This window comes from Pseudomonas sp. KH_046_1 (genome assembly GCF_057839025.1).
The window spans coordinates 1,688,015-1,799,461 of the sequence record NZ_CM174481.1; the positions used below are offsets into that span (position 1 = coordinate 1,688,015).

The window sequence follows — 111,447 nt, forward strand, 5'->3', positions numbered from 1 at the left end:
CGACCTGACCGAAACCCGTCATCTGCAGGATCAACTGGCCCGTCATGAGCGGCTGTCGTCGCTGGGGCGCATGGTCGCTTCGTTGGCTCATCAGATACGCACACCGTTGTCCGCCGCGTTGCTGTATGCCAGTCATTTGACCGAGCAAGAGCTGCCGGTCGCTACCCGGCAGCGCTTTGCCGGGCGCCTCAAGGAGCGCCTGCACGAGCTGGAACACCAGGTACGCGACATGCTGGTCTTCGCCCGGGGCGAGTTGCCGCTGACCGACCGCGTGACGCCCGGTCAGCTGATGCAGTCGTTGCAAGCGGCGGCGCTGACCCATGTGCAGGATCTGCCGATCCGCTGGCAGTGCGACAGTCACTCGGGGGAGTTGCTGTGCAATCGCGACACCCTGGTCGGCGCGATCCTCAATCTGATCGAGAACGCCATCCAGGCCAGTGCCGGTCAGTTGCGCCTCAAGATTCACCTCTACACCCGCGGCAACAATCTGCGCCTGTGCGTCAGCGACAGTGGCTGCGGTATCGATGCCGCCGTTCTGGCGCGATTGGGCGAACCCTTTTTTACCACCAAGACCACCGGCACGGGTCTTGGCCTGACCGTGGTCAAGGCCGTGGCGCGTGCTCATCGGGGCGAATTGCAGTTGCGTTCGCGGCTCGGTCGCGGCACCTGCGCACAGGTGATCCTGCCGTTGTTCAGCAGCGCTCAAGGAGCGGAGTGACGCAGATGGGTATCAAGGTTTTATTGGTCGAGGACGACCGCGCGTTGCGCGAGGCGCTGGCCGATACGCTCTTGCTCGCGGGGCACGATTACAAGGCAGTGGGTTCGGCAGAGGAGGCGTTGCTTGCCGTCGGCGGCGAAGCCTTCAGCCTGGTGATCAGCGACGTCAACATGCCGGGCATGGACGGCCACCAGTTGCTGGGCCTGCTGCGAGCGCGGCAGCCGCAGTTGCCTGTGTTGCTGATGACCGCTCACGGTGCGGTCGAACGTGCGGTCGATGCGATGCGCCAAGGGGCGGCGGACTATCTGGTCAAGCCATTCGAGCCCAAGGCGTTGCTCGATCTGGTGGGGCGTCATGCCCTGGGCAGTCTCGGCCTGACCGAGCGCGAGGGGCCGGTAGCGTTCGAGCCGGCGAGCGCGCAGTTGCTCGAGTTGGCAGCGCGGGTCGCGCGCAGCGATTCCACGGTGTTGATCTCGGGCGAGTCGGGCACGGGCAAGGAAGTGCTGGCGCGTTACATCCACCAGCATTCCCATCGCGCCCGTCAGCCGTTCATTGCGATCAACTGCGCAGCGATCCCGGACAACATGCTCGAAGCGACTTTGTTCGGGCACGAGAAGGGCTCCTTCACCGGCGCCATTGCCGGGCAAGCCGGCAAGTTCGAGCAGGCCGACGGCGGCACCATTCTGCTCGATGAAATTTCCGAAATGCCCCTGGGGCTCCAGGCCAAACTGCTGCGTGTGCTGCAAGAGCGCGAGGTCGAAAGGGTTGGCGCGCGCAAGCCGATCACGCTGGATATTCGTGTGGTTGCGACCACCAATCGCGACCTGGCGGGTGAAGTGGCGGCGGGGCGCTTCCGCGAGGACCTTTATTATCGCCTGTCGGTGTTTCCCCTGGCCTGGCGCCCGTTGCGCGAGCGTACCGCCGACATCCTGCCGCTGGCCGAGCGTCTGTTGGCCAAACACGTCAATAAAATGAAGCATTCGGCTGCCAGATTGTCGCCCGAGGCCCAGGCGTGCCTGATCGGTTATCCGTGGCCAGGTAACGTGCGTGAACTGGACAACGCGATTCAACGTGCGCTGATTCTGCAGCAGGGTGGCTTGATCCAGCCGCAGGATTTCTGCCTGGCCGGGTCGGTGGCTTGCGCACCACTGCCTGCATTGGCGCAGGCGCTGGCGCGTCCCGTGGGAGTCGAGTCCGAGTCGGCCGGTGCGCTGGGCGATGACCTGCGTCGCCGTGAATTCCAGATGATCATCGATACCTTGCGCGCCGAGCGCGGTCGTCGCAAAGAGGCGGCCGAGCGCCTGGGCATCAGCCCGCGAACCCTGCGTTACAAGCTGGCGCAGATGCGCGATGCCGGCATGGATGTGGAAGCCTTTTTGTTTGCTACCTGACCCTGTACCTGTAGGAGCGAGCCTGCTCGCGATGGACGTCAACGATAACGCTGGGAACCTGACGCCCCGCGGTGTTCTCGGGTTCATCGCGAGCAGGCTCGCTCCTACAGGGGGCTAGCGGCGATGAGAAGGGCTTTTGTGAAACAAGGCCATGGAGCTGGCACCCTTGTTGCTAACACCTCATTACCCGCCGAGTGAGTGTCAAAAAATTGCGGGTCGCCAAAGAGAGAAACCATGAGCCAAGGTATTGAATTCAATCGGTTGATGCTGGATATGCGGGCCATGCAAATGGACGCCATGTCTGCGCCGAAATCGACTGCCGTCCCTGAACTGTCGGGCAGCAGCTTTTCCGACATGTTCGGTCAGGCCATCAATAAGGTGAACGACACCCAGCAGGCTTCCACGCAGTTGGCCAGCGCCTTCGAAATCGGCAAAAGCGGCGTCGACCTGACCGATGTGATGGTTTCTTCGCAGAAGGCCAGTGTGTCGTTCCAGGCGTTGACCCAGGTGCGCAACAAAGTGGTTCAGGCCTACCAAGACATCATGCAGATGCCGGTTTAAAGGACGAGATTGAGTCATGGCAGAAGCAGTCGCCGATAACGTTCCGGCCAAGGCCACTCCAATAGACGGCAAGCCGCCGCTGTTCGGGTTGTCCTTCCTGGAAAACCTCTCCGAGATGACCATGTTGCGTCAGGTGGGCCTGTTGGTCGGCCTGGCGGCGAGCGTGGCGATTGGTTTTGCCGTGGTGTTGTGGTCCCAGCAACCAGACTACCGGCCTCTGTACGGCAGCCTTGCCGGCATGGACGCCAAGCAGGTCATGGATACCCTGGCCGCCGCCGACATCCCCTACACCGTCGAACCCAATTCCGGTGCCTTGCTGGTCAAGGCCGACGACCTGTCCCGCGCGCGGCTCAAGCTCGCGGGCGCTGGTGTCACTCCCAGCGACGGCAACATCGGTTTTGAAATCCTCGACAAGGAACAGGGGCTGGGCACCAGCCAGTTCATGGAAGCGACCCGCTATCGTCGCGGCCTGGAAGGCGAACTGGCCCGCACCATTTCCAGCCTGAACAACGTCAAGGGTGCCCGCGTGCATCTGGCGATCCCGAAAAGTTCGGTGTTCGTGCGCGACGAGCGCAAGCCGAGCGCTTCGGTTCTGGTTGAACTCTATTCCGGTCGTTCCTTGGAGCCGGGTCAGGTGGTGGCCATCATCAACCTGGTGGCGACCAGCGTTCCCGAGCTCAGCAAGTCGCAGATCACCGTGGTCGACCAGAAGGGCAATCTGCTCTCGGATCAGGCGGAAAACTCCGAACTGACCATGGCCGGCAAGCAGTTCGACTACAGCCGTCGCATGGAAAGCATGCTCACCCAGCGCGTGCACAACATTCTGCAGCCGGTGCTGGGCAACGACCGTTACAAGGCCGAAGTTTCGGCTGACGTGGATTTCAGCGCGGTCGAGTCGACTTCCGAGCAGTTCAATCCGGACCAGCCGGCATTGCGCAGCGAACAGTCGGTCAACGAACAGCGTACCGCCAGCAATGGTCCGCAAGGTGTGCCGGGTGCCTTGAGCAACCAGCCTCCAGCGCCGGCGTCCGCGCCGCAAACCACCGGTGGCGCCGCTGCGTCGGCCGGCATGGTGCAGCCAGGCCAGCCGCTGATCGATGCCAATGGCCAGCAAATCATGGACCCGGCCACCGGTCAGCCGATGCTCGCGCCGTACCCGGCGGACAAGCGTCAACAATCGACCAAGAACTTCGAACTCGACCGTTCCATCAGCCACACCAAGCAGCAGCAGGGTCGTTTGAATCGCCTGTCGGTGTCGGTGGTGGTCGATGATCAGGTCAAGATCAACCCGGCCAACGGCGAAACCAGCCGTGCGCCATGGAGCGCCGATGAATTGGCGCGCTTCACTCGCCTGGTGCAGGACGCGGTCGGCTTCGATGCCAGCCGTGGCGACAGCGTCAGCGTGATCAACATGCCGTTCTCCGCCGAGCGCGGTGAAGTGATTGCCGATATTCCGTTCTACTCCCAGCCGTGGTTCTGGGACATCGTCAAGCAAGTGCTGGGCGTGCTGTTCATTCTGGTGCTGGTGTTCGGTGTGCTGCGTCCGGTGCTCAACAACATCACCGGGGGCGGCAAGGGCAAGCAGTTGGCTGGTATCGGCAGTGACGCCGAGTTGGGTGGCATGGGCGGTCTGGATGGCGAGTTGGCCAACGACCGTGTCAGCCTCGGTGGCCCGACCAGCATTCTGCTGCCGAGCCCGAGCGAAGGTTATGACGCTCAGTTGAACGCAATCAAGAGTCTGGTGGCAGAAGACCCGGGTCGTGTGGCCCAGGTCGTGAAAGAGTGGATTAACGCAGATGAGTGATAACCGAGCCGTTGCCGCCAAACTGTCCAAGGTCGACAAGGCCGCAATCCTGTTGCTGTCCCTGGGCTCCACCGATGCTGCCCAGGTGCTGCGCCACATGGGCCCCAAAGAGGTTCAGCGCGTGGGCGTGGCCATGGCCCAGATGGGTAATGTGCACCGCGAGCAGGTCGAGCAGGTGATGAGTGAGTTCGTCGATATCGTCGGCGACCAGACCAGTCTGGGCGTCGGCTCCGACGACTATGTGCGCAAGATGCTCACCCAGGCCCTGGGCGAAGACAAGGCCAACGGCCTGATCGACCGCATCCTGCTCGGTGGCAACACCAGCGGCCTCGACAGCCTGAAGTGGATGGAGCCGCGCGCCGTCGCCGACGTGATCCGTTATGAGCACCCGCAGATCCAGGCGATCGTGGTGGCATATCTCGATCCGGACCAGGCCGGTGAAGTGCTCGGCAACTTCGACCACAAGGTGCGGCTGGACATCATCCTGCGCGTGTCCTCGCTGAACACCGTACAGCCAGCGGCCCTGAAAGAACTCAACCAGATTCTCGAGAAGCAGTTCTCCGGCAACTCGAATGCCTCGCGCACGACCCTGGGTGGCATCAAGCGCGCGGCGGACATCATGAACTTCCTCGACAGCTCGATCGAAGGCCAGCTCATGGACTCGATCCGCGAAGTCGACGAAGACCTGTCCGGTCAGATCGAAGACCTCATGTTCGTGTTCAACAACCTGGCCGATGTCGACGACCGCGGGATCCAGGCGCTGTTGCGCGAAGTGTCCTCCGATGTGCTGGTACTGGCCCTCAAAGGGTCGGACGAAGGCGTCAAGGAGAAGATCTTCAAGAACATGTCCAAGCGTGCCGCCGAACTGTTGCGCGACGACCTGGAAGCCAAGGGCCCGGTGCGCGTCAGCGACGTGGAAACCGCGCAGAAGGAAATCCTCACCATCGCCCGTCGTATGGCCGAAGCCGGAGAGATCGTGCTCGGCGGCAAGGGCGGCGAGGAAATGATCTAACACCATGGCCAAGAATGATGTTGCACCCACTGACCTGATCCGGGCCAGGGATGTCAGTGGCTTCGATACCTGGGCGCTGCCCAGCTTCGACCCGCCGGAACCCGAGCCGGAACCAACGCCTGAACCCGAGCCGCCGGAAATGGAGGAAGTGCCGCTGGAGGAAGTCCAGCCACTGACCCTCGAAGAGCTCGAAAGCATTCGCCAGGAGGCCTACAACGAAGGCTTCGCGGTGGGTGAGAAGGAGGGCTTCCACAGCACCACGCTCAAGGTCCGCCAGGAAGCCGAACAGGCATTGGCGCCGAAGCTTGCCGGGCTGGAGCAGTTGATGGCGCACTTGTTCGAGCCCATCGCCGAGCAGGACACCCAGATCGAAAAGTCCCTGGTCGACCTCGTGCAACACATCACCAGACAGGTGATCCAGCGCGAACTGGCCATCGACTCGACGCAGATCGAACACGTCATGCGCGAGGCGCTCAAGCTGTTGCCATTGGGCGTGGGCAATGTGCGGTTGTACATCAATCCGCAGGATTTCGCACAGGTCAAAGCCCTGCGCGAACGCCATGAAGAAACCTGGCGCATCGTCGAGGACGAATCGTTGTTGCCTGGCGGTTGCCGGGTCGAGACGGAACACAGTCGCATCGACGCCACGGTGGAAACCCGCATCACGCAGGTGATGGACAAGTTGTTCGACCAGTTGCACGAGCAAACCTTGCACCCGGCCGCACCGGACGTGAGCCTGGAGCTGCCGATCGACAGCAAGCCTGCGACCGCGGCAGAAGCGGATGCACCTGATGCGCCTTGAACGCACCAGCTTCGCCAAGCGCCTGGGCAGTTACGCCGAGGCCACGGAGCTGGCCGGCGCGCCGATCCTCGAGGGCCGCTTGCTGCGCATGGTCGGCCTGACCCTCGAAGCCGAAGGCCTGCGCGCCGCCATGGGCAGCCGTTGCATGGTGATCAACGACGACAGCTATCACCCGGTGCAGGTCGAAGCCGAAGTCATGGGCTTCTCCGGCAGCAAAGTCTTTCTGATGCCAGTCGGCAGCGTCGCCGGTATCGCCCCCGGCGCCCGCGTTGTTCCCTTGTCCGATACCGGGCGTTTGCCGATGGGTATGAGCATGCTCGGGCGGGTGCTGGATGGCGCCGGCCGTGCACTGGACGGCAAGGGCGGGATGAAGGCCGAAGACTGGGTGCCGATGGATGGCCCGACCATCAACCCGCTCAAGCGCGAACCGATCAGTGAACCGCTGGACGTGGGTATTCGCTGCATCAACGGCATGTTGACGGTCGGTCGCGGTCAACGGCTCGGGCTGTTCGCCGGTACCGGCGTCGGTAAATCCGTGCTGCTGGGCATGATGACGCGCTTCACCGAGGCCGACATCATCGTCGTCGGGCTGATCGGTGAGCGGGGTCGTGAAGTCAAGGAATTCATCGAGCACATCCTCGGTGAAGAAGGGCTCAAGCGTTCAGTGGTGGTGGCGTCCCCGGCGGACGATGCGCCGCTGATGCGACTGCGCGCGGCCATGTATTGCACGCGCATCGCCGAATATTTCCGCGACAAGGGCAAGAACGTCCTGTTGCTCATGGATTCGCTGACCCGTTTCGCCCAGGCCCAGCGGGAAATCGCCCTGGCCATCGGCGAGCCGCCGGCGACCAAGGGCTATCCGCCGTCGGTGTTCGCCAAGCTGCCGAAACTGGTGGAACGGGCCGGCAACGCGGAGAAGGGCGGTGGTTCGATCACCGCGTTCTACACCGTGTTGTCCGAAGGCGATGACCAGCAGGACCCGATTGCCGACTCGGCGCGGGGCGTGCTCGACGGACACATCGTGCTGTCCCGGCGTCTGGCCGAGGAAGGGCATTACCCGGCCATCGACATCGAGGCGTCCATCAGCCGGGTGATGCCGGCGGTGGTGTCGCCGGAACACATGGCCCGTGCGCAATATTTCAAGCAATTGTGGTCGCGCTATCAGCAGAGTCGCGACCTGATCAGCGTCGGCGCCTATGTCGCCGGCGGCGATCGCGAGACCGATCTGGCGATTTCCCTGCAACCGCAACTGGTCAAATACCTGCGGCAGGGCCTCAACGACAGCATCAGCCTGGGTGAAAGCGAGGCATATCTCGCTTCGATCTTCGCGCCCGCGGCAGGCGGTTAAGCGGTCATGGCCCTGAGTCGGGCAGGAAGGCTGGCGCCGGTGGTGGAAATGGCCGAAAAGGCCGAGAAAACCGCGGTCCAGCGCCTGGGGCACTTTCAAGGGCAGGTTCGCCTGGCACAAAGCAAACTCGCTGACCTCGAAGCCTTCCGTCTCGACTATCAGGAGCAATGGATCGTGCGCGGCAGCGGCGGCGTCTCGGGTCAATGGTTGCTGGGCTATCAGGGCTTTCTCGCGCAACTGGGCACGGCCATCGACCAGCAGCGGCAAAGCCTGGCCTGGCATCAGAACAACCTGAACAAGGCCCGGGACACCTGGCAGCAGGCGTTTGCCCGGGTCGAAGGTTTGCGCAAGCTGGTTCAGCGCTATGCCGATGAAGCGCGGGCGCTTGAGGACCGGCGCGAACAGAAACTGCTGGATGAATTGTCCCAGCGTTTGCCGCGCGAGAACCCCTATTGAGCGAGCTTTCAAAAACAGGCTGGCTTGCCCCCATCCACAGCTGGTGCTAAACCTTCTAAACGTTCTCCAAAGACAAGGAAGCCATTGAATGTCAGTCGTTACCGAAGTGTCCCCTGATGGGCAAAAGTTGACGATATCGGTCAAAGGACGATTCGATTTCGCCAAGCATCAGGAATTTCGTCAGTCCTACGAAGATAAACAGCTATCGGCAGTTGTGGTCGACCTGAAAGACGCCACATACCTCGACAGCTCGGCCCTGGGCATGCTGCTGTTGCTGCGCGATCACGCCGGTGGCGACAACTCCGATGTGCGCGTCGTCAACAGCAGTATCGACGTGCGCAAAATCCTCGCCATCTCCAACTTCGACAAATTGTTCGACATCAGTTGAATGCCATGCAGCCACTGGAGCCGCTGACGATCCTGATTGCCGAGGACAGCGCCGCCGATCGCCTGCTGCTGTCGAGCATCCTGCGCCGCCTGGGGCACGACGTGCTGACGGCGGCCAACGGCGCCGAAGCGGTCGACACGTTTCGCCAGCAACAACCGCACCTGGTGTTGATGGATGCGATGATGCCGGTCATGGACGGCTTCGAGGCGGCCCGGCAAATCAAGGCCCTGGCCGGGGAAACCCTGGTGCCGATCATCTTCCTCACGTCGTTGTCCGAAAACGAAGCCCTGGCCCGCTGCCTGGAAGTCGGCGGTGACGACTTTCTGGCAAAGCCGTACAACCAGGTGATTCTCGCTGCCAAGATCAAGGCGATGGATCGCTTGCGACGCTTGCAGGACACCGTGCTGCAACAGCGTGACCAGATCGCCCGGCACCACGACTACCTGCTCAACGAACAGCGCGTGGCCAAGGCCGTTTTCGACAAGGTGGCGCACTCCGGCTGCCTGAATGCCGCTGCGAATATCCGTTATCTGCAATCGCCCTATGCGCTGTTCAACGGCGACCTGTTGCTGGCCGCGTCCACCCCGGCCGGAGACATGCACGTGCTGCTGGGCGACTTCACCGGCCACGGTCTGCCGGCGGCGGTGGGCGCCATGCCTCTTGCCGAAGTCTTCTACGGGATGACCGCCAAAGGCTACGGCCTGGCGGAAACCCTGCGCGAGATGAATGCCAAGCTCAAGCGCATCCTGCCGGTGGACATGTTCTGCTGTGCCACGTTGCTGTGCCTGAGTTTTCAGCGTCGTTCGGTGGAAGTCTGGAACGGCGGAATGCCGGACGGTTACCTGCATCGCGTTGCCAGTGGCGAGCGAACGCCTCTGCCGGCGCGGCACCTGCCTTTGGGGGTGCTGAGCCCGGAATCCTTCGATGAGCGTACCGAGGTGTTTCCCATGGCGCTCGGGGATCGGGTGTTTCTCCTGTCCGATGGGGTGATCGACACCTGCGACGCCAACGATCAGTTGTTTGGCGTGCAGCGATTGCAGCAGGTGTTTGTCGCCAATCGCCAACCAGATGCGCTGTTCGAAGAGATCGAGCAGGCGCTGCGACAGTTTGGCGCAGAAGCGCGTGACGATGTCAGCATGGTCGAAATCAGCCTGCTGGAGTCGGCGCAGATCACTGCGCCGGTGTTGGTCTACTCCGACAGCGGCCAGTCCTGCCCGCTGGACTGGTCGGTGAGTTTCGAGTTTCGCGCCGCCACGCTCAAGCGCTTCAATCCCTTACCCTATCTGTTGCAGTTGCTGCTTGAGGTGCATGGCCTCCGGGCTCAGAGCAGTGCGCTCTACAGTGTGCTGGCGGAGCTCTATTCCAATGCGCTGGAGCATGGCGTGCTGGGGCTTGATTCGAGCCTCAAGCGCGATGCCTCGGGGTTTGCGCGGTATTATCAAGAGCGCAATACCCGGCTGGACGAGCTTCAGGAAGGCTATGTACGGTTACATTTCAAGGTGGCGCCAACAAGTGACGGCGGTTGCCTGACCATTCACATCGAAGACAGCGGCAAGGGTTTCGATGTCGAGCGGGTGATGGCAAGACCTGTGGATGACATCCGCCTGTCGGGACGTGGCGTCAGTCTGATCCGTCAGTTGGGGCGTAATGCCCGCTGGATCGACGATGGTCGAAGTGCACGCGTGGAGTTTGTCTGGGAGGCTCTGGCATAATCCGCGCATTCTTGATCAAGGAGTGAGCAAGTGGACGACACACATGTGGATCGCGACGTGCTGAGTGCATTGCAGGAAGTGATGGAAGAGGGCTATCCGGATCTGCTGGATATCTTTCTTGCGGACTCCGAAGAGCGCCTGCAAGTATTGAGAACAGCTGACAGTGCCGCACTGCTCGTTGAAACCGCCCATAGCTTCAAAGGCAGCAGCAGCAATATGGGCGCGCGCAGGCTGACCGAGCTATGCCATCAACTTGAGCAGCAGGCCAGAAGTTTGCCATGCACCGCCATTGCGGAACTGGTCGGCGAAATCGATCGCGAGTTCGCCGCGATCCGGCCTCTGTACGAAGCTGAACGACAGCATTGCCCGACGAAAATCTGAGCATTCGACGCATTTGATCTCCTTCGAGTGAAGCTGGCTCGACCTTTGCATTTAACTCGTCCAACTGTACTTACGAGCCCCGTGCAGCGGAGACCGTTTCATGCCCGTTACCCCCAATATTCTGCTTCAGGCCTCCAGACAGGCCAAGATTCAAGCGGCCTGCGCCAATCCTCCGGCGCTGACCGCTGAGCCCGGGGACAAGGCCGCAAGCTTCGCTCATGTCTATGCCAATCAGGCCCAGAGCAAACCCGATGCGTTGGCGGATGCCTCGGTCAAGCCGGGGCGCGAAAAAAGCTCCGATGTCGCCGGAAAAGAAGACACTGGCGACGACAAACCTGCCGCCGGGGAACCGGTGGTTGCCGATGGCGGCAAATCCTTGCCTGCCGACACGCCGATGCAGGCTGACGACAAGACTGTCGGTGATGAAGCGTCAGTTGCTGACCCGGCTCCGGTCGTAGATGTCGCACCGCTCGATCCGGCGCTTGATCCTTCATTGCAGCCAGTCCTTCAGCCAGTCGTTCCGGCACCGGTAGCACCCGCCGTGGCCGACACCGTGCAACCTGCCGTTGAAGCGCCAGTTGCCGCCGCGGCTACGGTTACGGCTGCAATCGCTCCAGCGCTGGCCACTACCGACGGCGATTTCGATCCCTCGACCGATCCGCTCGATGCATTGCCGGCGGTGCGCCTGGCGATGGAGCAGAGCGGTCACGTATCGGCTTCCAGCCAGGCGCAGCCCAAGGCTGCACCGACACAGGTGCAAGCCCAGGCCGACGGTGAGCTGACACCGGCGCAAAACTTTGCCGCCGGCACGGCGACCCTGCTGGATGTTCAGGGCGACAAGAGCAGCACCGGTCAGGGCGACGACAAGGCTTTCAGTGGCTTGATCGATGACGGCCTGAAGGATCTCAAGTCCGCCAGCAGCGACACCCGTGTCGATGATTTCGCCAACCGTCTGGCAGCGCTGACCCAGGCGGCCACACCGAAGGCAGCCAATGCCTTGCCGGTGAACCAGCCGATTGCCATGCACCAGAGCGGCTGGACCGAAGAGGTGGTGAACCGGGTCATGTACCTGTCCAGCGCCAATCTCAAGGCCGCGGACATCCAGTTGCAGCCCGCTGAACTGGGGCGCCTGGACATTCGGGTGAGCATGGTTCCCGATCAACAGACCCAGGTCACGTTCATGAGTGCGCATCCGGGTGTCCGTGAGGCGCTGGATGGCCAGGTCCATCGCTTGCGCGACATGTTCGCGCAGCAGGGCATGGGGCAGGTCGATGTCAACGTTTCGGACCAGTCCCGTGGTTCGCAGCAAGGGCAGGAACAAGCCCGGCAAAACCAGAGCGGGCGGACCAGTGCCAGCGGCGGTCGCCTCGATTCAATGGATGACGACGTGGCCCCGGGTGTCGCTGAAGTGGCTGCCAATACCACCCGCGTGATCGGCTCCAGCGCGGTCGATTACTACGCCTGACGAACACAACACCTGACCCTGTGGGAGCGAGCTTGCTCGCGATGGCGGTGTAACATTCAACATCTTTGTTGACTGCCACACCGCCATCGCGAGCAGGCTCGCTCCTACATGGCATAACACTTGCTCTTGCCTTGCCGTGCGACTGTGAAAACCCGAATAGTGACGGATTATTGGCATGGCGAAGAGCGACGCAGCAGTAAAAGACCCCGCAACCAAAGGCAAACTCAAGCTGATTATCGTGATCGTGGTGGCCCTGCTGCTGGCGATCGGTGTGTCCGTGGGGGCGACCTGGTACTTCATGCACAGCGCTCAGAGCAAGCCTGCCGCCGTGGCAGAAAACGCTCCCGTCGGCAAACAGCCAGCGATTTTCGAGGCGATGGCGCCGGCTTTCGTGGCCAACTTCAACCAGAACGGTCGCCAGCGCTACATGCAAGTGAGCATCACCATGCTTGGGCGCAATCAGGCGGATCTGGATGCCCTCAAGGTCCACATGCCGGTGATCCGCAATAACCTGGTGATGCTGTTTTCCGGGCAGGACTTCGCGACCCTCGCGTCGCCGGTCGGTCAGGAAATGCTGCGGCAGAAAGCCACCGCCAGCGTCCAGGAAGTGGCGCAGAAAGAGCTCGGCAAAGTGGTGATCGAACAGTTGCTTTTCACTAATTTCGTACTGCAGTAGGAACACGACATGGCCGTGCAGGACCTGCTGTCCCAGGATGAGATCGATGCGCTGTTGCATGGCGTCGACGATGGTCTGGTACAGACCGAAAACGCTGCCGAACCCGGCACCGTCAAAAGCTATGACCTGACCAGCCAGGATCGCATCGTCCGCGGACGCATGCCGACCCTGGAAATGATCAACGAGCGTTTCGCCCGCTACACGCGCATCAGCATGTTCAACATGCTGCGTCGCTCGGCGGACGTGGCGGTCGGCGGCGTGCAGGTGATGAAGTTCGGCGAATACGTGCACTCGCTGTACGTGCCGACCAGTCTCAACCTGGTCAAGATCAAACCCCTGCGCGGCACCGCGCTGTTCATCCTCGACGCCAAGCTGGTGTTCAAGCTGGTGGACAACTTCTTCGGCGGTGACGGCCGTCACGCCAAGATTGAAGGCCGTGAATTCACCCCGACCGAACTGCGTGTGGTGCGCATGGTGCTGGAGCAGGCCTTCGTCGATCTGAAGGAAGCCTGGCAGGCGATCATGGAAGTCAACTTCGAGTACATCAACTCGGAAGTGAACCCGGCCATGGCCAACATCGTCGGCCCGAGCGAAGCCATTGTGGTGTCGACCTTCCACATCGAACTCGATGGCGGTGGCGGCGACCTGCACGTGACCATGCCGTACTCGATGATCGAGCCGGTGCGCGAAATGCTCGACGCCGGCTTCCAGTCGGACCTCGATGACCAGGACGAGCGCTGGGTCAACGCCCTGCGCCAGGACGTGCTGGACGTCGACGTGCCGATCGGGGCCACGGTGGCCCGTCGTCAGTTGCGCCTGCGCGACATCCTGCACATGCAGCCGGGGGATGTGATCCCGGTCGAGATGCCGGAAGAAATGATCATGCGCGCCAACGGCGTGCCGGCCTTCAAGGTCAAGATGGGCTCGCACAAGGGCAACCTGGCGTTGCAAGTGATCGAGCCGATCGAGCGCCGTTGACCGGTGCTCGTACCGATTCGCGATTAACCGAATTCTGAATTTTTGCTCGCCGAGGACACTGACAATATGAACATACAGGACGACCAGGCTCTGGCCGATGAGTGGGCTGCAGCCCTGGAAGAAACCGGTGATGCCGGGCAGGCTGACATCGACGCTTTGCTGGCCGCCGATTCCGGCAGTTCCGCGTCCAACCGTTTGCCAATGGAAGAGTTCGGCAGCGTGCCGAAAAACAACGACCCGGTCAGCCTCGAAGGCCCGAACCTGGACGTGATCCTTGATATCCCGGTGTCGATTTCCATGGAAGTGGGCAGCACCGACATCAACATCCGCAACCTGCTGCAACTGAACCAGGGTTCGGTGATCGAGCTTGATCGCCTGGCCGGCGAGCCGCTGGACGTGCTGGTCAATGGCACGCTCATCGCCCACGGCGAAGTGGTGGTGGTCAATGAGAAGTTCGGCATCCGCCTGACGGACGTGATCAGCCCGAGCGAACGCATCAAGAAGCTGCGCTGAGTGAAAAGGGTTCTCGGGTTTGTGTTGGCAATGCCGTTCAGCGTGCTGGCGGCTGAGCCTGTCGCCACGGCGGCCACGGCTGCTGCGCCGGCGGTGAGCAGCGGTGTGGCCGGTCAGCTGACGCAACTGGTGTTCGGCTTGCTGTTGGTGCTGGGGCTGATCTTCCTCCTCGCTTGGTTGCTACGTCGGGTCCAGCAGGCCGGTCCGGCGGGCAAGGGGCAGGTGATCGACATCGTCGGCTCCCGTGCGCTGGGGCCGCGCGACCGCCTGATGCTGGTGCAGGTCGGCAACGAGCAGATTCTGTTAGGCCTGAGCCCCGGCAGCATCACTGCGCTGCACGTCCTCAAGGAGCCGGTGCAAGTGCCGAGTACCGAAAAGCCGACGCCGGAGTTTGCCCAGCGCCTGCTGGAGATGCTGGGTAAAGATCAGAAGGATAAGAAGTAATGGGTGCGCTACGCATCGTCTTGATGCTGGCCCTGATGCTGGCCGCGCCGCTGGCATTCGGCGCCGATCCGCTGTCGATCCCGGCCATCACCCTGGGCACCAATGCGCAGGGTGCGCAGGAATACTCGGTCAGCCTGCAAATCCTGCTGATCATGACCGCGCTGAGTTTTATCCCGGCGTTTGTCATGCTGATGACCAGCTTCACCCGGATCATCATCGTGTTCTCGATCCTGCGCCAGGCCCTGGGCCTGCAGCAGACACCGTCGAACCAGATCCTCACCGGCATGGCGCTGTTCCTGACCCTGTTCATCATGGCGCCGGTGTTCGACCGGGTGAACCAGGACGCCTTGCAGCCGTATCTGGCGGAAAAACTGACCGCCCAGGATGCGGTCGCCAAGGCCCAGGTGCCGATCAAGGACTTCATGCTCGCCCAGACCCGCACCAGCGATCTGGAGCTGTTCATGCGCCTGTCCAAGCGCACTGACATCGCGACGCCGGATCAGGCGCCGTTGACCATCCTGGTGCCGGCCTTCGTGACCTCCGAGCTTAAAACGGCGTTCCAGATCGGCTTCATGATCTTCATTCCGTTCCTGATCATCGACCTGGTCGTGGCCAGTGTGTTGATGGCCATGGGTATGATGATGCTCTCGCCGCTGATCATTTCCTTGCCATTCAAAATCATGTTGTTCGTGCTGGTGGATGGCTGGGCGCTGATCATTGGCACGTTGGCCAGCAGCTTCGGCGGTGTCTCGCCATGACGCCAGAAGTTGCGGTCGACATCTTCCGCGAAGCGCTGTGGCTGACCACCATGATGGTGGCGGTGCTGGTGATTCCAAGTTTGCTTGTGGGCCTGCTGGTGGCGATGTTCCAGGCCGCCACCCAGATCAACGAACAGACCCTGAGCTTCCTGCCGCGCCTGCTGGTGATGCTGGTGACGCTGATCGTCGGCGGCCCGTGGCTGGTGCAGACTTTCATGGATTACATCCTGCAGCTGTACGGCAGCATTCCTCAGGTCATCGGCTAAACCATGTCACTGCTAGCGCTGACCGATACGCAGATCAGCACCTGGGTGGCGACGTTCATGTTGCCGCTGTTTCGCGTCGGCTCCTTGCTGATGGTCATGCCGGTGTTTGGCACGACCCTGCTGCCCCGGCGCATCCGCCTGTATTTCGCCTTGGCCATTACCGTGGTCATCGCGCCGGGCCTGCCGCCGATGCCCCCGGTGAATCCCCTGGATTTGAGCGGGCTGTTGCTGATTGCCGAGCAGATTCTCATCGGTGCGGTGATGGGTTTTTCCTTGCAGCTGTTCTTCCAGGCCTTTGTGGTGGCCGGGCAAATCGTCGCCATCCAGATGGGCATGGGCTTCGCCTCCATGATCGACCCGGCCAACGGTGTGTCGACGGCGGTGATCGGGCAGTTTTTCACCATGCTGGTAACGCTGCTGTTCCTGTCCATGAACGGTCATCTGGTGGTGTTCGAGATCCTCACCGAGAGTTTCACCACGTTGCCGGTGGGTGGCGGCCTGATGGTCAATCACTACTGGGAGCTGGCCGGCAAGCTCGGCTGGGTGCTCGGTTCGGCGTTGTTGTTGGTGCTGCCGGCGATCACCGCGTTGCTGGTGGTCAACATCGCGTTTGGCGTCATGACCCGGGCGGCGCCGCAACTCAACATTTTCTCTGTCGGCTTCCCGCTGATCCTGGTGCTTGGGCTGTTCATCGTCTGGGTCGGGCTGGCGGACATTCTCAACCAGTATCAACCGCTGGCCACTGAGGCCTTGCAGTTGTTACGCGAAATGGCACGGGCGAGCTGAGTCATGGCTGAGAGCGAAAGCGGTCAGGACAAAACAGAAGACCCCACGGAGAAGCGCAAGCAGGACTCCCGTGAAAAGGGTGAGATAGCCCGGTCCAAGGAACTCAACACCCTGGCGATCATGCTGGTCGGTGCCTCGGCGCTGCTGATTTTTGGCGGCGCCATGGCGCAGGACATGATGGAGCTGATGCGCATCAACTTCTCGCTGCCGCGGGAAGTGATTCTGGATCAGCGCTCCATGGCCACCTACCTGATGCGCTCGGGGCAAATTGCCCTGTGGTCGATCCAGCCGGTGATGATCACGTTGGTACTGGCCGCCATCATCGGTCCGATTTCCCTGGGTGGCTGGCTGTTCGCGGCGAGCTCCATGGCGCCCAAGTTCAGCCGCTTGAATCCCGGTCCAGGCCTCAAGCGCATGTTCTCGACCAAGTCGCTGGTCGAACTGCTCAAGGCCCTGGCCAAGTTCATCATCATCCTGTTCGTGGCGCTGGCGGTACTGTCGTCGGACATCGATGACCTGCTGCGCATCGCCCATGAGCCCCTGGACATGGCGATCATTCACAGCCTGCAAGTGGTGGGCTGGAGCACCCTGTGGATGGCGTGCGGGCTGATCCTGATCGCTGTGGTGGATGTGCCGGTGCAGCTCTGGGAAAGCCACAAGAAACTGCTGATGACCAAGCAGGAAGTGCGTGACGAGCATAAGGACCAGGAGGGGCGGCCGGAGGTCAAGCAGCGGATTCGACAGCTGCAACGCGAGATGTCCCAGCGGCGGATGATGGCCGCCATTCCCGAGGCCGACGTGGTCATCACCAACCCGACGCACTACGCCGTGGCCCTCAAGTACGACCCGGAAAAGGGTAATGCGCCGGTATTGCTGGCCAAGGGCAGCGACTTCCTGGCCCTGAAGATCCGCGAGATCGCGGCGGCCAACGAGATCCTGCTGCTGGAGTCCCCGGCGCTGGCGCGGTCGATCTACTACTCCACCGAACTTGAGCAGGAAATTCCCGGCGGGCTCTACCTGGCGGTCGCGCAGGTGCTGGCTTACGTTTATCAGATTCGACAGTACCGGGCGGGCAAGGGCAAGCGACCGGATCCGCTCAAGGATGACCTGCCGATTCCGCCGGATTTGCGCCGCGATTCCTGATTTCGATATCGATCAGTGTGGGAGCGAGCCTGCTCGCGATAGCGGCTGCACAGGCACAATTTGTGTCGACTGACACGCCGCCATCGCGAGCAGGCTCGCTCCCACAGAATCCTTCAAAACCCCTCTGTTACCTGGCTCTGCAAAAGTTGGAAAGCTTCTTGCAGTAGCCGCTCTGCGCCTGCTTCGGGCGTCAAAAGTTTGCTTTAAAGGAACGGGGAAAACCGGTGGATCGCTCTCAGTTAATCAGCAGTGCCCGCAGCAACATTGCCGACCTCAGTCGAGGCAATCTGGGCGTGCCGCTGTTGCTGCTGGTCATGCTGGCGATGATGATGTTGCCGGTTCCGCCGTTCCTGCTGGACGTGTTCTTCACCTTCAACATTGCCCTGTCCATCGTCGTGCTGCTGGTGTGCGTCTACGCCTTGCGGCCGCTGGATTTCGCGGTGTTCCCGACCATTCTGCTGGTGGCGACGCTGTTGCGCCTGGCGTTGAACGTGGCCTCCACGCGGGTGGTGATGCTCCACGGTCAGGACGGCCATGCCGCCGCCGGCAAGGTGATCCAGGCCTTCGGTGAGGTGGTGATCGGCGGTAACTACGTGGTCGGTATCGTGGTCTTCGCGATCTTGATGATCATCAACTTCGTCGTGGTCACCAAGGGCGCGGGGCGGATTTCCGAGGTGAGTGCGCGTTTCACCCTCGATGCGATGCCCGGCAAGCAAATGGCGATCGACGCCGACCTCAACGCCGGCCTGATCGATCAGGCCCAGGCCAAGGCCCGCCGTTCGGAAGTGGCCCAGGAAGCCGAGTTCTACGGCTCCATGGACGGTGCCAGCAAATTCGTCCGCGGTGACGCCATTGCCGGCCTGTTGATCCTGTTCATCAACCTGATCGGCGGCATGGCGGTCGGTATCTTCCAGCACGGCATGACCTTCGGCGACGCCGGCAAGGTGTATGCGCTGTTGACCATCGGTGACGGTTTGGTGGCGCAATTGCCATCACTGTTGTTATCGACAGCCGCCGCGATCATGGTGACCCGTGCTTCCGGTTCGGAAGACATGGGCAAGCAAATCAATCGCCAGATGTTCGCCTCGCCCAAGGCGCTGGCAGTGGCGGCAGGCTTGATGGCGGTCATGGGCCTGGTGCCCGGCATGCCGCACTTCTCGTTCCTGAGCATGGCGGCCCTGGCGGCCGGTGGCGCTTACCTGTTCTGGAAAAAGCAGAACGTCGCCAAGGTGCAGGCCCTGCAAGAGGTCAAGCGCCAGCAGGAGTTGCTGCCGTCGCCGGCCCGCGCCCAGGAGACCAAGGAGCTTGGCTGGGATGACGTGACGCCAATCGACATGATCGGCCTGGAGGTGGGTTATCGCCTGATTCCGTTGGTGGACCGCAACCAGGGCGGCCAGTTGCTGGCGCGGATCAAGGGGGTGCGCAAGAAGCTGTCCCAGGATCTGGGCTTCCTGATGCCCACGGTGCATATCCGCGACAACCTCGACCTGGCGCCGAGCGCCTATCGCCTGACCCTCATGGGGGTGATCCTGGCCGAAGCGGAGATTTACCCGGATCGCGAACTGGCGATCAACCCGGGACAGGTCTACGGCACGCTCAGCGGCATTACCGCCAAAGATCCGGCTTTCGGCCTGGAGGCGGTCTGGATCGAAATCAGCCAGCGCGCCCAGGCGCAATCCCTCGGTTATACGGTGGTCGATGCCAGTACCGTAGTGGCTACCCACTTGAACCAGATTCTCTACAAGCATTCCAGTGAACTGATCGGTCACGAAGAAGTGCAGCAACTCATGCAATTGCTGGGCAAAAGCTCGCCGAAACTGGCCGAGGAGCTGGTGCCGGGCGTGGTTTCGCTGTCGCAGCTGCTCAAGGTGCTGCAGGCGCTGTTGGCCGAACAAGTGCCGGTGCGCGACATCCGCAGCATTGCCGAGGCCATCGCCAACAATGCCGCCAAGAGTCAAGATACCGCCGCGCTGGTGGCTGCCGTGCGGGTTGGCGTATCCCGTGCAATCGTCCAAAGCATTGTAGGCACTGAGTCGGAGCTGCCAGTCATCACGCTGGAGCCAAGGTTGGAACAGATATTGCTCAATAGTCTGCAAAAGGCTGGGCAAGGCTCGGAAGAGGGCGTTCTGCTGGAGCCAAGCATGGCTGAGAAGCTGCAACGCTCGCTGATCGACGCAGCGCAGCGCCAGGAGATGCAAGGTCAGCCGGTGATTCTGCTGGTGGCCGGTCCGGTTCGCGCGATGCTCTCGCGATTTGGTCGGCTCGCAGTCCCGGGTTTGCACGTGTTGGCTTACCAGGAAATCCCTGACAACAAGCAAGTGACCATCGTTGCGACAGTAGGGCCCAACGGCTGAGGTAGTGGTTTATGCAAGTTAAGCGTTTTTTCGCCGCCGATATGCGTCAGGCCATGAAGCTGGTTCGCGATGAGCTGGGCGCTGATGCCGCCATCATTGGCAACCGCCGGATCGCTGGAGGTGTCGAACTGACGGCTGCACTGGATTACAAGTTGTCGGCGCTGGCGCCGCGGGTTCCGAACATGGAACTCGAAGACGAGCTGCGCAAGACTCAGTCGCGGATCGTCACTGCCCAGGCCGAACTGAGTCTGCGTGGCGACGGCGAGAGCGACAATGCGACCAATCGCCAGTTGTTCGCCGGCTTGCCGCTCACCGCAGCCGAGCCGTTGATCGAGCCCACCTACGCCGAACCCCGTCGCCCCGCACCGGCCGCTGCACCAGCCTCCACTGGCGTGGACCCGCGCGCGTTCGACTCGATGCGTTTCGAGCTCAACAGCCTGCGCGAACTCATGGAAGTCCAGCTCGGCTCGCTGGCCTGGAATCAGCTGCAGGGCAGCCGTCCGGACCAGGCCAACCTCTGGCGTCGCCTGCAACGCATCGGCCTGTCCGGCCCGCTGTCGCGCGACCTTTTGGCGATGATCACCGATATCGAAGAGCCTCGTCAGGCCTGGCGCATGTTGCTGGCGCACCTGGCGCGCATGATCGTTACCCCGGAAGTCGAGCCGCTGGAAGAGGGCGGTGTGATCGCCATGGTCGGCCCGGCCGGCATGGGCAAGACCACCACCCTGGCCAAGCTGGCTGCCCGTTACGTGCTCAAGTACGGCGCGCAGAACATAGCGCTGGTGAGCATGGACAGCTTCCGCATCGGTGCCCAGGAGCAGCTCAAGACCCTGGGGCGCATCCTCAATGTGCCGGTGACCCACGTCGATCCGGGCCAGTCCCTGGTGCAGGCGCTGGAACCCTTGCTGCGCAAGCGCGTGGTGCTGATCGATACCGCCGGCCTGCAGGCCAGCGACCCGGCCTTGCGCATGCAACTCGAAAGCCTGGCCGGTCGTGGCATCCGCTCGAAAAATTATCTGGTCCTGGCAACCACCAGCCAGAAACAGGTTCTAACCGCCGCCTATCATAGTTACAAGCGTTGCGGGCTCGCTGGCTGCATCCTGACTAAACTGGATGAAACGGCTAGTCTGGGTGAGGTGTTGAGCCTTGCCATCAGTCATGAGTTGCCGGTGGCCTACCTGACCGATGGCCCGCGGATCCCGGATGATTTGCATCTGCCGCGTCGTCACCAGTTGGTCAGTCGCGCCGTGAGCGTGCAAATGCAGGAAGAACCCAGCGAAGAAGCCATGGCTGACATGTTCGCTGACATCTACCACAGCCCGACCAAGCAGGTTGGCTGAGGTAAAAATGAACAGTTTTTGTACCTACATCGATGGTCTGCCATGCATTGTTCCGTTTGTGAACGCGCAGCCAGTAATGTGGCCTCCGTCTATGCAAGACAAGGTAAAGAAATAACATGGGCAGCATGCATCCCGTACAGGTGATCGCGGTGACCGGCGGCAAAGGTGGCGTCGGGAAAACTAATGTGTCAGTGAACTTGTCCCTGGCTCTGGCTGAGCTTGGCCGGCGCGTCATGCTGTTGGACGCCGACCTGGGACTGGCGAACGTCGACGTTCTGCTGGGCCTGACACCCAAACGTACCCTGGCCGACGTGATCGAAGGCCGCTGCGAACTGCGCGATGTACTGTTGCAGGGACCCGGTGGCATCCGTATCGTTCCGGCCGCATCCGGCACTCAGAGCATGGTGCATCTGAGTCCCGCGCAACACGCCGGCCTGATCCAGGCCTTCAGCGATATCGGCGACAACCTCGACGTATTGGTGATCGATACCGCGGCGGGCATTGGTGACTCGGTAGTCAGTTTCGTTCGCGCAGCCCAGGAAGTGCTGCTGGTGGTGTGCGACGAGCCGACCTCGATCACTGACGCCTACGCATTGATCAAACTGCTTAACCGTGACTACGGCATGAACCGCTTCCGGGTCCTGGCCAACATGGCCCAGAGCCCGCAGGAAGGGCGCAACCTGTTCGCCAAGTTGACCAAGGTCACGGATCGCTTCCTCGACGTCGCCCTGCAATACGTCGGCGCGGTGCCCTACGACGAAAGTGTGCGCAAGGCCGTGCAGAAGCAGCGCGCCGTCTACGAGGCGTTCCCGCGTTCCAAGTGCTCGCTGGCATTCAAGGCCATCGCACAGAAGGTCGATACCTGGCCGCTGCCTGCCAACCCGCGCGGGCACCTGGAGTTTTTCGTCGAGCGGCTCGTGCAGCAGACAGCAGGACCGGTTCTATGACAGCAAGCGGTTACAACCTCTACAAAAAATCGGCGCGTGATGCGCAGTACGAGCTGATCGAGCGTTACGCGCCGCTGGTTAAACGCATTGCCTACCACTTGTTGGCGCGCCTGCCGGCCAGTGTCCAGGTCGAAGACCTGATCCAGGCCGGGATGATCGGCCTGCTTGAAGTGTCGACCAAATATGACGCCAGCAAAGGCGCCAGTTTCGAGACGTACGCGGGCATTCGAATCCGCGGCGCCATGCTCGATGAAGTGCGCAAGGGGGACTGGGCGCCACGTTCGGTTCACCGCAATACACGCATGGTCAGCGACGCCATTCGCTCGATTGAAGCGAAAACCGGCCGTGACGCTAAAGATCACGAAGTTGCGGCCGAACTCCAATTGAGTCTCGACGATTACTACGGGATTTTGAACGACACCCTGGGCAGCCGGCTGTTCAGTTTCGACGATCTGTTGCAGGACGGCGAACACGAAGGGCTGCACGAGGATGGCGCGAGTGCTCATATCGAACCGTCACGCGACCTGGAAGATGAACGCTTCCAGGCTGCGCTGGCGGATGCGATTGCCAATTTGCCGGAGCGTGAGCGACTGGTGTTGGCGCTGTACTACGACGAAGAGTTGAACCTCAAGGAAATCGGTGAGGTCCTGGGGGTCAGCGAATCTCGGGTCAGCCAGTTACACAGCCAGTGCGCGGCCCGTTTGCGGGGGCGTTTGGGGGAGTGGCGAGCGCGCTGAAGGCAGTGTGGGGGACACTGCGAACGAGGCCGGTGTGGTGTTGAACTGCGCCGGTCGCGATCTGTTGTGCTCCAGACAGTCATCGAGTGCTTTGCCGGATTGATTGAAATGGCGCGTCCAGGTGCTGGGCGCGTTTAAGACTGCTTGGAGGTCGAATTGGACAAGAACATGAAAATCCTCATCGTTGATGACTTCTCAACGATGCGGCGGATCATCAAGAACCTGCTGCGTGACCTTGGGTTCACCAACACCGTCGAGGCCGACGATGGCACAACCGCCATTCCGGTGCTCAACAGCGGAAGCATCGACTTTCTGGTAACGGACTGGAACATGCCTGGCATGACCGGTATCGATCTGCTGCGCCACGTGCGTGCCGATGAAAAGCTCAAGCACTTGCCGGTGCTGATGGTGACCGCTGAAGCCAAGCGCGAGCAGATCATCGAAGCGGCCCAGGCCGGTGTTAACGGCTATGTGGTCAAACCCTTCACGGCCCAGGCGTTGAAAGAAAAAATCGAGAAGATTTTCGAACGCATCGGTTGATGAGTGCGCCACGGGGGAGCTATGGGCAATAACGAAACTTCATTGGGCGACTTTGAGTCGACCCTGAAAAAACACGCCGTCGAATTGGTCGCCAGCCTTGAAAAAGGCAAGTTCGGCGACGCGGTGCAATTGATCCATGAGCTCAACCAGACCCGTGACCGCGGCCTGTATCAGGAAGTGGGCAAGCTCACTCGCGAACTGCATAGCGCGATCGTCAATTTCCAGATTGACCCGCACATGCCGCAAGCCGAAGAAGTGTCGCAGATCACCGACGCCACCGAGCGTCTGGGCTATGTCGTGAAGCTGACCGAGGCAGCGGCCAACCGCACCATGGATCTGGTGGAAAGTGCCACGCCGCTGGTCAATGGCCTGGCGGATGAAGCCAAGGTCTTGAGCGCGGACTGGGGACGGTTCATGCGTCGTGAGGTCGGCGCTGAAGAGTTCCGCGAACTGGCCCGGCGGGTCGACGGATTCCTGGTGCGCAGCGGCACGGACAATCGCGCGGTGTCGGGCAACCTCAACGACATCCTGCTCGCCCAGGATTACCAGGACCTCACAGGCCAGGTGATCAAGCGTGTGACCCAGTTGGTCACCGAAGTTGAAAGCAACCTGCTCAAGCTCGTGCTGATGGCCAGTCAGGTGGACCGCTTTGCGGGCATCGAGCATGACCGCGAAGCGATGCTTGCAGAAAAAGATCCACAAAAACATCTCTCTCAGGGTGAAGGTCCGCAGATTCATGCCGATAAAAGAGAAGACGTTGTGTCCGGTCAGGACGATGTGGACGATTTGTTATCCAGCCTGGGATTTTAGAGTTTTAGAATTTTAGGTTTTTTGGGTTTTTAGACCTGTAGGAGCACCCCCCTTAATGAGCTTCGGCGCCGATGAAGAGATCCTTCAGGATTTCCTGGTTGAGGCCGGCGAGATTCTAGAGCAACTGTCCGAGCAACTGGTCGAGCTGGAAAGTCGTCCGGATGATGCGGATCTGCTCAATGCAATTTTTCGCGGTTTTCACACTGTAAAAGGGGGCGCCGGCTTCCTCCAGCTCAACGAGCTGGTGGAGTGCTGCCACATCGCCGAGAACGTGTTCGACATCCTGCGCAAGGGTGAACGTCGCGTCGACTCGGAACTGATGGACGTGGTTCTCGAAGCTCTGGACGCGGTGAACAGCATGTTCAGCGAAGTCCGCGAGCGCAGCCCGATCACCGCTGCGACACCAGAACTGCTTGCGGCGCTGGCCCGTCTGGCCGAGCCGCAATCGGCTGACGAAGTGACGCCTGCGCCCGTCGCCGAAGTGATTGAAGAACCGGTGGCCGAAACCGGTTCCGACGACATCACCGACACCGAATTCGAACAACTGCTGGACTCGCTGAACGCCGTCAAGGCGCAGGCCGAGGCGCCGGCGGCTGCTCCAGCGCCTGTCAGCAATGCCGCTGCCAGCGATGAAATCACTGATGCCGAGTTCGAGTCGTTGCTCGATCAACTGCATGGTAAAGGCCAGTTCGCCGTTGACGCAGTGGTCCCGGCATCAGCTGCGCCAGAAGCGCCGAAAGCGGCAGGCGACAGTTCCGATATTACTGACGACGAATTCGAAGCACTGCTCGACCAACTGCACGGCAAGGGTAACTTTGCTGTCGAGGCACTGGAGTCGGCCATTGCTTGCGTGCCAGCACCTGCCGCGCCAGCCGCCGCAGCGGTCGGCAGCGATCTGATCACCGATCACGAATTTGAATCGCTGCTCGATGAGTTGCACGGCAAAGGCAAGTTCAGCGAAGTCGGCACCGCGACGGTTGCCAGCGGATCGAACACGTCCGTTGCCGTGCCGGCCGCGAAGGCTGCGGCGCCGAAACCGGTGGCCAAGGCACCCGAACCAAAAGCCGAAACGCCGGCTGCAGCCGCTGCACCTGCTGCTGCGCGTGCCCCGGCCGCGCCACCGGCGGAAAAACCGGCGAGCGAAGCCGAGACCACCGTACGCGTCGATACTGCGCGTCTCGACGAGATCATGAACATGGTCGGTGAGTTGGTGCTGGTGCGTAACCGCCTGGTCCGCCTGGGCCTCAACAGCGGCGACGAAGCCATGTCCAAGGCCGTGTCGAACCTCGACGTGGTCACCGCCGACCTGCAAACCGCGGTCATGAAGACCCGGATGCAACCGATCAAGAAAGTCTTCGGGCGCTTCCCGCGCCTGGTTCGCGACCTGGCTCGCCAGCTCAAGAAAGAGATCAACCTGGAACTGGTCGGCGAAGAAACCGACCTCGACAAGAACCTCGTCGAGGCCCTGGCCGACCCGCTGGTCCACTTGGTGCGCAACGCGGTCGACCACGGTATCGAGTCGCCGGAAGAACGCGAAGCGTCGGGCAAGGCCCGGGGCGGCAAGGTGATCCTGGCGGCCGAGCAGGAGGGCGACCACATCCTGCTGTCGATCTCCGATGACGGCAAAGGCATGGACCCGAATGTCCTGCGCTCCATCGCGGTCAAGCGCGGTGTGATGGACAAGGATGCCGCCGATCGCCTGAGCGACACCGAATGCTACAACCTGATCTTCGCCCCGGGTTTCTCGACCAAGACCGAGATCTCCGACGTATCGGGTCGCGGCGTGGGCATGGACGTGGTGAAAACCAAGATTTCCCAGCTCAACGGTTCGATCAACATCTACTCGGCCAAAGGCCAGGGTTCGAAGATCGTCATCAAGGTGCCGTTGACCCTGGCGATCATGCCGACACTGATGGTCATGCTCGGCAACCAGGCGTTTGCGTTCCCGCTGGTGAACGTCAACGAGATCTTCCACCTCGACCTGTCGACCACCAACGTCGTGGACGGCCAGGAAGTGGTGATCGTGCGGGACAAGGCACTGCCATTGTTCTATCTCAAACGCTGGCTGGTCCGCTCCGCCGCTCACGAAGAGCAGCGCGAGGGCCATGTGGTGATCCTTTCGGTGGGCACGCAGCGGATCGGCTTTGTCGTCGATCAACTGGTGGGCCAGGAAGAGGTGGTCATCAAGCCATTGGGCAAAATGCTCCAGGGAACGCCGGGCATGTCAGGCGCCACCATCACCGGTGACGGCCGCATCGCGCTGATTCTCGATGTTCCGAGCATGCTCAAGCGTTACGCCACACGGCGTATTTGATTCTGGTGGAGCGGGGCGCCTGGCCTCGCTCCATCTAATGGAGTGTTTATGGCAGTCAAAGTCCTGGTGGTGGACGATTCGGGGTTTTTCCGCCGCCGCGTCTCGGAAATTCTTTCAGCGGATTCCAATATCCAGGTCGTCGGCACGGCGACCAACGGCAAAGAGGCGATCGATCAGGCACTGGCCCTCAAGCCCGACGTGATCACCATGGACTACGAGATGCCGATGATGGACGGCATCACCGCCGTGCGGCACATCATGCAACGCTGCCCGACCCCGGTCCTGATGTTCTCCTCGCTGACCCACGAAGGCGCCCGGGTCACCCTCGATGCGCTGGATGCCGGTGCGGTGGACTTCCTGCCGAAGAATTTCGAAGACATCTCGCGCAACCCCGAGAAGGTCAAGCAACTGCTGTGCGAAAAGATCCTGAGCATTGCGCGCAGCAATCGTCGAGTCAGTACCTACAGCGCTCCGGCACCTGTCGCTGCGCCAGCCCCGATACATGCGCCTTCGCCTTCGAGCGTTGGCAGCTTTAGTGGCAGTGCGTCCGTGCGTCCGGCACCGATCCCGGCGCGTGCGCATGCGGCCGCCCCTTCGTCGCCCGCGCCGAAACGCAAAGCCTACAAACTGGTGGCCATCGGTACGTCCACCGGCGGCCCGGTTGCGCTGCAACGGGTGTTGACCCAATTGCCGGCCAACTTCCCGGCCCCGATCGTGCTGGTTCAACACATGCCGGCCGCCTTCACCAAGGCCTTCGCCGAGCGCCTGGACAAGCTCTGCCGCATCAGCGTCAAGGAAGCCGAGGATGGCGACATCCTGCGTCCGGGCCTGGCGCTGCTGGCGCCGGGTGGCAAGCAGATGATGATCGACGGCCGCGGCGCAGTGAAAATCCTCCCGGGTGACGAGCGCCTGAATTACAAGCCGTGCGTGGACATCACCTTCGGTTCGGCAGCCAAGTCCTACGGTGACAAGGTTCTGGCGGTGGTCCTGACCGGCATGGGCGCCGACGGCCGTGAAGGCGCGCGCCTGCTCAAGCAGGGCGGCAGTTCGATCTGGGCACAGGACGAAGCCAGTTGCGTGATCTACGGCATGCCGATGGCCATCGTCAAAGCCGAGCTCGCCGACGCGGTGTACAGCCTGGACGACATTGGCAAGCACCTGGTCGAGGCCTGTATCTGATGGATGTTCTAAGCCTGATCGGCATCATCATGGCCTTCGTCGCCATCATCGGCGGCAACTACCTTGAAGGCGGTCATCTCGGCGCCCTGGCCAACGGCCCGGCAGCGCTGATCGTGCTCGGCGGCACCATTGGCGCCGCGCTACTGCAATCGCCGATGAGCGCCTTCAAGCGCGCCATGCAGATCCTCGCCTGGATCCTGTTTCCGCCCCGTGTCGATCTGGCCGGTGGCATCGACCGCGTAGTGAACTGGAGCCTGACCGCCCGCAAGGAAGGCCTGCTCGGCCTTGAAGGCATCGCCGACGCCGAGCCCGACAACTACGCGCGCAAAGGCCTGCAACTGCTGGTTGACGGCGCCGAGCCGGAAGCGATTCGCAGCATTCTCGAGGTGGATTTCTACACCCAGGAAAGCCGCGATGTCGAAGCTTCGAAGGTCTTCGAAAGCATGGGCGGTTACGCGCCGACTATCGGCATCATCGGTGCGGTGATGGGCCTGATTCACGTCATGGGCAACCTGGGCGATCCGTCGCAACTGGGTAACGGCATCGCCGTGGCCTTCGTCGCCACCATCTACGGCGTGGCCAGTGCCAACCTGGTGCTGCTGCCGATTGCCGCCAAACTCAAATCCATCGCGTTGCGCCAGTCGCGTTATCGCGAAATGCTGCTGGAAGGGCTGCTGTCGATCGCCGAAGGTGAAAACCCTCGCTCCATTGAGTTGAAGCTTCAGGGCTTCATGGATTGATGGGGGTAAAGGACTATGGCTCGTCGTCGCCAGCATGAAGAACACGTCAACCACGAACGCTGGCTGGTGTCCTACGCCGACTTCATCACCTTGCTGTTCGCCTTTTTCGTGGTGATGTACTCGATCTCTTCGATCAACGAAGGCAAGTACAAGGTCATTTCCGAAGCGCTGATCGGCGTCTTCACCGATTCCGATCGTTCGCTCAAGCCGATCCCCATCGGTGACGAGCGGCCGAAGACCGTGACCCCGGCCAAGCCGCTGGTCAAGGACAGTGACCAGGTCGATGCCGGTGTCGCCGGCGCCAGCGATCCACTGAAAAGCATCGCCGACGACATCAGTGCGGCGTTCGGTGACCTGATCAGCTCCAACCAGATGACCGTGCGCGGCAACGAGTTGTGGGTCGAGATCGAGCTCAATTCCAGCCTGTTGTTCGGCAGCGGCGACGCCATGCCCAGCGACATCGCGTTCAACATCATCGACAAGGTCGCAGTGATCCTGAAGCCATTCGACAACCCGATTCATGTCGAAGGTTTCACCGACGATCAACCGATTCGCACCGCGCAGTACCCGACCAACTGGGAGCTGTCTTCGGCCCGCTCGGCCAGCATCGTGCGCATGCTGGCAATGCAAGGGGTGAACCCCGGTCGCCTGGCTTCGGTGGGCTATGGCGAGTTTCAGCCGGTAGCCAACAACGCCACCGCTGAAGGCCGCGCGCGCAACCGTCGCGTGGTGCTGGTGGTGTCGCGCAACCTCGATGTTCGCCGCAGCCTGACTGGCACCGGAACCGCCCATGCGCAACCGGATGCCGCATTGAAGCGTGCTGGCACACAAACTGCACCGACACCGGTCAAGTCGCCGGTACGAGAGAGCGCCGTCAATTCTCCGTCACCCGCATTAACACGTTGAGCTATTTCTCGGTCGATCCATTCGGTCGGGAGGAACAATCCGAATGAGAGTCTGGGCAGTCGCCAATCAAAAGGGTGGTGTCGGTAAAACCACTTCCTCCATCGCTTTAGCCGGTTTACTGGCGGAGGCGGGCAAGCGCGTGGTCGTGGTCGATCTCGACCCCCACGGCTCGATGACCAGCTACTTCGGCTACGATCCCGACGCCCTGGAGCACAGCAGCTACGACTTGTTCCTGCACAAGGGCAGCGTGCCGCAAGGCCTGCCGGGTCAACTGCTGCTGTCGACCAGTGACGAACGCATCTCCCTGTTGCCCTCCAGCACCGCGTTGGCCACCCTTGAGCGCCAGTCGCCGGGGCAGAGCGGTTTGGGCCTGGTGATTGCCAAGAGCCTGGCGCAACTGTGGCAGGACTTCGATTACGCGGTGATCGACAGCCCGCCATTGCTCGGCGTGCTGATGGTCAATGCCTTGGCGGCGAGCCAGCAACTGGTGATCCCGGTGCAGACCGAACACCTGGCGGTCAAGGGCCTGGAGCGCATGGTCAACACCCTGGCGATGATCAACCGCTCGCGCAAACAGGCGTTGCCCTTCACCATCGTGCCGACCCTGTTCGACCGACGCACCCAGGCGTCCCTCGGGACGTTGCGCGTGCTGCGCGACAAATTCCCCGAGGAAATCTGGCAAGGCTACATCCCGGTAGACACGCGCCTGCGCGATGCCAGCCGGGCCGGTCTGACGCCTTCGCAGTTCGACGGCAAGAGCCGTGGCGTTCTCGCGTACCGCGCATTGCTCAAGCACCTGTTGGCGGCACAACTCGTTCCGCAGGTGGCCTGACATGACCCCGATCCCTGTAGGAGCGACGGTGCGACGATTCGACATGCTCGCGATGGTCGTCAACGATGACGCGGGAAACCTGACATGACCCCGAACCCTGTAGGAGCGAGCGTGCTCGCGATGGTCATCAACGCTGACGCGGGAAACCTGACATGATCCCGATCCCTGTAGGAGCGAGCCTGCTCGCGATGGTCGTCAACGATGACGCGGGAAACCTGACACCCCGTGGCGCGCTCAGGTTCATCGCGAGCAGGCTCGCTCCTACAGGTGTGCGCGCATGAACCGCCCATTGAAGACCACCTCGCGCCCACAACTGGCCTTGCAGTCGTATCTGGACAGCCTGCTGCAGGACGTGACAGAGGAGCTGACACCGCCAGTAGAGGCGGTGGCCGAGGAGATCGCGGCCGAAGCCGTGCTGGACGAATTTCAGGCAGCGGTGCTCGAAGAGCAGGCCCGGGATGCACAGAAAACCGCAGTGGCTGCCGCTCCGGTGGTCGCGCCTTTGGCCGAGGCTCCCGTAGCCGTGGCCGAAGCCCCGGAAGTTATCGAGGCGCCTCAGACGCTGGTATCGCCCGTCGTCGAAGTGCACCTGCCACCGAACAACACGCCGCCACCGGTGGAAACCGACGGTCGTCCGTCCTGGGCTGCCGAACCCTTCGAATGTCTGCTGTTCGATGTCGCCGGTTTGACCCTGGCGGTGCCGCTGGTGTGCCTGGGGTCGATTTACTCGCTGGCCGGTCACGAGCTAACACCGTTGTTCGGCCAGCCGGAATGGTTCCTGGGCATCCTACCGAGCCAGGCCGGCAACCTCAAGGTGCTCGATACCGCGCGTTGGGTCATGCCCGACCGTTACCGCGACGATTTCAAGCAGGGCCTGCAATACGTGATTTCGGTGCAGGGCTACGAGTGGGGGCTGGCGGTGCATCAGGTCAGTCGTTCGTTGCGTCTGGACCCGAATGAAATCAAATGGAGAAGTCATCGAGGTCAGCGGCCATGGCTCGCCGGCACGGTGATTGAACACATGTGCGCCTTGCTCGATGTCGCCTCGTTGGCCGAGTTGATCGCCAGCGGCGGAGCCCGGCACATGTCCGGTGGCAAGCCGGGCCACAAACCGACATCAGTCAAATAAACAAAACAGGCGACGTCACCCTGATGGCGTTGCAGGGAACACACACCGCCAGGGCGGTTTCTTGAGGGGCTGGGTATGAATGACAAGGCAACGGCGGCAAAGGGTTCCGAAGATCCGATCCTGCAATGGGTCACCTTCAAGCTGGACAACGAGACCTACGGCATCAACGTGATGCGCGTCCAGGAAGTCTTGCGTTACACCGAAATCGCCCCGGTCCCGGGTGCCCCGAGCTACGTGCTGGGCATCATCAACCTGCGCGGCAACGTCGTCACCGTGATCGACACCCGCCAGCGCTTCGGCCTGATGAATGCCGAGATCAGCGACAACACCCGTATCGTCATCATCGAAGCCGACAAGCAGGTGGTCGGGATCATGGTCGACAGCGTGGCCGAAGTGGTTTACCTGCGTCAGTCGGAAATCGAAACCGCGCCGAACGTGGGTAACGAAGAGTCCGCCAAGTTCATTCAAGGCGTGTGCAACAAGAACAACGAACTGCTCATCCTGGTCGAGCTCGACAAGATGATGAGCGAAGAAGAATGGTCGGAACTGGAGAGTATCTGATTGATTCTCGAGGTTGCGGTCATTGTCCTGTTCCTGTTTTTGGCAGGCACGCTGGCGATGTTCCTGGCGTACATTCGCGGTCAAAAACAGATCGCCGCGCAACAGGCCAAGGGCGATGCGCTGCGTGATCAGCGCATCAAGGACCTGGCCAAGCGCGTCGACGACTACCAGAACGGCAATGTGCGCATGGGCGAAGACCTGCACGAGCTGCGGGCGATCGTCGCGCCGTTGCCGGACAAACTCGCTCAGCTGGAACAGCGTGATCCTTCAAGCCTGTCGTTCGCCCAGGCGGCGCGACTGGTCGGGATGGGCGCCAGCGTCAACGAACTGACCCAGTCCTGCGGCTTGACCCAGGCTGAGGCGGAGTTGATGAGCAAGCTGCACAAGAACTGAGTGTTGTTATCCGGTTGAAATCGCTTTCGTCGGAACGCCGCCCGGAGCAAGCCCGCTCCCACACTGGATCAATGTCGTACACAAAATTTGTGTTCACAGAAGACCAAATGTGGGAACGGGCTTGCTCCGGGCGGCGTTCCGACGAAGGCGTCCTCGAATGCGCAGCAATCTTCCTCGCGATCCGCCTCATTCCTCTCTATCCTCAGACAGGGATTACGCTGTCGTAGTCTCCTGCCTATAACATTCTCAGATCCCACCGTCTTGTGATCGCAACCAGCGATCAGTAGTTTGATCTGCTCAAACATACACAGTGCCAGGAAGGCTTATGATCGACATTTTGCGCGGTACACCGCTGTGGGTTTATGCGGTGTTTTTTATTCTGAGTTACTACGGTGTCATCGCCTGTTTCAGGAGCCACGTATCGAAAAGGTCATTGCAGATATCACCCGTGATATTCGTGGCTTTGTCCCTCGCATCGCTCAATCCCTCCCAGGAAATTGCAATCCAGCTTTCAGTCTATGCATTGGGATTGCTGGCGGGGTGGTTGCTGGCACTGCGTTTTTTCTCGTACAACAATGTGCAGTGCGAGGGGCAACATCTGGTTCTACCCGGTACGATCAAGGTACTGATTGTGTATTGGGGCTTTTTTGCCTGGCGTTATTACGAAGGTTACCAGGCGGCCATGTACCCGGAACTGGCCAATGAAATGTCGGCGGTTGCAGGGGCGGCGCTGGGGGCAGGGCTCATCAATGGTTTGATTGTTGGTCGCAGTTTCAAGCTATTGCGTTTCGTAGGAGCTGGCTTGCCAGCGAAGGCGGCTAAATGATCGGTGCAATATTCAAGTTCGCATTCGCCGGCAAACTGGCTCCTGCATAACGGGTTCGTAAGCTCAATAATCATCCCCGCGCTCGGTGATGTCCTTCTCGACCATCAGCGCATCCGGATCCTGCCCCGCCGGAAACTTCCCCTTCAAACTCCACGCAAACGCAATGATCTCGGCAATCGTCCAATACAGCTCCTGCGAAATGCTGTCCCCCAGCTCCATCCGCGCCAACAACCTCACCAGTTCGGCATTCTCGTAGATCGGCACTTCGCAGTCGCGGGCAATGCGCATGACTTCTTCCGCCAGCTCTTTGTCGCCTTTGGCGGTGAGGGTCGGGGCGTGGGTGCCGTCGTATTTGAGGGCGATGGCCTGGCGTGGGGTGTTGGGGTTTTTCATGCGGTTTCGTCGACCCAGCGTTGTTCGAGGCGGGTTTGCGGGCCTTGGGGCGGTGTGCCGAGGTGGCAATCGAGGTCGCCGACGTTCAGGCCGGCGGACAGCAAGCGGTTACGCAGCCCGCTCAGGTTGCTTTCGATCAGGCTGGCGGTGTAAGGCCGCTCTGCCCAGAGCTGGCTGCTGAGGCTGCCCTTGATCAGTTGCGCCTGAATTTGCAGCGGCCCCAAAGGCTCCATGGCGAAGGCCAGTTCCACACGCCACAACTGCTGCTTGGGTTCGCGTTCTTCGCGACGTTCCTTGGGCTGTTCTTTTTCGGGTGAGTCTTCACGCTGGAACTTGACCTGCAAGGGCACGATGTCTTGCAAATTGCGCATCGGGATTTCCAGCTGCCAGGTGCTCATCAGCCGTCCGTCGGCGGTTACGCCGGTCTGTTCCAGGCTCGACAGTTGATGGCTTTGCAGGCGTGAAACCGCGGCGGCGGCCAGGCGCAGCAGGTGTTCGAGGTCGTTTTCACCGTCGGCGCCTTGCAACTGGCGTTCGGGCAGCGGGAAGCCGGTCGGCGATGGTTTGGCACTGACCTGGCCGAGCATGCCCAGGGCATTGCGGACAAAATTCGGCATGGCCTGGGCCAGGGTATTGGCGGCGATGATCGCACCGAGGCTGGTGTTGGCCGGCAAGCCCTGACTCAATTGCGCAACCAGTTTGAGCAGGTCGCCTTTCATGTCCGGTGCGAGCGTCGGGTTTTGCCCGGTCAGCAGTTTGCTTTCGAGAAACATACCGCTGCTGGCCAGGGCCTGGGCCAGGCCCTTGGGGGTGCTCAACTGTTGAACATCTGGCAGGCCGGCGAGCAACCGGGCAGCGGCGCTGCGCAATTCAACGGATGTCTGGTCCGAGGGCGGCAGGTTTTGCAGGAGCTTGAGCAAGCCGTCCAGCGATCCCTGGCGGCTTTGCTGGTCGACCAGTTGCCGGGTCACCGCCAGTTGCTCCTGTCGGCTGCTCAGGGGCACGAATTTCACGGTCTGGGCGTCTTGCACCTGCGCGCTCAACAAGGTGCCGATGCGCAAGGGCTGCGGGCTGTCGATGTTCAGGGTGCTGCCGCTCAGTGCGGTGTTGAGCAGGCCCACCATCGAGCGAAATACCATGGGCTGGCCGGGCACCTGGGGCAGCACTTGCGAGGTCAGCACTTTGCCCTGCAGCAGGGTGCCAACGGGCAGTTGCGCGGTGTCGAGACGGGTGAGGGTGGCGATGTTGGAGGCAATGGCCTGTTGCACCGTCACGGCCAGGTTGCCGGCCGAGGGCTGGCTGACGACCAGCGTGGTGCCCTGTGCCAGCGGTTGATTGCTGGTGGTCTGGACCGTGGTCTGGCGGCCGCTGTCGAGGGTGACCTTGAGCAGCATCTGGAAAGTCTGGTCCGCCTGCTTGAGCGACAGTACTTCGGCCTGGGCGGTTTGACCGACGCTGATCAGCCCCTCCACTGGCGTCAGCAACTTGAGCAACTCACCACTGACCACCGGCGGGCGCGAAGTCGCCGGGAGGGTTTGCGGTAGCGGGAGGATGTTCATTTCGCCTGTCATACGCGGTCACAACCTGAGGAAAATGCACTCTTTAGAGTAAGGTCTGGCATGTATAATGCCGCGCCGTTGTATCCAAAAATGGCGAAAACTTTGCAATTGTTTGACGCAGCTCTCTAGAACAAGACGTCATTGCATCTATGCTGCATCTCTTTAACGGCCGCGCCAGAGCCGACTTGAACCGTATAAGGCCCGTGAACCCTTGACCAGTCCTGTCCTGCAAACCGTTGCCCTTGCCTGTGAGCGAGACCTTCGGCTGCTCTTCGAAAATCTCGATTTGCGACTGGCCAGTGGCGAAATGGTACAAATCAGCGGCCCCAACGGCAGCGGCAAGACCAGCCTGTTGCGCCTGCTCTCGGGGCTGATGCAGCCGACCGCCGGTCAGGTGCTGCTCAACGGCCAGCCACTGAACGAACAACGCGGTGAGCTGGCGCGCAACCTGCTGTGGATCGGCCACGCGGCCGGGATCAAGGATTTGCTGACGCCGGAAGAGAACCTGAGCTGGCTGTGCGCCTTGCATCATCCGGCGACCCACGAGGCGATCTGGCAGGCGCTGGCCGCGGTCGGGCTGCGCGGATTCGAGGATGTGCCTTGCCATACCCTGTCTGCCGGTCAACAGCGTCGCGTCGCCTTGGCTCGCCTGTATCTGGACAGCCCGCCGCTGTGGATCCTCGATGAACCCTTTACCGCCCTCGACAAGCAGGGCGTGGCACAGCTTGAATCTCATCTGGCCGGCCACTGCGAACGCGGCGGCATGGTGGTGTTGACCACTCATCACACGCTGAGCCGGATGCCGGCCGGTTATCGCGACATCGATCTGGGGAGCTGGGCCGTATGAGTGTTTTCGGCTTGCTGGTCGCCCGCGAGGCTCGTCTGCTGTTCCGCCGTCCGGCGGAACTGGCCAATCCGCTGGTGTTCTTTGCCATCGTCGTTTCTCTGTTCCCGCTGGCGGTCGGACCCGAGTCTCAATTGTTGCAAACCTTGTCTCCGGGGCTGGTCTGGGTGGCAGCGCTTTTATCGGTTTTGCTCTCGCTGGACGGGCTTTTCCGCAGTGATTTCGAGGATGGATCCCTCGAGCAGTGGGTCCTTTCGCCGCACCCCCTGGCTCTTCTGGTTTTGGCCAAGGTGCTGGCACACTGGGCTTTTTCCGGCCTGGCACTGGTTTTGCTCGCGCCCTTGCTGGCGCTGATGCTCGGTTTGCCTGCCGCCTGTCTGCCAGTGTTGCTGCTTTCGTTGCTGCTCGGTACACCGGTACTGAGCCTGCTCGGTGCGGTGGGCGCGGCGCTGACGGTGGGCTTGAAACGCGGTGGCCTGTTGCTGGCACTGCTGATTCTGCCGTTGTACATCCCGGTGTTGATCCTTGGCAGTGGCGCCTTGCAGGCCGCCTTGCAGGGGATGCCGGCGACCGGTTATCTGTTGTGGCTTGGCAGCCTGACCGCCCTGGCGATAACCCTGACACCTTTTGCAATAGCTGCTGGCCTGAAGATCAGCGTCGGCGAATAATGAGGTCTGGTTAAAAAACAACCAGCAAAGACCCTGGCTCTTCACAGTAAAGAGCAACCGTGATGGAAACAGTATGAACTGGACGTGGTTTCACAAGCTTGGCTCGCCCAAATGGTTTTACGGCATCAGCGGCAAAATGCTGCCCTGGCTGAGCGTCGCGGCGTTGCTGCTGATCAGCGTTGGCGTGGTCTGGGGCCTGGCCTTCGCGCCGCCGGACTACCAGCAGGGCAACAGCTTTCGCATCATTTATATCCACGTCCCGGCCGCCATGCTGGCGCAGTCCATCTACGTGATGCTGGCCGTGTGCGGCATCGTCAGCCTCGTTTGGAAGATGAAACTGGCCGACGTCGCCCTGCAATGCGCGGCGCCCATCGGTGCCTGGATGACCGCCGTGGCGCTGGTCACCGGGGCGATCTGGGGCAAGCCGACCTGGGGCTCGTGGTGGGTCTGGGACGCACGCCTTACGTCCATGCTTATCCTGCTTTTCCTGTACTTCGGTCTCATTGCGCTGGGCAACGCGATCAGCAATCGTGACAGCGCGGCCAAGGCCTGTGCGGTGCTGGCGATCGTCGGCGTGATCAACATCCCGATCATCAAATACTCGGTTGAATGGTGGAACACCCTGCACCAGGGCGCGACCTTCACCCTCACCGAAAAACCGGCGATGCCGGTCGAAATGTGGCTGCCACTGCTGCTCACGGCGCTGGGGTTCTACTGTTTCTTCGGCGCGGTCCTGCTGCTGCGCATGCGTCTTGAAGTGCTCAAGCGTGAAGCCCGGGCCAGTTGGGTCAAAGTCGAAGTGGAAAACAGCCTGGAGGTCGCTCGATGAGTTTTGCTTCATTCGGCGACTTCATCGCCATGGGCCATCATGGCTTGTATGTCTGGTCAGCCTATGGCATCTGCCTGGCGGTACTGACCCTCAACGTGGCGGCGCCGATCCTGGCCCGCAAGCGGTATCTGCAACAAGAGGCGCGTCGTCTGCGCCGGGAGAACGGCAAGTGAATCCGCTGCGCAAAAAGCGTCTTATCATCATTCTCGCGATCCTGGTCGGGGTCGGCGCTGCCGTCGGCCTGGCCCTGAGCGCCCTGCAGCAGAACATCAACCTGTTTTACACACCGACCCAGATCGCCAACGGCGAAGCCCCGCAGGACACGCGTATCCGTGCCGGCGGCATGGTCGAGGCCGGTTCCTTGCAGCGTTCCGGCGACTCGCTGGACGTGAAGTTCGTGGTCACCGACTTCAACAAGTCCGTGACCATCACTTATCGCGGCATCCTCCCGGACCTGTTCCGTGAAGGGCAGGGCATCGTCGCCCTGGGCAAGCTCAACGCCGATGGCGTGGTGGTGGCCGATGAAGTGCTGGCCAAGCACGACGAGAAGTACATGCCGCCGGAAGTGACCAAGGCCCTGAAAGACAGCGGCCAGTCGGCACCCACTCCCGCGAAAGAGGGCTAACTGATGACAGCTGGAATCTTCATTCCCGAGTTGGGCCACCTGGCCATGATCCTGGCGCTGTGTTTCGCGCTGGTTCAGGCGGTGGTGCCATTGGTCGGTGCCTGGCGCGGTGACCGCTTCTGGATGAGCCTGGCCCAGCCGGCCGCGTGGGGGCAGTTCGCGTTCTTGCTGTTCGCCTTCGGTTGCCTGACCTACGCCTTCATGGTCGATGACTTCTCCGTGGCCTATGTGGCCAACAACTCCAACAGCGCCTTGCCGTGGTACTACAAGTTCAGCGCCGTGTGGGGAGCCCACGAAGGTTCCCTGCTGTTGTGGGCCTTGATTCTCGGCGGCTGGACCTTCGCGGTGTCGGTGTTCTCCCGGCAGTTGCCGCAAATCATGCTGGCCCGCGTGTTGGCGGTGATGGGCATGATCAGCACCGGATTCCTGCTGTTCCTGATCCTCACTTCGAACCCGTTCAAACGCATTCTGCCGCAAATGCCCACCGATGGTGCCGACCTCAACCCCTTGCTGCAAGACATCGGCCTGATCGTTCACCCGCCGATGCTGTACATGGGCTACGTCGGTTTCTCGGTGGCCTTCGCCTTCGCCATCGCCGCGCTGATGGGCGGTCGCCTGGATGCCGCGTGGGCGCGTTGGTCGCGTCCGTGGACCATCGTGGCCTGGGCCTTCCTTGGCATCGGCATCACCCTCGGCTCGTGGTGGGCCTACTACGAACTCGGCTGGGGCGGCTGGTGGTTCTGGGACCCGGTGGAAAACGCCTCGTTCATGCCATGGCTGGTGGGCACCGCACTGATTCACTCGTTGGCGGTCACGGAAAAACGTGGCGTGTTCAAGAGCTGGACCGTGTTGCTGGCCATCGCCGCATTCTCCTTGAGTCTGCTGGGCACCTTCCTCGTGCGTTCCGGCGTGCTGACCTCGGTGCACGCCTTTGCCTCCGACCCGGAGCGCGGGGTGTTCATCCTGATTTTCCTGCTGTTCGTGGTCGGTGGTTCGCTGACCTTGTTCGCCCTACGCGCGCCGGTGGTCAAGAGCCAGGTCGGTTTCAACCTCTGGTCCCGGGAAACCCTGTTGCTGGGCAACAATCTGGTGCTGGTGGTGGCCGCGTCGATGATCCTGCTCGGCACCTTGTACCCGCTGATTCTGGACGCCATGACCGGCGCCAAGCTGTCCGTCGGCCCGCCGTACTTCAACGCGCTGTTCATTCCGTTGATGGCGTTGCTGATGGTGGTGATGGCGGTCGGCGTGATCGTGCGCTGGAAAGACACTCCGGTGAAATGGCTGGTGAGCATGCTGACCCCGGTCCTGCTCGGCAGCGCCGCGCTAGCAGTAGTGGCCGGCGTCGCCTACGGCGATTTCAACTGGGCCGTGCTCGCAACCTTTATGCTCGCCGCTTGGGTGTTGCTGGCCGGTGTGCGTGACATCTTCGACAAGACCCGCCACAAGGGCCTGATCAAAGGCCTGCCAACCTTGACCCGTAGCTACTGGGGCATGCAGATCGCGCACCTGGGTATTGCCGTGTGTGCGCTGGGTGTCGTGCTGTCGAGCCAGAACAGTGCCGAGCGCGACCTGCGTCTGGCGCCGGGCGAATCCATGGACCTGGGCGGCTATCAGTTCGTCTTCGAAGGCGCCAAGCACTTCGAAGGCCCGAACTTCACCTCCGACAAGGGCACCGTGCGGGTGATCCGCAACGGCAAGGAAATCAGCGTGCTGCACCCGGAAAAACGCCTGTACACCGTGCAGAACTCGGTGATGACCGAAGCGGGCATCGACGCCGGTTTCACCCGCGACCTCTATGTCGCCCTCGGTGAACCACTGGGTAACGGCGCCTGGGCTGTGCGCGTGCATGTCAAACCGTTCGTGCGCTGGATCTGGTTCGGCGGCTTGTTGACAGGCGCAGGCGGGTTGCTGGCGGCGCTGGATCGGCGTTATCGGGTCAAGGTCAAAAGCCGCGTGCGCGAAGCACTGGGCATGTCGGGAGCCACTGCATGAAGCGTTGGTTGATGTTGTTGCCACTGGCGATTTTTCTGGTGGTCGCTGTATTCCTTTACCGTGGGTTGTACCTGGATCCGGCCGAGCTGCCTTCGGCCATGATCAACAAGCCGTTCCCGGAGTTTTCCCTGCCATCGGTGCAAGGCGACAAGACCCTGACCCGCGCTGACATTCTGGGCAAACCGGCGCTGGTCAACGTCTGGGGCACCTGGTGCATTTCCTGCCGGGTCGAGCACCCGGTGCTGAACAAACTGGCCCAGCAGGGCGTGGTGATCTACGGCATCAACTACAAGGACGTCAACGCCGACGCCTTGAAGTGGCTGAAGGACTTCCACAACCCGTATGCGCTGGACATTCGTGACGACGAAGGGTCGCTGGGCCTGAACCTGGGCGTGTACGGCGCGCCGGAAACCTTCTTCATCGACGCCAAGGGCATCATCCGCGACAAGTTCGTCGGCGTGATCGACGAACAGGTCTGGCGTGAAAAACTGGCGGGCAAGTACCAGGCGCTGGTCGACGAGGCCAAGCCATGAAGCGCTGGATTGCTGCCGTTGTCCTGGGCTTGAGCCTGGCGGGCGTGGCCCACGCGGCCATCGACACCTACGAGTTCGCCAAGGAAGGTGACCGCGAGCGTTTCCGCGAGCTGACCAAGGAGCTGCGATGCCCCAAGTGTCAGAACCAGGACATCGCCGATTCCAACGCACCGATTGCCGCCGACCTGCGCAAAGAGATTTTCCGCATGCTCGGCGAGGGCAAGAGCAACCAGCAGATCATCGACTTCATGGTCGATCGCTACGGTGACTTCGTCCGCTACAAGCCTGCACTGAACGCCAAGACCGCCTTGCTCTGGTTCGGCCCCGCCGGCCTGCTGCTGGGTGGTGTCGTGATCATCGCGGTGATCGTTCGCCGTCGTCGCGTGCAACGCGCCGGTACCCAGGCTGAGCTTTCTCCCGAGGAGCGCTCGCGCCTCGACCACCTGTTGGATAAAACCAAGAATGATTGATTTCTGGCTCGCTGCAGGTCTGCTGCTTCTGGTTGCCCTGAGTTTTCTGTTGATCCCGGTGCTGCGCAGCCGTCGCGCCCAGCGTGAAGAGGATCGTACCGCCCTGAACGTTGCGCTGTATCAGGAGCGCGTGGCTGAGTTGCAGACTCAGCAGGAAGAGGGCGTGCTCGATGCGGCGCAAATGGACGCCGGTCGCGCCGAAGCCGCCCGTGAATTGCTGGCGGACACCGAAGGCGCTGAAGCGCCGCGGGTGTCGCGTCTGGGCAAACCCTTGCCGTTGCTGGCGGCCATTCTGGTGCCGGTGCTGGGCCTGGGCCTGTATCTGCATTTTGGTGCCAGCGACAAGGTCGAACTGACACGCGAATTTTCCCAGGCTCCCCAGTCGATGGAAGAGATGACCCAGCGCCTGGAGCGTGCGGTCGCCGCTCAGCCGGATTCCGCTGAAGGCATGTACTTCCTCGGTCGCACCTACATGGCTCAGGACCGCCCGGCGGACGCGGCGAAGATGTTCGAACGTACCGTGAGCCTGGCCGGTCGCCAGCCCGAGCTGCTCGGTCAATGGGCCCAGGCCCAGTACTTCGCCGATGGCAAGAAGTGGTCGGACAAGGTCCAGGCCCTGACCGACGAAGCGCTCAAGGCCGATCCGAAAGAAGTCACCAGCCTTGGCCTGCTGGGCATTGCCGCGTTTGAAAGCGAGCGTTATCAGGACGCCATCGATTACTGGAATCGCCTGTTGGCGCAGCTGCCGCCGGAAGACAAGTCCCGCGAGGCGCTGCAAGGCGGGATTACCCGGGCCACGGAGAAGCTGGTGGCCAGTGGTGGCAAGGTTGCGCAAGCACCGGCGGCGAAGACCGCGGCGTTGCTCAAGGTCAGCGTCGATCTGGCAGCGGACCTCAAATCCAAGGTCCAGCCTGGCGACAGCGTGTTCATCTTCGCCCGTGCGATCTCCGGTCCTCCGGCCCCGCTGGCGGTCAAGCGCATGACCGTGGCCGACCTGCCGGTGACCGTCGAACTGGGTGATGCCGACGCAATGATGCCGCAATTGAAACTGTCGAACTTCCCTGAAGTCCAACTGGTTGCGCGCATTTCCCGTGCCGGCAAACCGACCGTCGGCGAATGGATCGGTCGCAGCCAACCACTGGCCAGCAGCACCACCGCGCCGCAAACACTGACCATCGACAGCCCGGACAAATAACAGGAAAACGCAATCATGACCGCATTCGCTCGTATCACCCTGCTCAGCGTCGTTATGGGGTTAAGCGCTTGTGCGGTCCAGCAGCCAACGGAACATCAGGCACCACCACCGCCGTTCCCGCCGTCGCAGCCGAGTCCCACGCCATCGACGTCGCCTGTACCGAGCAAGCCGACCATCCCGGCCAAACCCTCCAAGCCGTTGCCACGCACTTCTGCGAGCTTCGCGCCACCACCTGGGGGGAATAGCCATTGGGATCCGAAGCTTGGGGTGTATGTGCTGGATGACCAGCCCAATACCTTTTATCGCCAGCGCACCTATTACCGCTGGGATAACGGCTGGAGCCGGTCGATCAGTCCTGACGGGCCGTGGGAAGACACTGATATCCAGGGTGTACCGGGTGGCCTGGGGCGGAAATTCGGGCAGTAACGCAAAGAGGCGACCTTCGGGTCGCCTTTTTTGTGCCTGTTGAAATGTGATTGCCGGGGGATTGCTGAACCCTGTGGGAGCGGGCTTGCTCGCGAAGGCGGCCTGACAGCTGATCAATTTCTTCCGAATGTACCCAGCCCAACTGTAGGAGCGAGCCTGCTCGCGAAGGCGGGCTGATAGCCGACCTGTCTTTTGTTGACTGTGTACATATCCGGTTTTTTGGTAACGGCGGCTGGCGGTTTCGCCCTTACGGCGAGTCACTTTTTTTACAAGCGCCTAAAAAAAGTAACCCAAAAAACGCTCGCCCCGAACGTACGGCCCCTCGCTAAGGCTCGGGGTTCCTTCGCTCCGGCATTCATCCGGGGGCATCGCCTCCGGTCGGCTTCGCTCGACCTCCTCTCGATGTGTTCGGCTGCGCCGAACGGCGCTGCGCGCCTACCCCCGGATGAACGCCTCCACTCAGCCTGCCGAGGGGGCGGGTGGATCAAGATCAAGAGCTGCAGGCGAGCTAACGCTCGGCCTGTTGAGTGGTGAAGAGCGAAGGTGTACGCCGATCCGCCTTTGCTCTTCTGTGGGAGCGAGCTTGCTCGCGATGACGGCCTGTCAGCCAACTCAATTCTCACAGGCGAACGAACCCCGCGATCAGGCCGGCCGGTAGGCCGCCTCGCTTTGGCTTTTGATCTTGATCTTCTTGCCACCTCGTGAGGCCGAGCGGAGGTTCTGCGCAGTGGGCAACCCGGCATGGATGCCGGGTTAGCCGCCGCCGGCCATGGATGGCCGATGGCGGCGGGCCCACGGAGCAGGACCGGAGCGAGGGCATGTCGAGCCTTGGCGAGGCAACGAACGTCAGGGGCAAGAGCCCTTGGTTACTTGGGGCCGGGCGGCGTTCCGCTCTTCCAAGTAACCCGCCATAAGGGCGGAACCCTAAGTGGCCGTTACCGCAGCAACGGATATGTACACCCACAAAATAATCATCGCCTGACACAAAGCCTTCGCGAGCAAGCCCGCTCCCACAGTGTTCTTCAGTAACCACAACAATGGATACAACCGCGACCAAATACGCAAACCTCCAGCTCAACCTTTCACAAAACCTTCATCAAATAGCCCATCCAGTGACATGTGCAAGTCATAGGGCTGACATGCCCGGTGCCTAAAGTCTGTTGAACTCAAATACAGCCACGGACGGCTGTTCAACCAGACAGAGAAGCCCATGAACGCAGCTATCCATGTCGATCATCTGAACAAGACCTTTGCGCGCAAAACCGCACTGGTCGACCTCGAACTGACCATCGCGGCCGGTGAGATGGTCGCGCTGATCGGCGCGTCCGGCTCCGGCAAGTCCACCTTGCTGCGCCATCTCGCGGGCCTGGCCTGTTGCGATCGCCACAACGGGGGCAGCGTCAAGGTGCTGGGTCGCGAAGTGCAGGCATCCGGCCGTTTGAATGGCAAGGTGCGCCGCCTGCGCGCCGACATCGGCTACATCTTCCAGCAGTTCAACCTGGTCAACCGATTGAGCGTGCTCGACAACGTGCTGCTCGGTTGCCTGGGGCGCATGCCGCGCTGGCGTGGCAACTTGAGCCTGTTCAATGCCGAGGAAAAGCAGTTCGCCATGGAGTCCCTGGACCGTGTCGGCCTGGCTGACCTGGCGGCACAACGGGCCTCGACCCTGTCCGGCGGTCAGCAACAGCGCGTGGCGATTGCCCGTGCATTGACCCAGCGGGCCGAGGTGATTCTGGCGGATGAGCCGATTGCCTCCCTCGATCCGGAATCGGCGCGCAAGGTCATGGAGATCCTCGCCGACATCAACCGCCGTGACGGCAAGACCGTTGTGGTGACCCTGCATCAAGTCGACTACGCCACCCGTTATTGCCCGCGTGCCGTGGCGCTCAAGGCCGGCCGGATTCATTTCGATGGCCCCGGCTCTCAATTGAGCGGCCAGTTCCTCAACGATTTGTACGGTGCCGACACCGACACCAGCCTCATGTGTTCCGAGTCATCCCGTCACAGCGAAGCGGCGCCGCGACTGGTGTTGGCGCGCGTGTGATCAACCCCGGATTCCCCCACCGTTCACCCTCAGGAAACCTTTCCATGTTGAACCGTATCGGTCGCGTTTTTGCTGGTGCAGCGCTGCTCGCCAGCTGTGTATTGGGCAACGCCCAGGCGGAAGAAAAAGCCATCAACTTCGGCATCATGTCCACCGAGTCTTCGCAAAACCTCAAGAGCATCTGGCAGCCGTTCCTGGATGACATGCAGAAGCAGACCGGCCTGAAGATCAACGCCACGTTTGCCTCCGACTATGCCGGCCTGATCCAGGGCATGCGCTTCAACAAGGTCGATGTGGCCTGGCTGGGCAACAAGGCCGCGATCGAAGCGGTGGACCGCTCCAACGGCGAGATCTTCGCCCAGACCGCTGCCGCCAGTGGCGCCGCCGGTTACTGGAGTGTGCTGATCGTACGCAAGGACAGCCCGATCAACTCCGTCGATGACATGCTGAAAAATGCCAAGAGCCTGACCTTCGGCAACGGTGATCCGAACTCCACCTCGGGCTACCTGGTGCCGGGCTACTACGTGTTTGCCAAGAACCACGTCGACGCCGCCACCGCGTTCAAGCGCACCCTCAATTCCAGCCATGAAGTCAACGCGCTGAGCGTGGCCAAGGGGCAAGTGGATGTGGCGACCTTCAACACCGAAAGCTGGGATCGCCTGGAAGTCACCCAGCCGGACAAGGCGGCACAGCTCAAGGTGATCTGGAAGTCGCCGCTGATTCCGGCCGACCCGCTGGTGTGGAGCAAAGCGCTGAGTGACAGCGAGAAAACCAGGATCCGCGATTTCATCTTCAGCTACGGCGACACCGACGAAGAGAAGGCCGTGCTCAAGGGCATGCAACTGGGCAAGTTCCTGAAATCCAGCGACGACCAGTTACTGCCGATTCGCCAGCTGGAGCTGTTCAAGCAGCGCACCACGATCAGCGCTGACGACAAGTTGGAAGCGGCCGACAAGGCCAAAAAACTGGCCGACATCGATGCCGAGCTGGCGAAGCTGCAAGAGCGCCTGACCTTGCTGGAAAAGACCAACACCGAGAAGAGCGCGGCCAACGCCGGTTGAGCCAGTGTGGGAGCGAGCCTGCTCGCGAATGCGGCCTGACATTCACCCTCGATGGCGACTGACATACCGCTTTCGCGAGCAGGCTCGCTCCCACAGGTTTTATGTCTGCACTCGCATTTCGCGCTTCATTTGATTTTTTAGAGAACCCTCATGACCACTCTGCACGCTGAAGCTGTCGGCAAGCGCACCTGGCCGCAGTACCTCGGTTGGGGCCTGTTTCTGGTCCTGCTGGCTTGGGCCTGGCACGGCGCCGAAATGAATCCGATGGCGCTGTACCGCGACTCGGGAAACATGGCGACCTTCGCCGGGGACTTCTTCCCGCCGGACTTCCATGAATGGCGCATGTACCTCAAGGAAATGCTCGTCACCGTACAAATCGCCCTGTGGGGCACGGTGCTGGCGATTGTCTGCTCGGTGCCACTGGGCATTCTCTGCTCGGAAAACATCACGCCGTGGTGGATTCACCAACCCCTGCGCCGGGTGATGGACGCCTTCCGCTCGATCAACGAAATGGTGTTTGCCATGTTGTTCGTGGTGGCCGTCGGGCTGGGGCCATTTGCCGGGGTCCTGGCGCTGTGGATCAGCACTACTGGAGTACTCGCCAAGCTGTTCGCCGAAGCCGTCGAGGCGATTGATCCCGGTCCGGTCGAAGGCGTTCGCGCCACCGGTGCCAGTGCCTTGCAAGAGGTGATCTACGGGGTGATCCCGCAAGTCATGCCGCTGTGGGTGTCCTACGCGCTGTACCGCTTCGAGGCCAACGTGCGCTCGGCGACGGTGGTGGGGATGGTCGGGGCCGGCGGGATCGGGGTGATCCTGTGGGAGAACATCCGCGCCTTCCAGTTCACGCAGACCTGCGCGGTGCTGCTGGTGATCATCGTCATCGTCAGCCTGATCGACATCCTCTCGCAACGCCTGCGCAAGCAGTTCATCTGATATTTCGGAGGGGTGCCCGCGGGCGCTTTTTTTTAAGCATGCAGTTGTCTAGACAAGATGAGCCGGTGTACCGCGAGTTGGCCGACATCCTGCGTCGGGAGTTGGCGGATTACCGCGCCGGAGATTTCCTGCCGGGCGAGGTGATGTTGGCCGAGCGCTTCGGGGTCAACCGCCATACCTTGCGCCGCGCCATCGATGAACTGGTGTTCGAGGGCAGCCTGTTGCGCCGCCAGGGCAAAGGCACCCAGGTGCTGGAGCGGCCGCTGATTTACTCGATGACCGCCGACAGTGCCTACAGCCAGTCGCTGTCAGCCCAGGGGCATGGCGTCGAGGCAGTGCTGCTCAAGCGTCGTTACTGCTTCGCCAGTCGTGAAGAAGCCCAGTATCTGGGCATCGCCGAGATGGCTCCGATGATCGAGCTGCAGACCTTGCGCAAGCTCGACAACCAACCGGTCAGCCTGATCCGTCATCGCTACTGCGCCAGTTACGCGCCGCTGTTGGCCGATTACACCGGGGGCTCCCTGCGCAAATACCTGAGCGAACGGGACTTGCCGCTGACCCGTACCCAGAGCCTGATCGGCGCTCGCTTGCCCAACCGCGAAGAGGCCGCGCTGCTGCTGATGCCCCGGCATCTGCCGGCCCTGAGCGTGTTCACCCTTTCCCGCGATCGCGACGGCCGTGCGGTGGAGCTGGCCCAGTCCACCAGCCGTTCGGATCGCTTCCAGTACCAGGTCGTCACCTGATGGAGAACGCCATGCACAACCCTGTTCCTCATACCGAACGGCAGCACTGGATCGGTGTGCTGGCCCGCGCCAGCCGCAGTGAATTGCAGCCCTTCGAAGCCGCTTTGCGCGATGTCGAGTACCAACTGATCCGCGCCCCGGAAATCGGCATGACCCTGGTCCGTGGCCGCATGGGCGGTAACGGCGCGCCGTTCAATGTCGGCGAAATGAGCGTGACCCGCTGCGTGGTGCGCCTGGCCGATGGCCGTACCGGCTACAGCTATCTGGCGGGTCGCGACAAGGTCCATGCCGAACTGGCCGCGTTGGCTGACGCGCATTTGCAAGGCGCGCAACAGCGCCATTGGCTGGCGGAAATGATCACGCCGCTGGCGACTGTTCAGACCCAACGCCGGGCACAAAAAGAGGCGGAAACCGCCGCCACCAAAGTCGAATTCTTCACCCTCGTGCGAGGAGAAAACTGATGAGCGCACAGCTGTTGCAACCGGCGTTCGCCGACCCGGTGCTGGATGCCCAGCGCGGATTTCGCACTGCACTCAAGGCCTTGGCCGGCCCCGGTCTGATCCAGACGCTGCATGCCACACCGAGCCTCGAAGGCTTGGCGCCCGCGACCTACGCGCTGTGCCTGTCGTTGCTGGATGTCGACACACCGCTGTGGCTGGCGCCGTCCTTCGATACGCCGTTGATCCGAGCCAACCTGGCGTTCCATTGTGGTTGCCCATTGACCGCCAAGCGCGAAGACGCGCGGTTCGCCTTGCTTGCCGCCGAGGATCTGCTCGACCTGAGCGGTTTCGATACAGGCAACGACCGTTACCCGGACCAGTCCTGCACCTTGCTGGTTCAGCTGCCAAGTCTCGACGGCGGGGCAGGGCTGCTGTGGCGCGGGCCGGGCATCGAAAGCGAACACGGCGTCGCGCTGCCGCTGGCCGATGACTTCTGGCGCGAACGTGAACTGCACAACGAATTCCCCCGGGGCCTGGACCTGTTTTTCACCGCCGGCCATGACCTGATCGGCCTGCCCCGCAGTACCCGTATCGCAGAGGAGCGCGCCTGATGTACGTAGCCGTCAAGGGTGGCGAACAGGCCATCGACAATGCCCACCGCCTGCTGGCGAAAAAGCGCCGGGGCGATACCTCGGTCACGGAGCTGAGTGTCGAGCAGATCCGTCAGCAATTGCCGCTGGCGGTGGCGCGGGTGATGAGCGAAGGCTCGCTGTACGACGAAGAACTCGCGGCGCTGGCGATCAAGCAAGCGGCGGGGGATCTGGTGGAAGCGATCTTCCTGCTGCGGGCCTACCGCACTACGTTGCCGCGCTTCAGCCCGAGCCTGCCGATCGACACGCAACACATGCAGCTCAGCCGTCGTTTGTCCGCGACCTTCAAGGACGTGCCAGGTGGGCAACTGCTGGGCCCGACCTTCGATTACACCCATCGTTTGCTGGACTTCGCATTGCTGGCCGAAGGCGAATACCCGGGCCCGCAAGTCACCCCGAATGCCAGCCTTGAGCCCTGTCCGCGAGTCCTCGGTTTGCTCGCCCAAGAGGGCCTGATCAAGACCGAATCGGACAACGGCGAAAGCGTGGCCGACATCACTCGCGACCCACTGGAGCTACCCGCCAGTCGTGCGCAACGCCTGCAAGCGTTAGCCCGTGGCGACGAAGGTTTCCTGCTGGCGCTGGGTTATTCCACCCAGCGCGGTTATGGCCGCAATCACCCGTTCGCCGGGGAAATTCGCATCGGTGAAGTCGAGGTGTGGGTCGATCCCGAAGAGCTGGGCTTCCCGATCAACCTGGGCTGCATCGAAGTCACCGAGTGCGAGATGGTCAACCAGTTCGTCGGCTCGGCCACGGAGCTGGCGCAGTTCACCCGCGGCTACGGTTTGGCCTTCGGGCACGCCGAACGCAAGGCCATGGGCATGGCACTGGTCGACCGTGCGCTGCGCGCTGACGAATACAACGAAGAAATCGTTTCGCCAGCGCAGCAGGAAGAATTCGTACTGATGCACTGCGACAACGTTGAGGCCGCAGGCTTCGTCTCGCACCTGAAGTTACCTCACTACGTCGACTTCCAGGCCGAACTGGAACTGATCCGCAAACTGCGCAAGCCTGCCGAGGGCAAAAACCATGAATGACCTGACTCAGGCACCCGTGCGCGATGCGGCGTACAACTTTGCCTACCTCGATGAACAGACCAAACGCATGATCCGCCGCGCCTTGCTCAAGGCCGTGGCGATCCCTGGTTACCAGGTGCCGTTCGGTGGTCGCGAGATGCCGCTGCCTTATGGCTGGGGCACTGGCGGCATGCAGTTGACCGCCGCGATTCTGGGGGACGACGACGTGCTCAAGGTCATCGACCAGGGCGCGGACGACACCACCAACGCCGTGTCGATCCGCCGCTTCTTCGCCCGCACCGCTGGCGTCGCAACCACCGAAAGTACGCCGGACGCGACGGTGATCCAGACTCGTCACCGCATCCCGGAAACGCCACTGCATGCCGATCAGATCATGGTCTATCAGGTGCCGATTCCCGAGCCGCTGCGCTTTATCGAGCCGTCGGAAACAGAGACCCGGACCATGCATGCCCTCAACGATTACGGGGTCATGCACGTCAAGCTTTACGAAGACATTGCCACCTTCGGCCACATCGCCACGGCCTACGCCTATCCGGTGATGGTCGACGAGCGCTACGTGATGGACCCGTCGCCGATCCCCAAATTCGACAACCCGAAACTCGACATGAGCCCGGCGCTGATGCTGTTCGGCGCCGGCCGTGAGAAGCGTCTGTACGCGGTGCCGCCGTACACCAAGGTCACCAGCCTCGACTTCGAGGATCACCCCTTCGAAACGCAGAAGTGGGAAGAGTGCTGCGCGATCTGTGGCAGCCGCGATTCGTTCCTCGATGAGTTGATCCTCGACGACGCCGGCACCCAGAGCTTCGTCTGTTCCGACACCTATTACTGCGCCCAGCGCGTCAGCCAGCAGGAGCAGGGCCAATGAATCAGGCGCTGAATAACCAAGTGTCCGTGTCCACCGAACCGCTGCTGCGAGTGCGTGATTTGTCGCTGTTGTACGGATTGGAAAAGGGCTGTCAGGACGTCAGCTTCGACTTGTATCCCGGTGAAGTGCTGGGGATTGTCGGCGAGTCCGGTTCGGGCAAATCCACCTTGCTCTCGCTGCTCAGCGGGCGCTTGCCGCCGCAGCGCGGACAGATCGGCTACCGCGATAAAGAGGGTCAATGGCTGGACCTGTACAGCGCCAGTGAAGCCGAACGCCGCACCTTGTTGCGTACCGAATGGGGCTTCGTCGAGCAGAACCCTCGCGACGGTTTGCGCATGGGCGTGTCCGCCGGCGCCAACATCGGCGAGCGCCTGATGGCCCAGGGCGTGCGCAATTACCAGCAACTGCGTGGGGCCGGGCTCGACTGGCTGAGCCAGGTGGAAATCGATCCGCAGCGCATCGACGACTTGCCCCGGACCTTCTCCGGCGGCATGCAGCAGCGCCTGCAAATCGCCCGCAACCTGGTGTCCAGTCCACGGCTGGTGTTCATGGATGAACCGACCGGAGGCCTCGATGTCTCGGTGCAGGCGCGCTTGCTCGACCTGCTGCGGGGACTGGTGCGTGAGCTGGACCTCGCCGTGGTGATCGTCACCCACGACCTGGCAGTCGCTCGCTTGCTGGCTGACCGTTTGATGGTGATGCGCCGTTCGCGGGTGGTGGAAACCGGGCTGACCGATCAGATCCTCGACGATCCGCAGCACCCTTATTCGCAACTGCTGGTGTCGTCGGTGTTGCAGCCGTGAAGCCCCGTTCAATAGTGGAAAACCCTGCGATGAATACCTTGATCGAGGTCCGTGACCTCTCGAAAACCTTCACTTTGCATCAGCAGAACGGCGTGGTCCTCAACGTGCTGCGCGCCGTGGATTTCAGTGTGGCGGGCGGCGAGTGCCTGGTCCTGCATGGCCAGTCCGGCGCGGGCAAGAGCACCTTGCTGCGCACCCTGTACGGCAACTATCTGCCGGCGGGCGGCAGCATCCGCGTGCAGCACGACGGCCAATGGCGGGAGTTGGTGGGCGCGGAGCCCCGGGACATCCTGCAAGTGCGCCAGCGCACCCTGGGTTATGTCAGTCAGTTCCTGCGGGTGATCCCACGTGTGGCGTGCCTGGATGTGGTGATGGAGCCGGCCCTGGCCCGTGGTTGGGCGAAAGAGCAGGCGCAAGCACGTGCCGAATCCTTGCTCACTCGCCTGAACATCCCGCAACGTCTCTGGCAACTGGCGCCAGGCACCTTTTCCGGTGGCGAGCAGCAACGGGTCAACATCGCCCGGGGATTCATGGTGGCGTGGCCGGTGATGTTGCTCGATGAACCGACAGCATCACTCGACGACAACAATCGCCAGGTGGTGCTGGAACTGATGAATGAAGCAAAAGTCGACGGCGCCGCGCTGATCGGTATCTTCCACGACCGCGTCGCCCGCGAGGCGGTTGCCGACCGCCATCTCGACATGACTCCCGCCGCCGTGAACCAAGAGGAATACGCCGATGCCCATTGAACAGATCCTCAGCAATGCCCAGTTGGTTACCGCTGACCGTGTGTTCTACGGCACCGTGGTGCTGCGCGACGGTTTGATCGCCGAGGTCGCCGAAGGCCCGAGCCGTTTGCCCCAGGCCCTGGACCTCAATGGCGATTATCTTCTGCCGGGTCTGGTGGAACTGCACACCGACAACCTGGAACGCCACATGACCCCGCGTCCCGGCGTGGACTGGCCGTCGGTGCCGGCGGTGCTCAGCCATGATGCGCAGATCATCGCGGCGGGCATCACCACGGTATTCGATGCAGTGTCCATCGGCGACGTGAACCCCAAGGGCAATCGCATGCAGAAACTGCCGGCGATGCTCGACGCTATCTCCAAAGCCTCCGACGCCGGGCTGACCCGTGCCGAACACCGCCTGCACTTGCGCTGCGAACTGTGCCACCCGGACACCCTCAGCGTGTTCCGCGATCTGGTGGAAAACCCGCTGGTGCAACTGGTGTCGGTGATGGACCACTCGCCGGGTCAGCGCCAGTTCGTGCTGGAATCCAAGTACCGTGAGTACTACATGGGCAAATACCACCTGACCACCACGCAGATGGATGACTTCATCACTTTGCAGATGGCCAACTCGCGCACCTACAGCGACCGCTACCGCGCGGCGATTGTCGAGCACTGTCTGGCCCTTGGCTTGTCGGTGGCCAGTCATGATGACGCGACCCTGGCCCACGTCGAGGAGTCGGCGCGCTACGGCATGACCATCGCCGAGTTCCCGACCACCGTCGAGGCCGCGCGCGGTTGCCGGGAGCACGGCATGAATGTGTTGATGGGCGCACCGAACATCGTGCGCGGCGGGTCGCACTCGGGTAACGTGGCCGCCGCAGATCTGGCCGCCGAAGGTTTGCTGGATATTCTGTCCAGCGATTACTACCCGGCGAGCCTGCTGCAATCGGCGTTTGCGCTGGCGGCGCAGAGTGAGCGGATCGGTCTGGCCGAAGCGGTGCGCCTGGTCAGCCTGAATCCGGCCCGGGCGGCTGGTTTGACTGATCGCGGTGAAATCGCTCCGGGGTTATGTGCCGACCTGGTGCAGGCCCGCAGTCAGGACGGTTTGCCGGTGGTCCAGCAAGTATGGCGACAAGCGAAGAGGGTGTTTTGATGGCAGGCAGGTTGATCTATCTCATCGGGCCTTCAGGTTCGGGCAAGGACAGCCTGTTGGATGCCGCGCGAACGCGGCTGGCCGAACGCGGCTGCCGTATGGTACGGCGAGTCATTACCCGCTCGGCAGAAGCCGTGGGCGAGGCGGCGCTGGGCGTCAGCGCGCAGCAGTTTGCCGACATGGAAGCTCAAGGGGCATTTGCCCTGAGCTGGCACGCCAATGGGTTGTCCTATGGCATCCCGCGGGAAATCGACGATTGGCTGGCCGCCGGCCAGGACGTACTGGTCAATGGCTCGCGGGGGCATTTGCAGAACACCCGCCTGCGCTATCCGAAGGCATTGGTGCTGTTGCTGACTGTAGATCAAGCGGTGTTGCGCCAACGACTGCTGGAGCGTGGGCGAGAATCATTGGTCGAGATCGATCAGCGCCTGGCACGCAACGCCCGATTCAACGAGCGGCTGCTGGCTGAAGATCCGGCCGTGCACCTGCTCGACAACTCCGGCCCGCTGGAGTCTACGGTCGAACGCTTGCTGGCCTGCATTGACGAGCAAGCCCCATGCGCCTGACGTTGCTGGGCACCGGTGATGCCCGGCAAGTGCCGGTCTACGGCTGCGAATGTGTGGCTTGCGATGCGGCCCGCCACGATGAACGCTTGCAGCGTCGACCATGCAGTGCGCTGATCGAGTGCGCAGATCAGCGTTGGTTGATCGACAGCGGTTTGCCTGACCTGTGCGAACGTTTCCCGCCGCGCAGTTTCAATGGCATTTTCCAGACCCACTACCACGCCGATCACGCCCAGGGCCTGTTGCATATGCGCTGGGGCCAGGGCCTGGTAATTCCGGTCCACGGTCCCGTGGACCCGGAAGGCCTGGCCGACCTCTACAAACACCCCGGCATTCTCGATTTCAGCCAGCCATTCGATAGCTTCGAAACCCGGCAGTTCGCTGCGCTCAGCGTCACCGCGCTGCCGCTGCAACACTCGAAACCGACCCTCGGTTATTTGCTGGAAGGAGAAGGGCGGCGAATCGCCTACCTGACCGACACCGTAGGCCTGCCGCCAGACACGTTGAGCTGGCTGCGGCGTGAGCCACTGGATGTGCTGGTGCTGGATTGCTCCATGCCACCGCAACCCCAGGCACCGCGCAATCACAACGACCTGAACCTGGCCTTGCAATGCATCGATGAGTTGCAACCGAAGTCGGCGGTACTGACCCATGTCGGGCATACCCTGGATGCGTGGTTGATGGAGCATCGGGGTGAATTGCCGGCGAATGTCAGGGGCGGGTTTGATGGGTGTGTGTTGTAGGCGTTACCCCGCCAGCAACCCCTGCACATACTCCACAAACGCCCGAGCCTTGGCGCTGGCCATCCGGCCGGTAGGGAAAACGGCCCACAAATCCAGGTTCGGCAGTGTCCAGTCCTTCATCGTCTCCCGGACCGAACCGTCGGCCAGTTCCGGCGCGAACATCCATTGCGAGGCCATGGTCAGCCCTTGATGGGCCAGCACGGCTTCACGCAAACCTTCGGCGGCGTTGACGCGGATCCGGCCGCTGATGATCACCGATTGTTCCTCGCCGGCCTTGTTGAACTGCCAATTGGCGCCGCCTCCGAGGGTGTAGAGGATTGCCTGATGCTTGCACAGGTCGGTGGGGCAGGTGGGCTCGCCGTGTTTTGCGAAGTACGCCGGCGTGCCCAGTATCATGCGTCGGCATTCGGCGATCTTGCGGGCGGTCAGCCCCGAGTCGCTCAACTCGCCCATGCGCAGGGCTATATCGACGCCTTCTTCCACCAGATTGACGTTGCGATCATCGAGCATCAGATCGATGTTCAGCGCCGGGTTTTGCTCCAGGAAGGGGCCCAGGTGCGGAACGATGTGCAGCCGGCCGAAGGTGACCGCCGCGCAGATGCGCAGGTTGCCACTCAGCCCGCTGGCAGAACCCCGTGCGGCGTTATCGGCCTCGTCGGCTTCTTCGATGGCGCGCTTGGCCCGTTCGAAAAAGGCCAGCCCGGCCTCGGTGGGCGTCAGGCCCCGGGTCGAACGCAGCAACAGTCGCACCGCCAACCGCGATTCGAGTTGCGCGATGGTTTTCGACACGGCCGGCTGGCCGATGCTCAGGCGCCGGGCCGCAGCGGAAAACGAGCCGGTTTCCACCACGTAGACGAAGGTTTCCATTGCGCCGAGGCGGTCCATTGAAGGTCCTTGTGAGAAGTCTTGAAGTTGCCGCAGGCCCCTGTAGGAGCGAGCCTGCTCCGGGCGGCGTTCCGACGATAGCGGTTTAACATTCAACATTGATGCTGACTGTCATGCCGCCATCGCGAGCAGGCTCGCTCCCACAAGGGATATGTGGCGACAGTCAGAACGCGGCTTTACCCACAGAAGCACCACCATCGACAAACAGCGTCTGCCCGTTGATGAACCCGCTCTGTTCCGACAGTAGAAACGTAATCGCCGAGGCGATTTCCTGAGGTTGTCCCAGGCGGCCCATCGGCACGCTGGCCAGATACCGCGCTTTTAGCGATTTATGCCGTCGCCAGCGAACCCTTCGGCGAAACACTCAAAAACCGCAACAATGCCAGCAACGGAAACGCGCTGCCGACGATCACGATCCACAACCAGCCGCCGTGTTCGTACACCGCGCTGGCCACCGAAGAGCCGAAGGCGCCGCCGATGAAGATGCTGGTCATGTACAGCGCATTCAGACGGCTGCGGCTTTTGCCGTCGAGGGCGTAGACCGCGCGCTGGCCGAGGACCATGTTCATCTGCACGCAGAAGTCGAGCACCACGCCTGTCACTGCCAGGCCGATGACGCTGTAGGCCGGATGGATAAACGCCGGCATGAAACTCAGGCTGGCGAACAGCAGGGCCAGCAACGAGGCGATGCGGGTGTGACCGGCATCGGCCAGGCGTCCGGCGATCGGGGCGGCGATGGCGCCGATGGCCCCGACCAGGGCGAAAATCGCGATCTCGCTTTGCGACAAACCGTGATTGCGTGCCAGTTCCAGTGGCACAGCGGTCCAGAACAGGCTGAAGGTGGCAAACATGCAGCCCTGGTAAAACGCCCGCTGGCGCAGCACCGGTTGTTTGCGCAACAGCGTCCACAGCGAGCCCAGCAATTGGCCATAGGAAGCACTGTGATCAGGTTCACGCTTGGGAATGGTCACGGCCAGCACGATACTGATGGCCGCCATCAACACCGCGGCAATCATGAACATCGCCCGCCAGCCGAAATGGTCGGCCACCACGCTGGACACCGGCCGGGCCAGCAGGATACCGAGCAGCAAACCGCCCATGATCCCGCCCACCACACGACCACGGGTTTCTTCCGGCGCCAGGTGCGCGGCCAACGGAATCAGGATCTGCACCGACACCGAACTGAACCCCACCAACAGCGAAATCAGCAAAAACACGTTCGGCTGATCGGTGAACGCCGCGCCCAGCAGGCTGACAATTGCCACCAGCGTGGTGATGATCATCAGCCGACGGTTCTCCAGCAGATCCCCCAGCGGCACCAGGAAAAACAGCCCCAGCGCATAGCCGATCTGGGTCAGGGAAACGATCAGGCTGGCCATGGTGTTGGTCAGGCCGATGTCCGGGGCGATCAGGCCGATGATCGGCTGGGCGTAGTAGATGTTGGCGACAATCGCGCCGCAGCAGAAGGCGAACAGCAGCACCATGCCTCGGGTCATTGTCGCGGTGCCGTGGGACACCTGGGTCGCTGGGTTCATAACGGGTCTCGCTGTACGGAAAGGAATGCGCGCAGGCTAATGGGCTGACTGAAACGGCGGAAGTGGGATTGGAGTGATAGCAGTCATTCCATTGCGGAATGACTGACGAACGCGTGTGTCGTCCGTCGAAGAGCCTTGCGTCAGAACTATGCAGGTGAATGATACATTCACTTACATCTTGTTCGATAGCGTGCTTATGTTCTCTCTTCCTGTCTCACCACCGGAGGGCCATCCCATGAAGGTGAAGTTTCGTCAGCTGATTCGCTGGGTTTGCGTCGTCACCTTGATCAGCGTATTCAACGTTGGCCTGGCTCAGGCCGAAGATGCGCCGGGCATGCGCATCGGTGTGCGCGGCGAGATCACCGGCGTCGGTCCGGACATTCTGAAAGTCCATGCCAACAGCGGCGACAACGTGGTGATCAACCTGACCAAGGACACCAAGGTCCGCGCCGTGACCCTGGCCAACATCGAAGACATCAAGCCCGGAAGCTACATCGGCTCCGCGGCTGTTCCCCAGGAAGATGGCACCCTCAAGGCCCTGGAGGTCCACGTTTTTCCGCCGGAGCTGGCCGGCAGTGGCGACGGTCATCGGCCGTTTGACCTGGTCAAGGGCAGCAGCATGACCAACGGCAGCGTCGGCGACCTGGTGGTGAGCAATGGCCGGGTGCTGACCGTCAACTACAAGGGCGGTCAACAGAAGATTCTGGTGCCCGAAGACGTACCCATCGTCAATCTGATGCCGGCTGATCGCAGCCTGTTGAAGGTGGGCGTGAAGATCGTGAGCTTTGTGACGCAGGGCGCTGACGGTACGCTCACCGCTCAATCCATCTCGGCGGGCAAGGATGGCGTGACGCCGCCGATGTAGCGGGGAGTCGCTCCCACAATGGATTTGCAGTGAATTCTGATACGTACAAAAAAGGCGACCTTTGCCCGGTCGCCTTTTTCGTTAATGCCCAGCGATTACTGACCGCTGTAGACCTGGTCGAAAACCCCGCCATCATTGAAGTGGGTCTTCTGCACGGTGCGCCAGTCGCCGAAGGTCTTCTCGACCGACAGGAAGTCCACTTTCGGGAAGCGGTCGGTGTACTTGGCCAGCACGGCCGGGTCGCGCGGGCGCAGGTAGTTCGCCGCGGCAATCTCCTGGCCTTGCGGCGACCACAGGTACTTCAGGTATTCCTCGGCCGCTGCCCGGGTGCCTTTCTTGTCGACGGTCTTGTCGACCACCGACACCGGTGGCTCGGCTTCGGCAGAAACGCTTGGGTAGATGACTTCGAACTGATCGCGACCAAACTCGCGGGCAATCATTTCCGCTTCGTTCTCGAAGGTCACCAGCACGTCGCCGATCTGGTTGGTCATGAAGGTAGTGGTGGCAGCACGGCCACCGGTGTCGAGTACTGGCGCTTGCTTGAACAGTTTGCCGACGAAGTCTTTGGCCTTGTTCTCGTCGCCGCCGTTTTTCAGCACGTAGCCCCAGGCCGAGAGGTAGGTGTAGCGACCGTTACCGGAAGTTTTCGGGTTCGGGACGATGACCTGAACGCCGTCCTTGAGCAGGTCCGGCCAGTCTTTCAGGGCTTTCGGGTTGCCCTTGCGCACGATGAACACGGTGGCCGAGGTGAACGGCGCGCTGTTGTTCGGCAGGCGCGTGACCCAGTTGTCCGGGACCAGTTTGCCGTTGTCCGCCAGGGCGTTGATGTCGGTGGCCATGTTCATGGTGATGACATCGGCCGGCAGGCCGTCGATGACCGAGCGCGCCTGTTTGCTGGAACCGCCGAAGGACATCTGCAGGACGATGTTTTCGTTGTGCTCGGCTTGCCAGTGTTTCTGGAACGCAGCGTTGTAGTCCTTGTAGAAATCTCGCATCACGTCGTAGGAAACGTTGAGCAGGGTCGGTGCAGCCTGGGCGATGTTGCCCAGGGCCAGGCCAGCGGCGAGAAGCGAGGCGCCAAAGAGTTTTTTCACTACGCATTCCTTGTTCTATTAAAAGTGGGGCAATTTGCCAGCGACTATAACTGGGCTCGTATAGTCCTTTAAAGATTAAAAAGCTCTTTACTTATTCCAGTTTTTTGAACAATGCGTTGCCACAACGGGAGCAGAACGACGCCTCGGGTTCATGGCTGTCTTTGGCACACACCGGGCAGTCGCAATGCAGCTGGCCGCCACGCATGGCCGTGGCCAGTTCGGCGGTGAAGATCCCGGTGGGCACGGCGATGATCGAGTAACCGGTGATCATCACCATCGACGAGATGACCTGGCCCAGTGCGGTCTTGGGCACGATGTCGCCGTAACCGACGGTGGTGAGGGTCACGATCGCCCAGTAAATGCCCTTGGGAATGCTGGTGAAGCCATGTTGTGGGCCTTCGACCACATACATCAGGGTGCCGAACACGATGACCAGCGTGCAGACGCTGAGCAGGAACACGAGGATTTTCTGCTTGCTGCCGCGCAAGGCATCGAGCAGGTAATGGGCTTGCTTGAGGTACGGGCCGAGCTTGAGCACGCGGAAGATCCGCAACATCCGGATGACCCGGATGATCAGCAGGTACTGGGCATCGCTGTAGTACAACGCGAGGATGCCAGGCACGATGGCCAGCAGGTCCACCAGACCATAAAAACTGAAGGCATAGCGCAGGGGCTTGGGTGAGCAGTACAGGCGCAGGATGTACTCGCCGAGGAAGATGATCGTGAAGCCCCACTCGATGTACGCCAGCAGGCTGGCGTAGTTCTGGTGGACGTCATCGATGCTGTCCAGGATCACCACCACCAGGCTGGCGAGGATGATCAGCAGCAGGCTGGAGTCGAAGCGTCGACCGGCAACGGTGTCGGTCTGGAAAATAATCACGTACAGGCGGTTACGCCACGTGTCGCTGCTGTTCATGCACATCGCCTTGGCCGCAAATCAGCGCAGCCTAGGTTGATTCTCCCCGGGAGCGCAAGGCGCGCTTTCGACCGTGGCTTTGCCGAACATTTGCACGACGCTGCGAATCAGCCAGCCGGCAAGAATGAACGGCGCGGTCAGCGTAGGCAGACCGATGGCGGCAAACGCCGGTGTCAGCAACAGCGCCAGGCCGATGCCAACCAGCGGCAGCCACGGTTGGCGACGCTGCGAGCTGAAGGCGAGGGCGGCCAGCACGGCGTTATAGCCACCGAGGCCGAGCAGTGCGGTATAGAAGTCGTGGTTCAGCAGGCTCCAGCCCATGCCCGCGACAGACGCCAACAACGCCCAGCAGAATGCGCGGCGATCAGCGATCAGTAAACCGGCGGCAATCATCGCACCGGCCAGCGGATGACCGAGGAACATCACCTGACCAATGCCTTTGAGGGGGGCGGCGAGCATGTTCAGGGTGCTGACTTCGATCAAGTGCGGCTCTGTCGACGGCGTGGCGAAGCACAGCAGCAACCAGCCCAGTCCGACGAAGGGCGCGGTGTAGGCCGGCAGGCATTGGCTGAACCGGACGCGCTTGAGCCACTGCTGGGTGACCATCGCGCTCAGGCCACCGGCGGCCAGAATCAGTGGCGGCATCATCGCCGACCAGGGGAAATACAGGCTCAGTAACAGTCCGAGCAGGACACCGTTGTAGCTGAACAACCCGGCCTGACGATCAGCCTTGGCATAGTTGCGGCGTTGCGCGGTGAGCAGCCCGGCGACACCGCCGAGCAAGGCGCCGCCGAGCAAGGCGGGCGCAGTGAACAAAATGGCCAGGACGCACAGCAGGCCGCACAGCGGATTGCGCTGGAGAAAGATCTGGCTGAAGCCGTTGAGCAATGCTTCGGCCCAGTCGGGGCAGTGGGTGTTGAAATGGTTGGCAGGCATGGCAGTTCTGAAAGTCAGTGGGACCGAGTTGCCCGCATCGCGAGCAGGCTCGCTCCCACACTGAATCTCTGTTCAGTCTTGATTCTGTGAACGACACAAAACCAATGTGGGAGCGAGCCTGCTCGCGATGAGGCCGGTACAGGCGTTAGATCAATGTCTCGATACGCAAAGAGTTAGTCGACCCCGGCTGGCCAAAGGGCACACCGGCGGTGATCAACAGTGTGTCGCCACGCTGCGCCATGCCCTGGGCCTGTGCGATCTCCAGTGCCGTCGAGCAGACTTCATCGACCTGACGCAGGCGGTCGTTGACCACCGAGTGCACACCCCACGCCACGCTCAGACGACGGGCGGTCTGCAGGTTCGGCGTCAGGTTGAGGATTGGCACCGTCGGCCGCTCCCGCGCCGCACGCAGGCTCGACGCGCCGGATTCGCTGTAGTTCACCAGCACCGCCACCGGCAGCACGTTGCTGATGCGGCGAATGGCGCAGCTGATCGCGTCGGAAACAGTCGCCTCGGCTTTCGGTCGGCTGACGTCGAGTTGAGTCTGATAGTCCGGACCGTTTTCCACCTGGCGGATGATCTTGCTCATCATCTGCACGGCTTCGAGCGGGTACTCGCCGGACGCGGTTTCCGCCGACAGCATCACCGCGTCCGCACCTTCGGCCACGGCATTGGCCACATCGGTGACCTCGGCGCGGGTTGGCGCCGGTGAGAAGCGCATCGACTCCAGCATCTGCGTCGCCACCACCACCGGTTTGCCGAGCTGGCGGCAGGTGCTGATGATGTTCTTCTGGATCTGCGGCACGCTTTCGGCCGGCACTTCCACGCCAAGGTCACCCCGGGCGACCATGATCGCATCGCTCAATTCGGCGATCTCGCGCAGTTGTTCGACGGCCGAGGGCTTCTCGATCTTGGCCATCAGGAATGCCTTGTCGCCGATCAGCGAGCGGGCTTCGCGGATGTCATCGGGACGTTGCACGAACGACAGCGCCACCCAGTCCACACCCAGCTCCAGACCGAAGGTCAAGTCGCGGCGATCCTTGGTGGTCAGAGGGCTCAGGTCGAGCACCGCTTGTGGCACGTTCACGCCTTTGCGGTCCGACAGTTCGCCGCCGTTGAGCACGGTGGTGTCGATGGCGTCGGCGTACTTGGTCACCACCCGCAGACGCAACTTGCCGTCGTCCAGCAGCAGGTCCATGCCGGGTTCCAGCGCGGCGATGATTTCCGGGTGGGGCAGGTTGACCCGGCGCTCATCGCCCGGCGTGGCATCGAGGTCCAGGCGCAAGGCCTGGCCGCGCACCAGCTGCACCTTACCTTCGGCGAACTTGCCGACCCGCAGTTTCGGGCCTTGCAGGTCCATCAGGATGCCCAATGGATAATTCAGCTGGCGCTCGACTTCACGAATCCACTGAAAACGCTGGGCGTGGTCGGCGTGATCGCCATGGCTGAAGTTCAGGCGGAAGATGTTGACCCCGGCCAGCACCAGCTCACGGATGGCGTCGATGCCGTCGGTGGCCGGGCCGAGCGTGGCGAGGATTTTGACCTTTTTATCAGGCGTCATGTTTAGTGCTCTCAAGGATCAGAATGGCGCGGAAGTCGTTGACGTTGGTACGGGTCGGCTCGGTGACGATCAGGGCGTCCAGCGCCTCGAAGTAGCCGTAGCCGTTGTTGTTGTCCAACTCGTCGCTGGCGCTCAGGCCCTTTGCCGCGGCGCGGGCGTAGCTGTCCGGGGTCATGATCGCGCCGGCGTTGTCTTCGGAACCGTCGATGCCGTCGGTGTCACCGGCCAGCGCGTAGACGCCGGGCAGGCCCTTGAGGCTGTCGGTCAGGCTGAGCAGGAACTCGGCATTGCGTCCGCCACGGCCATTGCCGCGCACGGTGACGGTGGTTTCACCGCCAGAGAGAATCACGCAGGGCGCCGCCAGCGGCTGGCCATGCAGGACGATCTGTCGTGCGATGCCGGCGTGGACTTTCGCCACCTCGCGGGATTCGCCTTCGAGGTCGCCGAGGATCAGCGGGCTGAACCCGGCCTGACGGCATTTCACCGCGGCCGCTTCAAGGGATTGCTGCGGGCGGGCGATCAACTGGAAATGACTGCGGGCCAGGCTCGGGTCGCCGGGTTTGACGGTTTCCGACTCGGGGCTTTGCAGCCAGGTGCGCACCGAAGCCGGAACCTCGATGGCGTAGCGCTTGAGGATCGCCAGCGCTTCGGCCGACGTGCTCGGGTCGGCCACGGTAGGGCCGGAGGCGATGACCGTGGCGAGGTCGCCCGGCACATCGGAAATTGCATAGGTGTAGACCGTGGCAGGCCAGCAGGCTTTGCCCAGGCGGCCGCCCTTGATCGCCGAGAGGTGCTTGCGCACGCAGTTCATCTCGCCGATGGTGGCGCCGGACTTGAGCAGGGCTTTGTTGATCGACTGCTTGTCGGCCAGGGTGATGCCTTCGGCCGGCAGTGCCAGCAGGGCAGAACCACCACCGGAGAGCAGGAAGATCACGCGGTCGTTTTCGCTCAGGTCGCTGACCAGTTCCAGCACACGCTTGGCCACGGCCAGGCCAGCGGCATCAGGCACCGGATGCGCGGCTTCGACCACTTCGATTTTTTCGCAAGGTGCGCCGTGACCGTAACGGGTCACCACCAGGCCGCAGATTTCACCCTGCCAGCAGCGCTCGACCACCTGGGCCATGGCGGCTGCGGCTTTGCCGGCGCCAATGACGATCACGCGGCCGCTACGGTCGGCAGGCAGATGGGCTTCGAGGACTTGTTGCGGATGCGCCGCGTCGATGGCTGTGGCAAACAGCTCGCGCAGCAATTGTTGCGGATCGACCGACATGGCGGGCTCCCGGAATTCTTGTTATTCGAAAGGGCAACTCTGATCTCTGTAGGAGTGAGCCTGCTCGCGATCCAGGCACCGCGGTGTATCAGGTACACCGCGGTGATTTCATCGCGAGCGGGCTCACTCCTACAGGTTTGAAGCGGTGTGGGGCAGGGGCTTACTTCTTGTCGCGAATCGAGAAGTTCGCCATGTGTTCCAGACCCTTGATCAGCGCCGAGTGGTCCCAGTTGCTGCCACCGATGGCCGCGCAGGTGCTGAACACTTGCTGGGTGTTGGCGGTGTTCGGCAGGTTGATGTTCAGCTCCTTGGCGCCTTGCAGGGCCAGGTTCAGGTCCTTCTGGTGCAGGCTGATGCGGAAGCCTGGATCGAAGGTGCCCTTGATCATGCGCTCGCCGTGCACTTCGAGGATCTTCGAGGACGCGAAACCGCCCATCAGTGCTTCACGCACCTTGGCTGGATCGGCACCGTTTTTCGAAGCGAACAGCAGGGCTTCAGCCACGGCCTGGATGTTCAGGGCCACGATGATCTGGTTGGCCACCTTGGCGGTTTGACCGTCGCCGTTGCCACCGACCAGGGTGATGTTCTTGCCCATGGCCTGGAACAGCGGCAGGGCACGTTCGAAGGCGTCGGCATCGCCGCCGACCATGATGCTCAGGGTCGCAGCCTTGGCGCCGACTTCACCACCGGACACCGGGGCGTCGAGGTATTGCGCGCCTTTTTCGTTGATCTTGGCCGCGAAAGCCTTGGTGGCGGTCGGCGAGATCGAGCTCATGTCGATGACGACTTTGCCTTTGCCCACGCCGGCAGCGATGCCGTCGGCACGGAACAGCACGTCGTCGACCTGCGGGGTATCGGGCACCATGACGATGATGAACTCGGCTTCCTGGGCAACTTCTTTCGGGTTCGCCAGGGCAACGGCGCCAGCGGCGACCAGGTCGGCAGGCGCAGGGTCGTGGTGCGCCGACAGGAACAGGCTGTGACCGGCTTTCTGCAGGTTCGCCGCCATTGGGTGGCCCATGATGCCGGTGCCGATAAATCCGATTTTAGCCATGAGAAAATCCTCTTGTTTTGTGCTTTCTGTAGGAGCGAGCCTGCTCGCGAAAAAACTCAACGAAAACGCGTGCTGCCTGAGTAAACGCGGCGCCTGATCGTTCTTCGCGAGCAGGCTCGCTCCTACAGGGATATGTGTTAGATCGCGTTATGGGTCTTCAACCAGCCCAGGCCCGCTTCAGTGGTGGTCAGCGGCTTGTATTCGCAACCGACCCAGCCCTGATAACCGATGCGATCCAGGTGTTCGAACAGGAAGCGGTAGTTGATTTCACCGGTACCAGGTTCGTTGCGCCCCGGGTTGTCCGCGAGCTGCACGTGGTTGATCTCGCCCAGGTGCGATTGCAGGGTGCGGGCCAGATCGCCTTCCATGATTTGCATGTGGTAGATGTCGTATTGCAGGAACAGGTTGGCGCTGCCGACCTGCTCGCGAATCGACAGGGCTTGCGCCGTGTTGTTCAGGTAGAAGCCTGGGATGTCACGGGTGTTGATCGCTTCCATCACCAGCTTGATGCCCGCCGCTTGCAGCTTGTCGGCCGCGTACTTGAGGTTGGCGACGAAGGTTTTCTCCACGGTGGCATCGTCAAAGCCCTGCGGACGAATACCGGCCAGGCAGTTGACCTGGGTGTTGCCCAGCACTTGCGCGTAAGCGATGGCCAGGTCGACACCGGCACGGAACTCTTCGACCCGATCCGGCAGGCACGCGATACCACGCTCGCCCTTGGCCCAGTCACCGGCCGGCAGGTTGAACAGCACCTGGGTCAGGCCGTGCGCGTCGAGCTGGGTCTTGATTTCGGCGGAGCTGAAGTCGTACGGGAACAGGTATTCGACACCAGTGAAGCCGGCCTTGGCGGCCGCTTCGAAACGGGCGAGAAAGTCCTGTTCGGTGAACAGCATGGACAGGTTGGCTGCGAAACGCGGCATGGTGGTCTCCCGTAAATGTGTGAAGGCCCCTTGTAGGAGCGAGCTTGCTCGCGAAAGCGGTGGGTCAGTCAACATTGATGTTGAATGTGCCGGCCTCATCGCGAGCAGGCTCGCTCCTACATGGAGAGCGATCAGCTGTTAATTAATCCAGCAACGAAATCGCAGTCGGTGCGTCGTCGCCGACCAGCGCCAGGTCTTCGAATTCGTTGACGGCGTTGATCTCGGTACCCATGGAAATGTTGGTCACGCGCTCCAGGATGATCTCGACGATCACCGGAACCTTGAACTCTTCGATCAGCTCCTGGGCCTTGCGCAGGGCAGGCTGGATCTGGGACGGTTCGAACACACGCAGTGCCTTGCAGCCGAGGCCTTCGGCAACTGCGACGTGGTCGACACCGTAGCCGTTGAGTTCCGGCGCGTTCAGGTTGTCGAAGGACAGCTGCACGCAGTAGTCCATGTCGAAACCGCGCTGCGCCTGACGGATCAGACCCAGGTACGAGTTGTTCACGACAACGTGGATGTACGGCAGCTTGAACTGCGCGCCCACCGCCAATTCTTCGATCATGAACTGGAAGTCATAGTCCCCCGACAGGGCCACGACTTTACGGTTCGGATCGGCCTTGACCACGCCCAGCGCTGCCGGAATGGTCCAGCCCAACGGGCCAGCCTGGCCGCAGTTGATCCAGTGGCGCGGCTTGTAGACGTGCAGGAACTGTGCGCCGGCAATCTGCGACAGACCGATGGTGCTGACGTAGCAGGTGTCTTTGCCGAACACCTGGTTCATTTCTTCGTAAACGCGTTGCGGCTTGACCGGCACGTTGTCGAAGTGAGTCTTGCGCTGCAGGCTGGCTTTACGCTGCTGGCAGTCTTGCAGCCAGGCACTGCGGTTCTTCAGCTTGCCGGCGGCTTGCCATTCGCGAGCGACTTCGATGAACACGGTCAGCGCGGCAGCGGCGTCGGAAACGATGCCCAGGTCCGGGGTGAACACGCGGCCGATCTGGGTCGGTTCGATATCAACGTGAATGAACTTGCGGCCTTCGGTGTAGACGTCAACGGAACCGGTGTGACGGTTAGCCCAACGGTTACCCACGCCCAGAACCACGTCGGACTTGAGCATGGTTGCGTTGCCGTAGCGGTGCGAAGTTTGCAAGCCAACCATACCCACCATCAGCGGGTGATCGTCCGGGATGGTGCCCCAGCCCATCAGGGTCGGGATGACCGGGATGCCGGTCAGCTCAGCGAACTCGACCAGCAGATCGCTGGCATCGGCGTTGATGATGCCACCACCGGCGACCAGCAATGGACGCTCGGCCTGATCCAGCATGGCCAAGGCTTTTTCAACCTGGACGCGGGTAGCGCTCGGCTTGGCCAATGGCAGTGGCTGGTAGGCGTCGATGTCGAATTCGATTTCGGCCATCTGCACGTCGAACGGCAGGTCGATCAGCACCGGGCCTGGACGGCCTGAGCGCATTTCATAGAAGGCCTTCTGGAACGCATAAGGCACCTGGCCCGGTTCCATGACGGTGGTCGACCACTTGGTGACTGGCTTGACGATGGTGGTGATATCGACAGCCTGGAAGTCTTCCTTGTGCATACGGGCGCGGGGTGCCTGGCCGGTAATGCAGAGGATTGGAATCGAGTCGGCCGAGGCGCTGTAGAGCCCGGTGACCATGTCGGTGCCGGCAGGGCCGGAAGTCCCGATGCACACGCCGATGTTGCCGGCCTTGGTGCGGGTGTAGCCCTCGGCCATGTGCGAGGCGCCTTCAACGTGGCGAGCGAGTACGTGATCGATGCCGCCGACCTTTTGCAAGGCGGAGTACAGCGGGTTGATGGCGGCACCCGGGATGCCAAAAGCGGTATCGACCCCTTCACGGCGCATCACCAGAACGGCGGCTTCGATTGCTCTCATTTTGCTCATGGTTTTGTGCCTCTTTACGTTTTGTAATTGTATACAAGTGGCTTTGCGCAGAGTGTATTCACGGCGGACGGCGCAGGTCAATCCATTTTCTCAAGCGCTTGTTTCATTCGTCGGAAGCCCGTTCTACTGTGGCTTTTCGTCGCATGTGGCGCCTTTCGAGAATTATTGTATACAAAAAAATAATTCATTGTGTTCTATTTGTTGCATCGGGCTGCGACGCAAGCGCGCAGCACAACGGCGCAGCCCACCGACTTTCCGAAAAACAAAATGAGGACGGCACCATGAGCGCTTTAACCTTGAAAGTCGCAGTCAACCTGGTCAATGAGGCCATCACCGCAGGGCGTGCAATCTCTGCGGCACCCTTGACCATTGCGGTACTGGATGCCGGCGGGCATCTGATCGCCCTGCAACGCGAAGACGGCGCCAGCCTGCTGCGCCCACACGTCGCCATCGGCAAAGCCTGGGGCGCCATCGCGCTGGGCAAGGGTTCACGCCTGCTGGCGCTCGACGCCCAGCAACGCCCGGCGTTTATCGCCGCGTTGAACAGCCTGGGGCAGGGCAGCGTCGTGCCGGCACCGGGTGGTGTGCTGGTTCGCGATCAGGACGGGAACGTGCTGGGGGCGGTGGGGATCAGCGGCGATTTGTCGGATGTCGACGAGCAGTGCGCGATCAATGCGATCGAGGCGTTGGGGTTGGTGGCGGATGCGGGGGTGGCGGCTTGATCGGCAGCGCCTGACCTAATGCCATCGCGAGCAGGCTCGCTCCTACAGGGTTTGTGGTCGGACACAAAATTGTCTGAATGCCAGAACCCCTGTAGGAGTGAGCCTGCTCGCGATAGCTATCTACCAGACACATCCAGTCAATAGTGTGCCCCACCCACTTGAATCCACAGAGCTAGCCTTCTCATGACCTGATCATGGGAGGCGATGGAATGCCGGATTTACCTGCCGCAAATCGATTGAGAATCGGCCGCTATGCCGAAACCAGCCGAATTTATCTGTTAACCACCAATACACTTCACAGGACCCCGGTTTTCAAGGATTTCACCTTGGGCAGGCTGGTGGTCGATCAATTTCGAAATGCACAGAATCTAGGCTTTGCGAACTCGTTGGCCTGGGTGGTCATGCCGGATCATTTTCATTGGCTAATTGAGTTGCAGAAGGGGTCTTTGAGTGAGCTGATGCAAAAAACCAAGTCGATGAGTACCAAAGCCGTGAAGCAGTCTACCGGTCGAACTACCGGTCTCTGGCAGAGAGGATTTCATGATCGGGCACTGCGGCGGGAAGAGGATTTGGTGAAGATGGCGCGGTATGTAGTAGCCAACCCGTTGCGGGCTGGACTGGTGGAAAAGCTTGGCGACTATCCGTTGTGGGATGCGATCTGGGTTTGAGCTGAAACCGTGTCGTCTCGATCGCGAGCAGGCTCACTCCTACAGGGGAATGCATTCCAAATGTAGGAGTGAGCCTGCTCGCGATTGGTAGCACCGCTGTCCATCAATCCGGCTCACACCCCTTGAGCACCAACCGGATAATCGTCTGCGCCGCCGCTTCATAATCTTCTTCATCCAGCCTGGCCTTGCCGGTGATGGCGGTGATTTGCCAGTCGAAGTCGGCGTAGGTCTGGGTCGCGGCCCAGATGCTGAACATCAGGTGATTGGGGTCGATGGGGGCGATTTGCCCGCGGTCGATCCAGGTCTGGATGCACTCGATGTTGTGTTTGGCCTGGCCATTGAGCTGTTCGACCAGATCGCTGCTCAGGTGGGGGGCGCCATGCATGATTTCGCTGGCGAACACCTTGGAGGCGAAAGGCAGGTCGCGGGAGATGCGGATCTTCGAGCGAATGTAGCCACTGAGCACTTCACCGGGCTCGCCGTCCGGATTGAACGGAGTCGAAGCCTGCAGGATGGGCTCGATGATGCTTTCCAGAACCTCGCGGTAGAGGTTCTCCTTGGATTTGAAGTAGTAGTAGACGTTGGGCTTGGGCAATCCCGCCTTGGCTGCGATGTCGCTGGTTTTGGTCGCAGCGAAGCCTTTATCGGCGAATTCCTCACTGGCGGCACGCAGGATCAGTTGTTTGTTGCGCTCGCGGATAGTGCTCATAAACCGGGTGATTCCTTGCCTGTTCTGGCGGTTGCGCATGGTATCACCGGCCTCGCGCGGCGCTCAAGAATGCACCGCAGCCCGTGATGTCGCGCTATGCTGCTGCGCATTCATTGCAGAAGGAAACCCGATTCATGGCAGGAAGCAGTTTGCTGGTGCTGATCGACGACATCGCGACCGTGCTGGACGACGTGTCTTTGATGACCCAAATGGCCGCCAAGAAAACGGCCGGCGTACTCGGCGACGACCTGGCACTCAATGCCCAGCAAGTCAGCGGCGTGCGTGCCGAACGGGAAATCCCGGTGGTCTGGGCGGTCGCCAAGGGTTCGTTCATCAATAAACTGATCCTGGTGCCGTCGGCGCTGGCGATCAGTGCATTCATTCCGTGGCTGGTCACGCCGTTGTTGATGGTCGGTGGCGCCTATCTGTGCTTCGAAGGGTTTGAGAAGCTCGCCCACAAGTTTTTGCACAGCAAGGCTGAAGATGTCGCCGAGCATGCGCAGTTGGTCGAGGCGGTGGCCGATCCTGCCATCGACCTGGTGGCGTTCGAGAAGGACAAGATCAAAGGCGCGATCCGCACCGACTTCATTCTTTCGGCGGAAATCATCGCCATCACCCTCGGCACGGTGGCCGGCGCTCCATTGACTCAGCAAATCATCGTGCTTTCGGGCATTGCCATCGTCATGACGGTCGGCGTTTATGGCCTGGTAGCGGGTATCGTCAAGCTCGACGATCTGGGCCTGTGGTTGACCCAGAAGCCCGGGCAGATGGCGAAAAGCATTGGCGGCGGGATTCTGCGTGCGGCACCGTACATGATGAAAAGCCTGTCGGTGATTGGTACGGCGGCGATGTTCCTGGTGGGCGGCGGGATCCTCACGCACGGTGTGCCGGTGGTGCATCACTGGATCGAAAGTGTCGGCGCGGCGGCGGGTGGCGGCGGATTTATCGTGCCGGTGCTGCTCAATGGCGTGGCGGGGATTATCGCGGGGGCGGTGGTATTGGTTGGCGTGATGGCCGTCAGCAAGATCTGGAAAGCCCTCAAAGGCTGAAGGCAGCACAAAGCAAATGTGGGAGCGGGCTTGCTCGCGAAGTGGTTGTGTCAGTCACCAAAAAGGTTGTCTGACACACCGCTTTCGCGAGCAAGCCCGCTCCCACATTGATTTATAGCTGCCGGAATTACTCGGCGACCTGCAACTTGCGCGCTTCGGTATACACGTAACGCACTTTGTCGTACTCGAACGGCGAGTTCATCTGGCCATAGCGGAAGCTGGTCTGGTAGCGCTTGTCGATGCCGCGCAGGATCAACACTTCCGGATGGTTGGAGCTGACTTCGGCCACGTTCAGGAAGTTGATCGCACTCTCGGCCGAGTAATCCACCAGCAGGCCGCCGGTATCACGCAGGTTCGACGGACCGAGGATCGGCAGGACTAAATAAGCGCCGCCCGGCACGCCGTAGAAGCCCAGGGTCTGGCCGAAGTCTTCGCTCTGGCGCGGCAGGCCCATGGCGGTGGCCGGGTCCCACAGGCCGGCGATGCCGATGGTGGTGTTGAGCAGCAGTCGCCCGGTGGTTTCCAGCGAGCGCTGGCCCTTGAGTTGCAACAGGCTGTTCATCAGGTTCGGCACGTCGCCGAGGTTGTTGAAGAAGTTGCTGACGCCGGTGCGCAGGAAGCTCGGGGTGACGTAGCGGTAACCATTGACCACCGGCAGGAACACCCATTGATCGAAGCGGTAGTTGAAGTGATAGACGCGCCGGTTCCACTCTTCCAGCGGATCGTAGACGGTCAGCGCGCTGAGGGTTGAACGCTCGAACTCACGCTGGTCCAGACCCGGGTTGAATTTGAGTTTGCTCAGCGGTTCCTTGAAACCATCACTGTCGACGACCACGGGGGCGTTGGCTTTGCTGTTGTCGGCATTGGCGACGCCTGCACAGAGTAACGCTGCGAAAAGCAGGAGGTATTTAGCCACGGAAGAACTCCAGCATGGCGTCGCTGTTGACGCGGTAGTTAATGTTGCCGCAGTGGCCGCCGTACGGGTAAACGGTCAGGCGATCACCGAAGGTCCTGCGCAGGAAGCCCAGGTCGCCAGGGCCGAGGATCACGTCATCGGCGTTGTGCATGACCGCGATTTTCGGGCTTTCGTGCAGGTAGTCCTTCAGCGCATACAGGCTCACCTGGTCAATCAGTTGCAACAGGCTGCCGCCGTCGGTGCGGGCGCGCCACATCGGGATCACTTGTTCGGTGATGTAGCAGTCGAAGTCGCATTGCAGAGCACGCTTGAGGAATGGCGTGAGGCTGGTGCCCTCGGTGATCGGGAACTTGGGTGGGGTGATCAGGCCGCGACGGTTGACCAGGTCCGAAGTGAAGGCAATGTCGGCCGCCGAAAAGCGGAACGAGGTGCCGATCAGCATGGCCATCTGCTCGTTGGTCAGGTGCTGCTTGGACTGCTGGAAGTCGTAGAGCAGGGCATCATTGAGGTCGATGTAGCCCTTCTGCTGGAAGTAGCGGGTCAGCTTGTCCAGTACCAGTTCATAGAACGTGGTGCTGGTGTTGATGCCCCTGACCTCGGTCTGGACCAGCTTGTCGAGGTTGGTGATCGAGGTGTAGAGGTTGACCGGCGGGTTGAGCAGCAGGACTTTCTTGAAGTTGAAGCTGCGGCGGGTTTCGTCCAGGTGCGAGACGAAAGCGGCATCCAGTGCCCCCAGGCTGTACCCGGTCAGGTAGTAATCGGTAACCGGCATTTTCGGGTTCTGTGCCCGTACGGCCTGCATCACCCGGTACAGATCTTCGGCGTCTTCCTTGGAAACACCCGGCGTGGCGAAGCGTGATGCGGCGCTCATGAAGTCATAGCTGGTGGGCGATGACAACTGCACCACGTGGTAGCCGGCTTTGTAATAGAGCTTCTTCAGGTATTCGTTCAGGGTGCTGTCATAGCGCGCGCCGGTGCCGGCGATCAGGAACATCAGCGGTGCGGCGTGATCCTGCGTGGCAATGCGGTAGTCGAGTTTCTTGACCGCCCAGAAATTGTCCGGTAATTCGAACGCCCGTTCCGGACGCAAGGTGACGCTGCGCACCTCCTGATCGATATCGTCGTCCAGGGGTAACTCCGGACGCAGGTCCGGCGGCGTGGTCGCGATGGTCGCCTCGAACGGGTTGGTCAGGGGGTAGCCGTAACTGGCGGCGTCAATGTCGACCGCCAGTGCGGACGCACTCAATATAAGGCCGCCAAACAGGGCAGCGAAGTGCAAGGAACGGAGCATGACTAGATCCCTTAGAAGAAGGTGCCGAATGAATTTCGCAGGCTATGACCACCGGATGTGCGCCAAAGTGCCAACCCTCGGCACCAAGCAGGCTTAATTTCGAAGTAATAGTAGCTGGACGATACACTTTGCAGTGATTGAATGACCAGTTAACAGTTGTTATCACTTGCGAAACCCTTGAGGGCGATTAAGCTGGCCGCCGTTTTTCGCCAATTGGAGTGTTTCATGTCTCGCCGCCTGCCCGTGATCCTGCTGCTTGTTTTGCTGCCTGTCTGGCTGGCCGCCAGTTATGGCGCGCGTTATGGCTTCATGGAGGATGCGCAGTGGGTCGGCATTTGCGTGGATGAGGCGAATCGTTGGGAATGCCAGGTGCGATCGAACCTGGGGCTGATGATCCACTTCGCAGTCCTGGGATGGGCTGCGTTGGCGGCTGCGATCGTCGGCTTCGTTGTGCTGGGGCGGGCAGGCTGGTGGCTGGCGGTGCTGGCGCTGGTGTTCGGGTTTCCGGCGTTGGCGTTGTACAACACGACGCTTGCGGTGTTTGCGGTGGTGATTGCCGGGTTGCGGTTGGTCAGGGCGGCCCACGTCGCCTGACAGGTCGCCATCGTCGGAACGCCGCCCGGAGCAAGCTCGCTCCCACAATTGATCTTGGTCGCACACAAATTTTGTGCTCACTGAAGATCTACTGTGGGAGCGAGCTTGCTCCGGGCGGCGTTCCGACGATGAGGCCAGTCAGGTCAATGCAAAATCAAGCTGTGCGAACCCGCAGGCAACGCCACAACGCAGCCACCATCAACACACTCACCAGCGCCCAACCCCAGGCCTGCTGGTTCTGCAAACCTTCACGAAACAACTGCGGCGCAATGCCGGCACCGATGATGAAGGTCAGCAACGCAATCTCGCGGCGCGGCACGTTCACCGGGCGGCACAGATAAACCAGCGCAGGCACGATGAACGCGACACTCGGGAAGCTGCGATAACGTGGATCGAGCACCAGTTCCAGCATCATCACGGCTGCCGCGAACCCTGTCATTGCAACCAGCCAGCCAGCACGGCGTTCCAGCAGGTTGAACGCCCGTCCACGCCAACCGCCACGAGGGCTCAATGCCAGCGCAGCATGGATCAGCACCAGCAGATTCAGAGCGGTCAGCAATCCGACCCATAGCCATTCACTGGTAAAGCGCGTGGTCACCCGTGCCAGGTCGCCCCAGGCGCCAATCGAACACGCCGCCAAGGCACCGAGCAGGGGTAGCACCAGTGCCGAACGCGTGGTGCGGACCCGGCCACCGAGCAGCAACGTGCCGATGAAGATCAATCCGCCCACCGCCAGCCACTGCGACCAGTACGGTACGTTTGTCACTGGCCCGGCCAGCACACCCTTGTCCTGGCGATCGGCGTCGAACAGCCCCCAGTAACCACCGACCGCACCTTCACTGGCGCGTTTCCAGGGCTGGTCGAAGGCTTCGATCAGGTTGTAGTGCCAACCCTGTTGCTCGGCCATGGCGACAAAGCCGCGAATGAATTTGGCTTCGTTGACCCGGCTCGGCAGGGCCGTTTCGCGCTGGCGACCTTCGCTTGGCCAGCCGGTTTCGCCGATCAGCACATCCTTGGGCGCGAACTTGTTGCCGAACACTTGGCGTACTTCGGCCACATGTTGCAGGGCAGCGTCGATGTTCGATGGATCATCTTCCCAGTACGGCAGCAAGTGAATGGTCAGGAAGTCCACGGCGGGGGCGATTTGCGGATGCTTGAGCCAGAACTCCCAGACGTCGGCGTAGGTGACAGGCTGTTTGACCTGACTCTTGACCTTGTTGATCAGCTTCACCAACTGCGCACCAGTGACTTCCTTGCGCAGCAGGGTTTCGTTGCCGACGATCACCGCGCTCACCACATCCGGGTTGGCGTTGGCCGAGGCGATCAGCAGGTCGACTTCTTTCTCGGTGTCCACCGGGTTGCTGTTGACCCAGGCGCCGATCATCAGCTTCAAGCCATGCTTGCGCGCAAGGTCCGGCAGGGCTTCGAGGCCGGTCATGGAATAGGTGCGAATGCACTCGAAACTTTTGGACAGCAGCGCGAGGTCGGCATCCATACGCTCGGGGCGCAAGTTGAATGGCACGTCAAACGGCGATTGATCCTTGTCGAACGGGGTGTAGGAGGCGCATTGCAGCTTGTGCGTCGCGCTGGCCACATCCGGCAGGATCACCGGTTTGCCGAGGCCGTACCAGAAGCCGCCAAGGGCAAACAGCCCGAGCAGGCAAGCGAATAGATAAGCAGCAAAAGGGAAGCGGGAGGTCGCGGACATGGTCAGGCCGTGTGGGAACAAAGCGGCGCATGTTACCTGCATTTACCGCGTGCTTGGTGGCCTGCATGATTTTGACATGCAAAGTTCGGGCGGAGTGGCGGGGGTGTTTGTTGCGCCGAAGATTAATGGCTTTCTGATGTCGTTTCTCGATGCCTTGAGGTCGCTGGCAGAGCAGGTCGCCATGAGCGTCAGGTTGATTATCGCAAGTGTCAGTACTCCGCTGATGTTCGAACGAGTTTGCGGTGGGCGTGATGGGGGCGCTGTGCACCATAACAATACGTTTAAGCGACTCGGCATCCGTCGAGCGCAGCACTTTCGGGGAAGTAACGATGAAGATGCGACGACTCTTGGGCGCAGGTGCGGCTTTGGTGCTGGCGATCAGTTCGACCGTGGCAAGCGCCGCCGGCAAGGACGTGACGCTTGGTTATGTCGATGGCTGGTCGGACAGTGTCGCCACGACCAACGTGGCGGCTGAAGTGATCAGGCAGAAACTCGGTTATGACGTGAAGCTGCAAGCCGTCGCTACCGGGATCATGTGGCAGGGCGTGGCCACCGGTAAACTCGACGCCATGCTGTCGGCCTGGCTGCCGGTGACCCACGGTGAGTACTGGACGAAGAACAAGGATCAGGTCGTCGACTACGGCCCGAACTTCAAGGACGCGAAAATCGGCCTGATCGTGCCGGAGTACGTCAAGGCCAAGTCCATTGACGACCTCAAGACCGACGACACCTTCAAGAACCGCATCGTCGGCATCGACGCCGGTTCAGGTGTGATGCTCAAGACCGATCAGGCGATCAAGGACTACGACCTGACCGGTTATCAACTCAAGGCCAGTTCCGGCGCCGGCATGATCGCCGAGCTGACCCGTGCCGAGAAGAAGAACGAATCCATTGCCGTGACCGGTTGGGTGCCGCACTGGATGTTCGCCAAGTGGAAACTGCGCTTCCTCGAAGACCCGAAAGGCGTGTATGGCGCGGCTGAGACCGTGAACAGCATCGGCAGCAAGGGCCTGGAGGCCAAGGCGCCGGAAGTGGCCAAGTTCCTGAAGAACTTCCAGTGGGAATCCAAGGATGAAATCGGCCAGGTGATGTTGGCGATTCAGGATGGTGCCAAACCTGAAGCCGCGGCGAAGGATTGGATCGCCAAAAACCCTGAGCGTGTGGCTGCCTGGGTCAAGTAATAACAAAGAGCACGCTTGACCCTGTGGGAGCGGGCTTGCTCGCGAAGCGTTCTGTCAGTTGACTGATATGTCGACTGGCATGACGCCTTCGCGAGCAGGCTCGCTCCCACAGTTGTTTGGTGCATGCTGGAATTTGGTGAAAACACCATGGGGCTCTAAGACTAAGGTCGTCTGGAACCTGCCCCGCAGCCGCATAGAGTGGATACCGTTCCAACTAAATCTGTGCTGCGAGGATAAAAACAATGAACGACAGCATTTACCTCTCGATTCAAAACAGCCCGCGCTTCAAGGAGCTGGTTAGCAAGAGGGAACGATTCGCCTGGATTCTTTCGGCGATCATGCTAGGGCTTTACTCCGGATTCATCCTTCTGATTGCTTACGGGCCGCAGGTGCTGGGGGCGAAAATCAGCCCTGAGTCCTCGATTACCTGGGGCATACCGATCGGTGTCGGGCTGATTGTCTCGGCCTTCATCCTGACCGGTATCTACGTACGACGCGCCAACGGCGAGTTCGACGACCTGAACAATGCGATTCTCAAGGAGGCTCAGCAATGATCCGCCGTCTAATGGCTCTTTTGAGCATCGCAGCTTTCGCGCCTGGCGCCTGGGCGGCTGACGCCCTGACCGGTGCCGTGCAGAAACAACCGCTGAACGTCGCCGCGATCCTTATGTTCGTGGCGTTTGTCGGCGCAACGTTGTACATCACTTACTGGGCGTCCAAGAAAAACAACTCGGCCTCCGACTACTACGCCGCTGGCGGCAAGATCACCGGTTTCCAGAACGGTCTGGCGATTGCCGGTGACTACATGTCGGCAGCATCCTTCCTGGGTATTTCTGCGCTGGTGTTCACCTCCGGCTACGACGGCCTGATCTATTCGATCGGCTTCCTGGTGGGCTGGCCGATCATTCTGTTCCTGATCGCCGAGCGCCTGCGTAACCTGGGTAAGTACACCTTTGCCGACGTGGCGTCCTATCGCCTGGGGCAAACCCAGATCCGCTCGCTGTCCGCTTGTGGTTCGCTGGTGGTGGTGGCGTTCTACCTGATCGCGCAAATGGTCGGTGCCGGCAAGCTGATCCAGCTGCTGTTCGGTCTCGATTACCACGTTGCGGTGATCCTGGTCGGTATCCTGATGTGCCTGTACGTGTTGTTCGGCGGCATGCTGGCGACCACCTGGGTGCAGATCATCAAGGCAGTCCTGTTGCTGTCCGGTGCTTCCTTCATGGCACTGATGGTGATGAAGCACGTCAACTTCGACTTCAACATGCTGTTCTCCGAGGCGATCAAGGTTCACCCGAAAGCTGAAGCGATCATGAGCCCGGGCGGCCTGGTGAAAGATCCGATCTCGGCGTTCTCCCTCGGTCTGGCGCTGATGTTCGGTACCGCTGGCCTGCCGCACATCCTGATGCGCTTCTTCACCGTGAGTGACGCAAAGGAAGCTCGCAAGAGCGTGTTGTACGCAACCGGCTTCATTGGCTACTTCTACATCCTGACCTTCATCATCGGCTTCGGCGCGATCCTGCTGGTCAGCACCAACCCGGCCTTCAAAGACGCTGCTGGCGCCTTGCTGGGCGGTAACAACATGGCGGCGGTGCACCTGGCCAACGCGGTGGGTGGCAGTATCTTCCTGGGCTTCATCTCGGCGGTGGCGTTCGCGACCATTCTGGCAGTGGTTGCCGGTCTGACCCTGGCCGGTGCTTCGGCGGTGTCCCACGACCTGTACGCCAGCGTGATCAAGAAGGGCAAGGCTAACGAGAAGGACGAGATCCGTGTCTCGAAAATCACCACTATCGCCTTGGCGGTGCTGGCCATTGGTCTGGGTATCCTGTTCGAGAGCCAGAACATTGCGTTCATGGTGGGCCTGGCGTTCTCCATCGCGGCAAGCTGCAACTTCCCGGTACTGTTGCTTTCCATGTACTGGAAAAAGCTGACCACCCGCGGTGCGATGATCGGCGGCTGGATGGGGCTGGTCAGTGCCGTGGGCCTGATGGTGCTTGGTCCGACCATCTGGGTGCAGATCCTGCATCACGAGAAGGCCATCTTCCCGTATGAGTACCCGGCGCTGTTCTCGATGATGATTGCCTTTGTCGGGATCTGGTTCTTCTCGATCACTGACAAGTCGACTGCGGCTGACAATGAGCGGGCGCTGTTCTTCCCGCAGTTTGTTCGTTCGCAGACTGGCCTGGGTGCAAGTGGTGCTGTTTCGCACTAAGCATTTGGGTTTGACTGTTTAAGTTGTGTTGAATGGAAATGCCCTGGTCGAGAGATCGGGGCATTTTTTATTGGGCGGTAATCGACCTGAATTTTTTTGGATGTGCCCGATTTACTGTGGGAGCGAGCCTGCTCGCGAAGGCGGCCTGACAGCCGACCTGTCTCTTGTTGACCGCGTACGTATCCATTCCTGCGGTAACGACGACTTATGGTTCCGCTCTTACAGCGGGTCACTTTGGCAAACGCCCCAAAGTAACCAAAGGTCTCGCCCCTTACGTACGGCCCCTCGCTAAGGCTCGGGGTTCCTTCGCTCCGGCATTCATCCGGGGGCATTGCCCTCCGGTCGGCTTCGCTTCGACCTACATGCAATGGGTTCGACTGCGTCGAACGGCGCTGCGCGCCAATCCCCGGATGAACACCTCCACTCAGCCTCCCGAGGGGGCGGGTGGATCAAGATCAAAAGCTGCAGGCGAGCTAACGCTCGGCCTGTTGAGTGGTGAAGCGCAGAGGGTGTACGCCGCTTTTGCTTTTGCTTTTGATCTTCTTGCCCCCTCGAGAGGCCGAGTGGAGGTTCTGCGCAGTGGGCAACCCGGCATGGATGCCGGGTTAGCCGCCGCCGGCCATGGATGGCCGATGGCGGCGGGTCCACGGAGCAGGACCGGAGCGAGGGAATGCCGAGCCTTGGCGAGGCACCGAACGTAAGGGGCAAGAGCCCTTTGGTTACTTTGGGGCTTTTCCAAAGTAACCCGCTGTAAAAGCGGAACCGTAAGTCGCCGCTACCTAAATAACGGAAATGTACACAATTAAAAGAGGCAAACAAAAACGGCCCCTATATAAATAGAGGCCGTCTCCGGTACAACTCAACACGCTACAGCATGAATCTTACTTGCGGTCTTCCAGCTTGGTGATGTCACGCGACTCGTAGCCGGTGTACAGCTGGCGCGGGCGGCCGATCTTGTACGGGCTGGAGAGCATTTCCTTCCAGTGGGAGATCCAGCCGACGGTCCGCGCCAGGGCGAAGATCACGGTGAACATGCTGGTTGGAATGCCGATCGCCTTGAGGATGATCCCCGAGTAGAAGTCGACGTTCGGGTACAGCGAGCGCTCGATGAAGTACGGGTCGGTCAGGGCGATCTCTTCCAGGCGCATGGCCAGTTCGAGTTGCGGATCGTTCTGGATGCCCAGTTCCTTCAACACTTCGTCGCAGGTCTGCTTCATCACGGTGGCGCGCGGGTCGCGGTTTTTGTAAACGCGGTGACCGAAGCCCATCAGTTTGAACGGATCGTTCTTGTCCTTGGCCTTGGCGATGTACTTGTCGATGTTCGAAACATCGCCGATTTCATCGAGCATGGTCAGTACGGCTTCGTTGGCACCGCCGTGGGCAGGGCCCCACAGTGCAGCGATGCCGGCGGCGATGCAGGCGAACGGGTTGGCACCCGAAGAGCCGGCCAGGCGCACGGTGGAGGTCGAAGCGTTCTGCTCGTGGTCGGCATGGAGGATGAAGATCCGGTCCATGGCCTTGGCGAGTACCGGGCTGATCGGTTTGATCTCGCACGGGGTGTTGAACATCATGTGCAGGAAGTTTTCCGCGTACGACAGATCGTTGCGCGGGTACATCATGGGTTGGCCCATGGAGTACTTGTAAACCATCGCTGCCAGGGTCGGCATCTTGGCAACCAGGCGGATCGCGGAGATTTCGCGATGCTGCGGGTTATTGATGTCCAGGGAGTCGTGGTAGAACGCCGAGAGGGCGCCGACTACGCCGCACATGACGGCCATCGGGTGGGCGTCGCGACGGAAGCCGTTGAAGAAGGTCTTCAGCTGCTCGTGAACCATGGTGTGGTTCTTCACGGTGCTGACGAACTGGGCCTTCTGTTCTGCGGTCGGCAGTTCGCCGTTGAGCAGCAGATAGCAGGTTTCCAGATAGTCCGACTTTTCAGCCAGCTGTTCGATCGGGTAGCCGCGGTGCAGCAGGATGCCGTTGTCGCCGTCGATATAGGTGATCTTCGACTCGCACGAGGCGGTCGACATGAAGCCTGGGTCAAAGGTGAAACGGCCCGTGGCCGTCAGGCCCCGAACATCGATAACATCGGGACCAACGGTGCCGGTTAAAATGGGCAGCTCGACGGGGGCTGCGCCCTCGATGATCAACTGCGCTTTTTTGTCAGCCATGTGGCCTCCTATTTATGCTTGAAATCATCAGACAGACCCCCCACGCAGGGCCCGCACCACTATAGTGAGATAAATTCGAATGTCAATTTGCCTAAAGTCTTGCTCCAGAAGGCTTTAACCGGACTTTTTTCTCGAAATTGGCTGCCATTTACGCCTTTTATGTCAGTTGCGCAATCAGCTGTTCGGGTTAGGTGTTTGCGTTGTCATTAGTAGCCTAACTGTCTATACTCGGCCACCGACCGCCAAGGGCTTTTGGGCTTGCTTTCATTGGGGGTCGCATCCCTGGGTGGTGGTTACCTGACCAGTGCACTCCCCAACAACTTTGCCCTGATTGTTAGGGGCTCTTCAGTGTGAAAAAAAAGCCGTGAAAAGCCAACGACCTGTAAACCTAGACCTAAGGACCATCAAACTCCCAGTCACTGCTTACACGTCCATCCTTCACCGAATCTCCGGTGTCATCCTCTTCGTGTGCCTTGCCATCATGCTTTACGCATTGGACAAGTCGCTGAGTTCCGAGGAAGGCTTCGGTCAGGTGAAAGCGTGTCTGACCAGTCCGCTAGCCAAGCTAGTGACATGGGGCATCCTGTCCGCTCTGCTGTATCACCTGGTAGCCGGTGTGCGCCATTTGATCATGGACATGGGCATCGGTGAGACGCTGGAAGGCGGCAAGCTGGGCTCGAAAATCGTTATCGCCGTTTCCGTGGTGGTAATCGTTCTGGCAGGAGTTTGGATATGGTAACTAACGTCACGAACCTGTCGCGTTCGGGCCTCTATGACTGGATGGCGCAACGTGTGTCTGCGGTCGTTCTCGCGGCTTACTTCATCTTCCTGATCGGATACATCGTGGCCAACCCTGGCCTCGAGTACGCCCAGTGGCATGAACTGTTCGCCCACAACGGAATGCGTATCTTCAGCCTCCTGGCCCTCGTTGCCCTCGGCGCTCACGCCTGGGTCGGCATGTGGACCATCGCGACCGACTACCTGACGCCAATGGCGTTCGGCAAGTCCGCGACGGCTATACGTTTCCTTTTCCAGGCAGTATGCGGCGTTGCGATGTTCGCTTACTTCGTCTGGGGCGTGCAGATTCTCTGGGGTATCTGAGTCATGGCTAACATTCCAACGATTTCTTTCGACGCCATCATTATTGGTGGTGGCGGTGCCGGCATGCGCGCAGCGCTGCAACTGGCACAGGGCGGTCACAAGACTGCCGTGATCACCAAGGTTTTCCCGACCCGTTCGCATACTGTATCCGCCCAGGGCGGCATCACCTGCGCAATCGCGTCCGCTGACCCGAACGATGACTGGCGCTGGCACATGTACGATACCGTCAAGGGTTCCGACTACATCGGTGACCAGGACGCTATCGAATACATGTGTCAGGAAGGCCCGGCTGCCGTTTACGAGCTGGACCACATGGGTATGCCATTCTCGCGTACCGAGCAAGGTCGTATCTACCAGCGTCCATTCGGCGGTCAGTCCAAGGACTACGGTAAAGGCGGCCAGGCTGCGCGTACTTGCGCTGCGTCCGACCGTACCGGTCACGCACTGCTGCACACCCTTTATCAGGGCAACCTGAAAGCCGGTACCGTGTTCCTGAACGAGTACTACGCTGTCGATCTGGTGAAGAACGGCGAAGGCGAGTTCGTCGGCGTGATCGCCATCTGCATCGAAACCGGCGAAACCACCTACATCCGTGCCAAGGCCACCGTACTGGCTACCGGCGGTGCAGGTCGTATCTACGCTTCGACCACCAACGCCCTGATCAACACCGGTGACGGCGTTGGCATGGCGCTGCGTGCTGGCGTGCCGGTACAAGACATTGAAATGTGGCAGTTCCACCCGACCGGTATCGCCGGCGCTGGTGTACTGGTTACAGAAGGTTGCCGTGGTGAAGGTGGATACCTGATCAACAAGCACGGCGAGCGTTTCATGGAGCGTTATGCTCCGAACGCCAAAGACCTTGCCGGTCGTGACGTTGTTGCCCGCTCGATGGTTAAAGAGATCATCGCCGGCAACGGTTGCGGTCCGAATGGCGACCACGTGATGCTCAAGCTCGACCACCTGGGCGAGGAAGTGCTGCACAGCCGTCTGCCAGGCATCTGCGAACTGTCGAAGACTTTTGCGCACGTTGACCCGGTTGTTGCTCCGGTTCCGGTTGTTCCGACTTGCCACTATATGATGGGCGGCGTTGCCACCAACATTCACGGCCAGGCGATCACCCAGAACGGCGAAGGCGTCGACGAAATCATCCCTGGCCTGTTCGCAGTGGGTGAAGTGGCTTGCGTATCGGTTCACGGTGCCAACCGTCTGGGCGGCAACTCGCTGCTCGACCTGGTGGTATTCGGCCGCGCTGCCGGCCTGCACCTGGAAAAGGCGCTGACCGATGGTATCGAATACGACGACGCCACCGACGCCGACATCCAGGCTGCCCTGGCGCGTCTGTCCGCCCTGAACGAGCGTACCGAAGGCGAAGACGTGGCTACCCTGCGTCGCGAGCTGCAAAACTGCATGCAGAACTACTTCGGTGTATTCCGTACCGGCGAATACATGCAGAAGGGTATTGCCCAGCTGGCTGATCTGCGCAAACGCATCGCCAACGTGAAGATCAACGATAAGTCGCAGGCGTTCAACACTGCACGTATCGAAGCGCTGGAACTGCAGAACCTGCTGGAAGTGGCCGAAGCCACCGCCATCGCTGCCGAAGTACGTAAAGAGTCCCGTGGTGCTCACGCCCGTGAAGACTTCGAAGATCGCGACGATGAAAACTGGCTGTGCCACACCCTGTACTTCCCGGGTGACAAGCGCGTGACCAAGCGTGCCGTGAACTTCTCGCCGAAGACTGTTCCGACTTTTGAACCTAAGATTCGGACTTATTAAGGGTGGCCGCCATGTTGCAAGTCAGCGTTTATCGTTACAACCCTGATCAGGACGCCGCGCCGTTCATGCAGGAATTCCAGGTCGATACCGGTGGTAAAGACCTGATGGTGCTGGACGTGCTGGCCCTGATCAAAGAGCAGGACGAGGGTTTCTCCTATCGTCGCTCTTGCCGTGAAGGTGTTTGCGGTTCCGACGGCATGAACATCAACGGCAAAAACGGCCTGGCCTGCGTCACGCCGCTGTCTGCTGTCGTAAAAGGTAACAAGTTGATCGTTCGTCCTCTGCCAGGTTTGCCGGTTATCCGTGACCTGGTCGTCGATATGAGCATCTTCTACAAGCAATACGAAAAGGTTAAGCCATACCTGCAGAACGACACGCCGGCTCCGGCCATCGAGCGCCTGCAGTCCCCTGAAGAACGTGAAAAGCTCGACGGTCTGTACGAGTGCATCCTGTGCGCTTGCTGCTCGACTTCCTGCCCGTCCTTCTGGTGGAACCCGGACAAGTTCCTGGGTCCAGCTGCCCTGCTGCAAGCGTACCGCTTCCTGGCAGACAGCCGCGACACCAAGACGGCCGAGCGTCTGGCTGCGCTGGATGACCCGTTCAGCGTATTCCGCTGCCGGAGCATCATGAACTGCGTCAGCGTATGTCCGAAAGGCCTGAACCCGACTAAGGCCATCGGTCACATCCGTAACATGTTGCTCTCGAGCGGCGTGTGATTCAGCTGCTGTACCCGCTGTACCCGTAGATGCTACGGCGCAGGCTTCAACCGGCGCCGTAGTTTTAACCTGAGCAGCAGCTTAAAAGGCTGCGGCTCTTATTTTGAAGAAATGAGACAAGCAGGGGCATCCGGGCTGGTACCCGGACTATCAGTGTGATCCTAGTGGCTTGTTTTGGTCGCTGCATTCGGACTTCTGCAAGTTTGCTCGGTGTCGACACCGATGGTGTTCCCCTAACCGAGGGTGACCAAGCATGCAAGAAAGCGTGATGCAGCGCATGTGGAACAGTGCCTACCTATCCGGTAGTAACGCTGCCTATGTGGAAGAGCTTTACGAGCTCTACCTGCACGACCCTAACGCTGTGCCAGAAGAGTGGCGCACCTACTTCCAGAAGTTGCCTGCTGACGGCAACTCTGCCACCGATGTTTCGCACTCCACAATTCGCGACCATTTCGTCTTGCTGGCAAAGAACCAGCGCCGCGCCCAACCGGTTTCCGCCGGCAGCGTGAGCAGTGAGCACGAGAAGAAGCAAGTTGAAGTGCTGCGATTGATCCAGGCCTACCGTATGCGTGGCCACCAGGCAGCCCAGCTTGACCCGCTGGGACTGTGGCAGCGTCCTGCACCTGCAGACCTGTCGATCAATCATTACGGCTTGACCAATGCCGATCTTGATACGACCTTCCGTGCCGGCGACCTGTTCATCGGCAAAGAGGAAGCGAGCCTACGCGAAATTCACGAAGCGTTGCAGCAGACATATTGCCGCACCATCGGCGCTGAGTTCACGCACATCACCGATTCCGAGCAGCGCCAGTGGTTCCAGCAGCGTCTGGAAAGCGTGCGCGGTCGTCCGACGTATTCCGCCGACATCAAGAGCCACCTGCTCGAGCGCGTGACCGCCGGCGAAGGCCTGGAAAAATACCTGGGCACCAAATACCCGGGTACCAAGCGTTTCGGTCTGGAAGGCGGCGAAAGCCTGATTCCGATGCTCGACGAGCTGATCCAGCGTTCCGGTTCCTACGGCACCAAGGAAATCGTCATCGGCATGGCCCACCGTGGCCGTCTGAACGTGCTGGTCAACACCTTCGGCAAGAACCCGCGCGAGCTGTTCGACGAGTTCGAAGGCAAGAAGAAGGTCGAGCTGGGTTCCGGTGACGTGAAATACCACCAGGGCTTCTCGTCCAACGTGATGACCTCCGGTGGTGAAGTTCACCTGGCCATGGCGTTCAACCCGTCCCACCTGGAAATCGTTTCCCCGGTGGTCGAGGGTTCGGTTCGCGCCCGTCAGGACCGTCGTAACGATCCGACCGGTGAGAAGGTTCTGCCGATCTCCATCCACGGTGACGCTGCTTTCGCAGGTCAGGGCGTGGTCATGGAAACCTTCCAGATGTCGCAGACCCGCGGTTTCAAGACCGGCGGTACCGTGCACATCGTGATCAACAACCAGGTCGGTTTCACCATCAGCAACCCGCTGGACTCGCGTTCCACCGAGTACGCGACCGACGTTGCGAAAATGATCCAGGCGCCGATCCTCCATGTGAATGGTGATGATCCGGAAGCCGTATTGTTCGTGACCCAGCTGGCCATCGACTACCGCATGCAGTTCAAGCGTGACGTGGTGATCGACCTGGTCTGCTACCGTCGTCGTGGCCACAACGAGGCCGACGAGCCAAGCGGCACCCAGCCGATCATGTATCAGCAGATCACCAAGCAGCGCACCACCCGTGAGCTGTATGCCGATCGTCTGACCCAGGGCGGTGTGCTGGACGCAGAGCGTGTTCAGGCGAAAGTCGACGAATACCGCAACGCGCTGGACAACGGTCTGCACGTGGTGAAGAGCCTGGTCAAAGAGCCGAACAAAGAGTTGTTCGTGGATTGGCGTCCGTATCTGGGCCACGCCTGGACCGCACGTCACGACACTCGCTTCGATCTGAAGACCCTGCAGGAACTGTCCGCCAAGCTGCTGGAAATTCCGGAAGGCTTCGTGGTTCAGCGCCAGGTCGCGAAAATCTACGAAGACCGTCAGAAGATGCAAGCCGGCGGCCTGCCGATCAACTGGGGTTACGCCGAAACCATGGCGTACGCGACCCTGGCGTTCGAAGGTCACCCGATCCGCATGACCGGCCAGGACATCGGCCGCGGTACGTTCTCGCACCGTCATGCTGTCTTGCACAACCAGAAAGACGCGGGCACCTACATCCCGTTGCAGAACCTGTACAACGGCCAGCCACGTTTCGACCTGTACGATTCGTTCCTGTCCGAAGAAGCCGTACTGGCGTTCGAATACGGTTACTCGACCACCACGCCTGATGCGCTGGTGATCTGGGAAGCCCAGTTCGGCGACTTCGCCAACGGAGCCCAGGTGGTTATCGACCAGTTCATCACCAGTGGCGAGCACAAGTGGGGCCGTCTGTGCGGTCTGACCATGCTGCTGCCGCACGGTTATGAGGGTCAGGGGCCGGAGCACTCCTCGGCTCGTCTGGAGCGTTACCTGCAGCTGTGCGCCGAGCACAACATTCAGGTAGCCGTGCCGACTACGCCGGCACAGATCTATCATTTGCTGCGTCGTCAGGTGATTCGCCCGCTGCGCAAGCCTTTGATCGTTCTGACTCCGAAGTCGCTGTTGCGCCACAAGCTGGCCATCTCGACGCTGGAAGATCTGGCCGAAGGTTCGTTCCAGACCGTCATCCCGGAAATCGATGCCCAAGACCCGAAAAAGGTCGAGCGCGTTGTTCTGTGTAGCGGCAAGGTCTACTACGACCTGCTGGAAAAACGCCGTGCCGAAGGTCGTGACGACATCGCTGTCGTGCGTATCGAGCAGCTGTACCCATTCCCTGAGGACGACTTGAAGGAAGTCCTGGCGCCTTACACCAACGTCAAGCATGCCGTGTGGTGTCAGGAAGAGCCGATGAACCAGGGTGCGTGGTACTGCAGCCAACACCACATGCGTCGCAGCATCAGCAACCTCAACAAGTCTCTCGTACTCGAGTACGCGGGCCGTGAGGCTTCTGCTGCACCAGCATGCGGTTACGCATCGATGCACGCCGAACAGCAGGAAAAACTGCTGCAAGACGCCTTTACTGTTTAACGCCTTCGCGCACCTGAAACCGAATTTAAGGAACCACAGACAATGGCTATCGAGATCAAAGCCCCCACTTTCCCGGAATCGGTTGCCGATGGCACCGTTGCCACCTGGCACAAACAACCGGGCGACGCGGTCAAGCGCGACGAACTGATCGTCGACATCGAAACCGACAAAGTCGTGCTGGAAGTGCTGGCTACCGCTGACGGCGTGCTGGGCGCTATCGTCAAGAACGAAGGCGAAACCGTTCTGTCCGACGAAGTCCTGGGCTCCATCGTTGAAGGCGGCGCTGCTGCTGCCGCTCCGGCTGCCGCTGCTGCTCCGGCCGCTGCTGCCGCTGCTCCTGCTGCCAGCGCTGACGAGGACGCTATCGCAGCTCCTGCTGCTCGCAAGCTGGCCGAAGAAAACGGCATCAACCTGGCTTCCGTCAAAGGCACCGGCAAAGATGGTCGTGTAACCAAGGAAGACGTGGTTGCCGCTGTCGAAGCCAAGAAAGCTGCTCCTGCTGCCGCACCTGCCAAGGCTGCTGCTCCGGCTGCCGCTGCTCCTGTGTTTGCCGCTGGCGACCGCATCGAGAAGCGCGTACCGATGACCCGCGTTCGTGCCACCGTGGCCAAGCGTCTGGTTGAAGCTCAATCGAACATGGCGATGCTGACCACTTTCAACGAAGTCGACATGACCGAAGTCATGGCCCTGCGTTCGAAGTACAAGGATCTGTTCGAGAAGTCCCACAACGGCGTGCGCCTGGGCTTCATGTCGTTCTTCGTAAAAGCAGCTACCGAAGCGCTGAAACGCTTCCCGGCTGTCAACGCGTCGATCGACGGCGGCGACATCGTTTACCACGGCTACGCTGACGTCGGCGTTGCAGTTTCCAGCGATCGCGGCCTGGTTGTACCGGTTCTGCGTAACGCCGAACTGATGAGCCTGGCTGAAATCGAAGGCGGCATCGCCACCTTCGGCAAGAAAGCCCGTGACGGCAAACTGTCGATGGACGAAATGACCGGTGGTACTTTCACCATCACCAACGGTGGTACTTTCGGTTCGATGATGTCGACTCCGATCGTCAACCCGCCACAAGCAGCCATCCTGGGCATGCACAACATCATCCAGCGTCCTATGGCCATCAACGGCCAAGTCGTTATCCGTCCGATGATGTACCTGGCACTGTCCTACGATCACCGTCTGATCGATGGCAAAGAAGCTGTGACCTTCCTGGTGACCATCAAGAACCTGCTGGAAGATCCGGCTCGTCTGTTGCTGGATATCTGATAGAAGCAGCCATGAGCTGCAAGCCCGGGCTGTCGGAAAACCCGCAGCCTGGCTTGCCGCTCGCGGCTTGAAGCTTTTCGCTAAAGAGGATTTTTTGAATGTCGCAGAAATTTGACGTAGTAGTGATCGGCGCGGGCCCTGGCGGTTACGTGGCTGCCATCAAGGCCGCTCAGCTGGGCCTCAGCACTGCCTGCATCGAGAAGTACACCGACAAGGAAGGCAAACTGGCTCTGGGCGGTACTTGCCTGAACGTCGGCTGCATTCCATCCAAGGCCCTGCTGGACAGCTCGTGGAAATTCCACGAAGCCCAGGACGGTTTTGCGATCCACGGTATCAATCACGCTGGCGTGACCATGGACGTGCCAGCGATGGTCGGCCGCAAGGCCAACATCGTCAAAGGCCTGACCTCCGGCGTTGCGACCCTGTTCAAGGCCAACGGTGTGACCTCGATCCAGGGTCACGGCAAGCTGCTGGCCGGCAAGAAAGTCGAAGTCACCAAGCCAGACGGCTCGGTTGAAATCATCGAAGCCGAAAACGTCATCCTGGCTCCAGGTTCGCGTCCGATCGACATTCCGCCAGCTCCGGTTGACCAGAATGTGATCGTCGATTCGACTGGCGCCCTGGAATTCCAATCCGTGCCTAAGCGTCTGGGCGTGATCGGCGCTGGCGTGATCGGTCTGGAACTGGGTTCGGTCTGGTCGCGTCTGGGCGCGGAAGTGACTGTCCTGGAAGCCCTGGACACCTTCCTGATGGCAGCGGACACCGCTGTTTCCAAGGAAGCGCTGAAAACCCTGACCAAACAGGGCCTGGACATCAAGCTGGGCGCTCGCGTAACCGGTTCCAAAGTGAACGGCGACGAAGTCGTGGTTAACTACACCGATGCCAAGGGCGAACAGAACATCACTTTCGACAAGCTGATCGTAGCCGTTGGTCGCCGTCCGGTGACCACTGATCTGTTGGCTGCCGACTGCGGCGTGACCCTGGACGAGCGCGGTTTCGTGCACGTTGACGATCACTGCGCCACCACCGTACCGGGCGTTTACGCCATCGGCGACGTGGTTCGCGGCATGATGCTGGCGCACAAGGCCTCGGAAGAGGGCATCATGGTTGTCGAGCGCATCAAGGGCCACAAGGCCCAGATGAACTATGATCTGATCCCGTCGGTTATTTATACTCACCCGGAAATCGCATGGGTCGGTAAAACCGAGCAGGCCTTGAAAGCTGAAGGCGTTGAAGTTAACGTCGGCACCTTCCCGTTCGCAGCCTCTGGCCGTGCCATGGCTGCCAACGATACCGGTGGTTTCGTCAAGGTCATCGCTGATGCCAAGACAGACCGCGTACTGGGCGTCCACGTGATTGGCCCAAGCGCTGCAGAACTGGTTCAGCAGGGCGCGATCGGTATGGAATTCGGCACCAGCGCTGAAGACCTGGGCATGATGGTTTTCTCCCATCCGACCCTGTCTGAAGCCTTGCACGAAGCTGCTTTGGCAGTGAATGGCGGCGCCATCCACATCGCCAACCGCAAGAAGCGTTAAGACATAATAAGAAACCACGGCGGTTTGGCCCGTCGTGAGCCTTGCATGCAAGACTCACCGCGGAATATCCGCTGGACGCAGTCTTGCATAGCTGCACCGGGTATCCGGAAAGGCTATGCAAGCAGCAGTCACAGGTGGTGCGGCACTTGAATGAGTGCAGCACCGAATGCGCAGTACCTAACGAAGACGGTAATAAGCATGAATCTTCACGAGTATCAGGGTAAGCAGCTGTTCGCTGAGTACGGCCTGCCAGTTTCCACCGGTTATGCGGTAGACACCCCGGAAGCAGCAGCAGAAGCTTGCGACAAAATCGGTGGCAGCGAGTGGGTTGTCAAAGCCCAGGTCCACGCCGGTGGTCGCGGTAAAGCGGGCGGCGTAAAGCTGGTTCGCAGCAAAGAAGACGCCAAAGCCTTCGCACAGCAGTGGCTGGGCAAGCGTCTGGTGACTTACCAGACTGACGCCAACGGTCAGCCAGTCACCAAGATCCTGGTTGAATCGTGCACTGATATCGCTAAAGAGCTGTACCTGGGCGCTGTCGTTGACCGTTCGAGCCGCCGTATCGTGTTCATGGCTTCCACCGAAGGTGGCGTGGACATCGAGAAAATCGCTCACGACACTCCAGAAAAAATTCTGAAAGCCACTATCGATCCACTGGTTGGCGCTCAGCCATTCCAGGGGCGCGAGCTGGCATTCCAGCTGGGTCTGGAAGGCAAGCAAGTTGCCCAGTTCGCCAAGATCTTCGTAGGTCTGGCCAAACTGTTCAAGGATCACGACCTGGCCCTGCTGGAAGTGAACCCGCTGGTGATCAAGGCTGACGGCGATCTGCACTGCCTCGATGCCAAGATCAACATCGACGCCAACGCCATGTACCGTCAGCCTAAGCTGAAGACTTTTCACGATCCGTCGCAGGACGATCCGCGCGAAGCGCACGCTGCCAAGTTCGAACTGAACTACGTAGCGCTGGAAGGCAACATCGGTTGCATGGTCAACGGTGCTGGCCTGGCCATGGGTACCATGGACATCGTCAACCTGCATGGCGGCAAGCCAGCCAACTTCCTCGACGTGGGCGGCGGTGCTACCAAGGAACGCGTTACCGAAGCGTTCAAGATCATCCTGTCCGACACTAACGTCGCTGCAGTACTGGTCAACATCTTCGGCGGCATCGTTCGTTGCGACATGATTGCCGAAGGCATCATCGGCGCTGTGAAAGAAGTCGGCGTGAAAATCCCGGTTGTTGTTCGCCTTGAAGGCAACAACGCTGAGCTGGGCGCTAAAGTACTGGCAGAAAGCGGTTTGAACATCATCGCTGCTACCAGCCTGACCGACGCTGCTCAACAAGTTGTCAAAGCTGCGGAGGGCAAATAATGAGCGTCCTGATCAATAAAGACACCAAAGTTATCTGCCAGGGTATTACCGGTTCGCAAGGTAGTTTCCACACCCAGCAAGCCATTGAGTACGGCACCAAGATGGTTGGTGGTGTAACTCCAGGCAAAGGCGGCACCGAGCACCTGGGCCTGCCAGTGTTCAACACCGTGAAAGACGCTGTAGCTGCCACTGGCGCCACCGCCAGCGTGATCTACGTTCCGGCTCCTTTCTGCAAGGACTCGATCCTGGAAGCTGCTTTCGGCGGCATCAAGCTGATCGTGTGCATCACCGAAGGCATTCCTACCCTGGACATGCTGGACGCTAAAGTTAAGTGCGACGAGCTGGGCGTAGTCCTGATCGGCCCTAACTGCCCAGGCGTGATCACCCCAGGCGAATGCAAGATCGGCATCATGCCAGGTCACATTCACTTGCCAGGCAAAGTCGGTATCGTTTCCCGTTCCGGCACCCTGACCTACGAAGCTGTGAAGCAGACTACTGACGCCGGTTTCGGTCAGTCGACTTGCGTCGGCATCGGTGGTGACCCGATCCCGGGTTCGAACTTCATCGACATCCTGAAGCTGTTCCAGGAAGACCCGAAGACCGAAGCGATCGTGATGATCGGTGAGATCGGCGGTTCGGCTGAAGAAGAAGCGGCTGCCTACATCAAGGCACACGTGACCAAGCCGGTTGTTTCCTACATCGCTGGTGTGACTGCTCCTCCGGGCAAGCGCATGGGCCATGCTGGCGCAATCATCTCTGGCGGCAAAGGCACTGCAGACGAGAAATTCGCTGCTCTGCAAGACGCAGGCGTTAAAACCGTGCGTTCGCTGGCAGACATCGGCAAGGCCCTGGCCGAGCTGACCGGTTGGGCTGTCAAGTAAGCCTCGCGCTTAGCTGACGCTTCACCAAACAAAGGCCACCTTCGGGTGGCCTTTGTTGTTTCTGGCATTTGTGTTGGCTGTGCTGTCCCCTTCGCGGGCAAGCCCGCTCCCACAGTTGACCGCGTTCCAATGTGGGAGCGGGCTTACCCGCGAAGACGGACTTACAGACACCAACCATTTATATGCATAAACGCGACACGAAAATGTCGTAGATCGGAATGTTCGCCCTCTAACAGTGCGTTTCTGGTCCAAATTCGTTAGGCTACGCGCCATTTTTGCGTCTGCGGCCCACAAGGCAGCAACGCGCTAAAAGGGTCGGTCTTATACGGACTGACAGCATTTCCCTCACCCATAGGGAAATCCCTCTCTAAATTCCGATTCAGTAGTGTGGTATTTCCTTAATGAAAGTGTTGAAAGGCCAGGACATCCTGGCACTTGGTTTTATGACGTTTGCCCTGTTCGTCGGGGCTGGCAACATCATCTTCCCGCCTATCGTCGGTTTGCAGTCCGGGCCCAATGTCTGGATGGCGGCGCTGGGTTTCCTGGTCACCGCGGTCGGTCTGCCGGTGATCACCGTTGTGGCGCTGGCCAAGGTCGGCGGTGCCATGGATGCCTTGAGCAGCCCGATCGGTAAAGTCGCCGGTGGCCTGCTGGCGGCGGCCTGCTACCTGGCCGTGGGTCCGCTGTTCGCGACGCCACGTACCGCGACGGTATCCTTCGAAGTGGGCCTGGCGCCGCTGACCGGCGAGAGCCCGCTGGCGTTGTTCCTGTACAGCTCGGTGTACTTCCTGCTGGTGTTCTTCATCTCGCTGTATCCGGGCCGATTGCTGGATACCGTAGGGCGCTTCCTCGCGCCGCTGAAGATCATCGCCCTGGCCGCGCTGGGCATTGCGGCATTCGCCTTGCCGGCCGGTGACATTGGCCAGGCCACGCCTGAATACGTGGCGGCGCCGTTTTCCCAAGGCTTCATCAATGGTTACCTGACCATGGATACCCTGGGCGCTCTGGTGTTCGGCATCGTTATCGTCAACGCCATCCGTTCCCGTGGCGTCGAGTCGCCGGCACTGATCACCCGCTACGCGATCATCGCCGGCCTGATTGCCGGTGTCGGTCTGGCGCTGGTGTATGTCAGCCTGTTCCGTCTCGGTTCGGGCAGCCATGAGGTGGCCGCTGGCGCGACCAATGGCGCGGCGGTATTGCACGCTTACGTGCAGCACACCTTCGGTTCGCTGGGCAGTGGTTTCCTTGCCGTGCTGATTTCCCTGGCGTGCCTGGTGACCGCGGTCGGCCTGACCTGCGCCTGCGCCGAGTACTTCAGCCGTGTGGTGCCGCTGTCCTACAAGACACTGGTGATCATCCTCGCTGCGTTCTCGCTGCTGGTGTCCAACCTGGGCCTGACCAAGCTGATTGCGTTCTCGATCCCGGTGCTTACCGCGATCTACCCACCGTGCATCGTTCTGGTGGCGTTGAGCTTCTGCAAGGACTTCTGGCATGAGCAGGGTCGTATCCTCGGTCCGGTCATGCTGGTGTCGTTCATCTTCGGTCTGATCGACGCCCTGAAGGGGGCCGGCCTGGCGGACTGGATGCCGACGCAAATGGCACACCTGCCGCTGAGCGAGCAGGGCCTGGCCTGGCTGGTGCCATCGGTGATGACACTGGTGGTCGCGGTGGTTTGCGATCGCCTGCTGGGCAAGCGCGCCGAAGCCTTGGCTTAAGTCGCTTCACGACCCGCCACAAGTGGGTCTTGAGCAAAAACAGAAATGCCCCGTATCAATCGATACGGGGCATTTTTTTTGTGAGGGATGCGGTGTCTTTTCCGTTGAGCTAACGTCGAAGCACTGCAACACCCTTGTGGGAGCGAGCCTGCTCGCGAAGGCGTCGCTTCATTCAACGCAAATGTTGATTGATCTACCGCTTTCGCGAGCAGGCTCGCTCCCACAAGGTTTCGTGTTCCGTTACTACTTCACAAGGACCTGCATGTCGTTCATCCAAGCCAACCTGATCCACATTCTTGCCGCCATCTGGTTCGTTATCTGCTGGGGCGGGTACACCCGCTATGCCACCTGGAAAGGCCGTGACACTGCGTGTCTGGCCAGTGTATTGCACCTGTATCGTGAGGACTGGATGCGCCGCATGCTGCTGCGCGACAACCGCATCGCCGATGCCAGCGTGATTGGCAACCTGGAGCGCAATGCTTCGTTCTTCGCCTCGAGTACGTTGATTATCCTGGCGGGTATTCTCACGGTATTGGGGGCTTCGGAACGGGCGGTATCGTTGCTGGCGGATATCCCGATGGTGCAACAGGCGTCCCAGGGCATGTCGGAAATCAAGTTGTTGTGCCTGGCGCTGGTGTTTGTCTATGCGTTCTTCACGTTCAGTTGGTGCATGCGCCAGTACAACTTCGCCGCCATTCTGGTCGGCTCGGCGCCGATGGTTGGTGAACGCCATGTGTCCGAGCAGGAGCGCAAGGCCTTTGCCGCCCGTGCAGCCCGTGTCATCTCCATGGCCGCCAACCAGTTCAACTTTGGCCTGCGCTCTTATTACTTCGGCATGACCATGCTGGCCTGGTTCGTCAGCCCATGGCTGTTCATGTTGATGAGTGCCGGTGTGGTGTTCGTATTGTATCGCCGCGAGTTTCACTCCGACGTTCTCGACGTGATGGTCTATACCCCAACAGAGGCGCCATTGCCCGAAGTGAGTAAAGAGGCAGCCTGATCGGGCGCCCGCGCGCTGGCTATCCGGTGTGTTACTGGAAGGGGCTGGCTCGGTAGCGCAGTCTGGTTTGGCTGGTGGGATTAATCTGTTCGCTGTTGATGATGATTAGTCCGACTTTTCGAACGTTTTTGCTCTAACCGCTTTTTTCAAGGCAAAAGAAAACCCGCACTTGGCGGGTTTTCTTTTGCCACTCTAAAAATCTTAGTTCTTAGGTGCTTCCGGAGCCGCCGGAGCAGCTGGAGCAGCTGGAGCGGCCGGAGCGGCCTGATCTTTGGCGGCTTCGGCGTTTTCTTTCGCTGCGTCGTTCACTTTATCCTGAGCTTCGTTCATTTTTTGCTGGGCTTGCTCAGCATTTTGGTTAGCATCTTGAGCTTTGTCCTCGGATTTTTTATCGCAGGCAGCGAGACCGAGGGAAGCGGTCAACATCAAGGCAATAGCTAAAGTCTTACGCATGGGGTGTTTCTCCTGATGAAAAGCATCTACTGGCATTAAGAGCCCAGGCATCAGGGTTAAGTTCCTTAATTCTTTCAGATATATAAGTTTGTTCTAGTGCGGAACTTTTACCTGTACCGCCACTGCACTGTTCGGACATAAACAAGAGCTTTTATCAAATGGCTGAAAACCCCGTTTTTGAGCGTGCGATGCGTTTTCTGTCGGCGCTGCGACATTGTCAGGTACTTGGACTAAGCGTTCACAGCGCCAGCAACGAAGGACTGACGATTGTGCTGCCGTATAGCCCGCAGATTGTCGGCAATCCCGAAACCGGCGTGATTCATGGCGGGGCGCTGACCTCGCTGATGGACACCGCCTGTGGCATGGCGACCCTCTGTGTGCTCCCGGAATTCGAAGTCTGCCCGACCCTCGACCTGCGCATCGACTACATGCACGCCGCCGAGCCACATAAGGATGTCTACGGCTTTGCCCAGTGCTATCGGGTCACCACCGACGTGATTTTTGCCCGTGGCTTCGCCTATCAGGATGACCCCGGGCAACCCATTGCCCATGTGATGGGTACTTTCATGCGCATGGGCAAGGGCATCAAAGGCACCAAGGGCTTTGGTGGCGCGGTTGCCGGAGGTGCGCAATGAGCGAGTCGCTGAAGGATCAATTGCAAAAGGCCCACGAGCAGGGCGATTACGCCTCACTGCTGGATTTGATTCCCTATGCCCGGCTGATCGGCGTCGAATGTTCACGGGTGGGAGATGAGTTGCTGTTCAAGCTGCCAGCGAACAAGGACAACATTGGTAACCCTTTGTTGCCAGCGATTCATGGCGGTGTGATCGCCGGTTTCATGGAATTGGCCGCGGCGCTGCACCTGTTGGTGTTTACCGGATCGCCCGGGGTGCCGAAGATCATCGACTTCTCCCTGGATTACCTGCGAGCCGGGCAGTTTCGCGATACCTGGGCCCGATGCCAGGTCTGGCGCCAGGGTCGCCGGGTCGCCAATGTGGCGATTACCGCCTGGCAAAGTACTGAATCCGAACCCATTGCCACGGCTCGTGCACATTTCAAACTCGAAGAGCCCTTGAAATCCTGAACGGTGCCCCAAACTCTGAGGACAACCCGCCGTCGACCCTCAAGGTCGCGGCTTATGCCATCTGATTGGAGTTTGATGACCATGAGTGTGGAAACTCAAAAGGAAACCCTGGGCTTCCAGACCGAGGTGAAGCAGCTGCTGCATCTCATGATCCATTCGCTGTATTCCAACAAGGAAATTTTCCTTCGCGAATTGATCTCGAACGCCTCTGACGCTGTCGACAAATTACGTTTCGAAGCCCTGGCCAAGCCAGAGTTGCTGGAAGGTGGCGCCGAACTGAAAATCCGCGTGAGCTTCGACAAGGACGCTAAAACCGTCACCCTCGAAGACAACGGTATCGGCATGAGCCGCGAAGACGCGATCACCCACCTGGGTACCATCGCCAAGTCCGGCACCGCCGATTTCATGAAGCACCTGAGCGGCGACCAGAAGAAAGACTCGCACCTGATCGGTCAGTTCGGTGTCGGTTTCTACTCCGCATTCATCGTCGCTGACAAAGTCGATGTGTTCAGTCGTCGTGCCGGCAGCGCTGCCAGCGAAGGCGTGCACTGGTCGTCCAAGGGCGAAGGTGACTTCGAAGTGGCGACCATCGACAAGGCCGAGCGCGGCACTCGCATCGTCCTGCACCTCAAATCCGGTGAAGACGAGTTCGCCGATGGCTGGCGCCTGCGCAACATCATCAAGAAGTACTCCGACCACATCGCCTTGCCGATCGAGCTGCCGAAAGAAGTGGCCGCTACCGAAGGCGAAGAGCCGCCGGCCGTTGAGTGGGAAACCGTCAACCGCGCCAGCGCCCTGTGGACCCGTCCGCGTACCGAGATCAAGGACGAGGAATACCAGGAGTTCTACAAGCACATCGCTCACGATTTCGAAAACCCGCTGAGCTGGAGCCACAACAAGGTCGAAGGCAAGCTCGAATACAGCTCGCTGCTGTACGTGCCGACCCGTGCGCCGTTCGACCTGTACCAGCGTGAAGCGCCGAAAGGCCTGAAACTGTACGTGCAGCGCGTGTTCGTCATGGACCAGGCCGAGTCGTTCCTGCCGCTGTACCTGCGCTTCATCAAGGGCGTGGTCGACTCCAACGACCTGTCGCTGAACGTGTCGCGGGAAATCCTGCAGAAAGACCCGATCATCGACTCGATGAAGTCGGCGTTGACCAAGCGCGTCCTGGACATGCTGGAAAAACTGGCGAAGAACGAGCCTGAGCAATACAAGGGCTTCTGGAAAAACTTCGGTCAGGTCATGAAAGAAGGCCCGGCAGAGGATTTCGCCAACAAGGAAAAAATCGCCGGCCTGCTGCGTTTCGCATCGACCCACGGCGACGATGGCGAGCAGGTTGTTGGCCTGGCCGAGTACCTGGCGCGCGCCAAGGAAGGTCAGGACAAGATTTACTACCTGACCGGCGAAACCTACGCGCAGGTCAAAAACAGCCCGCACCTGGAAGTCTTCCGCAAGAAAGGCATCGAAGTGCTGCTGCTGACCGACCGCATCGACGAGTGGCTGATGAGCTACCTCAGCGACTTCGACGGCAAGAGCTTTGTCGACGTGGCGCGCGGTGACCTGGACCTGGGCAACCTGGACTCGGAAGAGGACAAGAAGGCCGCGGAAGAAGTCGCCAAGGCCAAAGAAGGTCTGGTCGAGCGCCTGAAGACTGCGCTGGGCGAATCCGTTGCGGAAGTTCGGGTGTCCCATCGCCTGACCGATTCGCCGGCGATCCTGGCCATCGGCGAGCAGGACCTGGGCTTACAGATGCGCCAGATCCTGGAAGCCAGCGGCCAGAAGGTTCCGGATTCGAAGCCGATTTTCGAATTCAACCCGGCTCACCCGCTGATCGAGAAGCTCGACAACGAGCAGAGCGACGAGCGCTTCGGCGACCTGTCGCACATCCTCTTCGATCAGGCGGCCCTGGCGGCCGGCGACAGCTTGAAAGATCCGGCGGCCTATGTGCGCCGTCTGAACAAGCTATTGGTTGAGTTGTCGGCTTAACTAAGTTGCAGAAAACCCGCTTCGGCGGGTTTTTTCTTTCTCGGGTTTAACCATCAGGAGTCAGAAATGAGTCAAATCACTGTACGTTCCGTTGCCTATCAGATTGACGGCCAGGCTTACGAAAGCCGTCTGGCCTTCGATGCCGACCATAAAGGCCCGCGCCCGGGTTTGTTGATGGCGCCGAACTGGATGGGCGTCAGCGCCGGTGCCGAGGAGATCGCCAGGTCGGTGGCCTCCAAGGGTTATGTGGTGTTGATCGCAGACCTTTATGGTCAATCGGTTCGTCCGACGAACAATGACGAGGCCGGCGCGGCAATGATGCCGTTGAAGAATGACCGCCCACTGTTGCGCAAGCGCATGCAGGTGGCATTCGAACAGCTGCAAAGCCAGGGTGAAGTAGCTGTCGATACTTCGAAACTGGCCACTTTCGGTTTCTGCTTCGGCGGTTGCTGCGCCCTGGAGTTCGCCCGTACCGGCGCGCCAGTGAACGCGGCGGTATCGTTCCACGGCACGCTGGACACACCGAATCCGGCCGATGCGAAAAACATCAAGGGTAAGGTCCTGGTGCTGCACGGTGCTTCCGATCCATTGGTACCGAAAGAGCAGTTGCCGGCGTTCGAAGATGAAATGAACGCGGCGGGTGTGGATTGGCAGTTGCTGAGCTACGGCGGTGCGTTCCACTCGTTCACCGACCCGCATGCCAAGGTGCCGGGCATGATGATGTATGACGCCAAGGTCGCTGCTCGGGCCTTCACGTCGATGCATAACTTGCTGGATGAAGTGTTCAAGGGTTGATCCTGTTTCAGACACTGACTGATCAGGTGTCTGATAGGGCCTCTTCGCGAGCAGGCTCGCTCCCACATTGGAATGCTTTTCCCCTGTGGGAGCGAGCCTGCTCGCGATGGCGGTATAGCGGACACCGAAGAATTCAAGGCAATTCGATCCTCTCAACTTCCCCCGGCACCGTCGGCCAGTCCCCGGCCGCCCAGCGCCGCCGCGCTTCATCAATCGCCGCCGGATCGCTCGCGACAAAGTTCCAGTTGATTCGCCGTGGCCCGTCCAGCGGAGCACCGCCGAACAACACGGCGTGACTGTCGCTTTCAGCAAACAGGGTCATCTCTTCCCCGGCAGGCAGTACCACCAGCGAGTACGGCTCTATCGGCTCGCCATCCAGTTGCACTTCGCCGCTCAACACATACAGCGCACGTTCTTCATACTCGGTGGGGATGAGCAATGTCGTCGCCGTTTGCAGGTGCAGTTCCGCGTACAGCGTAGGAGAAAGCACCGGCACGGGTGATTCCAGGCAAAAGCCAGACCCGGCAATCATGCGAATCTTCACCCCCAGGTTTTCGCTGACCGGCAATGTGGACGCCGGATGGTGGCTGTAATGCCCTGGACCTTGTTCTTTATCCTTGGGTGAGGCCAACCAGATCTGCAAGCCGTGCATGGTGAAGCCGCTTTCTCTCAGGGCCTCTGGCGTGCGTTCGACGTGGGCAATGGCACTGCCGGCCGTCATCCAGCTGGCGTCGCCAGTCCCGACCACTTGATCGGAACCGAGGCTGTCCTTGTGCTGGATCTGCCCCTGGAACAAGTAGGTGAGGGTGGACAGGCCAATGTGCGGATGTTGGCGGATGTTCATGCCTTTGCCCGGTGGATAACGGGTCTCCAGCATGTGGTCGAAAAACACGAATGGCCCGACGCTGCGGCACTTGGCGGATGGCAGCGGGCGGAGAATCGGCTGGCCTTCGACATCTTCGGTGCGGGGGCGGATCACGAGCGGAGTGTTCATGGTGCGTTCCAGGCTGAGCGGGTGATGCGTTCGAGCATAACCCGCTTGCGCAGCCCTTGCCGCTATTGGCAGAACGCGCCTTCGGACAAATGCGTTTCGATGCTGACTTCAGAGGTGGTCATCAGCTTGTGGATCGGACAGCGATCGGCCACGCGGTGCAGTTCATCGCGCTGGGCGTCGGTGAGTACGCCCTTGAGGGTCAGTTTGACGTGCAGCGCGTACTGGCCTTTCTGTTCCAGGCTGTTGTCGCGCTTGACCTCGACGCCGACACCGGTCAGCGGGATGTCCTTCTTCCTGGCATACAGCTTCAGGGTCAGGGCTTTGCAGGCACCCAGCGCGGCATCGAAATAATCGTGCGGTTCCGGCGCTGAGCCCTCACCACCCGCCGTGACGGGCGCGTCGGCGAAGAGTTCATGGTCATCGATCTGGACGCTGTGGCGCAAACCTTCGGCAGAAACGGTGTTGACGGTAACGGTCATGGCAAACCTCGCAGGCGACAGGAAAACTCATTCGATCAAAAAAGACCTTGAAGGTATAGAGCTGTCGCGCTTGTCGGGTGTTCCAATTTTCGAGCCCACAAAAAAGCCCCGCAATGGCGGGGCGTCATGGTATCGATCCGGATCAGCTGCCTTTGACTTCCTTGCCGTTGACCGTGCCGTTCAGGAGCATGATGTTGTACTCCTTGCCGTCAGTTTCGACTTGTTGCAGGCGGACCAGCAGGTAATCCCAGTCCTTGGCGAACCACATCACGGTGATGCGTTTGCTTTGCGTCGGGTCGCGCACGCGCTCAACCTTGATCGCTTCGATCTGACCGGCCTTGGTGTCGACTTTTTCCGAGCCCAGCACGCGGAAGTCGTAGGTGTCGACTTCACCGCCATCGACCACTTGATAGCTCATGGTCTTTTTGCCGGCGGCGACATCGTGTTGCAGCGCCAACTGATAGGTGGATTTGTCGACCATGCCGCGGTTGAGGGGGAGCTTGACGGCGTCACCGCGATCGGTGCCGGTGATCATCTTGGTGTTCCAGTCGAAATCCAGATCCGCTTTCTTGGCCTTGCCCAAACCACCACGTTCAAAGTGATAGGACTCTGGAAGAAGCGTGTCCTTGTCCACCGTCAGGGTGCTTTCCTCGGACAGGCTGGCGATCATCATCGATGCCTTGAAACTCAGCTTCCATTTGCCGTCGCTGGTTTTTTCGAGGCTGCGCTCGGCAGTGCCACTCATGGGCAGCTGTTTCCAGTCGGCGGTGTAGCTGGCGGAGAAAGGTTGAAGGTCTGTCGCCTGGGCGAGGGGCAAGGCGAGCAGAGCGCAAGCGAAGAGCAGGGCGCGACGCATAAAATCTCCTAGTTTCGAATCAAGTGGCCGCTGGCCGCGAGTAACTGTCCATCCAGTAAAGCACCTTGCTCGCCGAGGGCCAGACGACCTTCGGCAAACCAGCGTACGGCCATCGGGTAGATCAGGTGTTCCTGAACATGGATCCGTTGCGCCAGACTCTGCGGCGAATCCTGTAACTCTACCGGTATTACAGCCTGTACGACCAGTGGTCCGCCATCGAGTTCCTCGGTGACGAAGTGCACGGAGCAGCCGTGCTCGGTGTCGCCCGCCTCCAGCGCGCGCTCATGAGTGTGTAACCCTTTGTATTTGGGTAGCAGCGAGGGATGGATGTTGAGCAGGCGACCCTGATAGTGGCGTACGAAGCCAGCGCTGAGAATGCGCATGAATCCGGCCAGTACCACGAGTTTGGGATTGAAGGCGTCGATCAGTTCGATCAGCGCGGCGTCGAAGGCCTCGCGACCTTCGAAAGCCTTGTGATCCAGGGAGCGGGTGTCGATACCCGCGTCCCTGGCGCGTTGCAGGCCGTAGGCGTCGGCGCGGTTGGAGATCACCGCAGCGATGCGGGCCGGGCTGTCGCCGGTCCGCGTGCTGTCGATCAGGGCCTGCAAGTTACTGCCGGTGCCGGACAACAGCACCACCACATCACAGGTCTGAGACATCAATGAGCCTTGAGGTTCTTCAGTTCAACCTGGGCCGCGCCTTCGGCAGCGGTGGAGATCTGGCCGATGACCCAAGGCTGCTCGCCCGCTTCGCGCAGAACGTTCAGGGCGGCTTCAACGTGCTCCTGAGCCACGCAGATGACCATGCCCACGCCGCAGTTCAGCACGCGGTGCATTTCGTTCTCGTCGACGTTGCCTTTCTCTTGCAGCCAGTCGAACACCGCCGGGCGGGTCCAGCTCGCTACGTCAACCACGGCTTGTGCACCTTTTGGCAGCACGCGCGGGATGTTGTCCAGCAGGCCGCCACCGGTGATGTGGGCCATGGCTTTGACTGCGCCGGTTTCCTTGATCAGCTTGAGCAGCGGCTTCACGTAGATGCGGGTCGGAGCCATCAGCAGGTCGGTCAGCGGCTTGCCGTCGAGCTGGGTGTTTTCGATGTCGGCGCCGGACACTTCGATGATCTTGCGGATCAGCGAGTAGCCGTTGGAGTGCGGGCCGGAAGACGGCAGGGCGAGCAGGGCATCACCTGCAGCAACCTTGGAACCGTCGATGATTTCGGATTTTTCCACGACGCCGACGCAGAAACCGGCCAGGTCGTAGTCTTCGCCTTCGTACATGCCCGGCATTTCAGCGGTTTCGCCGCCAACCAGCGAGCAGCCCGACAGTTCGCAGCCAGCGCCGATGCCGGTCACAACCTGGGCAGCGGTGTCGACGTTCAGTTTGCCGGTGGCGTAGTAGTCGAGGAAGAACAGCGGCTCGGCGCCGCACACCACCAGGTCGTTGACGCACATGGCAACCAGGTCGATGCCGATGCTGTCGTGCTTGTTCAGGTTCAGTGCCAGGCGCAGCTTGGTGCCGACGCCGTCAGTACCGGAAACCAGCACAGGCTGCTTGTAGCCGGCCGGGATTTCGCAGAGGGCGCCGAAACCGCCCAGGCCGCCCATGACTTCCGGGCGCGCAGTGCGCTTGGCGACGCTCTTGATGCGTTCGACCAATGCTTCACCGGCGTCGATGTCTACACCGGCGTCCTTGTAGCTCAGGGAGGGTTGCTTGCTCATGATCCAGGCCTTTAGGGGGGGATTTCTGGGTAACGACCGAGTCCGTCGGGAGCGCCGAAACTGCGTAGGCGAGAACCATGCGCGCTATTCGGACACTGCCCGGCTGTTGCCGGTCTGCGAAGGCGCGCGATTTTATCAGGCTTGAGCCGCAGCGGCCATCCTCAGGCCGACAGCAGGGCCATATCCGTTCAAAAAAAACCATTAATGCGCGGTGTCGGTGGCATCCTGCATGGCTGTATAAGGTATCGCGATTAACCGTCTATCGTTATGACAGTGCGAAAACTTACCCGGAGCGTGTGAATGTTTTGCGTCGGGCAACGGTCACAGTCTTGCTCGATCGTCTTCATGCGGTCTGTTCCAGCCGCTCTTGTCGTCAGGAATCTTCCATGCGTTTTTGTAAATTCTTGCTTGTGAGTTGTTTGTCAGTGGTCAGCCTGGTCAGTCAAGCCGAAACCGTCAAAGGCCTTTACCTGGTGCGCGAGCCGGTGAATGGCCAGTCGCCCGAGGAGCGCGACCAGGCGACTCAGCGTGCGTTGGACACATTGGTGTTGCGCCTGACCGGCGACCCCAAGGCTGCTCAAAGTCCGGGGTTGGCAGCGATTCGCAAAGACCCGCAACAGATCATCAGCCAATACGGCTTTGAGGTCGGGCCGCCGGAGGTCCTGAAGGTCGATTTCGACCCGGGCACCACTGAGCAGGCCTTGCGCCGCGCCGGCCTGGCCATGTGGGGGGCCAATCGGCCGTCGATCCTCGGCTGGTGGTTGAATGATTCCACCGAGGGTTCAAGCCTGGTGGGCGACGGCCAGGCCAGCGCGGCGCCGCTGCGTCGGGCTGCCCAGCACCGGGGCTTGCCATTGCGCTTGCCGTTGGCGGATTTGAATGAGCAGATCGTCGCGACCGCGCCGAATCTGGAGGGCGCAGATCCCGCGCCATTGCATGAGGCATCGGAACGCTACAACGCCGACGCCCTGCTCGCGGTACACGCCAAGGAAGAGGGCGGACAGTGGCAAGCCAAGTGGCAATTGTGGCTGGGGGATAAAAAAGAGGCCGGCAGTGTGCAGGGAGCCGATCAGGCCGCCGTGGCCGATGCGGTGATGCTGGCGGTCAACGAGCGCCTGGCGCCACGGTTTGTCGCCAAACCCGGTGCTTCGAGCGAGCAATTGCTGGAAGTGCAAGGCATGAATCTTGAGCACTACGCGTCGCTCGGGCGTTTGCTGGAGCCGTTTGGCGGACGCGTGCAAAGTGTCGAGGGCGACCGGATTCTCTATCGGGTCAACGGCAGCGTCGATCAGTTGCGTGCACAACTGTCGCTGGCGAGGCTGCAGGAAGCACCGGCGGGTCAAGCCCCGGCCCCGGTAGCGCCTGTTCAGCCTGCCACCGGCGGTTCGGTGCCTGCCGCAGCGCCGGCCCCAACCCCGCAACTGCGTTATCGCTGGTAGTTTTTCTTTCTTTATATAGAAGCAATGGAGTGGTTCATGGCCGATACGCGGCGTTGGTTCTGGCTCGGTGGGGTGGTCCTGCTTTGTGCGTTTGTCTGGTTGTTGCATTCGATCCTGACGCCGTTCCTGGTGGCGCTGCTGTTGGCCTACCTGTTCGACCCGCTGGTGGATCGGCTGGAGAAAGCGGGGCTGTCTCGAACCTGGGGCGTCGTGGCGGTGTTCACCCTGTTTACATTGATCTTCACCGCGCTGCTGTTGGTCTTGGTGCCGTTGCTCGCCAGGCAGTTGTTTCGTTTGTATGAACTGGCCCCGCAGATGCTCGACTGGCTACAGCACACGGCGTTGCCCTGGGCGCAATCGAAGTTCGGCCTGTCGGACGGTTTCTGGAAGTTCGACAAGCTCAAGGCCGCCATCAGCGAGCATATGAGTCAGACCACTGATGTTGTCGGCGTGGTGCTGAGTCATGCCACGGCCTCGGGGCTGGCGCTGATCGGCTGGCTGGCGAACCTGGTGCTGATTCCGGTGGTGAGCTTCTACCTGTTGCGGGATTGGGACCTGATGATGGCCAAGGTCCGCAGCATGCTGCCCCGTGATCGTGAAGCGCGCGCGGTATCTTTGGCGGGTGAATGCCATGAAGTACTCGGAGCGTTCGTTCGCGGACAGTTGCTGGTAATGGTGGCCTTGGGTGTGATCTACGCGGCAGGCCTGATGCTGGTCGGGTTGGAGTTGGGCTTGCTGATTGGCCTGATTGCCGGTTTGGCAGCGATCGTGCCGTACATGGGGTTTATCATCGGCATTGGCGCGGCGCTGCTTGCAGGGCTGTTCCAGTTCGGTGGTGATCTTTACCCGATGCTCGGCATTGTCGCGGTGTTCATGGTCGGCCAGGCGCTGGAGGGGATGGTGCTGACGCCGTTGCTGGTCGGTGACCGGATTGGCCTGCACCCGGTGGCGGTGATTTTCTCGATCCTGGCCGGTGGTGAACTGTTTGGCTTTACCGGTGTGCTACTGGCATTGCCGGTCGCCGCGGTGATCATGGTGCTGGTGCGCCATGTGCATGATTTGTATAAGGATTCTGAAATCTACGGGAGTGTCGACGAGCCGCAGGTGTAAGGGGCGTCGATGGGCGTTGGCAGGCTGCCCGGGTTCGTGCCAGGTCAGCCTGCTTGCTTCATGCGACAGTCACATGCGCCGCCAAAGAATCTGCCACAAAACCGGTGCATTAACGCAAACCTTTGATTTTGCTTGTGGTCTGTCGCATTGTGCGGTCCGCTTCACGGGTATAAACTTCGCAAACTTTACACAGAGGCCACTAACGGTTCCTTTGGAACTGTTCAGTCAGCATGAAACCGATTCAGCTGCCCCTAGGTGTGCGTCTGCGTGACGACGCCACCTTTATCAACTACTACCCAGGCGCCAATGCCGCTGCACTCGGCTATGTCGAGCGGCTGTGCGAAGCCGACGCCGGCTGGACCGAAAGCCTGATCTACCTTTGGGGCAAGGACGGGGTAGGGCGTACGCACCTGTTGCAGGCCGCCTGCCTGCGCTTCGAGCAATTGGGTGAGCCGGCGGTGTATCTGCCGCTGGCCGAGCTGCTCGATCGCGGTATCGAAATCCTCGACAACCTCGAACAGTACGAACTGGTCTGCCTGGATGATTTGCAAGTGGTTGCCGGGCGAGCGGATTGGGAAGAGGCGCTGTTCCATCTGTTCAATCGCTTGCGCGACAGCGGCCGGCGCTTGCTGATTGCCGCGTCGACATCCCCTCGGGAGTTGCCGGTGAAGCTGGCGGATCTCAAGTCTCGCCTGACCCTGGCCTTGATCTTCCAGATGCGCCCGCTGTCCGACGAGGACAAACTGCGTGCCCTGCAATTGCGCGCATCCCGTCGCGGCCTGCATCTGACCGATGAAGTCGGGCATTTCATTCTGACTCGCGGTACCCGCAGCATGAGTGCGCTGTTCGAGTTGCTCGAGCGTCTCGATCAGGCCTCCCTCCAGGCTCAGCGCAAGCTGACAATCCCGTTTTTGAAAGAAACCCTCGGCTGGTAAACCCGCTGAAGCCGGGGCTTTTAGCCGGTCAGGCATATTTCAGACGCCAGAAACCCCGCTTTCCTGCAAGGTTGCAGGCCGCGTGTATGTTTAAAATAGGCTTAAGCGCTTAGATGTAAACAAGAAACGGATAAGTCACAAAAAGATCGATAGAATTTGCAAATGAGGTTGATAGCGGGCATAGTCTCGGCTTCTTTACAACTTTCAGCCACGGTCGTGCCCATGCTAAATCGCTTCGCACCCCTCGTGCCTCTCGCACTCGTCACCCTGTTGTTCGGTTGCGCCGCCCACACTCCGGTGGCTCAGCAAGCTCCGCAACAACAGGTTCAAAACTCCGTTACTGCCCAGTCTTCCGCTCTCTTTCAGGAAGAACTGGCTACCGAAAAAGAACTCGCAGACTTCGCTGGCGGCAAGTCCTACCAGCTTCCGGTCCTGGCCGACAGCATCCTCGAACGTGGCATGTCCCTGATCGGTACCCGTTACCGTTTCGGCGGTACTTCTGAAGCCGGCTTCGATTGCAGTGGTTTCATCGGTTACCTGTTCCGCGAAGAAGCGGGCATGAACCTGCCTCGCTCCACCCGCGAAATGATCAACGTGGACGCTCCGCTGGTCTCGCGCAGCAAGCTTGAGCCGGGTGACCTGCTGTTCTTCGCGACCAACGGTCGTCGCGGTCGCGTCAGTCATGCCGGGATCTACCTGGGTGACAACCAGTTCATCCACTCCAGCAGCCGCCGCAGCGGTGGCGTACGGATCGATAGCCTGGGTGACAGCTACTGGAGCAAGACCTTCATCGAAGCCAAGCGCGCCCTGGCGATGGCACCGAATGCGTCGCCAATTGTCACTGCACGTAAATAAGCGGACATTTTGTAAGGCGAACTTAAAGTCTTACTTGAAGTTTGTCCCGTAGCCGCTAGAATCTTGATCTACGAATGATGGCAAACCGCCTGCGTCCCACGCAGGCGGTTTTCTTTTCTGCGCTCCCCGCAGAAAAAGCCGCAGCCAGATCAGGATGCTCTGCTTATGACGACGTCGGCCCGCCTCGCAATCATGTTCTTCGCAGCGCTGCTCAGTGCCTGCGCCAGCCGCACACCGCCTCCTGCGCCGGTGGTTCGCTCTCCCATCGTATTTGGCTCCTCACAAGCTTTTTCACCCGAAGCGGAAGACGTGCTGTTTCGCGCGCTCGGTCTGGTGGGCACGCCTTATCGCTGGGGTGGTAACACGCCGGATTCCGGGTTTGATTGCAGTGGCCTGATCGCCTACGTGTACCGCGATGTCACCGGCATTGCCTTGCCGCGCACCACGCGCGAGATGATCTCCATGCAAGCGGCGAATGTGGGCAAGGAAGGCCTGCAAACCGGTGACCTGATTTTCTTCGCCACCAATGGCGGTTCCCAGGTCAGTCATGCCGGCATCTATGTGGGAGAAGGGCGCTTCGTCCACGCGCCGGCCACCGGCGGCACCGTGAAGCTCGACAGCCTGTCCAAGGCGTATTGGCAAAAGGCTTATCTGAGCGCCAAGCGTGTTCTGCAGCCTGAACACCTGGCGCGCAATCCGTAACGTCCGGAGTTGGTGCTCATGACTGCTCGCACGCTCAATCTCGACGACGACCTGTACCAATACCTGCTCGATGTTTCCCAGCGCGAAACGCCACTGCTCAAGCGCTTGCGCGATGAGACCCAGGCGCTGCCAATGGCACGCTGGCAGGTGGCGCCTGAGCAGGGGCAGTTTCTTGCTTTGCTGGTGAAACTGACGGGGGCCAGGCGTTTGCTCGAGGTCGGTACCTTTACCGGCTACAGCGCGCTGTGCATGGCGGCGGCGTTGCCCGCTGACGGTTCGCTGATTTGCTGTGACATCCCCGGCGACTACAACGCCACCGCACGGCGCTACTGGCAAGAAGCGGGGCTGGCCGGGCAGATTGACCTGCGGCTGGCCCCGGCGCTGGAAACCCTCGCCGAGCTTGAGCGACAAGGGCAGGGCGGGCAGTACGACCTGGTGTTCATCGATGCCGACAAGGCCAACTACCCGGCTTATCTGGAGCACGCCCTGCGTTTGCTGCGGGTCGGTGGGCTGGCGGTGTTCGATAACACCCTGTGGAGCGGGCGCGTGCTTGAGGCCAGCCCCGAGAGCGCGGACACCCGGGCAATCCAGGCACTCAACCGGGAGTTGAAGGATGATGTGCGGGTGGATCTGTCGTTGTTGCCGTTGGGTGATGGGCTCACACTCTGTCGCAAACGCTAAGCCCTTGTGTGAGCGAGCCTGCTCGCGAAAGCGGTGTATCAGTCACCAAATTGGTCGACTGACCGTGCGCATTCGCGAGCAGGTCGGATCGCCGCACCGTCGCTCCCACAGGTGAGGCGTATTACTTGATCGCCGAAACCCGCCACACCTTGTTCCCCACATCATCGGCCACCAACAGGTCGCCCTGCCGGTCGATCACCACGCCCACCGGGCGGCCCATGGCCTGTTCCTTGTCGTTGAGAAAACCTGTGAGCACTTCAACGGGCTTTCCGACAGGTTTGCCTGCACTGAATGGCACGAAAATCACTTTGTAGCCACTGTGGGGGTTGCGGTTCCATGAGCCGTGCTGCCCGATGAATGCCCCTTGGGTGAAGGGCGGCGGCAGCTTGCTGTTTTCGGCGAAGGCCAGGCCCAGTGATGCCGTGTGCGGGCCGACGGCGTAGTCCGGGGCGATAGCCTTGGCCACCAGATCCGGGTTTTGCGGCTCGACGCGAATATCGACGTGCTGGCCGTAGTAACTGTACGGCCAGCCATAAAAAGCGCCGTCCTTCACCGAAGTGATGTAGTCCGGTACCAGGTCACTGCCGATTTCATCCCGTTCGTTGACCGCGGTCCACAGCGCGCCACTGTGCGGTTCCCAGGCCATGCCATTGGGGTTGCGCAGGCCGGAGGCGAAGATCCGCTGCTGGCCGGTGGCACGATCCACTTCCCAGATCGCTGCGCGACCTTCTTCCTTGTCCATGCCGTTTTCGGCGACGTTGCTGTTGGAACCCACGGTGACGTACAGCTTGCTGCCGTCCTTGCTGGCGATGACGTTTTTCGTCCAGTGGTGGTTCAGCGGGCCGCCCGGCAGGTCGACAACCTTGACCGGCGGCGACTTGATCTGCGTATCGCCACTTTCATAGTGAAAGCGCAGCAGACGATCCGTGTCGGCCACATACAGGTCATTGCCGACCAGGGTCATGCCAAAGGGCGAGTTGAGGTTTTGCAGAAGCACCGTGCGGGTTTCCGCGACGCCATCGTGGTCCTTGTCGCGCAGCAAGGTGATGCGGTTGGCGCTGGGCACCCTGGCTCCGGCACGGCCCATGACTTTCTTCATCACCCAGCCGCGAATGCCTTTACCGTCTTCGGGTTTGGGTGGTGCACTGGTTTCCGCTACCAACACGTCGCCATTGGGCAGCACATAAAGCCAGCGCGGGTGATCCAGGTCTTCGGCAAAAGCGGCCACTTGAGTGCCCGTGGCGGCGACGGGTTTCGCACCCTGTGGCCAGCCGATGGCCGGGGCGATGTTCACGGTCGGAACCAGTGTCTTGTTGGGTTCTGGTAGTCGGGGTGACGGGCCGGTACCGTCGGAGACTTGCAGGCGGGAGGTCTCGCCACAAGCGGCGAGCCCTGCGCCAAGCGCGATAACGAGAACGAGCGGGGGCGTGCGCATGCTGGTCTTCCCTATGAATGCCTTGTTCTAATCATAGAGAAGTGTTGTCGTGCGATGGTTCAACCCTCAGCCGCGGGCTTCCTTGAACAGCACCGCAATGCCGGGGTGATAGTTGCCGGCTTCGTTGCGCAACTTGCGGTAGGCATAAGGGAAATACCAGGCTACAGCGCAGCTGTGTTCCTTTTGCAGGTCGTCGACCATGTCCTGGAGTTCTTCCGGTGTGGCGCCCTGCTGGGCTTTTTGCGGGGCGACGAACAGGCAGCCGAGTTTCAGGTCGCTGGCGTGGCTCAGGCGCTTCGCATCGCTGGCGATGTCGAGCAAGGCCTGGGACAGGTTGAGGCTGTTGACCCGTGGCCAGCGCTGGCTGGTCTGGATGTAGGCGCGGGTTTCGGGCGAGGCCAGGAGCAGGTCGGCGCGGCTGTTGCGTTCGCCTTCTTCGGTCTGCTTACGGGTGGGCGTTTGTTGCAGCGTGACCATCTCGGCCATCCAGGCGGCGGCAGACAGCAGTCCGAGATTGGCCTTTTCGTCGTGCCAGTACGGTGTGTCGCCATCACCGCGGACGGCGTTGTAACGGTCGATGCATTCGAACCAGCGCTCGAGCACCGGGCGCAGGAATTCCAGCTTTGGATTGCTGATGATCATGCCTTGCATGGGCTCACCCTTGTTGTTGTGTTGTGAGGTTGTGGCTCTTTGATATCACTGCTGAGAGCGTGGCACAAGATTGACGTCAGTTTATTGATTGACGGCAGCTATTCGGTCGATCGCCTCCCGGCTTTAATTGACGCTCCACCCCCAACCCTCTAACCT

112 protein-coding genes, 3 pseudogenes and 1 riboswitch (2 of these 116 only partly in view) are annotated in these 111,447 nt (G+C 60.7%); of the genes and pseudogenes, 89 read left to right on the forward strand and 26 right to left on the reverse strand.

What is annotated here, in order from left to right:
- The 36 genes and pseudogenes from AC3IT9_RS07630 to AC3IT9_RS07805 all read left to right on the forward strand — a co-directional run.
- A protein-coding gene (locus AC3IT9_RS07630; protein WP_489273489.1) for a sensor histidine kinase crosses the window boundary here: on the forward strand, positions 1-718 show its 3' portion. Its footprint begins 476 nt before the window's first position; the window shows 718 of its 1,194 coding nt (coding positions 477-1,194); its start codon lies beyond the left edge, outside the window; it ends in the stop codon at positions 716-718.
- 5 nt (positions 719-723) lie between these two features.
- Positions 724-2,109, forward strand: coding sequence for a sigma-54-dependent transcriptional regulator (locus AC3IT9_RS07635; RefSeq protein ID WP_489272582.1), 1,386 nt, complete (start codon positions 724-726; stop codon positions 2,107-2,109).
- Between the two features lie 234 nt (positions 2,110-2,343).
- Positions 2,344-2,670, forward strand: coding sequence for a flagellar hook-basal body complex protein FliE (gene fliE, locus AC3IT9_RS07640; RefSeq protein WP_150753434.1), 327 nt, complete (start codon positions 2,344-2,346; stop codon positions 2,668-2,670).
- A 16-nt stretch (positions 2,671-2,686) separates the two neighbouring features.
- A complete protein-coding gene (gene fliF / locus AC3IT9_RS07645; RefSeq protein WP_489272584.1) occupies positions 2,687-4,474 on the forward strand; it encodes a flagellar basal-body MS-ring/collar protein FliF in 1,788 nt (595 codons plus the stop codon).
- The gene (fliG, locus tag AC3IT9_RS07650) at positions 4,467-5,486 is read left to right on the forward strand and encodes a flagellar motor switch protein FliG (RefSeq protein WP_007983391.1); all 1,020 of its coding nucleotides are present in this window, start codon (positions 4,467-4,469) and stop codon (positions 5,484-5,486) included. Before fliF ends, fliG begins: the two co-directional genes overlap by 8 nt.
- Before the next feature lie 4 nt (positions 5,487-5,490).
- Positions 5,491-6,288 (forward strand): flagellar assembly protein FliH, encoded by a 798-nt coding sequence (fliH, locus tag AC3IT9_RS07655; RefSeq protein ID WP_489272586.1) that lies wholly within the window; start codon positions 5,491-5,493, stop codon positions 6,286-6,288.
- On the forward strand, positions 6,278-7,636 hold the full coding sequence (fliI, locus tag AC3IT9_RS07660) for a flagellar protein export ATPase FliI (RefSeq protein ID WP_150724464.1): 1,359 nt from the start codon (positions 6,278-6,280) through the stop codon (positions 7,634-7,636). Before fliH ends, fliI begins: the two co-directional genes overlap by 11 nt.
- Positions 7,637-7,642: 6 nt before the next feature.
- Complete coding sequence (gene fliJ, locus AC3IT9_RS07665; protein ID WP_150753430.1) at positions 7,643-8,092, forward strand: flagellar export protein FliJ; 450 nt, start codon at positions 7,643-7,645, stop codon at positions 8,090-8,092.
- 88 nt (positions 8,093-8,180) lie between these two features.
- The gene (locus AC3IT9_RS07670) at positions 8,181-8,480 is read left to right on the forward strand and encodes an STAS domain-containing protein (RefSeq protein WP_150753429.1); all 300 of its coding nucleotides are present in this window, start codon (positions 8,181-8,183) and stop codon (positions 8,478-8,480) included.
- 5 nt (positions 8,481-8,485) lie between these two features.
- Complete coding sequence (locus AC3IT9_RS07675; protein WP_489272587.1) at positions 8,486-10,192, forward strand: ATP-binding SpoIIE family protein phosphatase; 1,707 nt, start codon at positions 8,486-8,488, stop codon at positions 10,190-10,192.
- A 30-nt stretch (positions 10,193-10,222) separates the two neighbouring features.
- Positions 10,223-10,573, forward strand: a complete 351-nt coding sequence (locus tag AC3IT9_RS07680) for an Hpt domain-containing protein (RefSeq protein WP_150724468.1) — start codon at positions 10,223-10,225, stop codon at positions 10,571-10,573.
- A 100-nt stretch (positions 10,574-10,673) separates the two neighbouring features.
- Entirely contained in the window at positions 10,674-12,038 is a 1,365-nt protein-coding gene (locus AC3IT9_RS07685) for a flagellar hook-length control protein FliK (protein ID WP_489272588.1), read from the forward strand.
- A 175-nt stretch (positions 12,039-12,213) separates the two neighbouring features.
- Positions 12,214-12,714: a flagellar basal body-associated protein FliL gene (fliL, locus tag AC3IT9_RS07690; protein WP_489272589.1), complete on the forward strand. Its 501-nt coding sequence runs from the start codon at positions 12,214-12,216 to the stop codon at positions 12,712-12,714.
- Positions 12,715-12,723: 9 nt separating this feature from the next.
- Positions 12,724-13,692 carry a flagellar motor switch protein FliM gene (gene fliM, locus AC3IT9_RS07695; protein ID WP_057398369.1) on the forward strand — a complete coding sequence of 323 codons (969 nt, stop codon included), beginning with the start codon at positions 12,724-12,726 and terminating at the stop codon, positions 13,690-13,692.
- 66 nt (positions 13,693-13,758) lie between these two features.
- On the forward strand, positions 13,759-14,205 hold the full coding sequence (fliN, locus tag AC3IT9_RS07700; RefSeq protein ID WP_150724471.1) for a flagellar motor switch protein FliN: 447 nt from the start codon (positions 13,759-13,761) through the stop codon (positions 14,203-14,205).
- The gene (gene fliO, locus AC3IT9_RS07705; RefSeq protein ID WP_224789660.1) at positions 14,206-14,649 is read left to right on the forward strand and encodes a flagellar biosynthetic protein FliO; all 444 of its coding nucleotides are present in this window, start codon (positions 14,206-14,208) and stop codon (positions 14,647-14,649) included.
- On the forward strand, positions 14,649-15,407 hold the full coding sequence (fliP, locus tag AC3IT9_RS07710) for a flagellar type III secretion system pore protein FliP (RefSeq protein WP_150724472.1): 759 nt from the start codon (positions 14,649-14,651) through the stop codon (positions 15,405-15,407). Before fliO ends, fliP begins: the two co-directional genes overlap by 1 nt.
- A complete protein-coding gene (gene fliQ / locus AC3IT9_RS07715; protein ID WP_057398373.1) occupies positions 15,404-15,673 on the forward strand; it encodes a flagellar biosynthesis protein FliQ in 270 nt (89 codons plus the stop codon). Before fliP ends, fliQ begins: the two co-directional genes overlap by 4 nt.
- Before the next feature lie 3 nt (positions 15,674-15,676).
- Positions 15,677-16,459 carry a flagellar biosynthetic protein FliR gene (fliR, locus tag AC3IT9_RS07720; protein WP_150724473.1) on the forward strand — a complete coding sequence of 261 codons (783 nt, stop codon included), beginning with the start codon at positions 15,677-15,679 and terminating at the stop codon, positions 16,457-16,459.
- Between the two features lie 3 nt (positions 16,460-16,462).
- A complete protein-coding gene (flhB, locus tag AC3IT9_RS07725) occupies positions 16,463-17,602 on the forward strand; it encodes a flagellar biosynthesis protein FlhB (RefSeq protein WP_056721597.1) in 1,140 nt (379 codons plus the stop codon).
- A 224-nt stretch (positions 17,603-17,826) separates the two neighbouring features.
- Complete coding sequence (gene flhA / locus AC3IT9_RS07730; protein ID WP_489272592.1) at positions 17,827-19,956, forward strand: flagellar biosynthesis protein FlhA; 2,130 nt, start codon at positions 17,827-17,829, stop codon at positions 19,954-19,956.
- Positions 19,957-19,967: 11 nt separating this feature from the next.
- A complete protein-coding gene (flhF, locus tag AC3IT9_RS07735; RefSeq protein ID WP_150724476.1) occupies positions 19,968-21,296 on the forward strand; it encodes a flagellar biosynthesis GTPase FlhF in 1,329 nt (442 codons plus the stop codon).
- A gap of 116 nt (positions 21,297-21,412) precedes the next feature.
- Entirely contained in the window at positions 21,413-22,243 is an 831-nt protein-coding gene (gene fleN, locus AC3IT9_RS07740; RefSeq protein ID WP_008001746.1) for a flagellar synthesis regulator FleN, read from the forward strand.
- The gene (gene fliA, locus AC3IT9_RS07745; RefSeq protein ID WP_150724477.1) at positions 22,240-22,980 is read left to right on the forward strand and encodes an RNA polymerase sigma factor FliA; all 741 of its coding nucleotides are present in this window, start codon (positions 22,240-22,242) and stop codon (positions 22,978-22,980) included. The genes fleN and fliA overlap by 4 nt, the downstream gene beginning before the upstream one ends.
- Positions 22,981-23,148: 168 nt before the next feature.
- The gene (locus AC3IT9_RS07750; RefSeq protein ID WP_003183998.1) at positions 23,149-23,520 is read left to right on the forward strand and encodes a chemotaxis response regulator CheY; all 372 of its coding nucleotides are present in this window, start codon (positions 23,149-23,151) and stop codon (positions 23,518-23,520) included.
- Positions 23,521-23,541: 21 nt separating this feature from the next.
- Positions 23,542-24,330 carry a protein phosphatase CheZ gene (locus AC3IT9_RS07755; RefSeq protein ID WP_150724478.1) on the forward strand — a complete coding sequence of 263 codons (789 nt, stop codon included), beginning with the start codon at positions 23,542-23,544 and terminating at the stop codon, positions 24,328-24,330.
- A 55-nt stretch (positions 24,331-24,385) separates the two neighbouring features.
- Positions 24,386-26,644 (forward strand): chemotaxis protein CheA, encoded by a 2,259-nt coding sequence (locus AC3IT9_RS07760; protein ID WP_489272594.1) that lies wholly within the window; start codon positions 24,386-24,388, stop codon positions 26,642-26,644.
- 48 nt (positions 26,645-26,692) lie between these two features.
- Positions 26,693-27,823 (forward strand): protein-glutamate methylesterase/protein-glutamine glutaminase, encoded by a 1,131-nt coding sequence (locus AC3IT9_RS07765; protein ID WP_489272595.1) that lies wholly within the window; start codon positions 26,693-26,695, stop codon positions 27,821-27,823.
- Complete coding sequence (locus tag AC3IT9_RS07770; protein ID WP_150724481.1) at positions 27,823-28,563, forward strand: flagellar motor protein; 741 nt, start codon at positions 27,823-27,825, stop codon at positions 28,561-28,563. The genes AC3IT9_RS07765 and AC3IT9_RS07770 overlap by 1 nt, the downstream gene beginning before the upstream one ends.
- Before the next feature lie 15 nt (positions 28,564-28,578).
- On the forward strand, positions 28,579-29,469 hold the full coding sequence (gene motD / locus AC3IT9_RS07775) for a flagellar motor protein MotD (RefSeq protein WP_423502043.1): 891 nt from the start codon (positions 28,579-28,581) through the stop codon (positions 29,467-29,469).
- A 43-nt stretch (positions 29,470-29,512) separates the two neighbouring features.
- Complete coding sequence (locus AC3IT9_RS07780) at positions 29,513-30,301, forward strand: ParA family protein (RefSeq protein ID WP_150753417.1); 789 nt, start codon at positions 29,513-29,515, stop codon at positions 30,299-30,301.
- A 152-nt stretch (positions 30,302-30,453) separates the two neighbouring features.
- Positions 30,454-30,567: pseudogene (locus AC3IT9_RS07785) on the forward strand (outer membrane lipoprotein carrier protein LolA); the annotation flags it as partial.
- 11 nt (positions 30,568-30,578) lie between these two features.
- Complete coding sequence (locus AC3IT9_RS07790; protein WP_489272596.1) at positions 30,579-31,430, forward strand: CheW domain-containing protein; 852 nt, start codon at positions 30,579-30,581, stop codon at positions 31,428-31,430.
- Positions 31,431-31,505: 75 nt separating this feature from the next.
- A complete protein-coding gene (locus AC3IT9_RS07795; protein ID WP_007980742.1) occupies positions 31,506-31,991 on the forward strand; it encodes a chemotaxis protein CheW in 486 nt (161 codons plus the stop codon).
- On the forward strand, positions 31,992-32,384 hold the full coding sequence (locus AC3IT9_RS07800) for a DUF2802 domain-containing protein (RefSeq protein ID WP_423502044.1): 393 nt from the start codon (positions 31,992-31,994) through the stop codon (positions 32,382-32,384).
- A gap of 325 nt (positions 32,385-32,709) precedes the next feature.
- Entirely contained in the window at positions 32,710-33,210 is a 501-nt protein-coding gene (locus AC3IT9_RS07805) for a DUF6622 family protein (protein ID WP_150724485.1), read from the forward strand.
- A 63-nt stretch (positions 33,211-33,273) separates the two neighbouring features.
- Here the strand turns inward: AC3IT9_RS07805 and AC3IT9_RS07810 are convergent, their stop codons facing one another.
- A complete protein-coding gene (locus AC3IT9_RS07810; protein ID WP_423502045.1) occupies positions 33,274-33,603 on the reverse strand; it encodes an EscU/YscU/HrcU family type III secretion system export apparatus switch protein in 330 nt (109 codons plus the stop codon).
- Complete coding sequence (gene fliK, locus AC3IT9_RS07815) at positions 33,600-35,174, reverse strand: flagellar hook-length control protein FliK (protein ID WP_489272598.1); 1,575 nt, start codon at positions 35,172-35,174, stop codon at positions 33,600-33,602. Before fliK ends, AC3IT9_RS07810 begins: the two co-directional genes overlap by 4 nt.
- 199 nt (positions 35,175-35,373) lie before the next feature.
- On the opposite strand from fliK, the gene ccmA reads away from it, so the two are divergent.
- The 23 genes from ccmA (at position 35,374) to phnP (ending at position 54,510) form a co-directional block, all read left to right on the forward strand.
- A complete protein-coding gene (gene ccmA, locus AC3IT9_RS07820; protein WP_150724488.1) occupies positions 35,374-36,009 on the forward strand; it encodes a cytochrome c biogenesis heme-transporting ATPase CcmA in 636 nt (211 codons plus the stop codon).
- Complete coding sequence (ccmB, locus tag AC3IT9_RS07825) at positions 36,006-36,674, forward strand: heme exporter protein CcmB (protein WP_007980754.1); 669 nt, start codon at positions 36,006-36,008, stop codon at positions 36,672-36,674. The genes ccmA and ccmB overlap by 4 nt, the downstream gene beginning before the upstream one ends.
- Positions 36,675-36,747: 73 nt before the next feature.
- Positions 36,748-37,503 (forward strand): heme ABC transporter permease, encoded by a 756-nt coding sequence (locus AC3IT9_RS07830; protein WP_150757673.1) that lies wholly within the window; start codon positions 36,748-36,750, stop codon positions 37,501-37,503.
- Complete coding sequence (gene ccmD, locus AC3IT9_RS07835; protein WP_060541438.1) at positions 37,500-37,676, forward strand: heme exporter protein CcmD; 177 nt, start codon at positions 37,500-37,502, stop codon at positions 37,674-37,676. Before AC3IT9_RS07830 ends, ccmD begins: the two co-directional genes overlap by 4 nt.
- A complete protein-coding gene (ccmE, locus tag AC3IT9_RS07840) occupies positions 37,673-38,128 on the forward strand; it encodes a cytochrome c maturation protein CcmE (protein WP_008052305.1) in 456 nt (151 codons plus the stop codon). The genes ccmD and ccmE overlap by 4 nt, the downstream gene beginning before the upstream one ends.
- A 3-nt stretch (positions 38,129-38,131) precedes the next feature.
- Positions 38,132-40,120 carry a heme lyase CcmF/NrfE family subunit gene (locus AC3IT9_RS07845; protein WP_489272601.1) on the forward strand — a complete coding sequence of 663 codons (1,989 nt, stop codon included), beginning with the start codon at positions 38,132-38,134 and terminating at the stop codon, positions 40,118-40,120.
- Complete coding sequence (locus AC3IT9_RS07850; RefSeq protein WP_150724492.1) at positions 40,117-40,653, forward strand: DsbE family thiol:disulfide interchange protein; 537 nt, start codon at positions 40,117-40,119, stop codon at positions 40,651-40,653. The genes AC3IT9_RS07845 and AC3IT9_RS07850 overlap by 4 nt, the downstream gene beginning before the upstream one ends.
- Complete coding sequence (locus tag AC3IT9_RS07855) at positions 40,650-41,123, forward strand: cytochrome c-type biogenesis protein (protein ID WP_150724493.1); 474 nt, start codon at positions 40,650-40,652, stop codon at positions 41,121-41,123. Before AC3IT9_RS07850 ends, AC3IT9_RS07855 begins: the two co-directional genes overlap by 4 nt.
- The gene (gene ccmI, locus AC3IT9_RS07860; protein WP_489272602.1) at positions 41,116-42,318 is read left to right on the forward strand and encodes a c-type cytochrome biogenesis protein CcmI; all 1,203 of its coding nucleotides are present in this window, start codon (positions 41,116-41,118) and stop codon (positions 42,316-42,318) included. The genes AC3IT9_RS07855 and ccmI overlap by 8 nt, the downstream gene beginning before the upstream one ends.
- Before the next feature lie 15 nt (positions 42,319-42,333).
- Entirely contained in the window at positions 42,334-42,744 is a 411-nt protein-coding gene (locus AC3IT9_RS07865; RefSeq protein ID WP_150753410.1) for a hypothetical protein, read from the forward strand.
- A gap of 1,210 nt (positions 42,745-43,954) precedes the next feature.
- Complete coding sequence (gene phnC / locus AC3IT9_RS07870) at positions 43,955-44,788, forward strand: phosphonate ABC transporter ATP-binding protein (protein WP_150753409.1); 834 nt, start codon at positions 43,955-43,957, stop codon at positions 44,786-44,788.
- 44 nt (positions 44,789-44,832) lie between these two features.
- Positions 44,833-45,849: a phosphonate ABC transporter substrate-binding protein gene (gene phnD / locus AC3IT9_RS07875; protein WP_489272604.1), complete on the forward strand. Its 1,017-nt coding sequence runs from the start codon at positions 44,833-44,835 to the stop codon at positions 45,847-45,849.
- Positions 45,850-45,999: 150 nt separating this feature from the next.
- Positions 46,000-46,782: a phosphonate ABC transporter, permease protein PhnE gene (gene phnE, locus AC3IT9_RS07880; RefSeq protein ID WP_150724498.1), complete on the forward strand. Its 783-nt coding sequence runs from the start codon at positions 46,000-46,002 to the stop codon at positions 46,780-46,782.
- Between the two features lie 38 nt (positions 46,783-46,820).
- On the forward strand, positions 46,821-47,525 hold the full coding sequence (gene phnF, locus AC3IT9_RS07885) for a phosphonate metabolism transcriptional regulator PhnF (protein WP_191628006.1): 705 nt from the start codon (positions 46,821-46,823) through the stop codon (positions 47,523-47,525).
- Between the two features lie 11 nt (positions 47,526-47,536).
- Complete coding sequence (phnG, locus tag AC3IT9_RS07890; protein ID WP_150724499.1) at positions 47,537-47,986, forward strand: phosphonate C-P lyase system protein PhnG; 450 nt, start codon at positions 47,537-47,539, stop codon at positions 47,984-47,986.
- A complete protein-coding gene (gene phnH, locus AC3IT9_RS07895; protein ID WP_489272606.1) occupies positions 47,986-48,576 on the forward strand; it encodes a phosphonate C-P lyase system protein PhnH in 591 nt (196 codons plus the stop codon). Before phnG ends, phnH begins: the two co-directional genes overlap by 1 nt.
- Positions 48,576-49,652: a carbon-phosphorus lyase complex subunit gene (locus tag AC3IT9_RS07900; protein WP_489272608.1), complete on the forward strand. Its 1,077-nt coding sequence runs from the start codon at positions 48,576-48,578 to the stop codon at positions 49,650-49,652. The genes phnH and AC3IT9_RS07900 overlap by 1 nt, the downstream gene beginning before the upstream one ends.
- The gene (locus AC3IT9_RS07905; protein WP_489272610.1) at positions 49,645-50,517 is read left to right on the forward strand and encodes an alpha-D-ribose 1-methylphosphonate 5-phosphate C-P-lyase PhnJ; all 873 of its coding nucleotides are present in this window, start codon (positions 49,645-49,647) and stop codon (positions 50,515-50,517) included. The genes AC3IT9_RS07900 and AC3IT9_RS07905 overlap by 8 nt, the downstream gene beginning before the upstream one ends.
- The gene (phnK, locus tag AC3IT9_RS07910) at positions 50,514-51,320 is read left to right on the forward strand and encodes a phosphonate C-P lyase system protein PhnK (RefSeq protein WP_489272611.1); all 807 of its coding nucleotides are present in this window, start codon (positions 50,514-50,516) and stop codon (positions 51,318-51,320) included. The genes AC3IT9_RS07905 and phnK overlap by 4 nt, the downstream gene beginning before the upstream one ends.
- A 29-nt stretch (positions 51,321-51,349) precedes the next feature.
- On the forward strand, positions 51,350-52,069 hold the full coding sequence (gene phnL, locus AC3IT9_RS07915) for a phosphonate C-P lyase system protein PhnL (RefSeq protein ID WP_489272612.1): 720 nt from the start codon (positions 51,350-51,352) through the stop codon (positions 52,067-52,069).
- Positions 52,059-53,204, forward strand: coding sequence for an alpha-D-ribose 1-methylphosphonate 5-triphosphate diphosphatase (locus AC3IT9_RS07920; protein ID WP_150724505.1), 1,146 nt, complete (start codon positions 52,059-52,061; stop codon positions 53,202-53,204). The genes phnL and AC3IT9_RS07920 overlap by 11 nt, the downstream gene beginning before the upstream one ends.
- The gene (gene phnN, locus AC3IT9_RS07925) at positions 53,204-53,770 is read left to right on the forward strand and encodes a phosphonate metabolism protein/1,5-bisphosphokinase (PRPP-forming) PhnN (protein ID WP_150757682.1); all 567 of its coding nucleotides are present in this window, start codon (positions 53,204-53,206) and stop codon (positions 53,768-53,770) included. The genes AC3IT9_RS07920 and phnN overlap by 1 nt, the downstream gene beginning before the upstream one ends.
- Positions 53,761-54,510, forward strand: coding sequence for a phosphonate metabolism protein PhnP (phnP, locus tag AC3IT9_RS07930; RefSeq protein WP_150753399.1), 750 nt, complete (start codon positions 53,761-53,763; stop codon positions 54,508-54,510). The genes phnN and phnP overlap by 10 nt, the downstream gene beginning before the upstream one ends.
- Positions 54,511-54,513: 3 nt before the next feature.
- On the opposite strand, the gene AC3IT9_RS07935 is transcribed toward phnP, so the two are convergent.
- The 3 genes and pseudogenes from AC3IT9_RS07935 to AC3IT9_RS07945 all read right to left on the reverse strand — a co-directional run bounded on the left by AC3IT9_RS07935 (position 54,514) and on the right by AC3IT9_RS07945 (position 56,930).
- Positions 54,514-55,395 carry a LysR family transcriptional regulator gene (locus AC3IT9_RS07935; protein WP_489272613.1) on the reverse strand — a complete coding sequence of 294 codons (882 nt, stop codon included), beginning with the start codon at positions 55,393-55,395 and terminating at the stop codon, positions 54,514-54,516.
- Between the two features lie 163 nt (positions 55,396-55,558).
- Positions 55,559-55,717: pseudogene (locus AC3IT9_RS07940) on the reverse strand (SDR family oxidoreductase); the annotation flags it as partial.
- Positions 55,718-55,724: 7 nt separating this feature from the next.
- Positions 55,725-56,930 (reverse strand): MFS transporter, encoded by a 1,206-nt coding sequence (locus AC3IT9_RS07945; protein ID WP_150753397.1) that lies wholly within the window; start codon positions 56,928-56,930, stop codon positions 55,725-55,727.
- Between the two features lie 235 nt (positions 56,931-57,165).
- Between AC3IT9_RS07945 and AC3IT9_RS07950 the strand changes: the two genes are divergently transcribed.
- The gene (locus AC3IT9_RS07950; protein ID WP_489272615.1) at positions 57,166-57,795 is read left to right on the forward strand and encodes a hypothetical protein; all 630 of its coding nucleotides are present in this window, start codon (positions 57,166-57,168) and stop codon (positions 57,793-57,795) included.
- A gap of 95 nt (positions 57,796-57,890) precedes the next feature.
- On the opposite strand, the gene AC3IT9_RS07955 is transcribed toward AC3IT9_RS07950, so the two are convergent.
- The 8 genes from AC3IT9_RS07955 to gcl all read right to left on the reverse strand — a co-directional run bounded on the left by AC3IT9_RS07955 (position 57,891) and on the right by gcl (position 67,464).
- Positions 57,891-58,889, reverse strand: a complete 999-nt coding sequence (locus tag AC3IT9_RS07955; protein WP_489272616.1) for a sulfate ABC transporter substrate-binding protein — start codon at positions 58,887-58,889, stop codon at positions 57,891-57,893.
- Between the two features lie 91 nt (positions 58,890-58,980).
- Positions 58,981-59,805, reverse strand: coding sequence for an ion transporter (locus AC3IT9_RS07960; protein ID WP_489272618.1), 825 nt, complete (start codon positions 59,803-59,805; stop codon positions 58,981-58,983).
- A gap of 21 nt (positions 59,806-59,826) precedes the next feature.
- On the reverse strand, positions 59,827-60,741 hold the full coding sequence (locus tag AC3IT9_RS07965) for an urea transporter (protein ID WP_150724513.1): 915 nt from the start codon (positions 60,739-60,741) through the stop codon (positions 59,827-59,829).
- Positions 60,742-60,886: 145 nt separating this feature from the next.
- Positions 60,887-62,302: a pyruvate kinase gene (gene pyk / locus AC3IT9_RS07970; protein ID WP_150724514.1), complete on the reverse strand. Its 1,416-nt coding sequence runs from the start codon at positions 62,300-62,302 to the stop codon at positions 60,887-60,889.
- Complete coding sequence (locus AC3IT9_RS07975) at positions 62,292-63,572, reverse strand: glycerate kinase type-2 family protein (protein ID WP_150724515.1); 1,281 nt, start codon at positions 63,570-63,572, stop codon at positions 62,292-62,294. The genes pyk and AC3IT9_RS07975 overlap by 11 nt, the downstream gene beginning before the upstream one ends.
- Before the next feature lie 160 nt (positions 63,573-63,732).
- Positions 63,733-64,626, reverse strand: coding sequence for a 2-hydroxy-3-oxopropionate reductase (locus tag AC3IT9_RS07980; protein WP_151213349.1), 894 nt, complete (start codon positions 64,624-64,626; stop codon positions 63,733-63,735).
- Between the two features lie 137 nt (positions 64,627-64,763).
- Positions 64,764-65,546, reverse strand: a complete 783-nt coding sequence (gene hyi / locus AC3IT9_RS07985; RefSeq protein ID WP_150724517.1) for a hydroxypyruvate isomerase — start codon at positions 65,544-65,546, stop codon at positions 64,764-64,766.
- Positions 65,547-65,688: 142 nt separating this feature from the next.
- Complete coding sequence (gcl, locus tag AC3IT9_RS07990) at positions 65,689-67,464, reverse strand: glyoxylate carboligase (RefSeq protein ID WP_046037663.1); 1,776 nt, start codon at positions 67,462-67,464, stop codon at positions 65,689-65,691.
- Positions 67,465-67,745: 281 nt separating this feature from the next.
- Between gcl and AC3IT9_RS07995 the strand changes: the two genes are divergently transcribed.
- Entirely contained in the window at positions 67,746-68,186 is a 441-nt protein-coding gene (locus tag AC3IT9_RS07995; protein ID WP_046037662.1) for a GlcG/HbpS family heme-binding protein, read from the forward strand.
- 209 nt (positions 68,187-68,395) lie between these two features.
- The gene (locus AC3IT9_RS08000; protein ID WP_150724518.1) at positions 68,396-68,854 is read left to right on the forward strand and encodes an REP-associated tyrosine transposase; all 459 of its coding nucleotides are present in this window, start codon (positions 68,396-68,398) and stop codon (positions 68,852-68,854) included.
- Between the two features lie 103 nt (positions 68,855-68,957).
- Here AC3IT9_RS08000 and AC3IT9_RS08005 read toward each other — a convergent pair whose 3' ends face one another.
- On the reverse strand, positions 68,958-69,563 hold the full coding sequence (locus AC3IT9_RS08005) for a TetR/AcrR family transcriptional regulator (RefSeq protein ID WP_008020589.1): 606 nt from the start codon (positions 69,561-69,563) through the stop codon (positions 68,958-68,960).
- A 134-nt stretch (positions 69,564-69,697) separates the two neighbouring features.
- Here AC3IT9_RS08005 and AC3IT9_RS08010 point away from each other — a divergent pair, with 134 nt between their 5' ends.
- Positions 69,698-70,612, forward strand: coding sequence for a DUF808 domain-containing protein (locus tag AC3IT9_RS08010; RefSeq protein ID WP_489272621.1), 915 nt, complete (start codon positions 69,698-69,700; stop codon positions 70,610-70,612).
- A gap of 127 nt (positions 70,613-70,739) precedes the next feature.
- Here AC3IT9_RS08010 and AC3IT9_RS08015 read toward each other — a convergent pair whose 3' ends face one another.
- Positions 70,740-71,528: an MlaA family lipoprotein gene (locus AC3IT9_RS08015; protein WP_150724520.1), complete on the reverse strand. Its 789-nt coding sequence runs from the start codon at positions 71,526-71,528 to the stop codon at positions 70,740-70,742.
- The gene (locus tag AC3IT9_RS08020; RefSeq protein WP_150724521.1) at positions 71,521-72,819 is read right to left on the reverse strand and encodes a serine/threonine protein kinase; all 1,299 of its coding nucleotides are present in this window, start codon (positions 72,817-72,819) and stop codon (positions 71,521-71,523) included. Before AC3IT9_RS08020 ends, AC3IT9_RS08015 begins: the two co-directional genes overlap by 8 nt.
- Before the next feature lie 225 nt (positions 72,820-73,044).
- On the opposite strand from AC3IT9_RS08020, the gene AC3IT9_RS08025 reads away from it, so the two are divergent.
- Positions 73,045-73,413 (forward strand): hypothetical protein, encoded by a 369-nt coding sequence (locus AC3IT9_RS08025; protein WP_150757698.1) that lies wholly within the window; start codon positions 73,045-73,047, stop codon positions 73,411-73,413.
- A 154-nt stretch (positions 73,414-73,567) separates the two neighbouring features.
- Here AC3IT9_RS08025 and AC3IT9_RS08030 read toward each other — a convergent pair whose 3' ends face one another.
- Positions 73,568-75,163, reverse strand: coding sequence for a glycoside hydrolase family 17 protein (locus AC3IT9_RS08030; protein ID WP_353742362.1), 1,596 nt, complete (start codon positions 75,161-75,163; stop codon positions 73,568-73,570).
- A 287-nt stretch (positions 75,164-75,450) separates the two neighbouring features.
- Here AC3IT9_RS08030 and AC3IT9_RS08035 point away from each other — a divergent pair, with 287 nt between their 5' ends.
- The 3 genes from AC3IT9_RS08035 (at position 75,451) to AC3IT9_RS08045 (ending at position 78,511) form a co-directional block, all read left to right on the forward strand.
- Positions 75,451-76,302, forward strand: coding sequence for a glycine betaine ABC transporter substrate-binding protein (locus AC3IT9_RS08035; protein ID WP_150757700.1), 852 nt, complete (start codon positions 75,451-75,453; stop codon positions 76,300-76,302).
- A gap of 242 nt (positions 76,303-76,544) precedes the next feature.
- Positions 76,545-76,856, forward strand: a complete 312-nt coding sequence (locus AC3IT9_RS08040; protein ID WP_008052644.1) for a DUF485 domain-containing protein — start codon at positions 76,545-76,547, stop codon at positions 76,854-76,856.
- Positions 76,853-78,511, forward strand: coding sequence for a cation acetate symporter (locus tag AC3IT9_RS08045; protein ID WP_150757701.1), 1,659 nt, complete (start codon positions 76,853-76,855; stop codon positions 78,509-78,511). The genes AC3IT9_RS08040 and AC3IT9_RS08045 overlap by 4 nt, the downstream gene beginning before the upstream one ends.
- Positions 78,512-79,392: 881 nt before the next feature.
- Here AC3IT9_RS08045 and gltA read toward each other — a convergent pair.
- On the reverse strand, positions 79,393-80,682 hold the full coding sequence (gltA, locus tag AC3IT9_RS08050; protein ID WP_056721677.1) for a citrate synthase: 1,290 nt from the start codon (positions 80,680-80,682) through the stop codon (positions 79,393-79,395).
- A gap of 364 nt (positions 80,683-81,046) precedes the next feature.
- Here gltA and sdhC point away from each other — a divergent pair, with 364 nt between their 5' ends.
- The 12 genes and pseudogenes from sdhC to AC3IT9_RS08110 all read left to right on the forward strand — a co-directional run.
- Entirely contained in the window at positions 81,047-81,421 is a 375-nt protein-coding gene (gene sdhC / locus AC3IT9_RS08055) for a succinate dehydrogenase, cytochrome b556 subunit (protein WP_032829628.1), read from the forward strand.
- On the forward strand, positions 81,415-81,783 hold the full coding sequence (gene sdhD, locus AC3IT9_RS08060; RefSeq protein ID WP_008049683.1) for a succinate dehydrogenase, hydrophobic membrane anchor protein: 369 nt from the start codon (positions 81,415-81,417) through the stop codon (positions 81,781-81,783). The genes sdhC and sdhD overlap by 7 nt, the downstream gene beginning before the upstream one ends.
- Before the next feature lie 3 nt (positions 81,784-81,786).
- Positions 81,787-83,559, forward strand: a complete 1,773-nt coding sequence (sdhA, locus tag AC3IT9_RS08065; protein ID WP_150724526.1) for a succinate dehydrogenase flavoprotein subunit — start codon at positions 81,787-81,789, stop codon at positions 83,557-83,559.
- A gap of 11 nt (positions 83,560-83,570) precedes the next feature.
- On the forward strand, positions 83,571-84,275 hold the full coding sequence (locus AC3IT9_RS08070; protein ID WP_150724527.1) for a succinate dehydrogenase iron-sulfur subunit: 705 nt from the start codon (positions 83,571-83,573) through the stop codon (positions 84,273-84,275).
- Between the two features lie 253 nt (positions 84,276-84,528).
- Positions 84,529-87,360 carry a 2-oxoglutarate dehydrogenase E1 component gene (locus AC3IT9_RS08075; protein WP_150724528.1) on the forward strand — a complete coding sequence of 944 codons (2,832 nt, stop codon included), beginning with the start codon at positions 84,529-84,531 and terminating at the stop codon, positions 87,358-87,360.
- Positions 87,361-87,402: 42 nt separating this feature from the next.
- On the forward strand, positions 87,403-88,623 hold the full coding sequence (gene odhB, locus AC3IT9_RS08080) for a 2-oxoglutarate dehydrogenase complex dihydrolipoyllysine-residue succinyltransferase (RefSeq protein WP_489272624.1): 1,221 nt from the start codon (positions 87,403-87,405) through the stop codon (positions 88,621-88,623).
- A 98-nt stretch (positions 88,624-88,721) separates the two neighbouring features.
- On the forward strand, positions 88,722-90,158 hold the full coding sequence (gene lpdA, locus AC3IT9_RS08085) for a dihydrolipoyl dehydrogenase (RefSeq protein ID WP_007998079.1): 1,437 nt from the start codon (positions 88,722-88,724) through the stop codon (positions 90,156-90,158).
- Positions 90,159-90,356: 198 nt separating this feature from the next.
- Positions 90,357-91,523: an ADP-forming succinate--CoA ligase subunit beta gene (sucC, locus tag AC3IT9_RS08090; RefSeq protein ID WP_007919879.1), complete on the forward strand. Its 1,167-nt coding sequence runs from the start codon at positions 90,357-90,359 to the stop codon at positions 91,521-91,523.
- A complete protein-coding gene (sucD, locus tag AC3IT9_RS08095; RefSeq protein WP_007919877.1) occupies positions 91,523-92,404 on the forward strand; it encodes a succinate--CoA ligase subunit alpha in 882 nt (293 codons plus the stop codon). The genes sucC and sucD overlap by 1 nt, the downstream gene beginning before the upstream one ends.
- Before the next feature lie 401 nt (positions 92,405-92,805).
- A complete protein-coding gene (brnQ, locus tag AC3IT9_RS08100; protein WP_150724530.1) occupies positions 92,806-94,119 on the forward strand; it encodes a branched-chain amino acid transport system II carrier protein in 1,314 nt (437 codons plus the stop codon).
- A 262-nt stretch (positions 94,120-94,381) separates the two neighbouring features.
- Positions 94,382-95,119: a DUF599 domain-containing protein gene (locus AC3IT9_RS08105; RefSeq protein WP_150724532.1), complete on the forward strand. Its 738-nt coding sequence runs from the start codon at positions 94,382-94,384 to the stop codon at positions 95,117-95,119.
- Positions 95,120-95,175: 56 nt separating this feature from the next.
- A pseudogene (locus AC3IT9_RS08110) lies at positions 95,176-95,256 on the forward strand (MAPEG family protein); the annotation flags it as partial.
- A gap of 64 nt (positions 95,257-95,320) precedes the next feature.
- Here the strand turns inward: AC3IT9_RS08110 and AC3IT9_RS08115 are convergent.
- Positions 95,321-95,572: a hypothetical protein gene (locus AC3IT9_RS08115; protein WP_150753383.1), complete on the reverse strand. Its 252-nt coding sequence runs from the start codon at positions 95,570-95,572 to the stop codon at positions 95,321-95,323.
- A 158-nt stretch (positions 95,573-95,730) separates the two neighbouring features.
- On the opposite strand from AC3IT9_RS08115, the gene AC3IT9_RS08120 reads away from it, so the two are divergent.
- The 4 genes from AC3IT9_RS08120 (at position 95,731) to AC3IT9_RS08135 (ending at position 99,437) form a co-directional block, all read left to right on the forward strand.
- Positions 95,731-96,207, forward strand: coding sequence for a PaaI family thioesterase (locus AC3IT9_RS08120; protein WP_150724534.1), 477 nt, complete (start codon positions 95,731-95,733; stop codon positions 96,205-96,207).
- Complete coding sequence (locus AC3IT9_RS08125; protein WP_150724535.1) at positions 96,204-96,656, forward strand: PaaI family thioesterase; 453 nt, start codon at positions 96,204-96,206, stop codon at positions 96,654-96,656. The genes AC3IT9_RS08120 and AC3IT9_RS08125 overlap by 4 nt, the downstream gene beginning before the upstream one ends.
- Positions 96,657-96,737: 81 nt before the next feature.
- Positions 96,738-98,642, forward strand: coding sequence for a molecular chaperone HtpG (htpG, locus tag AC3IT9_RS08130; protein ID WP_489272628.1), 1,905 nt, complete (start codon positions 96,738-96,740; stop codon positions 98,640-98,642).
- Between the two features lie 66 nt (positions 98,643-98,708).
- A complete protein-coding gene (locus tag AC3IT9_RS08135; RefSeq protein WP_489272629.1) occupies positions 98,709-99,437 on the forward strand; it encodes a dienelactone hydrolase family protein in 729 nt (242 codons plus the stop codon).
- Between the two features lie 133 nt (positions 99,438-99,570).
- Here the strand turns inward: AC3IT9_RS08135 and AC3IT9_RS08140 are convergent, their stop codons facing one another.
- The 5 genes from AC3IT9_RS08140 to purM all read right to left on the reverse strand — a co-directional run bounded on the left by AC3IT9_RS08140 (position 99,571) and on the right by purM (position 103,483).
- A complete protein-coding gene (locus tag AC3IT9_RS08140; protein WP_353742367.1) occupies positions 99,571-100,431 on the reverse strand; it encodes a pirin family protein in 861 nt (286 codons plus the stop codon).
- A 62-nt stretch (positions 100,432-100,493) separates the two neighbouring features.
- On the reverse strand, positions 100,494-100,910 hold the full coding sequence (locus AC3IT9_RS08145) for an OsmC family protein (RefSeq protein WP_489272630.1): 417 nt from the start codon (positions 100,908-100,910) through the stop codon (positions 100,494-100,496).
- 142 nt (positions 100,911-101,052) lie between these two features.
- Entirely contained in the window at positions 101,053-101,766 is a 714-nt protein-coding gene (locus tag AC3IT9_RS08150; protein ID WP_150724540.1) for a DUF3108 domain-containing protein, read from the reverse strand.
- 8 nt (positions 101,767-101,774) lie between these two features.
- The gene (gene purN / locus AC3IT9_RS08155; RefSeq protein ID WP_150724541.1) at positions 101,775-102,425 is read right to left on the reverse strand and encodes a phosphoribosylglycinamide formyltransferase; all 651 of its coding nucleotides are present in this window, start codon (positions 102,423-102,425) and stop codon (positions 101,775-101,777) included.
- Positions 102,425-103,483 (reverse strand): phosphoribosylformylglycinamidine cyclo-ligase, encoded by a 1,059-nt coding sequence (gene purM, locus AC3IT9_RS08160; protein ID WP_007977543.1) that lies wholly within the window; start codon positions 103,481-103,483, stop codon positions 102,425-102,427. The genes purN and purM overlap by 1 nt, the downstream gene beginning before the upstream one ends.
- Before the next feature lie 386 nt (positions 103,484-103,869).
- Here purM and AC3IT9_RS08165 point away from each other — a divergent pair, with 386 nt between their 5' ends.
- From AC3IT9_RS08165 to AC3IT9_RS08190, 6 genes are all read left to right on the forward strand, one after another.
- Positions 103,870-104,922: a DUF2066 domain-containing protein gene (locus AC3IT9_RS08165; protein ID WP_489272632.1), complete on the forward strand. Its 1,053-nt coding sequence runs from the start codon at positions 103,870-103,872 to the stop codon at positions 104,920-104,922.
- A 36-nt stretch (positions 104,923-104,958) separates the two neighbouring features.
- Positions 104,959-106,032 carry an AI-2E family transporter gene (locus AC3IT9_RS08170; protein ID WP_150759298.1) on the forward strand — a complete coding sequence of 358 codons (1,074 nt, stop codon included), beginning with the start codon at positions 104,959-104,961 and terminating at the stop codon, positions 106,030-106,032.
- 230 nt (positions 106,033-106,262) lie between these two features.
- Positions 106,263-106,967, forward strand: a complete 705-nt coding sequence (gene hda / locus AC3IT9_RS08175; protein WP_007984552.1) for a DnaA regulatory inactivator Hda — start codon at positions 106,263-106,265, stop codon at positions 106,965-106,967.
- A gap of 222 nt (positions 106,968-107,189) precedes the next feature.
- On the forward strand, positions 107,190-107,822 hold the full coding sequence (locus tag AC3IT9_RS08180) for a C40 family peptidase (protein ID WP_008017885.1): 633 nt from the start codon (positions 107,190-107,192) through the stop codon (positions 107,820-107,822).
- A 165-nt stretch (positions 107,823-107,987) separates the two neighbouring features.
- A complete protein-coding gene (locus AC3IT9_RS08185) occupies positions 107,988-108,524 on the forward strand; it encodes a C40 family peptidase (protein ID WP_489272634.1) in 537 nt (178 codons plus the stop codon).
- A gap of 18 nt (positions 108,525-108,542) precedes the next feature.
- On the forward strand, positions 108,543-109,205 hold the full coding sequence (locus tag AC3IT9_RS08190) for an O-methyltransferase (protein ID WP_489272635.1): 663 nt from the start codon (positions 108,543-108,545) through the stop codon (positions 109,203-109,205).
- Positions 109,206-109,326: 121 nt separating this feature from the next.
- Here the strand turns inward: AC3IT9_RS08190 and AC3IT9_RS08195 are convergent, their stop codons facing one another.
- Together AC3IT9_RS08195 and AC3IT9_RS08200 are read right to left on the reverse strand one after the other, a co-directional pair.
- Entirely contained in the window at positions 109,327-110,640 is a 1,314-nt protein-coding gene (locus AC3IT9_RS08195) for a PQQ-dependent sugar dehydrogenase (RefSeq protein ID WP_489272636.1), read from the reverse strand.
- 66 nt (positions 110,641-110,706) lie between these two features.
- Complete coding sequence (locus tag AC3IT9_RS08200; RefSeq protein WP_489272637.1) at positions 110,707-111,291, reverse strand: hypothetical protein; 585 nt, start codon at positions 111,289-111,291, stop codon at positions 110,707-110,709.
- 153 nt (positions 111,292-111,444) lie between these two features.
- A riboswitch (cobalamin riboswitch) is annotated at positions 111,445-111,447 on the forward strand; it runs 230 nt beyond the window's last position.

Coding starts and splice junctions, on each gene's coding strand:
- AC3IT9_RS07635 (WP_489272582.1), top strand. CDS start 724: ATGGGTATCAAGGTTTTATTGGTCGAGGACGACCGCGCGTTGCGCGAG.
- fliE (WP_150753434.1), top strand. CDS start 2,344: ATGAGCCAAGGTATTGAATTCAATCGGTTGATGCTGGATATGCGGGCC.
- fliF (WP_489272584.1), top strand. CDS start 2,687: ATGGCAGAAGCAGTCGCCGATAACGTTCCGGCCAAGGCCACTCCAATA.
- fliG (WP_007983391.1), top strand. CDS start 4,467: ATGAGTGATAACCGAGCCGTTGCCGCCAAACTGTCCAAGGTCGACAAG.
- fliH (WP_489272586.1), top strand. CDS start 5,491: ATGGCCAAGAATGATGTTGCACCCACTGACCTGATCCGGGCCAGGGAT.
- fliI (WP_150724464.1), top strand. CDS start 6,278: ATGCGCCTTGAACGCACCAGCTTCGCCAAGCGCCTGGGCAGTTACGCC.
- fliJ (WP_150753430.1), top strand. CDS start 7,643: ATGGCCCTGAGTCGGGCAGGAAGGCTGGCGCCGGTGGTGGAAATGGCC.
- AC3IT9_RS07670 (WP_150753429.1), top strand. CDS start 8,181: ATGTCAGTCGTTACCGAAGTGTCCCCTGATGGGCAAAAGTTGACGATA.
- AC3IT9_RS07675 (WP_489272587.1), top strand. CDS start 8,486: ATGCAGCCACTGGAGCCGCTGACGATCCTGATTGCCGAGGACAGCGCC.
- AC3IT9_RS07685 (WP_489272588.1), top strand. CDS start 10,674: ATGCCCGTTACCCCCAATATTCTGCTTCAGGCCTCCAGACAGGCCAAG.
- fliL (WP_489272589.1), top strand. CDS start 12,214: ATGGCGAAGAGCGACGCAGCAGTAAAAGACCCCGCAACCAAAGGCAAA.
- fliM (WP_057398369.1), top strand. CDS start 12,724: ATGGCCGTGCAGGACCTGCTGTCCCAGGATGAGATCGATGCGCTGTTG.
- fliN (WP_150724471.1), top strand. CDS start 13,759: ATGAACATACAGGACGACCAGGCTCTGGCCGATGAGTGGGCTGCAGCC.
- fliP (WP_150724472.1), top strand. CDS start 14,649: ATGGGTGCGCTACGCATCGTCTTGATGCTGGCCCTGATGCTGGCCGCG.
- fliQ (WP_057398373.1), top strand. CDS start 15,404: ATGACGCCAGAAGTTGCGGTCGACATCTTCCGCGAAGCGCTGTGGCTG.
- fliR (WP_150724473.1), top strand. CDS start 15,677: ATGTCACTGCTAGCGCTGACCGATACGCAGATCAGCACCTGGGTGGCG.
- flhB (WP_056721597.1), top strand. CDS start 16,463: ATGGCTGAGAGCGAAAGCGGTCAGGACAAAACAGAAGACCCCACGGAG.
- flhF (WP_150724476.1), top strand. CDS start 19,968: ATGCAAGTTAAGCGTTTTTTCGCCGCCGATATGCGTCAGGCCATGAAG.
- fleN (WP_008001746.1), top strand. CDS start 21,413: ATGGGCAGCATGCATCCCGTACAGGTGATCGCGGTGACCGGCGGCAAA.
- fliA (WP_150724477.1), top strand. CDS start 22,240: ATGACAGCAAGCGGTTACAACCTCTACAAAAAATCGGCGCGTGATGCG.
- AC3IT9_RS07750 (WP_003183998.1), top strand. CDS start 23,149: ATGAAAATCCTCATCGTTGATGACTTCTCAACGATGCGGCGGATCATC.
- AC3IT9_RS07755 (WP_150724478.1), top strand. CDS start 23,542: ATGGGCAATAACGAAACTTCATTGGGCGACTTTGAGTCGACCCTGAAA.
- AC3IT9_RS07760 (WP_489272594.1), top strand. CDS start 24,386: ATGAGCTTCGGCGCCGATGAAGAGATCCTTCAGGATTTCCTGGTTGAG.
- AC3IT9_RS07765 (WP_489272595.1), top strand. CDS start 26,693: ATGGCAGTCAAAGTCCTGGTGGTGGACGATTCGGGGTTTTTCCGCCGC.
- AC3IT9_RS07770 (WP_150724481.1), top strand. CDS start 27,823: ATGGATGTTCTAAGCCTGATCGGCATCATCATGGCCTTCGTCGCCATC.
- motD (WP_423502043.1), top strand. CDS start 28,579: ATGGCTCGTCGTCGCCAGCATGAAGAACACGTCAACCACGAACGCTGG.
- AC3IT9_RS07780 (WP_150753417.1), top strand. CDS start 29,513: ATGAGAGTCTGGGCAGTCGCCAATCAAAAGGGTGGTGTCGGTAAAACC.
- AC3IT9_RS07790 (WP_489272596.1), top strand. CDS start 30,579: ATGAACCGCCCATTGAAGACCACCTCGCGCCCACAACTGGCCTTGCAG.
- AC3IT9_RS07795 (WP_007980742.1), top strand. CDS start 31,506: ATGAATGACAAGGCAACGGCGGCAAAGGGTTCCGAAGATCCGATCCTG.
- AC3IT9_RS07805 (WP_150724485.1), top strand. CDS start 32,710: ATGATCGACATTTTGCGCGGTACACCGCTGTGGGTTTATGCGGTGTTT.
- AC3IT9_RS07810 (WP_423502045.1), bottom strand. CDS start 33,603: ATGAAAAACCCCAACACCCCACGCCAGGCCATCGCCCTCAAATACGAC.
- fliK (WP_489272598.1), bottom strand. CDS start 35,174: ATGACAGGCGAAATGAACATCCTCCCGCTACCGCAAACCCTCCCGGCG.
- ccmB (WP_007980754.1), top strand. CDS start 36,006: ATGAGTGTTTTCGGCTTGCTGGTCGCCCGCGAGGCTCGTCTGCTGTTC.
- AC3IT9_RS07830 (WP_150757673.1), top strand. CDS start 36,748: ATGAACTGGACGTGGTTTCACAAGCTTGGCTCGCCCAAATGGTTTTAC.
- ccmD (WP_060541438.1), top strand. CDS start 37,500: ATGAGTTTTGCTTCATTCGGCGACTTCATCGCCATGGGCCATCATGGC.
- AC3IT9_RS07845 (WP_489272601.1), top strand. CDS start 38,132: ATGACAGCTGGAATCTTCATTCCCGAGTTGGGCCACCTGGCCATGATC.
- AC3IT9_RS07850 (WP_150724492.1), top strand. CDS start 40,117: ATGAAGCGTTGGTTGATGTTGTTGCCACTGGCGATTTTTCTGGTGGTC.
- AC3IT9_RS07855 (WP_150724493.1), top strand. CDS start 40,650: ATGAAGCGCTGGATTGCTGCCGTTGTCCTGGGCTTGAGCCTGGCGGGC.
- ccmI (WP_489272602.1), top strand. CDS start 41,116: ATGATTGATTTCTGGCTCGCTGCAGGTCTGCTGCTTCTGGTTGCCCTG.
- AC3IT9_RS07865 (WP_150753410.1), top strand. CDS start 42,334: ATGACCGCATTCGCTCGTATCACCCTGCTCAGCGTCGTTATGGGGTTA.
- phnC (WP_150753409.1), top strand. CDS start 43,955: ATGAACGCAGCTATCCATGTCGATCATCTGAACAAGACCTTTGCGCGC.
- phnD (WP_489272604.1), top strand. CDS start 44,833: ATGTTGAACCGTATCGGTCGCGTTTTTGCTGGTGCAGCGCTGCTCGCC.
- phnE (WP_150724498.1), top strand. CDS start 46,000: ATGACCACTCTGCACGCTGAAGCTGTCGGCAAGCGCACCTGGCCGCAG.
- phnF (WP_191628006.1), top strand. CDS start 46,821: ATGCAGTTGTCTAGACAAGATGAGCCGGTGTACCGCGAGTTGGCCGAC.
- phnG (WP_150724499.1), top strand. CDS start 47,537: ATGCACAACCCTGTTCCTCATACCGAACGGCAGCACTGGATCGGTGTG.
- phnH (WP_489272606.1), top strand. CDS start 47,986: ATGAGCGCACAGCTGTTGCAACCGGCGTTCGCCGACCCGGTGCTGGAT.
- AC3IT9_RS07900 (WP_489272608.1), top strand. CDS start 48,576: ATGTACGTAGCCGTCAAGGGTGGCGAACAGGCCATCGACAATGCCCAC.
- AC3IT9_RS07905 (WP_489272610.1), top strand. CDS start 49,645: ATGAATGACCTGACTCAGGCACCCGTGCGCGATGCGGCGTACAACTTT.
- phnK (WP_489272611.1), top strand. CDS start 50,514: ATGAATCAGGCGCTGAATAACCAAGTGTCCGTGTCCACCGAACCGCTG.
- phnL (WP_489272612.1), top strand. CDS start 51,350: ATGAATACCTTGATCGAGGTCCGTGACCTCTCGAAAACCTTCACTTTG.
- AC3IT9_RS07920 (WP_150724505.1), top strand. CDS start 52,059: ATGCCCATTGAACAGATCCTCAGCAATGCCCAGTTGGTTACCGCTGAC.
- phnN (WP_150757682.1), top strand. CDS start 53,204: ATGGCAGGCAGGTTGATCTATCTCATCGGGCCTTCAGGTTCGGGCAAG.
- phnP (WP_150753399.1), top strand. CDS start 53,761: ATGCGCCTGACGTTGCTGGGCACCGGTGATGCCCGGCAAGTGCCGGTC.
- AC3IT9_RS07935 (WP_489272613.1), bottom strand. CDS start 55,395: ATGGACCGCCTCGGCGCAATGGAAACCTTCGTCTACGTGGTGGAAACC.
- AC3IT9_RS07945 (WP_150753397.1), bottom strand. CDS start 56,930: ATGAACCCAGCGACCCAGGTGTCCCACGGCACCGCGACAATGACCCGA.
- AC3IT9_RS07950 (WP_489272615.1), top strand. CDS start 57,166: ATGAAGGTGAAGTTTCGTCAGCTGATTCGCTGGGTTTGCGTCGTCACC.
- AC3IT9_RS07960 (WP_489272618.1), bottom strand. CDS start 59,805: ATGAACAGCAGCGACACGTGGCGTAACCGCCTGTACGTGATTATTTTC.
- AC3IT9_RS07965 (WP_150724513.1), bottom strand. CDS start 60,741: ATGCCTGCCAACCATTTCAACACCCACTGCCCCGACTGGGCCGAAGCA.
- pyk (WP_150724514.1), bottom strand. CDS start 62,302: ATGACGCCTGATAAAAAGGTCAAAATCCTCGCCACGCTCGGCCCGGCC.
- AC3IT9_RS07975 (WP_150724515.1), bottom strand. CDS start 63,572: ATGTCGGTCGATCCGCAACAATTGCTGCGCGAGCTGTTTGCCACAGCC.
- AC3IT9_RS07980 (WP_151213349.1), bottom strand. CDS start 64,626: ATGGCTAAAATCGGATTTATCGGCACCGGCATCATGGGCCACCCAATG.
- hyi (WP_150724517.1), bottom strand. CDS start 65,546: ATGCCGCGTTTCGCAGCCAACCTGTCCATGCTGTTCACCGAACAGGAC.
- gcl (WP_046037663.1), bottom strand. CDS start 67,464: ATGAGCAAAATGAGAGCAATCGAAGCCGCCGTTCTGGTGATGCGCCGT.
- AC3IT9_RS07995 (WP_046037662.1), top strand. CDS start 67,746: ATGAGCGCTTTAACCTTGAAAGTCGCAGTCAACCTGGTCAATGAGGCC.
- AC3IT9_RS08000 (WP_150724518.1), top strand. CDS start 68,396: ATGCCGGATTTACCTGCCGCAAATCGATTGAGAATCGGCCGCTATGCC.
- AC3IT9_RS08005 (WP_008020589.1), bottom strand. CDS start 69,563: ATGAGCACTATCCGCGAGCGCAACAAACAACTGATCCTGCGTGCCGCC.
- AC3IT9_RS08010 (WP_489272621.1), top strand. CDS start 69,698: ATGGCAGGAAGCAGTTTGCTGGTGCTGATCGACGACATCGCGACCGTG.
- AC3IT9_RS08020 (WP_150724521.1), bottom strand. CDS start 72,819: ATGCTCCGTTCCTTGCACTTCGCTGCCCTGTTTGGCGGCCTTATATTG.
- AC3IT9_RS08025 (WP_150757698.1), top strand. CDS start 73,045: ATGTCTCGCCGCCTGCCCGTGATCCTGCTGCTTGTTTTGCTGCCTGTC.
- AC3IT9_RS08030 (WP_353742362.1), bottom strand. CDS start 75,163: ATGCAGGTAACATGCGCCGCTTTGTTCCCACACGGCCTGACCATGTCC.
- AC3IT9_RS08035 (WP_150757700.1), top strand. CDS start 75,451: ATGAAGATGCGACGACTCTTGGGCGCAGGTGCGGCTTTGGTGCTGGCG.
- AC3IT9_RS08040 (WP_008052644.1), top strand. CDS start 76,545: ATGAACGACAGCATTTACCTCTCGATTCAAAACAGCCCGCGCTTCAAG.
- AC3IT9_RS08045 (WP_150757701.1), top strand. CDS start 76,853: ATGATCCGCCGTCTAATGGCTCTTTTGAGCATCGCAGCTTTCGCGCCT.
- gltA (WP_056721677.1), bottom strand. CDS start 80,682: ATGGCTGACAAAAAAGCGCAGTTGATCATCGAGGGCGCAGCCCCCGTC.
- sdhD (WP_008049683.1), top strand. CDS start 81,415: ATGGTAACTAACGTCACGAACCTGTCGCGTTCGGGCCTCTATGACTGG.
- sdhA (WP_150724526.1), top strand. CDS start 81,787: ATGGCTAACATTCCAACGATTTCTTTCGACGCCATCATTATTGGTGGT.
- AC3IT9_RS08070 (WP_150724527.1), top strand. CDS start 83,571: ATGTTGCAAGTCAGCGTTTATCGTTACAACCCTGATCAGGACGCCGCG.
- AC3IT9_RS08075 (WP_150724528.1), top strand. CDS start 84,529: ATGCAAGAAAGCGTGATGCAGCGCATGTGGAACAGTGCCTACCTATCC.
- odhB (WP_489272624.1), top strand. CDS start 87,403: ATGGCTATCGAGATCAAAGCCCCCACTTTCCCGGAATCGGTTGCCGAT.
- lpdA (WP_007998079.1), top strand. CDS start 88,722: ATGTCGCAGAAATTTGACGTAGTAGTGATCGGCGCGGGCCCTGGCGGT.
- sucC (WP_007919879.1), top strand. CDS start 90,357: ATGAATCTTCACGAGTATCAGGGTAAGCAGCTGTTCGCTGAGTACGGC.
- sucD (WP_007919877.1), top strand. CDS start 91,523: ATGAGCGTCCTGATCAATAAAGACACCAAAGTTATCTGCCAGGGTATT.
- brnQ (WP_150724530.1), top strand. CDS start 92,806: ATGAAAGTGTTGAAAGGCCAGGACATCCTGGCACTTGGTTTTATGACG.
- AC3IT9_RS08105 (WP_150724532.1), top strand. CDS start 94,382: ATGTCGTTCATCCAAGCCAACCTGATCCACATTCTTGCCGCCATCTGG.
- AC3IT9_RS08115 (WP_150753383.1), bottom strand. CDS start 95,572: ATGCGTAAGACTTTAGCTATTGCCTTGATGTTGACCGCTTCCCTCGGT.
- AC3IT9_RS08120 (WP_150724534.1), top strand. CDS start 95,731: ATGGCTGAAAACCCCGTTTTTGAGCGTGCGATGCGTTTTCTGTCGGCG.
- AC3IT9_RS08125 (WP_150724535.1), top strand. CDS start 96,204: ATGAGCGAGTCGCTGAAGGATCAATTGCAAAAGGCCCACGAGCAGGGC.
- htpG (WP_489272628.1), top strand. CDS start 96,738: ATGAGTGTGGAAACTCAAAAGGAAACCCTGGGCTTCCAGACCGAGGTG.
- AC3IT9_RS08135 (WP_489272629.1), top strand. CDS start 98,709: ATGAGTCAAATCACTGTACGTTCCGTTGCCTATCAGATTGACGGCCAG.
- AC3IT9_RS08140 (WP_353742367.1), bottom strand. CDS start 100,431: ATGAACACTCCGCTCGTGATCCGCCCCCGCACCGAAGATGTCGAAGGC.
- AC3IT9_RS08145 (WP_489272630.1), bottom strand. CDS start 100,910: ATGACCGTTACCGTCAACACCGTTTCTGCCGAAGGTTTGCGCCACAGC.
- AC3IT9_RS08150 (WP_150724540.1), bottom strand. CDS start 101,766: ATGCGTCGCGCCCTGCTCTTCGCTTGCGCTCTGCTCGCCTTGCCCCTC.
- purN (WP_150724541.1), bottom strand. CDS start 102,425: ATGTCTCAGACCTGTGATGTGGTGGTGCTGTTGTCCGGCACCGGCAGT.
- purM (WP_007977543.1), bottom strand. CDS start 103,483: ATGAGCAAGCAACCCTCCCTGAGCTACAAGGACGCCGGTGTAGACATC.
- AC3IT9_RS08165 (WP_489272632.1), top strand. CDS start 103,870: ATGCGTTTTTGTAAATTCTTGCTTGTGAGTTGTTTGTCAGTGGTCAGC.
- AC3IT9_RS08170 (WP_150759298.1), top strand. CDS start 104,959: ATGGCCGATACGCGGCGTTGGTTCTGGCTCGGTGGGGTGGTCCTGCTT.
- hda (WP_007984552.1), top strand. CDS start 106,263: ATGAAACCGATTCAGCTGCCCCTAGGTGTGCGTCTGCGTGACGACGCC.
- AC3IT9_RS08180 (WP_008017885.1), top strand. CDS start 107,190: ATGCTAAATCGCTTCGCACCCCTCGTGCCTCTCGCACTCGTCACCCTG.
- AC3IT9_RS08185 (WP_489272634.1), top strand. CDS start 107,988: ATGACGACGTCGGCCCGCCTCGCAATCATGTTCTTCGCAGCGCTGCTC.
- AC3IT9_RS08190 (WP_489272635.1), top strand. CDS start 108,543: ATGACTGCTCGCACGCTCAATCTCGACGACGACCTGTACCAATACCTG.
- AC3IT9_RS08195 (WP_489272636.1), bottom strand. CDS start 110,640: ATGCGCACGCCCCCGCTCGTTCTCGTTATCGCGCTTGGCGCAGGGCTC.
- AC3IT9_RS08200 (WP_489272637.1), bottom strand. CDS start 111,291: ATGCAAGGCATGATCATCAGCAATCCAAAGCTGGAATTCCTGCGCCCG.